We start from the raw sequence: 89,233 nt of genomic DNA, 5'->3' as shown, positions 1-89,233 counted from the left end.
CAACTGCCGCGCGAGCGTCGCGCCGACGCCGAACAGCATCGGGTCGCCGCTCGCCAGCACGCACACCGCGTGCGGACGCTCGGCGAGCAGCGGCGCGAGATCGAACGGACGCGGCCATGCCGCGCGGCGCGCGGCAAGCCGCGCCGGCAGCATCGCGAGATGCCGCTCGCCGCCATACACCACCGAGGCGCCAAGCAAAGCACGCCGCGCGGGCCGTCCCAATCCGGCGAAGCCGTCGTCGCCAATGCCCACCACGGTCAGCCATGCCGGCATGCATCCATCCTCATCGTTTGTCGTTGGAAAAGCGGTTGAAAAGGCGCTTGGAACAGGCTCAAAAACAGGCTCAAAGCATGCCCGAAACGCCTACGAAAGACGTCCGGCAGCGCGGCCGGCGAAGCCTTCGAAAGCGCGCCGAGGCGCGCCAGTCAAAGCGCCCAGCCTCGTTGCGCGGTTCGAAAAAAGGCATAATACAGCCGCCGGCGCCCTTCGGGGCCCAAGAGGGAACACAGTAACGATGTGGCTGCCCCCGCAACTGTATGCAGCGAGTCCGCCTGCGCCACGCGCCACTGGTTCGACCGGGAAGGCCGCGGCGGACCATGACCTGCGAGCCAGGAGACCTGCCGGCGCAACTGTTCGTGCCAGCCAACATCGGGCGGGGTGTACCGATGCCGCAGCAAGGTCCGCGACGCGGCCTGCTCGGGCCGTTGCGCGACGCTATTCCCGGTGTCCGTCTTGAATCGAGCTTCGCCCTCAACCGTTTTGCCCCACGCGCTTCCGATGTCGCGGCCCTCGGCGTGTCCGGGGCTGCTGCGCATCGTCGCCGCGCGCGACGGCGGCCTCTGCCGGATCAAGCTGCCGGGCGGCGAACTCGGCGCCGCGCAGGCGCGCGCGATCGCCGAGGCGAGCACGCGGCACGCGAACGGCGTGATCGAGTTGACCAATCGCGCGAATCTGCAGCTGCGCAGCGTGCGCGAGCGGCATGAGGCGGCGTTGAGCGGAGAGTTGATCGAAGCGGGGTTGGGGCCGGGGGCGGGTTCTCTGTGCGCTTTTGATCCTGCTTTTGCTCCTGCTTCCGGTTCGGCCACTGGCTCTTGCTCTTCCCCGCTCGACGCGAACGACGCAAACGCTCCTCCGGACACCACCGCTCTCGGTTTCGCCGACGACATCCGCAACGTGATGACCAGCCCCGCCGCCGGCCGCGATCCGTCTGCGTTGATCGATACGAGGCCGTTGTGCGCCAAATTGCTCGCGCTGCTGCAAGACGAGGCGCGCTTCGCGGCGTTGTCGCCGAAATTCGCCCTGCTGCTCGACGGCGGCGAACGGCTCGCGCGGGTCGATCATCCGCACGATGTGTGGCTCGCGGCGTCGGCGGATGAAGGCGGCGTGCGCTTCGTGTTCGGGCTCGCGGGATGCCCGGTAGACGGCACGGACCCTGGTCCTGGTGCGGGAGCGGACCCTTACCGCGGCCTCACCGGCACCGGCCCCCTCGCCGCCGTTGCGCCATCGCATGTGCTGGCGCTGGTACGCGCGCTGCTGCACACGTTCCTCGATCTCGCCGACACCAACGCCACCCGCATGCGCGACCTGCTCGCCACGCACTCCGCCGACGCGATCCTCGAACACGCGCAGCGCTACGTCGATTTCCCGCTCGCCCGCGACGCCTCGCTCGCGCGCTGGCAACGCGCTCCCGGCGCCGACGCCTCGCTGCGCCTCGGCGCACACGCCCAACGCGACGCCAACACCTGGCACGTCGGCGGCCAGCCGCCGCTCGGGCGTCTGAGCGCCGCGGCGCTGCAGGGCCTCGGCGCGCTCGCACAGCAATACGGCAACGGCACGCTGCGCATCACCCCGTGGCAAAGCGTGCTGCTGCCCGACATCCCGACGCAGGCCGTGCCTGCCGTCCTCGCGCAGCTAGGCGCGCTCGGCCTCGCCTGCGATCCCGCCCAAGCCATCACGCACGTGATCGCCTGCACCGGCTCGCCAGGCTGCGCGAAGAGTCTCGCCGACACCAAGGCCGACGCGCTGCAACTGGCCGCGCGACTGCCCGCCGGCGTCGACGTGCATCTGAGCGGCTGCCCGCGCTCGTGCGCGGCCGCGCATTGCACGCCGTACACGCTGCTCGCCGCCGCGCCCGGCGTCTACGACCTTTATCGACGCGACGGCCGCTCCGGTTTCGGCCACTGCGTCGCCCCCCCACTGACGATCGACGAGGCCGCCGACCTGCTCGCGCGTCTCGTCAGGAATAAACCCGATGCTTGATTACATCCGCGACGGTCAGGAGATCTATCGCCAATCCTTCGCGACGATTCGCGCCGAGGCCGACCTGTCGCGTATCCCCGCCGACCTCGAAAAACTCGCGGTGCGCGTGATCCACGCGTGCGGCATGGTCGACGTGATCGACGACCTCGCGTTCTCCGCCGGCGCGGGCACGGCGGGCCGCGTGGCGCTCGCGCAAGGCGCGCCGATCCTGTGCGACGCGGGCATGGTTGCGCAGGGCATCACGCGCGCGCGGCTGCCCGCCGACAATGCGGTGATCTGCACGCTCACGCACATGAACGTGCCCGCGCTCGCGCGCGAGATCGGCAATACGCGCTCGGCCGCCGCGCTCGAGCTGTGGCGCCCGCACCTCGCCGGCAGCGTCGTCGTGATCGGCAATGCGCCGACCGCGCTGTTCCATCTGCTCGACATGCTCGATGCGGGCGCGCCGCAGCCCGCGCTGATTCTCGGCTTTCCGGTCGGCTTCGTCGGCGCGGTGGAATCGAAGGCGGCGCTCGCGGAAAACAGCCGCGGCGTGCCCTACGTGGTCGTGCACGGACGGCGCGGCGGCAGCGCGATGGCGGCCGCGGCGGTCAACGCGCTCGCAACGGAGATCGAGTAAATGACGGCACAGGTGACGACTCAAACGACAACTCAAGCGACCTCCCTGGCGACACGGCATACGGCAACCCGGGGCCGGCTGTTCGGCATCGGCGTCGGCCCCGGCGACCCCGAACTCATCACGCTGAAGGCGCTGCGTTTGCTGAAGGCCGCGCCGGTGGTTGCGTACTTCGTCGCGAAGGGCAAGAAAGGCAACGCGTTCGGTATTGTCGAGGCGCATCTGGACGAGGCGCAGCAGCATCTGCCGCTCGTCTATCCGGTCACGACCGAGGCGCTCGAACCGCCGCTGTCGTATGAAGCGATCATCGCGGACTTCTACGACACGGCCGCCGAAATCGTCGCCGGCCATCTCGACGCGGGCCGCGACGTCGCCGTGATCTGCGAGGGCGATCCGTTTTTCTACGGCTCGTACATGTACCTGCACGACCGGCTGGCCGCGCGCTACGACAGCGAAGTCGTGCCGGGCGTGTGCTCGATGCTCGGCGGCGCGGCCGTGCTCGGCGCGCCGCTCGTGTATCGCAACCAGAGCCTCTCGGTGCTCTCGGGCGTGCTGCCCGAGGACGAATTGCGCCGCCGTCTCGCCGATGCCGACGCCGCCGTCGTCATGAAACTCGGCCGCAATTTCGACAAGGTGCGGCGCGTGCTCGACGACCTCGGACTCGCCGGGCGCGCGCTCTACGTCGAACGCGCGACGATGGGCAATCAGCGCATCGTGCCGCTTGCCGAGGTCGATCCGATGGCCTCGCCGTATTTTTCGCTGCTTGTCGTGCCGGGGCAAAAATGGCAAGGATGAACGTGCCGGCCATCGTGATTCTCGGCGCGGGGGCGCTGGAAACCGCGCGGCGGATTCGGGCGGTTTATGAGAGGCGCGGCGCACAGGCTATGTGCGACGCTGAGGCGACACACGGCGCCGACGCCGCCCGTGACGGCGATGCCGACGCTGCTCGCGGTACGGCTGCCGTCGATCGCAGCGTTCAACCTGTTCTCTCCGCTCCCGCTCGCTGCGAAATCCACGCGCTGCAAGGCCGCGTAGGGGTCGGGGGCGGGGCCGACGTCGCCTACACTGAACTCGGCGCGCACCTGCGCGAACTCTATACGCGCGGCACGCCGATCGTCGTGCTGTGCGCGGCCGGTATCGTGATCCGCTGTCTCGCGCCGTTGCTGTCGAACAAGGGCGCGGAGCCGCCGGTACTCGCGGTCGCCGAGGACGGCAGCGCGGTCGTACCGCTGCTCGGCGGCCTCGCGGGCGTCAACGTGATGGCGCGCGAAATCGCCACGGCCCTGACCGTGCAGCCCGCGATCACGACGAGCGGCGAGTTGCGCTTCGGCACCTGCGTGCTCAATCCGCCCGAGGGCTATGCGCTCGCCGATCTGGGTCAAGGCAAGCGCTTCGTGTCGGATCTGCTCGCGGGGGCAAGCACGCGCATCGAAGGCGAGGCGCCGTGGCTCGACGACGCGCAACTGCCGCGCGATGCCCACGCACGGCTCGCGATTCGCGTGACGCCGCATGCGTGGGATGGCCGCGTGGATGAACTGGTGATTCATCCACGGAGCGTGGTGGCGGCGGTGGTGCTGGCGGATGCGTGGGGCAGTACCGATGCTGCTGAGCAAGCGCAGGCTCGTACTGCCGGCGCGGCTGAGGAAACCGGTGGCGATGCCGGTCACGCCAAGGCCAAAGCCAGCGATAACGCGAGCGGCACGGCAACTGACAGTGCTGCTGCGACCTCTATTGCGACCGCTACCGCCGAAGCCAACGCCCATACAGGCCGCACTACCGCTCAGCCTGCCGCGATGGCTGACAGCGCCCCGGCCGAGTCCGTTACCCAATCCGCCGAAGCGATCGCCGCACACGTACGTGCAGCCCTCGACGCACACGGCCTCGCCGCGCTGTCGCTAGCGGCCTTGCTCGCGCCGACCGCGAGCATGACCCACCCCGCGCTGGCGCAAGCCGCGGCGCTCCTGAACGTGCCGCTGCGCTTCGCCGACGCAAGCTCCGCGGCGGATCGCTCAACCCCCGAGGCATTGCTGCATGCTTCGCTGCGCGTCCCGCATAAGACGCTGAATGAAGCCATACCCAACACACCAGACGCAGCGGCTCACAACACGCCGCACGAAACATCTCACGAGGCGCCGCACGCCCATCCCCCCATCGCCCTCGCTCTCGCCCTCACCCCGCTCGCCATCGATCCCGCGACCATCGGCCAAGCGCGCGGCCGCCTGACCGTGATCGGCCTCGGCCCCGGCCGCGCCGACCTGCTGGCCCCGGCCGCGCGCACGGCATTGAACGAGGCCACCGACATCCTCGGCTACGACACCTACGTGAAAATGGCCGGCCCGCTGCGCGCGGATCAGCGCGTGCACGGCACCGACAATCGCGAGGAAATGCAGCGCGCGCGCCACGCGTTCGAACTCGCGAGCGAGGGCCGTGCGGTCGTGATGGTGTCCTCGGGCGACCCCGGCGTGTTCGCGATGGCGGCGGCCGTGCTCGAAGCGCTCGACGCCTCGCGCGACGACGCCTGGGCCACCGTCGAACTGTCGATCGTGCCGGGCGTCTCGGCCGCGCTCGCGACCGCCGCGCAAGCCGGCGCGCCGCTTGGCCACGACTTCTGCATGCTGTCGCTGTCGGACAACCTGAAGCCGTGGACGATCATCGAAAAACGCCTGCGTCACGCGGCCGAAGCCGATCTCGTGATGGCGTTCTACAACCCGATTTCGCGCGCGCGCCCGTGGCAACTGGACAAGGCGCTCGACATCGTGCGGGAGTATCGCGCGGCATCGACCGAGGTCGTGCTCGGCCGCGACATCGGCCGGCCCGGCGGCACGCTGCGCACGCTCACGCTTGGCGAGTTGCGTTCGTCGGACGTGGACATGCGCACGATGGTGATCGTCGGCTCATCGCTGACGCGAAGGTTTGCTTGCGGGGCCGACGGCGCGCAGTGGGTTTACACGCCGCGCTGGTACGAGTAGGCGGGCGCGCCTGTACAAAACCCGCACGAGACCTGCGGGAAGCACGTCCCCTCGCTTTTCGCGTCGCTTCTCGCCTCACTGCTCGCTCCTCGCTTCGTCCCGCCTCGTCCCGATTGGCCCTGCCTCACCCCGCTCACGCCACCTTCAGATCCTCGACCGCTCGCTGCCTGACCCCGAGGTCGTCCCACAACTCCGGATGACATGTGAACACCAGAATCTGGTGCCGCGTGGCCGCGTCGATCAGCGCGCGCTTGAGCGCATCGCGCCGCGATGCGTCGGTATGCACAGCCGCATCGTCGAACATTAACAGGGTTGGCCGGCCCGACGACTGAAGCAGGTCCGCGTAGGCGAGCCGCGTCAGGATGCCGAGCTGTTCGCGCGTGCCGAAGCTGAGCGCGTCGAGCAGTTCCTCGCGGCCCGCGCGATCGAGCGCCGCGGGACTCAGGTCGTCGCCGAGCGCGAGGCTCGCTTGCGGAAAAATCCGCTTCAGGTAGTGGCCCAGCCGCTCGGTCAACGGCGCGCGCAGTTGCGCCACCGCCGCATCGCGTTCGTCGACAAGCACCTCGTCGAGCAAACTCAGCGCGCCCGCGCGCAGGCTCAGCTCGTCCTTGCGGCGCGTGGCCTGCTCGATCTGCGCGTCGAGCGCCGCCAGCCGTTCGCCGAGACCGGACGCGCCCATCGTCTCCAACTGGCTGCGCAGTTGCGCGATCCGCACCTGACGCTCGTGCTGCTCGCTGCGCGCAAGCTCCGCCGACGCGCGATAGCGCTTCGCCTCGGCGGCCGGATCGTCGAGACGCGCCGCATCGAGTTCGCGCTCGCGGCCCTCGCGCTGCTGACGCAATGCATCGACCTTCACGCGCTGCGCGACAAGATTCGCCTGCCATTGCGCGCGGTTGCGGCGAAACGCATCGTCGGCGAGTTGCGCTTCCTTGCGCTGTAGCTGCGCGGCCAGCGAATCGGCCCGCGCGACGCCGGTCGAGCGCGCTTCGGCAGCCTGCGCGAGCACCTTGCGCGACGCATCCAGCGCGTCGCGCGCGAGGTCGGCGTGGCGGCGCGCGTCGTCGAGCGGCGGTGCGGCGGACACGTCGGGCAAGCCCGCAAGCCGCTCGCTCGATGCCTGCAAACGCGCGGCCGTCGAGGCCAGCGCCGCGCGCAACGCATCGATGCCCTGCGGCGCGTGAACCCGCAGAATTTCCGCGTGGCGCTTCTGCTGCGCGAGCGACGCTTTCCAGCGCTCGTGCCGCGCCTGCGCATCGCCCGCCGACGCGACGCCGAGCGTCTGCAACAACTGCGCATGCTGTGCTTCGAGCGACGCCAGTTCCGACAATTGCGCCGGCAGATCGGACACGCCCGGAATCACGCGCAATTCGCCGAGTTCGCCCAGGCCGATGCGCTTTTCCTCGTCGACACGCAACACGCCCGTGCCGCTGATGCGCGCCTCGCCGACGCTCAACTCGCCGTCGAGCCGATACTCGATGCGCGTCATCGCCGCTTCGGTGCGCGCGCGCAGCACGGTCAATTCGCCGTCGAGCGCGACGAGCCGCTTCAGCCGCGCCTCGTCGATTTCGAGCGCCGCCGCCTCGCGCGCGGCTTGCAGCACCGCTTCGTTCGCCTTGTCCGCTTCCACAATCGACGCGTCGAGACGCGTGCTTTCCGCGCGATAAAGCTCGATCTGGCTGCGCAGATCGGCGGCGGTCACGGCCGCGTTGGCGAGTTCGAGCGCGCGACTCGCCTCGGCCGAAGCCTGCTCGAATTGCGCGACGCCGCCCGCGGCCTGCGCATGCGCGTTCTGCGCGGCGGCCACTTCGGCGCGCGCCGCATCGAGCTGTTCGCGTTCGCGCGCGACCGCCGCTTCGAGTTCGAGCGCGCCCTGCTCCTGCTGCACCGACAACGCCAGCTCGGCCTCGCCGACCTGCAACGACTGCGCGAGCCCCTCTACGCTGCGTTCGAGTTCCGCGAGCGCGGCCGCGCGTTGCTGCGCCAGCGCGGCCTTCTGCTCGTGAAGCTCCCACGGCCGCCGGCGCCCGGCGTCGTCGAACGCTTCCTGCTGCGCGGCGAGGCGCGCGATGTTGTCGTCGAACTGCTGGCGCTGCTGCTGCAACTCGTCGCGGCTCGCGACGAGCGCCGCGAGCTTCTGTTCGGCTTCGGCGAGCGGCCCGGTCGATTTCTGCGTGCGCGCGGTCAGCAACTGGCGCAATTCGCGCTGCACGGCGGCGATCAGCGCATCCTCGCCGGCCGAGTCGCTGCCGCCCGACAACTGCGCGAGCGCATCGCGCAGATACTGCGCGGCATGCCCGGTCGAATCGCGCAGTTCCTGCGTGCCGCCCTGCTGCACCCACAGCAGACCGGGCACGCCCGCGTTCTCGGCCTTCATCGCCCCGCGCGCGGCGCGCGAAAAACCGAGCAGCGCGGCGAGCTTGTCCTCGGCTTCGTCCTCGGTGAACACGGCCTGGCCGATCCGCAGTTCGCAGCGCTGCCGCGAGACGAACTGCTTCGACAGACGGCACGCCTCGCCATCGAGATCGAAGCTCACTTCCACCGACGGTTGTCCGCTCGCGAGCCCCCACGGCAGCAGGTCCTTCAGATGCGAGGCTTTATAGCGTTCGAGAAACACCGTGCGCACGGCTTCCGCGATCGTGCTCTTGCCGGCCTCGTTCGGGCCCGTGAACAGATTGAGGCCGGGCGCCAGGTCGTCGATCACGAGCCGCCCGCTGAACTGCCTGAATTCCTGAATCGCAATGCGCTGCAGCTTCATGCGGACCTCGCTTCGCGCTGCGGCGCAGTATGTGCCATATGTGTCTCACGTTGCCGCGCGGGCTGCTGTTCGCGTTGAAAACGCGCGAGCAGCAACAGCGCCTCGGCAGCGTGCCGCGCCTGCTGCGGATCGCCCTGCGGGTCTTCCTGCAAGCCGCGCAGCCGCGCGACGACCTTGGCCAGATAACCGCTTTGCGCGCCGAGTTCGGCGAGATCGTCGGCGGTGGGCAGTACGTGCAGGTCGCCAAGATCGGCCCGCAGCGCGCGCACGCGGGCGCGGGTTTCCTCGACCGCGACACGCAGCGCCTCGGCATCGGCGAGCGCCGCCGTGCCGCCGACCTCGATCCGCAGCACGTCGTCGGCGCCGAGCGCGGCGAGCCGCGTCCTGAGGGCCTCGACGTCGCTCGGCACCGAGATCGTTTCGTCCCAGCGATGCCACCGGTATTGCCCGACCCGCACCGCTTCGACGCGCGGCGGCGCGTCCTCGCCTAGCGTCACGTCGAGCACGAAACCCGGCTCGTTGGCGCGAAAGCGGTCCTGCTCGTGCGTGCCCGCGTACCACGTACGGTCGTCGACACGCAGATGGCCGTGCCAGTCGCCGAGCGCGAGATAGTCGAGCCGCGCGCTCGCGGCACGCGTCGGCGCGAGCGGATTCGACGAATCGATGCTCTCCTGCAGAATTCCGCCGACGCTGCCATGCGCGAGCCCGACGCGCGCATAGCCAGGCGGCGTCTCGGCCGTATCGAAGAAGGCGGTGGTGTCGTCGTAGGTGATGCGTTGCGTGAGCGGCGCGCACAGCAGCGCGCAACGGCAGGCGTCGAGCAGCACGACGCCGGGTTCGAGCACGACGCGCACGTTCGGCGCGATGCAGTTCAGGCGCTGCGCGCGGGTCCACACGCTTTCGACGAGGGCGGCGTCGTGATTGCCGGGCAGCATGATCCAAGGCCCGGAGAACGGTTGCAGCGCCGCGAACAGACGCCGGATCACCGTGTCCGAAACCGTTTGCAGATCGAACACGTCGCCCGCGACGAGCACTGCATCGACGTTGCGCGCGGCCGCTTCCTCAGCGATGCGGCGCACGGTATCGAAGCGCGCCTGTGCGAGATGCGCGGTCTCGTCCGCTTCGAACTGGCCGAACTGCGTGCCGATCTGCCAATCCGCGGTGTGTAGAAATCTGCTCACTGGGTCCTCGTTGCGGTTGTCTTGCCTCGTGCCATGCTGCATCGTGGTTCGTTGCGCCGAACCGCGTTTTGTTACGCTGCTTCGCCGTGTGTCGCGCCGCCGCATGGTTGTCCTGCCGGGTTTGCCGGCGTGCCTTGCCACGACCCGCATCACGCCCCGGCGCGCGCCATCGCATTCGACGCAGCCGCATGCGAGTCCAAGCGCGAATGTTACCTTGCCGAAGCTGCCGCGCGTACGCCGGCTGGACGCATGCGCCGGCCGTGCCGCATCATGGCACCCGCACCGTACCGCACCGCACCGCCCTCGCCCGACAGGACCACCCCGACGATGGACAAGACCACCGAACTGAAGCGCGCCAGGCGCACGCCCTTATTGCTGCTGCTCGTGGCCGCCGGCGTTTTCGTCGTGACCGCGTTCATGCCGCGCGGCGTGTGGATCGACGGCATCAAGGCGATTGCCGAGGCCGCGATGGTCGGCGCGCTCGCGGACTGGTTCGCCGTCGCCGCGCTGTTCCGGCGCGTACCGCTTCCGCTCGTCGCGCGCCATACCGCGATCATCCCGCGCAACAAGCACAAGATCGCCGATAACCTCGCGGTCTTCGTGCAGGACAAGTTTCTCGACGTGCCCTCGCTCGTCGGCCTGATCCGCCGCCACGACCCGGCGCGCAGCATCACGTTGTGGCTCACCGAGCCGGCCAATACCGCGCGCCTCGGCGATTACGTCGTGCGCCTGACGGGCGGCATGCTCGACGTGGCCGACGACGCGCGCATCCAGAGCTTCATCCGCGACGCGCTGCGCGACGTGCTCGCGAAGGTCGATCTGTCGCAAGCGACGGGCGCGATGCTCGACACGCTCACGCGCGACGGCCGCCATCAGGAACTGCTCGACACTGCGCTCGATCAGCTGATCGCACTGCTGCGCGAGCCGCCCGCGCGCGAGTTCATTGCGGCACGCATCGTCGATTGGGTCAGGAGCGAGTATCCGAAGATGGAGAAGATTCTGCCCTCGGCATGGCTCGGCGAGAAAGGCGCGGACGCGATCGCGAGCGCCGCGAACCGCATGCTCGAACAGATCGCGGAGAATCCCGCGCACGAGCTGCGCGAGCGGTTCGACGAGGCTGCGCGAAAGCTGATCGCGAAGCTGAAGACCGATCCCGCGTTTTTGCAGCACGGCGAAGCGCTCAAGCGCTATCTTGTCGAAGGCGACGCGTTCAGCGCCTACGTGAAGGACATGTGGAGCGAGTTGCGCGCGTGGCTCAAGCGCGACCTGCACAGCGCCGACTCGGCGCTGCATGCGCGCGTGGCGGCAATGGGCCAGTGGATCGGCCGCGAACTCGCAAGCGACCCGGCGCTGCGGCAATCGCTGAACGATCATCTCGAAGACGCGGCGCGCGCGATGGCCCCCGACTTCGCGCAGTTCCTCACGCGTCATATCAGCGATACGGTGAAGAACTGGGACTCGCGCGAGATGTCGCGGCAGATCGAACTGAACATCGGCAAGGACCTGCAATACATCCGCATCAACGGGACGCTCGTCGGCGGCTTTATCGGGCTCTTGCTGTATGCGAGTTCGCAACTGCTGGAGCTGCTGCGCATGCAGGTCGGCTAGCTGGCGAGCCGGCGAATCGGCCAACGCGAGCGAGCCCATCGCGCCGCTCCGTTACGATGCGTGCCTCTGGTTCGCGGCATGCCAAACCGCCTACAATTCAGGCATATGTCTTGCTGCCCCGTTATCTCCCGGAACGCCCCGGCAGCGCGCTCCAACCGGAATGTCTGTTCACATGAAAATATCGTTACCGCCGCCGCAGCGGCCGCCGAACCGCGTTTACCCGCCGGGCACGCCAGGCCTGCATGGCCTCGTGTCGCTGATTACCGGCGTCGTGGTCGTATGCGCACTCTACTTCGGCCGGGCGGTGCTGATTCCGATCACGCTGTCGGTGCTGTTGAGCTTTCTGCTCGCGCCGCTCGTGCAGATGCTGCGGCGCCTGCACATGGGCCAGTGGCCGTCGATCTTCATCGCCGTGCTGTTCGCGCTCGCCTCGATGCTCGCGGTCGGCGCGCTGATCGGCGCGCAGATCGTGCAACTGGCCGGCGCCCTGCCGCAGTATCAGGAAGCGATCGAGCAGAAGATCGAAACGGTGCAGGAAAAAACCGTCGGCCGCGCCGACTCGCTGATGAGCAGCACCGCTTCCGTGCTGCAGCGCATGGCGCCGTCGCGCCCCGCTCCGCCGCACCCTACCGGCCGCGCCGCGCGCAACGCGCCCGCGGTGCCGCAACCGGTCGAGGTGCACGAGCCCGCGCCGACGCCGATCCAGCTTGCGCAGCGCGCGCTGTCGCCGGCCATCGCGCCGATCGAGACGAGCTTCATCGTGCTGGTCGTGACGATCTTCATTCTTTTGCAGCGCGAGGACCTGCGCGACCGGCTCATCAGCCTGTTCGGCTCACGCGACCTGCACCGCACGACCACGGCGATCAACGACGCCGCCGGGCGCCTGTCCCGCTACTTCGTCGCGCAGCTCGGCGTGAACCTCAGCACCGGCGGCGTGATCGCGATCGGGCTGGCGATCATCGGCGTGCCGGGCGCGCTGCTGTTCGGCGTGATCGCCGCGCTGCTGCGCTTCGTGCCGTATATCGGCATCTGGATCGCGGCGATCCTCGCCGTGTTTCTCGCGGCCGCGATCCAGCCGCAATGGACGATGGCCGTCTATACGCTGATCCTGTTCATCGTCGTCGACGTGGTGGCCGGGCAGATTGCCGAGCCGCTGCTGTACGGCCATCGCTCGGGGCTCTCGCCGCTCGCGGTGGTGGTCGCGGCGATCTTCTGGAGCTGGCTGTGGGGACCGATCGGGCTCGTGCTGTCGACGCCGCTCACGCTGTGCGTCGTCACGCTCGGGCGCTATGCCGACCGCCTCAACTTCCTCACCGTGCTGCTCGGCGACCAGCCCGCGCTGACGCCCGCGCAGAATTTCTACCAGCGCCTGCTCGCCGACGATCCGCACGAGGCGATCGTGCAGGCCGAGCGGTTGCTGCGCGAGATGTCGCTGATCGACTACTACGACAAGGTCGCGCTCGAAGGCTTGCGGCTCGCGCGCAACGATGCGCTGCGCGGCGTGCTGATGCCGGACCAGTTGCAGCGGATCAACGACGCGCTCGTCGATATCGTCGAGAACCTCGAAGTCGCCGATGGCTTGCCGGATACGCTCGCGCGCGCCGATGCGGCCCACGCCACCCACGCCACCGAGATGGGCGGCACGCTGCTCGCCAGCGCGCCGCAGGAAGCGGCCGGACACCGCGGCGATCATGTGCCGGCGCAAACGCCCGAGTCGCGGGACGCGACGAAAACGGCGGTGCTGTGCGTGCCCGGACGCGGCGCGTTCGACGAAGTGACGACCGCGATCGCGGTGCAACTGCTCGGCCGCCAGGGCTTCGCGCCGATGATGGCGACGCACTCCGGCTATCGCAGCGCTCACGCCGACGAGCCGAGCTACAAGGACGCGTCGATCATCTGCATCGTGTCGCTCGATGCGCCCGAGTCGCCGCCGTATCTGCGCAACATGCTGCGGCGCACGCGCGAATGGCGGCCGCGCGCGACGCTCGTGGTGGGCGTCGGCATCAGCGAGCCGGCGGAACGTAACGGCGCGGAACTGGAAACGGCCGGCGCCCTGCCGGCGTCGCCCACGTTTCGGGCGATGATCGAGGAATGCCACGCCGCGACGGGCGAGCTGCCGATGCGGCCGTCGGTGCATGCGGCTGGGGCCGAGTAACGCGCGCGCGGACTCATTGCGGCGAGTCCGCATGAAAAACCGCGCGGTTTTCAGGCAAGACCGCGCTCGAGGGTTCGAGTCTGCGCGCCTCGAACCCTGACTACCTCACTGCCTCACTGCTTCGGATACAAACCCAACGTGCTCGCCTGCAAACGCGCGAGCCCGAGCAATACGTCGGTATACGGCGTCGGCACCTGCGTCAGTTGCCCGAGTTCGCGTACCGCCCCGACCAGCGCGTCGAGCTCGACCGCCTTGCCCGCCTGCACGTCCTGCAACATCGAGGTTTTCATCGCGCCGAGCTTCAGCGTGATCGCGTGACGATCGTCGGGCGCCTGCTCGATCGGAATGCCGAAGCGCGCGCCGATCTCCTTCGCTTCGAGCATGATCTGCGTGACGAAGCCGCGTACGAGTTCGTCGCCGAGAATCCGGTCCGTCGTCGCGCCCGTGAGCGCGCTGACCGGGTTCATCGTCATGTTGCCCCACAGCTTGTACCAGACGTCGCGCTGGATCTGCGCCGACATCGACGCATCGAAGCCGGCCGCCCTCAGCAGCGCCGCGAGCTGTTCGACGCGCTCGCTCGGCTGCCCCGACGCCTCGCCGACGATCAGCCCGTTGCCCTGGTGATGGCGGATCACGCCGGGCGCATCGACGAGGCAGCTCGCATGCACGACGCAGCCGACCGTCCGCGCGCCGGGAATCGCCGCCGCGATCGCGCCGTCCGGGTCGATCGACGTCAGGCGCTGCCGCCCGAAGCCGCTGCCGAGCCCGTCGCAGAACCACCACGGCACGCCGTTCATCGCCGTCAGCACGATCGTGCCGGGGCCGAGCAGCGGCGCGATTCGCGCGGCCACCGCCGCCATCGCCGGTCCCTTCACCGCGATCACGACGAGTTCCTGCACGCCGAGGCTGGCGGGATTCTCGCTCGCCTCGACCTGTTCGGCGAACACGACGCCGCCTTCGACCAGACGCAGCCCGTGCTGGCGCAATGCGTCGAGCGTCGCGCCGCGCGCCACCACGCTCACCGCGTGGCCGGCCTGTGCGAGCTTCACGCCCATCCAGCCGCCGATCGCGCCGGCGCCATAGATCGCTACTTTCATCGCTTCAATCCTTGCGTGGATTCCTGACTGGGTTTCTTGACCTGCTTGCCGCGTTGAGGCTTCGAACGGGTCATGTGCTCCTCATGCGCCCATCACGCGCTCACTGCCGGTAGCTCGCGTCGATGCGATCGACGCGCCGCACCAGCGCATCGAACACGTCCTGCCCCGCGCCGTGGCGCGGGTCGAACTGCAGCGCATCGCGCGAGCAGCGGGCCGCCACGTCCTCGGGCACCGGCCGCGCGCGGCCCATCGCAAACGTCGCCATCTGGATTTCGCACGCGCGGTTGAGCGTCCACAGTATCGCGAAGGTCTGCGGCAACGTGTGGCCCCATGCAAGCAGGCCGTGATTGCGCAGGATCACCGCCTGGCGGTTGCCGATATGTTCGAGCAGACGCGGCCCCTCTTCCGCATGAATCGTAATGCCCTCGAAGTCGTGGTACGCAATGCGCTCGTGCAGTTGTGCGCTATAGAAGTTGGTCTGCTGCAAGCCGTCTTCGAGACAGGCCACGGCGACACCCGCTGTCGTATGCGTGTGCATCACGCAGTGCGCCTCGGGAATGCCTTCGTGAATCGCCGCATGCACGACAAAGCCGGCCGGGTTGACCGGATGCGGCGAGCCGTCGAGCACGCGGCCGTGCGCATCGATTTTCACGAGATTGCGCGCGGTCACTTCGCTGTAGTGCAGCCCGAACGGGTTGATGAGGAAGTGGCGCTCGTTGCCGGCGACGCTCGCCGGCACGCGCAACGTAATGTGGTTGTAGATCATCTCGGTCCAGCCGAGCATGTCGAAGATGCGATAGCACGCGGCGAGCTGCACGCGCGCCTGCCATTCGTCGGGATGCAGGGCGGCGGATGGCGCTACGCTCGCCGGCCGGGTTTCGAGGGTCGTCATTCGTGTCTCCATGATTGTCGTGGCGGCGCTGCGTCATGCCATGCCATGTTATGCCGCGGCGCCGCCCGTCGATACCTGCCGCCATTCGCCGCCGTCATGCGCGGTATACTGCCGCGCTCGATGCCTGGCTCGATGCCGGACTCAGGCGCCCGACACCACCGCTGCGATCGACGAGGCCACGTACTCGGCGTTGCGCGCGTTGAGGCCCGCGACGCACATGCGTCCCGAGCGCAGCACGTACACTGCGTATTCGTTACGCAGGCGCTCGACCTGGCTTTCGGACAGCCCTGTGTACGTGAACATGCCGCGTTGCGCGACGTAGCGCGTGCGCATTACGTCGTCCACACGGCCTTCGAGGCCCGCGTAGATCGTGTTGCGCATCGCCAGAATCCGCTCGCGCATCGCGCCGAGTTCGGCTTCCCACGAGGCGCGCAGTTGCGCATCGGCAAGCACGTTGGCGACGAGGCGCGCGCCGTGCGTCGGCGGATTGCTGTAGTTCGCGCGCACCGCCGCCATCAGTTGGCCGAGCACGCGCGCGGCTTCGTCGGCGCTCCGGCACACGACGCTCAAGGCGCCGCAGCGTTCGCCGTACAACGAGAAGTTCTTCGAGAACGAATTGGCGACGATCAGCGGCACGTCCGCGTCGGCGAGCAGACGCACGCAGGCGGCGTCTTCCTCAAGGCCCGCGCCGAAACCCTGGTAGGCCATGTCGACGAACGCGATCAGCTTGCGGCGCTGCAATACCGGCACCAGTTCGGCCCATTGCGCCGGGCTCAGATCGACACCGGTCGGGTTATGGCAGCACGCATGCAGCAGCACGACGCTCTTTTCGGGCAGCGTATCGATCGCGGCGAGCATCTCGGCGAAACGCAGGCCGCCCGTTTGCGGGTCGTAGTACGGATAGGTGTTGACCGTGAGCCCCGCCGCCTCGAACACGACGCGATGGTTTTCCCAGCTCGGGTCGCTGATCCACATCTGCGAGCCCGGGAAATAGCGCTTAAGGAAATCGGCACCGACCTTGAGCGCGCCCGAGCCGCCGAGCGTCTGCAGGGTGGCGATGCGGCCCGCCTCGCGCGCCGCGTGGTTCGCGCCGAACACGAGCGCCTGCGCGGTGTCGCGATAGAGCGGCAGACCCGCCATCGGCAGATACGAGCGCGGGCCGATCGCGTCGAGCAGCGCGGTTTCGGCGCGGCGCACCGCGTCGATGACGGGCAGCTTGCCGGCGTCGTCGAAATAGATGCCGATGCTCAGGTTGACCTTGTTCGGCCTGGGGTCCAGCTGAAAGTCTTCGTTCAGGCTCAGAATCGGGTCGCCGGGATAGGCGGGAATGTGGTCAAACATGGCAAGTCCTTGAAGGCGGCCTCGAAAGGCCAAGGGTAGCGGCCGCGACACCGGGGCCGCGCACCTCGGCCGAGCGGTTTCGGCGACGTCGGGCGCGGCCGCGGACGACCAGGCAAACCTCAAGTCTAAGCGGGTTTGCCCGACGACGTCGATTTGCACGAGTATCGGCCCTCGGCGCGCGCGGCACAATCAAGCGATTTTTCACGATTCGTAAGTTTTTCTTTAGAATCGGCCCTATGCCTCTTACCCGTGTCACGATCCGCCAGTTCGAAGCGTTTCTCGCCATCGTCGATCTTCACAGCATCGGCGCGGCGGCGGCCCGGCTCGGGCTGACTGCCTCGGCGGTCAGCCAGTTGCTGGCCGAACTCGAAACCGAACTCGGCTTCCGGCTGTTCGATCGCACGACGCGGCGCGTCGCGCTGTCGAGCGCGGGACAGGATTTCCTCGCCTCGGCCGAATCGGTGCTGCGCCACGTACAGGCGGCCGCGCAATCCGCCGACGACATCCGCAACCGCGCGGCCGGCATCGTGCGCGTGGGCGCGCCGCTCGTGATCGCGGCCACGGCGCTGCCCGCGGCGATCGCCGACTATGCGCGCAACAAGCCGAAGGTCGTCGTGCGCATCTGCGACACCGGGGTCGAGCAACTGGTGGAGCGCGTCGAGAGCGGCGACGTCGATCTCGCGATCGGCCCCGACCGGCCAAGCGGCGCACGCGTGCGCTGCGATCCGGCGTTCGCGAGCCCGTGGGTCATGTGGTGCGCGGCTACGCACGCGCTCGCGGCGCGCCGGCGCGTGCAGTGGCGGCATCTGCGCGACGTGCCGATCGTCGCGACCGGGCGCGATCACGAACGCGCGGTCGACCAGATGCGCGCGAATCTGCCGGCCGAGGCGCGCATTATCCCGGTCGACGTCGTCGACAACGTCACGACCGCGTTCGGCCTCGCCTCGCAAGGGCTCGCGGTCACGCTGGCGCCGGCCTACGTCGCGCCGCTCGCGCGCACGTTCGGGCTCGTGATGAGGCGCATCGTCGATCCCGAAACGATTCGCGAGGTCTGCGTGTATCGCCCGACCGAGCGCGCGCTGTCGCCGTCCGCCGATGGTTTCGCGGATTTCGTCATGCCGTGGTTAAGGCGCTGGGATCGGGAGATGCAGAGCGAGGCGCGGGGAAAGCGGGAGTGAGGCTGGATGGCAGGTTGCGCTGAAGGCGCTGACTGCCTCGACGCGCTCGCTCCGTCGATACGCTGCTGCGAATGCAATTCAACCAGGTTTTCTATTTTGGGCCTTCGCCCATGTACGGACAGCCTGCCGCACGACGATTATCTGATCTCTGCCGATCCGGGCAGCGACTTCAAATCAATCGTCGGCCTGTCTATGTCCTTGACCGTCTATCGCGGTCAGGGCGCCCCTCACGCCCACAACTGGACAATCGATCCGCCTGGTGGGCAGCTCGGGCACGGCCCCGGTCTGCCGTTTTCACTGCTCCCCTGATAGACGGAAACGAAATGGAAAAATCAAATTACACAAATGTGCGGGAAATCCAGAGTTTCCCGAACTTCCACGATGCCGAACTCTTGCGGATCGAGCACCGTCGCGATGAACGCGAGTTGGAGCTCGGCTTCAAGCGTGTCAATGGTGAAATAGAGGTCCTGCTTTTCAGGCAGGTGCTTGCCATGCGAATGCTGGATTTCGCGGAGCAAAATGTTGCCTCGCGCGTATTGCTGTCGCCGATACATTCGTTTTCCGTCAACGAGGTGAGAACCATCGTCGGATGGATTCGCAGCTGGGCCGACTCCAAACCCGTGCTCGTGTCTCAGGAGCAAGCGGAGCAGATCACTCAATCCATACAGGCAGGAAAAACAGCGCTATTCGCACTGGATCCCTCATGCGGCGCTGAAGTCGCCGTCCTGTGTGAATCGGCATGGCTACGGCAACGCGATTGATCGCGTCGCCGTATTCGCCGGCCCCAGTCGCCTCAGAACCGATAGTTGATCGACACATCGGCAACCCCGGTCGCCCGGCTGTGCGTGATCGGACTGTTGCCCGCGCTGCCGACCAGTTGCTCGAATGCGCCATCCGCGGTGGCGAACCAGTGCCTGTTGAACAGCCAGACCGCGCTGATGCCGAAGCCCACCGACTTGAAGCCCGCGCTCGCGTGGTACGGCGAATACTGCGAGTGCGCGGCCTGCTCCTGATTGACGCCGAACCAGCTGTTCATGTATTTCGAGTCGGCAAGCGTCACGTTCGGACCGGCGAACCAGAAGAACTGCTTCGTGCTGCCGGGCATCGGCAGATAGGCGCCGAGATCGCCGGTCCACCCATTCGAGCCGCCGAAGTAGCGGCGAATGTCGGCGCGCACGACGAGCGGAAACGTCTTCGACACGACGTATTCGCCGGCCAGCTTCAGACCCGGCGCCGCGTTGATGTTGCCGAGTCCGTCGAGTTCCTGCGGATCGTCGCGCGCGCGCCGCCCGAGGTCGTAGACGGCGGCGAGACTCATGCGCCAGTTCTCGCCCTGCGCGAAGTTCGCGCCGAAGCCCTCGCCGCTCGACAGAAAGAACAGGTCCTTGTAGCGCACGTCGAGGCTCGGCCCGGCCACGACGTGATAGCGGTCCGAACCCTCGAAGCGCGGCTGGAACGACGTCGCCGCGCCGAGGCGCACCTGCCAGTCGGGGATGTCCGGCTGATACATCTTCTGCAGTGCAATGCCGGCCGAGTACTGCCACTCCCCGAGCGGCGACGGCGTCTGCGCGAAGGCGACGCCGGGCAGAAAGACCATTGCGCCAAGGGTCGCCTCGACGAGCGAACTCGCCGCGCTGCCGGTTTGTTTGTGGCGAAGCCTGCCGCCCCGCTTCTTTCTACGGCTGTTCAACACCAGGGGCCTCCGATCTCGCCTTGTCGCGAGGAGCTTGGGTCCTTGCCCGAGGTCCATGAGCGGACCTGAAACTCGGGCGCCTGCCGCGCGGCTACTGACGGCAATGTAATTTTTCCAGTAGGAGATGCGGGCTGTACGGCATGCGCTTGCGCCGCGCTACTGCATCGGCGACGCGCGACGATCACGCCGTGCGCGGCTTTCGCATCAACGGCCGGGTTGCGGAAAATGGCCGCTGGAAAGCACTTACGCAAAATATGCGCCACGTTCGTGGTGATTCGATGATCGGGTGATACGGGCGCTGCTGCGGGAACGGCGCGCGAGGGGTCGGGGCGAAGATCGGAGTGAAGCGGTCGCGCCATGCGCCGCAAAAGAGCACGAACAACGACCGCCTTCGTCGCCCGGAAGACGACGAAGGCAAGGAAGAAGGCGTCACGGCGCCACTACTGCTGCGCTTCGACCAGCACCGGCTTGTCGCGATACAGATTGGGGAATAGCCGTTTCAGATTGACGATTTTCGGCATGTCGTTGATCGCGATATAGGCCGAATCGGGATGCAACGTCAGGTAGTTCTGATGGTACGACTCGGCCGGATAGAAGCCCTTGTACGGCTCCGCCTTCGTGACGATCGGCGCAGGAAACACATGCGATCTGTCGAGCTGCGCGATATAGCTCTGCGCCACCCGCCGCTGCGCGTCGTTGAGCGGGAACACCGCCGAGCGGTATTGCGTACCGCTATCGGGCCCCTGACGGTTCAGTTGGGTCGGGTCCTGAATCACCGAGAAATAGACCTGTAAAAGTTGGCCGTACGTGACCTTGCCCGGATCGAACGTGACCTGCACCGATTCGGCGTGGCCCGTTTCGCCACCGCTGACGGTCTCGTACTGCGCGGTATCGCGCGCGCCACCCGAATAGCCTGACACCGCCTTCGTCACGCCGCGTACGTGCTGGAACACGCCCTGCACGCCCCAGAAGCAGCCGCCCGCGAACACCGCGGTTTCCTCGCGCGGCATGCCGGCGGCAAGCGGTTCATCGAGCGTGGGTGGCGCGATCACGACCGCGGTCTCCGCCGAGAACGCGATGCGCTGCGTGAACACCAGCGCAAACAGGCCGGCGCCGAGCAGCGCGAAGACTGCTGCGGTACGTGAGCGAGCCGGAATACACGACGAGATCGACGAAAAAGTACGCAATAAGCCGCGAAACGAGGTACGAAAACTACGCTTGCCGAGATTCATTTTGCATCTCCTCATTCAACCCGCACACTCGGTCGATACACCCCAGTCGATACGCTCGCGAATCGCGATGCGAGACCGCCGTCGATCTGAACAATGTCCGTTTGTTGCCGCAAAATCGTGATGTCATTCATGGTGATCGCTCCGGAAAAAACATATCGTTCACGCGGTGCGATGCTGCATCCCGGTGCATGGATGCTTCCCCTCGCGCGTGACCCGAAGCTTAGTCGGCGGTCACACCGTTTTATGACAGCATGCGCGTCTTTTCTCGCGGCAGCACGACTTGCAGCGGGAATTTCGCAGAGAAAAACCGCCCTTCAACGGCTGCTTTTCGGCTTGTGCAGCTTCGCCGCGACGGCCCGCGCAAATAAAAACGGCAGCCCTCAGGCCGCCGTTCCGTTCACCACTACTACAGCATCGAGCGATACGATCAAACCGTTGCTTCGACCTGCGCTTCGCTCTCTTCGTCCGCGCTGCTGCGGATCAGGTGATCGAACGCGGACAACGACGCCTTCGCCCCCTCGCCGACCGCGATCACGATCTGCTTGAACGGCACCGTGGTCACGTCGCCGGCGGCGAACACGCCCGGCACCGAAGTCGCACCGCGCGCATCGACGACGATCTCGCCATGCTTCGACAGCTCCACCGTGCCCTTGAGCCATTCGGTGTTCGGCACGAGGCCGATCTGCACGAACACGCCTTCGAGTTCGATTGTCTTCACGTCGCCCGAAGCCAGGTCCTTGTAGGCCAGACCGTTGACCTTCTTGCCGTCGCCGGTGATCTCCGTGGTCTGCGCCTGCGTGACGACCGTCACGTTCGGCAGGCTGCGCAGCTTGCGTTGCAGCACTTCGTCGGCTCGCAGCGTCGCGCCGAATTCGAGCAGCGTCACTTCGCGCACGAGACCGGCGAGGTCGATCGCCGCCTCGACGCCCGAGTTGCCGCCGCCGATCACCGCGACGCGCTTGCCCTTGAACAGCGGGCCATCGCAGTGCGGGCAGTACGCCACGCCGTGATTGCGATACTCGCGCTCGCCCGGCACGTTGATTTCGCGCCAGCGCGCGCCGGTCGCGAGGACGATCGTCTTCGCCTTCAGCACCGCGCCATTCGCGAGACGCACCTCGTTGATGCGCCCCGGAATCAGCGCTTCGGCGCGCTGCACGTCCATGATGTCGACGTCATAGGCCTTTACGTGCTGTTCGAGCGCGGTCGCGAACTTCGGTCCTTCGGTTTCCGTCACCGAGACGAAGTTTTCGATCGCGAGCGTGTCGAGCACCTGGCCGCCGAAACGCTCGGCCACGACGCCGGTCGCAATGCCCTTGCGCGCCGAGTAGATGGCCGCCGCCGCGCCCGCCGGGCCGCCACCGACGATCAGCGTGTCGAATACCGGCTTCTTTTCCAGCTCCTTGGCAGCACGTGCACCGGCGTTGGTGTCGAGCTTCGCGAGGATTTCCTTGACGCCGCTGCGGCCCTGGCCGAACACTTCGCCGTTCATGAACATCGTCGGCACGGCCATGACCTGGCGCGCTTCGACTTCGTTCTGGAACAGCGCGCCGTCGATCGCGACGTGACGGATGCGCGGGTTGATCAACGCCATCACGTTCAGCGCCTGCACGACTTCCGGGCAGTTCTGGCACGACAGCGAGAAATACGTTTCGAATTGATAGTCGCCGTCGAGACTGCGGATCTGTTCGATCACCGCGTCGTCGAGTTTGACCGGATGGCCGCCGACCTGCAGCAAGGCAAGGACGAGCGACGTGAATTCATGCCCCATCGGAATGCCGGCGAAACGGATGCCGGTGTCCTTGCCCGCTTCGCCGATCGAAAACGACGGCTTGCGTTCGCTGTCGCCGCGACGCTCGATCACCGTGACGCGCTCCGACAACGTCGCGATATCGTTCAGCAAGGCCAGCAGCTCCTGCGACTTCGCGCTGTCGTCGAGCGAAGCGACGAGCTCGATAGGCCTGCTAACTTTTTCGAGGTACGTTTTGAGTTGAGTCTTGAGATTGGCGTCAAGCATGGCTTTGCGTTTTCCGTGACGTGGGGTGTGGGGTTCCCGGCACCGCACGCGTCGGATAGAACACGTGCGGCCCGAGGACGCACGAAGCGCCGTATCGGGCGTTTCGCGCGGTGATGCACCGGAAAATACCGGGAAATGTCGACTACAGCCGCAGCAGGCGCTGCGCAGACCTTAGATCTTGCCGATCAGATCGAGCGACGGGGTCAGCGTTTCTGCGCCCGGCGTCCACTTGGCGGGGCAAACTTCACCCGGGTGAGCCGCGATGTACTGGGCAGCCTGAACCTTGCGCAGCAGCTCGCCGGCGTCACGGCCGATGCCGTTGTCGTGGACTTCGCACAGCTTGATCTCGCCTTCCGGGTTGACCACGAACGTGCCGCGCAGTGCGAGGCCTTCTTCTTCGATCAGCACGTCGAAGTTGCGCGAGATGGCGAGCGTCGGGTCGGCCAGCATCGGGTACTTGATCTTCTGGATCGTGTCCGACGTGTCGTGCCATGCCTTGTGCGTGAAATGCGTATCGGTCGACACGCTGTAGATTTCCACGCCGAGCTTCTTGAAATCTTCGTAACGATCGGCCAGGTCACCGAGTTCGGTCGGGCAGACGAACGTGAAGTCGGCCGGGTAGAACACGAAAACCGACCACTTGCCCTTCAGGCTTTCTTCAGTGACGGTCGTGAAATCGCCATTGTGGTAAGCCTGTGCCTTGAACGGTTTGACTTGACTGTTGATGATCGGCATTTGCTGAGTCCTCTTTCTGAGTGGGTGGAAAGTGGAGTCAGTATGCCAAACCGAGCCCGATAGGTAAAGCGGATTGTTTAAATGATATTGATAGTCTGACACTATTTATTTTGCCGGTGCCGACTATCGGTTCGCTTTGGGGGCCTGCGGCCAGGCCGCTTCAATCCTTCAGAAGCCGCCACAGCGTGGTCCGGCCGATCCCCAGTGCGCGGCTCGCGGCCGCGCGATTGCCGCCGGAGCGTTCGAGCGCGAGCAGCACTTCCTCGCGGGTCGGCATCGCGCGCGGGGCCGTGGCGTCCGCGGCGACGCCAGCGCTTGTCTGCTGCGCTTCGGACGCCGTTGCCGGCCCAAGCCGCCCGAATTCGGGAAACACCGCCTGCCAGTCCGCCGAGGCGTCGTCCGGCGCGCTGTTGCCAGCCATCGAACCGATATAGATCGCGGCGCGCACGAGCAGGTTTTCGAGCTCGCGGACGTTGCCCGGCCACGCGTAATTCGCAAAAAGCGGCGCGAGAAACGCCAGCACCCGTTCGAGCGACGCCGCCGGCAAGCCGTACTGCAGCGCGTTGCGGCCCAGCAGATGCCGCGCCAGCAAGGCAATGTCGGCGCGCCGTTCACGCAATGGTGGCAATTTTATCTGAAGCAGGTTTAATCGAAAATACAGATCCGCGCGAAACGCACCCTGCTCGACGAGCGCATGCAGGTCGCGGTGCGTCGCCGCGATCACGCGCACGTCGACCGGCGTGGCGCGGCTCGCACCGAGCTTCATCACCTCGCGCTCCTGCAGCACGCGCAGCAGCCGGCTTTGCAGCGCGGCCGGCATTTCGCCGATTTCATCGAGAAAAATCGTGCCGGTATGCGCGATTTCGAAGAGCCCCGGCTTGCCGCCGCGCCGCGCGCCCGTGAACGCGCCTTCCTCGTGGCCGAACAGTTCGCTTTCGATCAGCCCCTCGGGCAGCGCCGCGCAGTTGAACGCGACGAACGGATTGCCGCGCCGCGGGCTCGCGTTGTGGATGCCCTGCGCGACCAACTCCTTGCCGGTGCCGCTTTCGCCGCTCAGCAGCACGGTCGCGTCGTGCGCGGCGCCGGCCAGCGCGAGCCGGCGCACGCGTTCGAGCGCCGCCGACGCGCCGATCAGATCGTCGAGCCGATGCCGCGCGACCAGTTGCTTCGGCCGCTGGTTCGTGCGCAGCGAGCGGTCGATCCGCTGCGCGACGAGCGCGTCCTGCGCGGTCACGACGAAACCGGCGCGCGTGCCCTGCTCGACGATCGGCACGCAATTGACGATCAGCGCGCGCCCGCCTATCTGCTCGATGCGCTCGTCGACCGGCCGGTCGTGGCCGAGGGTTTCGCGCAGCAGCGGCGCGAGCGTGCGTGTGACCTGCGATGACAGGTCGCCGGCGTCCTGCGGAATCGGTTTCCCGGCGCCTGCGAGAGGCGCTTCTTTCGCCGTGTCGAGCCTGAGCCCGAGCAGTTCGAGCATGGCCGGGTTGACGGCTTCGAGCTGACCGGCCTCATCGAACGCGGCGACGCCGTCGCGCAGATGCGCGACGATCGTATTCAGCCGCACGCGCTTCGCCTCCTTCTGCCGGCTCACGCGCGCCAGTTCGACCGACTGCTCGAAGGCTTCCTCGACCGCCGCGAGCGAGTACAGGAAAACGCTCTCCATGCCGGCCTGCTGCGCCAGATCGCAGGCCATGCCGGCCCCGATGACGACGCCGCAGCCCTCGGCGGCCAGCTGTTCGACCACGAGCCGGACCTCGTCGAGCGACCGATAGGCGCGCTGCCGCAAATCGGCATTGAGCAGCGGGCTCAGATCGGCGAGTTCGTGCGCGATCGCCGCGTGCAGCACGAGCCCGATGCGCGCGCCGGGCCACGTGGCCGTGGCGCGCGTGATCGCGCTCAGCACGTCGAAGCCGTTCACCTTGACCATCACGACCGGCACGCTGAGGTTCTCGCGCAGATACGCGCCGTTCGAGCCGGCGGACAGCACGACGTCGACCGCGCCCGCATCCACGTAGGCTTGCAGCGCCGCGACGGCCGCACCGTAGCCCTCGCGCACCGTGAAGAATTTCGCGCGTCCGGCGTAGCGCGGCTCGACCGCCTCGCACAGCGATTGCAGCCGGCTGATGCTGACGAGCGCGACGCCGGGACGGCTGGAATCGGCGTTCGAATTGAGGGGTGGGATCGGGTTGGCGAGAAACGGGCTGAAGGTGGACACCGTGGGGCTCCTGGTTGAAGCAGTGTCGATGAAACGTTTCTGGAACGTTTTACTTATTCTGCCATGAACACCCCATGAACACCTTTTACCGGCTTATGTCACGCCAACCCTTGATCCGCCGGTTTGCCCCCGAAACACCAGTCAATGGCATGCTTCCTGCACAATGCTGCGTACGTTCCACCCACGCTTTTCTTCCGGAGACATAGCACCATGACGACAGCCGCCACCCGCCGCGCCGCGTTCCGCGCCAAGGTCAATCAACGCCAGGGCCAGCTCGTGCCTGGCGCGTTCAACGCGATGAGCGCACGCGTGATCGAGGACGCCGGTTTCGAAGCGATCTACGTCACCGGCGCGGGCGTCACCAATATGTCGCTGGGCCTGCCCGACCTCGGCTTTATCGGCCTTGCCGAAGTCGCCGAGCACACGGCACGCATTCGCGACGCGGTTGCGCTGCCGCTGCTCGTCGACGCCGACACCGGCTTCGGCAACGCGTTGAACGTGCGGCAGACCGTGCGCGTGCTCGAGCGCAGCGGCGCCGACGTGATCCAGTTCGAGGACCAGGTGATGCCGAAGAAATGCGGCCACTTCTCGGGCAAGGAAGTGGTCGCCACGAGCGAGATGGTCGGCAAGCTCCGCGCGGCCGTCGATGCGCGCGAGGACGCCAACCTGCAGATCATGGCGCGTACCGACGCGGCCGCGGTGCATGGCATCGAGGACGCGATCGAGCGTGGCCATCGCTTCATCGAGGCGGGCGCCGACATTCTCTTTATCGAGGCAACCGAGTCGCTCGCCGACATCGAACGTCTGCCGTCGCTGTTCGAGACGCCGCAACTCATCAACATCGTGATCGGCGGCAAGACGCCGGTGCAGTCGCGCGAAACGCTCGCGAAGCTCGGCTACGGCATCGTGCTGTACGCGAACGCGGCGCTGCAAGGCGCGCTGGTCGGCATGCAGCGCGCGCTCGGCACGCTCCGGAGCAACGGCCGCCTCGACGAAGACGCGACGATCGTTGCGCCGTTCAGCGAGCGTCAGCGGCTGGTTAATAAGCCGTTGTATGACCGGCTCGATAAGGAGTATGCGGCGAAGGAGTAAGGAGACGGCGGCCACTCATGGAAGCGCAGGCCGGCTACGTATTCTCGTGACCAGGCCTGCCGTTATCCGATCACGCCAGGATGGCGCAGGTACAGGCCTATTTGATGGTCGAATGCATCCATCGTCCCGAGATATTCCTTCTTGCAATACGATGCGATCTCTGCCCTGCTCTTTCCGCTGAAGTATGCGCTCGCGGGTTGAGCCTTCTTATAGTCGAATGCCGATCCGTAAATCGATGTAGACGCATATGCCGTCTGTGCTACCAGGCAAAGCAGCCCAAATAATCTAATGACGTGCATCATAGGCTCTCCTTTGTACGGATAGGTTCTCGAAGTGCTTGCCCATCGTCGGTTACGGAACGTGCGATGCGTCCCGCGAGATCGACCCCGTCCCGCGTGATCCAGGCGTATCAACGTTAGCCAGATTTCTCCCCTAATACAGTCAGACAGCTCTTAAACCCGCGTGCGGATCGCGCAAAACACATAAACCGCTTCAAAAACCAGGCCCCCGACAAAAACCGCTAACACAAAACCATCCACTACGCCCCCGCACCCCAACCCCCTGCACACCGCAACAATATGGCGCCATTTATTGCGTTACGATTCAGGGCTGGCGACCGGGCAAGCCCAAAGGCGGACCGACGTCTTCGCCAGGCCACCGCCACTCAGCCACCGTTCCGCGGCCGGTTTCGAATTTCTCGCCGATCCGCTCCCACGAACGCCGGCAAAACGCAATCGAAAGGCAATCGCAAGCACCATGAAGTCAAACTCCTCGCGCACCACGTCCCTGCTCGCCAACCGTCCTCACGCGCATGCGCTCATGCGCCCGGCAGCGGAGATCGCGCGATGAGCGGCGCCGGCACCCGCAATGCGCACGTCGGCTGGCTGCCGTATATCGTCGCGGCCACCTTCTTCATGGAGTATCTCGACACCACCGTGATCGCCACCGCGCTGCCGCAGATGGCGCGCTCGTTCGGCGTCGGCCCGAACAGCCTGAGCCTCGGCATGACCGCGTACATGCTCGCGCTCGCGATCTTCATCCCGGCGAGCGGCTGGGTCGCTGACCGCTGCGGCGCGCGCACCGTGTTCGTCAGCGCAATCGGCGTGTTTACGGTCGCCTCGGTGCTGTGCGGGCTGTCGCAGAACGTCCCCGAGTTCACGGCCGCGCGGCTGCTGCAAGGCATCGGCGGCGCGATGATGGTGCCGGTCGGCCGGCTCATCGTCGTGCGCAGTACCGAAAAGGCCCGCATGATGCAGGCGATCGCGACCATCACCTGGCCGGCCATCGCGGCGCCCGTGGTCGGGCCGCCGATCGGCGGCTTCATCACGACTTACGCGTCGTGGCGCTGGATCTTCCTGCTCAACGTGCCGTTCGGCATCGCCGCGATCACGGTCGCGCTGATGCTCGTGCCGAACCTGCGCGAAACCGCCCGCAAGCCGCTCGACGTGGTCGGCCTCGTGCTGAGCGGCATCTCGCTGACCGCGCTCCTGTACGGCGCCGAGCTCGCGAGCCAGCCCGCCACCAACGTGTGGCTCGCCTGCGCGGTCATGGCGGGCGGCCTGCTGGTCGGCGTGATCGCGTTCCAGCACGCGAAGCGCCACCCGCATCCGCTCGTCGACGTATCGACGCTGAAGGTGCCGACGTTCTCGGTGACGGTCATCACCGGGTCGTTCACGCGCATCGGCATCGGCGCGGTACCTTATCTGATGCCGCTGCTGTTCCAGCTCGGCTTCGGGCTCTCGGCGTTCCACTCGGGTCTGCTGCTGCTCGCCAGCGCGACCGGCAACCTCGGCATGAAGGCGCTGACCACGCGCATCCTGAAACGCTACGGCTTTCGCATGGTGTCGATCGTCGACGTGACGATCGCGGGCGTGTTCATCATCGCGTGCGGGCTGCTGACGCCGAACGTGCCGCTCGCGCTCGTGCTGATCGTCGTGTTCGTGTACGGCGTCGCGCGCTCGATGCAGTTCTCGACACTCGCCACCCTGGCCTACGCCGATATCGCGCAGCCGCAGATGAGCGCCGCGAGCACGCTATGGAGCGCCGCCGCGCAGATGACGCTCGGCCTCGGCATCGCGTTCGGCGCGGTGTCGCTGCGCGTCGCGGCTCACCTGAACGGCGAGACGACCGGCCACGTTTTCACGCTCGACGACTTCCGTCTCGCGTTCCTGTTCGCCGGCATGCTGACGCTGCTGTCGGTGCTCGGTTATAGAGGGCTCGCGCGCAATGCCGGCCAGAGCATCGGCGGCGGTTCGGGCAGCGGGGAGAATACGGAGAAAAACCCGGCGGAGAAGAGCCGGGCCGCGAAGGGCTGAGCGCGGTTTTATCCGCGTGATATGGCGCGGATGGATCGGCCCACGTCAGACATAAGCGCGCTCGCGCATCCACTTCGTCATGATCCATTTGTCGCCGGCCAGCACTGGCGCGCCGCCGTGCAAGGTCAGCGGATCGAGCTGGCGCCGGCCGTTCATATAGCGGAAATACACGGCGCCGCCCGCGCGCGCCGCGACCGAAATGCCCGCGCCGGGAAAGATCGTTTCGCCGCCCTCGGCGACGTCGTTCAGATAGATCACGAGCGTCGCGACGCGCTGGCCGCCGCGCGCGGTATGCACGGCGCTGCCCGGATGATCGGGCGAAAAGTAGTCGAAATGCGGACGGTATTCGCCGCTCGTGCCGTAATGCAGGACCTGCAAGCCCTCGCCGTTTTCGAGCGGCCAGTTCATCAGGCTCGCGATGCGCCGGTCGAGCGTCTCGATCAACGCGTCCTCGCCGCGCTGATACCAGACGCCTTCGCTGGTGCGATTGCGGATCACGTCCTCGCTACCGGTGACGGGATTGACCGTGGTCGAGCGTTTCAGCCGATGCCGCGAGCGCTCGATCAACGCGTCGCACTCCTCGGGCGATAGCACGTCGGCGAACACGATCAGTTGCGGCCGCTCGCAGCGCATCAGCACGCGCACGTCGCGATCGCCGGCGCGGATCAGGTTGCCGTGCGCGACCGGCGCTGCGTCGTAGAGGTAGCCGTGCGGCGCGGCGTTGGCGGCGGTGGTTTCGATGACACTCGCTTCGCTCGCGACCGACCTGCCCGCGGTTGCATTAACGGCTGCATTAAGGGCCGCATTAACGGTTACGTTAGCGGCGACCTTGGCGACGGCTGCGTCGATGATGGCGGCCTCGCTCGCAATCGCGCCGCCGATCGCTGAATCGGTGGCCGCCGCCTCGGTGGCCGCCGCCTCGGTGGCGGCACGCACGGCGGCCCTGCGCTCGCTAACCGCCTTGTGCACGGCGACGCGCGCGGCCTCGGCCGCAAAGCCGGCCTGCACCATGACGTCGATCAGCGCATCCGGCAGGCAACCGCGCGCGACATTGGTGTCCAGCCATTCTTCCCATGCGGCATCCACGACTGGCATAGCGTTCCCTGTTCGTCCCACCCGCCAAAGCGCGGGCTCGAGTGGACGATCATAGCAAGCGTGCCATGCCAAAAAAGTTCGCCGGATGGCCAGGTCTCAAGAGCGGTTTTCAGCGGTTTTCAGCGGTTTTCAGCGGTTTTCAGCGGTTTTCAGCGGTTTTCCGGCGCCTTCTGGGCGAGTCCCGGTTGGCACTGCAACGGCATTGAAGCGACATCGCTACGCCGTTTCAACGATGCAGATGCCCACGATACAGCGTGAGCCCGCGGCGCGCCTGCGCCCTGAGCATGCGCTGCACGAGCGGCGACCAGCCGAACAGCGCGCCGCGCACGCCCATCGCCTGACGCATCCACAGCCACAGGTCGAAGCGGTCGCGATGCTCGACGATGAGCCCGTCGCGGAACGCGAAGCGCGCCTCGATCCGGTTGACCACGGGCCGCCCCGTCTGGGTGAACTGATAGCTCGCGACCCATTGCGCGCGGCCGCTCGCGTCGTCGGCCTCGATCTCGCCGAAGGTCAGCGAGAAATCCTGCGCGTGTTTGACGAGCATGCGCCACATGTCGCGCACTTCCTCGCCGCGCAGCTCGCCGAAGGCGGGATCGCTGAAGACGGCGTCGTCGGCATAGCAGGCGGCCATGGTTTCGGCGTCGCGTTGCTGGAAGGCGGTGTAGAAGCGTTCGATCAGTTCGGTGTTGGGATGGCTCATTGTTTCGATGTCGTGTGTTGCGTATTGCGGGAGCGCGCGGTATCGCACTCCGGAAAAACCGCCCGCTCGGGGTGGGTGGCGGGCATGGCGCACACGATATCGGAAAATGGCGTGAACGGGGGTTTTGGCGAATGTTTTGCGGCGGCGAAGCGCCTGCTGCTGAGGGAGTCCGGGCGCGCACGAACCCGGTACAAGCCCGCCATCAACCACGTACCAACCCGGCAAAACCCAGACAAAACCTGGCAAAAACCAGCTACAAGCGCCGCTACCCCCGCGACACGGCCCCTCGTCCCCTCGCGACTTCGGCCCTGCCCGCCAGCACCCATATCCCCGCAGCCACCGACGCCGCGACGAACGCCGCCACGCCCAGCGCCGCCGCAAAACCGCCCGCGAAGCTCGCGCGCGCGGCCGCCGTCAGCATGGCCTGCAAGGCCGGCGACAACCGCGCGGTGGCCTGCGCCGCATCGCCCGCCATCACGCGCGACATGAAACCGGCGTCGAGCGCGGCCCGTACCGGAGCCGTCAGCGGCGTGGTCGCGAGGAAGCTCGCCTCGGTGCGGGCCGCGAGCACCGCGCCGAGCACGCCGACCGACATGACGATCGCCGTGAAGCGCGTCGTCGTGCTGATGCCCGACGCCATGCCGGTACGCTCCGGCGGCACGCATGCCATGATCGCCTTCTGCGTATCGCCGTTCAGCACACCCGCGCCGAGCCCCGTCACGACCATCCCGCACGCGACCCAGGCGTAGCGCTCGCCGCCGGCCGCGAGCGCGGTCAGCAGATTGCCGAGCGCGATCAGCAGCAGGCCCACGCTCAGCAGGGTCATTTGCGGAACGCGTCGGCCAAGGCGCGCGCCGAGGTAAGGCCCCGCCACCATCGCGAGCGCGAACGGCAGCATGCCGACACCGGCGGCGATCGCCGGCAGACCGAACGCGTTTTGCAGATACAGCGGCAGGAACGTCATCATCACCTGCGCGCAGGCGGCATAGCCGAACATCGCGAGCACCGCCGCGACGAAGCGCGGTTGCCGGAACAGGGCAAGATCGACCATCGCGTGAACGCGGACGCGCTGCAATTGCACGAACGCGCCGCCAAGCAGCACGCACGCCGCGAGCCGCGCACCGGTGGCCCAGCTCGCGAGGCCATGCGACGGCACTTCGATCAGCGCCCAGATGCCGGATGCGAGCGCGAGCCCGAACAGCAGGCTGCCGGCCGCGTCGAGCGAACCTGGCGACGGGTTGCGCGATTCGCGCAGCTCGCGCGCCGCGCACCAGCCGAGCACGGCGCACACCGGCAGATTGAGCAGAAAGATCCAGCGCCAGCCGAGCCATTGCGTAATCACGCCGCCGACCAGCGGCGCGACCGTCGTCGCGACGCCCATGCAGGTGCCCCACACGGCCCACGCGCGCACCCGGGCGACGGGGTCGTGAAAGGTGTTGGCGATCACCGCGAGCGCCGCGGTCAGCAGCATCGCGGCGCCCACGCCCTTGAGCGCGCGCGCGAGGTTCAGCACCAGCGCCGAGGGCGCGAGGCCGCAGCCGAGCGAGGCCAGCAGGAACACCGCGAGACCGGTCAGCAGCATGCGCTTGCGGCCGACCCGGTCGGCGAGCGCGCCCGCCGGCAGCAGACACGACGCGAACGCGACCATGTACGCGCTGACGACCCATTCGACGTCGGCGAAACTCGCGTGGAACGAGCGCGCAATCGACGGCAGCGAGACGGCGACGACATTGGTGTCGAGCACGATCAACGCGCAGGTGGCCGAAGCGATGGCGAGCACGAAGCCGGGACGGGCGGGAGGTTCCTGCGCGGACGATGCGCGACGGCCGGGGATCAGTGACATACAGGCGGATTCGGAACGGATTAAGGGCGGATCAGGAGCGGATAGCGATTGGACGAAAGGTTTTCAAAGCGCGCTAGCGGCCGGATACAAGGCAGATGCGCAAAGCAGGCCAAAAGCGGATACGAAGCGGGCACGAAGCGAAAGTCACGCTATCGTAGCGAAGTCATTATTGTCTGTCATTGACATAGAATCGAAGAATAATTGTCCCTAAAAGCAATACTGAAAAACCATGCGGCAACTTGAATTGCGCCATATCCGCGCTTTCGTTTGCGTCGCGCGGCAACTGCACTTCGCGCGCGCCGCCGACGAACTCGGCATCGCCGCGCCGTCGCTGACGCGGCTGATCCAGGAAGCCGAGCGGCTCGTCGGCGTGCGGCTCTTTTACCGCACCAAGCGCTCGGTCGCGCTGAGCGCGGCGGGCAGCGCCTATCTCGCCGAAGCGCTCGCGGCGCTCGACCATCTCGAACGCGCCGGGCAGCGCGCGATGCTTGCCGAGCGCGGCGAACTGGGGCGCATCGAGGTCGGCTATGTGGCGTCGGCGGTGTATGTCGGCGTCCTGCAGAAGGCGGTCGGCGGATTTCGCGGCACGCATCCCGGCGTCGAGGTGGCGATCCAGGAAGTCCCGATGGACGCCGTCGCCGGCATGCTCGGCGACGGTCTGCTCGACGCCGCCTACATCCGCCCGCCGATGCCGCTCGCGAACGGCATTCAGGCCGTGACCGTGCATCGCGATCGCTTCGTGCTGGCGCTGCCGGCCAGTTCTCCGCTTGCGACGTCGGCGAGCCTGCGGCCCGCGCAGTTACGCGACCAGTGCTTCGCGCTGCCCGAACAGGAATCGGGCACCTTCGAAGTCGCGCGGCGCGGCCGCTTTTCGCCGCGTCTCGGCCCCCGCCCCGGCACGCTCGCGGCCGTACTCGCCTGCGTGTCGCTCGGCGGCAACGTGGCGGTCGTGCCGCATACACTCGCCGATTGCATCGCGCTGCCCGGCGTCGCGTATCGCGACATCGCCGGTCAGCCGATTGCCTCGGAAATCGCGCTCGCGTTCCGCCAGTACGAGCGGGCACCGGCCGTGAAGGCGTTTCTGCGCTTCGCGCGCGGCGTCAAAAACCTGGGCTGACGCGCACCGCTGCTCCGCATGGAGACTCGCGTCGATCGTGTCTGCGAGCAAAAGCGCACGACCGTCAGCGTCCGCCGCAACACATACGGCCGCTTTCGTTATATCCTGACGGATATTACGCTAGGCTTTGCCGCAACCACGGCGAGGCGCAACGAATCAGCAGGAGCCCTCAGCGGTGCGCAGTCGATCCACTTTGCCGGCCCCCGGGTCGCGCGTTCAATCCGGGCACGGCCAGCGTGTGGCGCACGAGATATCGTCGGCCATCGTCGCGGTGAAGTCCGCGTCCGGGCGCGGACGGGCCGAAACGATCCGCGACGTCGTCGACGCCTACCGGCGCCTGTACGGCAGCGTGCAGCGCTTCGTCGCGATGCTCGGCGGCGACCCGTCGAGCATCGCGACAATCGGCGCATCGGGCTCGCATGCGCTGAACCCGTTGCTGTCGCTCCTCGCCGGGCGGGCGCGCGCGAACGCCTTCGCGCGTCTGCGCGAACTGAAAGCGACGATCGAGGAAGCGCGTCTCGCCGAGCATCTGCGCGATGCGATTTTCTCCGACGCGCTCAGCAACGATCTGCCCGCGTTGCGCCAGGCGGTGGCCGAACTCGAACGGCTCGACGCCGCGATGGTCGGCCTCTGCGTCGGGCACGTGCTCGAACAGCATGCGCGACCGGCCGGCGAAGCGATTCGTCCCGTGCTGCGCTCCGCGGCCCAGCGCGAACGCGCCGCGGTGCGCCGCTCGCAAAGCGCGAGAACCGCGACCGTGGCAGCGGCAGTGGCCGCCGAAGCGCCGCATGAACACGCCGGAGCAACGCTGGTTCACCCCGCCGACTGACCCGCCGACTCATACCCCGATGCACGAACGCCGCCCATGAACGCTTTTTTTCGCCCCTCGTTATATCGACGCGAATACATCGCAGGCGACGCCCTGCGCGCCATTCGCACGATAAACGCGGGCGCAAGCACGCGGCCCGACTGACACGAACCGGATTCGAGACCTTCATGCACACGCCCCCGTTTCCCCTTGCCCAGCCTTCGCGTCTGAAACTGTCCGGCGACGAACTCGCGAGCACCGGCATTCGCACAATCGACGCATGCTGCGCGCCGTCGCAGGCCATGCCGCCCGCCGTCAAGCGCCGTGCGCGCCTGTCCGAACTCGACAGCCATCTGCACTGCTCGATCATCGGCACCTGCCTCGGCACGCACGAATTGCGCAAGCTGGTGCCGAAATTCACGAACCTCGACCGTCACGACGCGAGCGACCTCGACATCCATCACACGGCGGTCGAACTCGCGATCGAAGGCGGCGCGGGCGCGAAAGCGCTGCACAAGCTGCTCGACGAACGCTACGCGGGTGCGGTGCGCCGCTTCGAAAAGGCCGCCGACGACTTCGAACTCCTGAAGCTCTGGGACGAAGCGCTGAAAAACGGCGATATCCCGCCCGCCTACTGGGCGCTGATGACGCATCCGCTCACGACGATGCCCGTGCGCCAGAAAGCATTCGGCGACCTGCACATGCTCTCGCATCTGGTCGGCGCGGCCAATCGCGCCGATATCCGGCGGCTCGTCGCCCTGGAAGCGGAAAACGTCGCGTTGAAGGAGAAGATCGAGCGGCAACAGAACCGTCTGCAGGAACTCAGTGTCGAGCGGGATAAATCGGTCGCCGCGCTCGACGGGCAGATCGCGCAACTTCAGGCGGCACGCCAGTTGCCCGCCGATGCCGCCGGCCTCGAAGCCGAGCTGGCCTATCTGCGCGAACGGCTCGCCGATGCCGAGCAACGCATTGCGCTACAGACGAGCCGCCGCGAAGCGGCCGAGCAGCGCATGCAGCAGGAACAGGAAGCCGCGCTCGCGCTCCGCCGCAGCCGCGACCAGGCACTCGCGCAGTTGAAGCTCGTGCAAAGCGAATGCGACGCGCTCGAACGCGCCACCGTCGATGCCGCCGAAGCCACGCACGCCACGGCCACGCCCGCTGCCGGCGGCGCGGGCGCGCGCCGTGCGAGCCTCGACGGCGTGCAGGGCAAGCGGATCGTCTACGTGGGTGGCCGGCCCGGCTCGAACGCCGCGCTCAAACGGCTCGTCGATGCGGCCGGCGGCGAACTGGTGCTGCACGACGGCGGGGTCGAGGATCGCAAGGGCTTGCTGGCCGCCGCGTTGCCGGGCGCCGATATCGTCGTGTTTCCGGTGGACTGTGTCGACCACGATTCGATGAACACGCTCAAGCGGGTCTGCGAACGTCACGGAATCGACTATCACCCGTTGCGCACGGCGAGCGTCGCGAGCTTCGTCGAATTGATGGCGCGGCTGCATCCCGAACATCTCGCGCAACTTCGCCAGGTGCCGCCTTCGTCGTTCTGTCTGCGGCATGGTTGAGCGCCGCACCTGAGGCGGCATGGCGCGATATATCGAGGCTAACCCAGCGGCATAACCCGGCGCGGCATGCGAGCGCGCCGCTCAGGAGCGGATCAGCTTCACCAGTTCGCCGATCTGCTTCGAGCAACTACGGCGCGCCTCCTCTTCGACCTCGCGATACAGCCGGATGATGGTTTCGCCGACCGGCGTCAGCGTGCAGCCCCCGCCGCTTTGCCCGCCCTGCTCCGAATGCGTGGCCGGTGACTTCAGCGAGCGGTTCAGCTCGTCGATCAGCAGCCACGCGCGCCGGTACGACATGTCGAGACTGCGCGCCGCCGCCGAGATCGAGCCATATTCGCGCACCGCTTCGAGCAGATCGACCTTGCCCGGTCCGAGCGCGACCGACTCGCCATGACGGATGCGCATTCTGAAGCGCACTTCGGGACGCACCTTCGCGGATTTCGTCGCCGGAGCGGATTGGGGTTTCGCGGATTTCGCGGTCTTAGCGGTGTCGGCCATGCGCGCAAGCATACACGAAGCGCCCCGCGCCGCCACTTGACCGTGGGCCTCAGCGGGGTGTCAGCGGCGTGTCAATGAGGTATCAGCGGCGCGGTGGGAAACAATACCCGTAGTCCTCGCAGCCGGGGCAACCCGGCGCCGGTCCCGGTTGCAACCCCAGCGAAAGCGCGCATTGCGCGGCGAGGAATTTCTTCCAGCGCAGGTTCTCGACGTTCAACGCGACGAGTGACGGGAAATAGCGTGTGAGCATCCACGTGACTTCGTCGCGGCCGGCAAGGCCAAGGTCGCGCCACAAATGATCGGGACGCAGGCACGCGTGCGCGATGATCGTGGCGAGGCAGCGCGCGTCGTCTGCATGGACCGTGCCGCTGGCATGGGCAAGCAGCAGCGCGTGGAGCGCGCGAATGAAGCGCGCGCGTTCTTCGAGGCTGAGCGGCAGCGATTGCGGTAACGCGGATTTCGTCGCGCGGCCAAAATGCCGCGCGAGCAATGCGCGCCATTCGGGCAGCGGCAAACCGAGCAACGCGAGTTCGTTGCGTGCGTCGCGCTCTGCGATCAGTTTGGCGAAGAGCCGCGTGTCGGGATGGTCCGCGCGCGTGGCCTCGTTCAACCAGCCACGCATACACTCTGCGACTCGCGCATCGGCCGGCCATTGCAGCACGTCGCCGCCGTTCGCCGCGGCGCCCGTCATTCGTGCAAACGGATCATCTGGCCGCATCATGGCCCCGCCATGATCGATGACGAACCCACATCACCGAAGAAGTCCACGCGCATCTCACACCTCATCCTCATGCGCTCGGCTTCTGATCTCGGCCAGCGACACGTCGCTCAACAGGCGCCCCGAATCGAACACCGTCACGAGCGCCTCGTCCCATTCGTCGGCAACGGTGCGTTCATCCCACGCGAGCGGTAGCGTCACCGTGCGGTACTCGCCGGTGACGCGATGGCGCAGCAGCGTAAGCCGCCCTTTCATCGAGCGCTTGCCGTGATCGGTGACCGGGTCCTTCGACACGTCGTGCCATGTGTCGCCGAGGCGGATCGCCGAGCACTTCATCGCGAAGCACTGCGTGTCGCGATTGATCTGCTGCAACAGCGCGCCGCCCATGCCGAACACGATGTTGTCGGTGGCGAAACCGGCCTCGTCCATCGCGACGAGAATCGCCTCGATCGAATCGGGGTTCACGCCGTCGCCCTGAATCACGCGCACGTTGTTGAGCACGCGCCGTCCCTTGCTGTTCGTCACGGCGCCGAACGACGCTTCGAGCAGGCGCAGCGTCTCCAATACGATCGTGCGCGGATCGCCCGAGTCGGGCCGGATCACGAGCGTGCCGCCGGAATCGAGCACGGCCTGTTTGAGCTCCGTGCCCCATGCGTCGAGCGCGGCGAACAGATCGTACGAATCGGACACCACCGACACGATCGCGCCCTGCTTGCCGAAGCGCGCGATCATGTTGCGGTACGCGTCGATCTCGCGCTCGCGGCCCCATGACGTGATCGTGCTGTGCTCGGCCGCCGGCACCGAGAACGCGGCCATGCTTTCGTTGTAGTAATGATTCGCGGCAAGCACGCCGAGCACGGTATCCGAGCCCATGAAGCTGACGAGATGCGCCGCTCCGCCAATCGCCGCCGACTCCGCGCTCGACACGCCGCGTGCGCCGAAATCGTGCAGCTTGAACGGCAGTTGCGCGAGGTCGTCGCTGCTCCTGCACAGATACGCCCGAATCGTTTTGCGCAGATGCCAGCTTTGCGTCGCGACCGTGACCGGATACCAGACGCGCAGCAGCATCGTCTCCAGATACGAGGCGAGCCAGAACACCTGCGGGTCGTCGCATTCGACCGTCATCAGCACGTTGTGCGTCGGCACGACCGAGCCTTCGGGCACCGCGCGAATCCGCACCGGCAGATAGCCGCCGTATTGTTCGACCACGTAACGCCAGCCCGCTTCGTTGAACGGCTCGCCATGCGCGCTGAAGAACCCGCGCGCCTGCTCGATCATCGCCGTGGTGATGGGTCGGCACAGGTATTCCTTGAGCAGCATCTGCAGGCCGAAGAACAGCGTGCGCTCATAGCGCCCGCCGCGCGATTCGACGTACGAGAACATTGCCGAGGCATCGGGCGGATATTGCAGGTAGTGCGATGCCTTATACGAATCCGTGTTCAGAATCGGATTGGCCAGGATCGACGCGAAGTCGGAACGACCCTGCGCGTCGGGTGTGGACTGTGCTGCGCTCACGTGAATGTCTCGCTGGAGTGGCTGGACGGCGGGGCCGTCTCATCGTCGGCGCCCCCCTATACCGTCGCAATATACCGGGAATCGCCGGTCTGTTTGACCTTACTCCGATATGCACGCGAGCGCCCGGGCGTGCGCGGCCTCAAACGCCGGGCTTCAGTTGCGGCAGCACCTCGGGCCAGGCCGCGAGCAGACGGCCGGGCACGCTGCGGTGGCGCTCGGCGCCGGCCGGCCACAGCATGTTCGCGAGCAGGCCGAGGCCCTGCGCGAGCGTGCTGTCGCGCGCGGCAATGACGACCGGCACACCGCGGCTCAACGCGTCGTTGACGTGCCGGTCGTCGCGCGGCAACTGATGCGCGACCTTCGCGCCGAGCGTGCGCTCGAGCATCGGCAGATTGATCCGTGCGCTCTTCTCGTATTGATTGACGACGACACGCACCTTGCTCGCCGGGTGTCCGAGTTCGCGAAAAATATCGAGCATGCGGCGCGCACCGTGCAGGTGCAGCGGATGTTGCCGCACGACCATGCAGATCGCGTCGCTATGCGCGAGCGCGCGGATCGTCAGCGGATTGAGGCTCTGGCCGATGTCGATCAGCACCGCGTCGTAGCGCTCGCGCACCCATGCGAGCACGCGCTCGAGCTGCGCCGGCAGGAGTTCGGCGGCCTTCAGCGGATCGCCCGCGCCGGCCAGCAGATCGAGATTCGGGCGCACGTGCATCGCGCAGGCATCGAACAGCCCCGCGTCGAGCGGCTCGTCGCGCGCGCACAGATCGGCCAGCGTCATCGGCGGCGGCCGGTCGGCCAGCAGCAGGCTGGCGTCGGCGAATTGCTGGCTCAGGTCGATCAGCAGCACGCGGCGGTTGCGCTGCGCCGCGAGCGCGCAGGCGAGATTGACGGCGACCAGCGTCGTGCCGCTGCCGCCCTTGCTCGAGGCGAGCGACACGATACGCGCGCCGCGCTGCTCGCAGCCGCCCTTCGCCGCGTCGATCCGCGCGAGCGCGTCGCCGACGGCCTCGGGTTCGAGCGGCCACGACAGCACGTGACTCACGCCGACGCGCATCGCCGCGCCGAGCAACGCGATCGACGGCGCAGGCGTCACGAGCATGCAATGCAGCGTGGGCGCGCAGGCCAGCGTTTCCTCGATGCCGTCCAGCCCGTGCGCGTCCAGATTGGCGTCGTCGACGATCAGCAGGTCGGCGTTACGGATCAGATGCGCATGCATGCGCAGTTGCCGGACCGAACCGTAGGCGGTACGCAGGCGGTAACGCACACCGCTGTCGTCGAGCCGCTCGACGACGCGCTGCGCGTTTTCGGTGCTGGCGGCAATCAGGAAAATCTCGATCATGGCGTGTCTGCGGCGCCGCGAGGGCGTTATCCGGCAGCTCTTTCTTGTACTCTTGTACGGAAGGGGTGACCTGCTTTGTCGATCGGCGTCGCGCTACGAGCCGCCTTCGTCGTCATCCTCCGATGGCCGCCGCACGTCCCGTTCGGCTTGCCGCCCGCATGCCGGCGGCATTTCATACAGGGCGTCGCGCAGCAGGTCGCGCCGGATCTCGGCCTGCGCCTTGCGCCTGAGTGCATCGGCGACCACCAGCGTCAGCAGATCGACCGACGACACGCGCGCCTCGGCAAAGAAGCGCGCCCGCGACGCCACCACATGGCGCCGCCAGACCAGTCCGCGAGCCCTCGAAACACCGGCCGCGCGGACGGCGGCCGGCTTGCGAATCAGTTGTTCCATGACATCCCCCGATATCGGACAGGACTGCGCCATGCGGCACAGTCCGGCGCTCGTCCGGGCCGCCGTGCCCGTGTCGAACCACGGACACGGCACCCAGTTCACCTCGTACCTCCGTCTCTCTACGGAGACTGTGGCCTCTCTCCCCGCTTCATCGCGCCGGCCAGGTCCTGATCCGGCGCTGCCCCTTCCGTTCGATCGGCGCGTCGCTCGCAAACGTTGCAATCGCATCACCTGTCGTTATCGTCGTCCTTTTCGTGTCGGCCTGACCAAAAGCCGAAAAGGAAAACGGTGAGTCCGATACCTGTCGTCGCCCGATTCTGAATGACCGATTTCAAAAATCTTTCACTCATCTTTTTTATCCGACGCTTGCTTTTTTATTCGGCCCCGCCGCGCTACCGCAAACAGATATTGGCTTCCCCGGCCATGTCCGCGAGTAACCTGTTTTTGCCGCCATTTTTTTAAATCCGGCTTTCCCCGTGCCATTGAAGCGGCGGCAAAAACTTTTTTTGTGCGGGCGTCCTGTTGCAATGGCCATGCCAACACCCGTTCCAAGCACCGCCGCCGCCGTCAAAGCCTTGTACGATCGTCGGCATTCGCGATCCGACGCGGCGCTTTTGCCGCCCCGCCTTCGGTCCGCGCACTCCGCATAGCGCGCATTGATTCGTTCATGACACGCCATAAAGCAGCCTCGTGATCCGATCGCGCTCCGCGTGGCGCGATTTACCGGCTCGCGCCCCCGGCCATGGGCAACGCGGGTCCGGCCGCGCGGGGCTTGCGCGGCGCGGCCGGTCAAAGATACCGCTCGCGGCGCAACGGCAAACCGGCCCGCCGGAGCCTGCCCAATCTGTCGCAAGCTTGAAACACGCGCGCATGCCTGTCGCGAACCGGTGACTTCGCTAAATGCTTAGAAGTTTGTCATCTAATGTTAGATGCCACTCATAAGTGGGCTTGACCGTTTATTCTTTAGCCGCTCAAGTCAGTCCGATAACGTGCAAATCCTTTCTTTATCCATGCATGTTCGTATGGCGCTCCTGGTCGCTTTCGCTTATCGTTAAGGGGCTATGTGCCAATCAGAGCGCCGATATCAGGTCAACGAGGCAAACAAATCAGGCAGTGAGCGAGACAATCGGTTCTAGTGGTTTTCACGATTCGGGGATAAAGTCGCCGGGCAGTTTCAGCAATGAACGCTATTTGCGGCGCCATTGCCTGATTCATCCCGCATCGAGTGCGTGGCGGTTCGCACCACGCCGCTCCCGTTTCCGCGATCCGCCGCTGCCGTCTGTGCGTCGCTACCGGCTTGTCTCTGACCGTTACGCGTTGAGGGCGGCTCCGGAACCGTGCAACCGGAGCGGCCTGCAGAAGGCACAGGCGGCTGGCGCGCGCACGGCCTATCTGGCCAGTACGTCGCACAGCAGTCCTGACAGCTGTATCGAACCGGGGGAATCATGACTACCACCTGCACGCCTGCCGACACGGAGCGCACCGTTCTGTGCGTGGCGAACTCGCCCGACCCTAAGCTCGTCGAATTTCTGGCCGCGTCCGGCTGGCAAGCCGTGCATGCGAAAAGCACAGCCGCCGCCGAACGGATGATCGAACGCAGCAACATCAAGGTCGGTCTCGTGCAACTGCCCGAAGACTGCACCTCGCAGCAACTCTCCGCACTGGCCTCGTGCATGTGCGGCATCCAGACCAACTGGGTCGCGCAGATCGTGCCGGGCCAGAGCGAGAACGAACTGGTCAGCCGCTTTATCCTCGATTACTGCTTCGACTTCGTCACGCAGCCGTGGCTCAACGACCGGCTTGTGTTCGCGCTCGGGCACGCGCACGGCCTCTCCAGCCTGCGCCAGCCGCGCATCGCGCCGGAACCCTCGCTCGGCCGGCACGGCATGGTCGGGCAAAGCGAGCCGATGCAGCAGCTTTACCGCCGCATCGACAAATGCGGCGTGACCGACGCGCCGGTGTTCATCGCGGGCGAATCGGGCACGGGCAAGGAACTGACCGCCCGTGCGATTCACGAGCGCTCGCCGCGCGCGAGCCGCCCCTTCGTCGCGATCAATTGCGCGGCGATCCCGCCGAGCCTGTTGCAGGCCGAACTGTTCGGCCATGAGCGCGGCGCGTTTACCGGCGCGCTGCAACGCAAGATCGGCCGCATCGAAAGCGCGCACGAAGGCACGCTCTTTCTCGACGAAATCGGCGACATGCCGCACGAGTGCCAGGCGGTGCTGCTGCGCTTTCTGCAGGAAGGCACGATCGAGCGGCTCGGCGGCAATGGCCCGATCAGCATCGACGTGCGCGTGATTTCGGCGACCCACGTCGATCTCGACCGCGCGGTCGAGGACGGCCGCTTCCGCTCCGACCTCTATCACCGGCTCTGCGTGCTGCGCCTCGTCGAGCCGCCGCTGCGCGAGCGCGGCGGCGACATCAAGCTGCTCGCCAACTATGCGCTCAGCATGTATCGCCAGGACGGCGCGCGCAAACTGCGCGGGCTGTCGAGCGACGCGATCGTCGCGATGTCGAACTATCCGTGGCCGGGCAACGTGCGCGAGTTGATCAACTGCGTGCGCCGCGCGGTCGTGATGAGCGAGGGCCGCTTCATCACCGCGAGCGATCTCGGCTTGCCGGAAACGCATGGCGGCCCGGCCATCACGCTCGCGGAAATCCGCAGCAAGGCCGAGAAAGACGGCATCGAACAGGCGTTGCTGCGGCACGGCTACAAGCTCTCCGATGCCGCGGCCGAACTCGGCATCTCGCGCGCGACGCTGTACCGGCTCATGCATGCGAACCGGCTGCATCAGGAGCCGGGCGGCACACGCGGCGCGCAGGGCGGCGCCGATGCCGACGACGAGGCGGAGCGGCAGGCATCGTCCGTGGCATGAGCGGGGTTTAAGCGCTTTTTTGCGCGGCGGGCCGGTCGAGGGTCATGCGGTTGAAAGCGCCTGGTGTTGTTGTCGGTGACGGCGCATGCCTGGTTGACTGCATACGCTTATCGGGTCCTGTGATCGAGTTCCGTGGCGATCGCCGCACTGAGATCGTCGCACCGTACTTGCCGCGCCGTCGCATCGCTGGAATTTTCTCCTCGGCCTGCCCCACTCCTGGGTAGCGATTCGTGCCGCGAGCCGGCATCCGCTAGTGGTCGTCCACACGCTGCTGAGCCGCCGTCACGCCCGTTTACCCGAGCGCGCCACGCCCTTTCCACCCCTCTGTTTTCCACCTGGACCGGCTCCGGGCAGGCTTCGTGCTACTTCGCCCGTAAGCCCGGGCAAGCACGCCGTCTCTGCCCGCTCCAGGCGCTCCGGGCCGTCCGGCGGACCGCCGCGCGAGGAACTTGTGCGCCCCGGCGGGTGTCGGTCCTTGGTCAGTGTCGCTGAAACACGTCCCGCATTCCGGCACAATCGTCCGCATTCGTTGCATCCCCTTGGCTTTACGGCCGCTTCAGATCTGCTTCAGACCCCATGCAAAAACTATTGCGTCTCTGGTTCTTCGTTGTCCTGCTTGCCGGCGCCGCGCCGGCCCTCTGCGCTACGCCTGCCGCCTCGCCTGCTTCCGCTGCCGCGATCAGCCTGACGCCGGAGCAGGCGCGCGAGGCACTCGCGGTACTCGACGATCCGCAGCGGCGCGCGCAAATCGCCGCTACGCTGCAGGCGATCGCCGCCGCCGACGCGCTGAGCGCGCCGCCCGCTTCCGCGCCAGCCGCTGCATCGCCCCCTGCCTCGGCTGCGGCCAGCGGCACGGCCTCGCTCGTACCCGACGCGTTCAAAACCAACGGTCTCGCCTCGCAGATCGCGCGCCGTGGCGCGTATTGGGCCGCGTATCTGGCGAAGTCGCTGCGCGGCTCGGTCGCGGCCTTACTCGACGTCGCCTCGGTGCGCGCCTGGTGGAACTGGCAGTTCACCAATCCGCAGGCCCGCTCGGTGCTGTTCGAAGTCCTGTGGTCGCTGCTCGCCGCGCTGATCCCGGCGCTGCTGCTCGAATGGCTGACGCGCCGGCTATTGCGGCGCGCGTACCTCGCGCTCGCGGCGCGTCGCGAGCGCACGCAACAGGATGAAGGCGGCGACAGCGCCGCGTACCCGCAGGAGATCGACGTACCGACCCGCATGCCGCCGGTGCCACCCGTGCTCGAAGCCGGGACGCAGGCCGTCGCCATCGGACCGGCCGCCGCCGAAGCAACGCCGTCCGCCGAGGAGGCCGAAGGCAAGCGCAACGCGACGCATCACTGGACGCTGCTGCAACGCCTGCCGCGCGCGCTGCTCATCACCGTGCTGCGGCTGCTGCCGCTCGCGGTCTTCGTCGGCGCGGCGGGCGCGCTGATGTCGTTCTTCACCGACACCGGCACGCCGCAGGACCGCGCGCTCGATTCGCTCGTCGACGTCTACACGCTGTGCCGCGGCATCGTGATCGTCGGCGCGTGCTTCCTGCAGCCGGGCGCGCCGCGTCTGCGGCTGCTGCGCATGGGCGACGCGTGGGCCGCGTTCGTGCTCCAGTGGATCACGCGCATCGTCGGCGTGGTCGGCGCCGGTGTCGCGCTCGCCGAAGTCGCGCAGGCGCTCGGCATGAACGACGCCGCGCATCTCGCGCTGCTGAAGGTGGTCGCGCTCGTCGGCCACGTGATGATCTCGATCCTCGTACTGCGCTGCGCGAAGCCGGTCGGCAAGCGCATCCGCCAGCGCTTCTCCACGAACGAATCGTTGCAGATGTTCGGCAACGCGCTCGCCGACGCATGGGCCTGGGTCACGGTCGTGATCGTCATGGCGCTCTGGTTCGTCTGGGCCTTCGACGTGCAGAACGGCTATCACACGCTCATGCACGTCGGCGGCATGACGCTCGCGATCCTGGTCGGCGCGCGGCTCGCGTCGATCGTGATCTTCGGCGCGCTCGCGCGTATTTTTCATGTGCAGGACGAAGCATCGCGCTCGCTCGTGCATCAGCACGCGTACCGCTATTACCCGCTGCTGCGGCGGCTCGTGAGCTGGATCATCGGCATCGTCACCGCGCTCGCGCTGTTGCAGGCATGGGGCGTGGACGTCGTCGATCTGTTCCGCACAGGCACGATCGGCCACCGGCTCGCCTCGGCGCTCGCGACGATCGGCGTGGCCGCAGTGATTGCGCTGGCCGTGTGGGAAGCCGTCAACGTGGCGGCCGAACGGCGCCTCGACAGCTGGACCGAGCGCGGCGATCTGATGCGCGCCGCGCGGCTGCGCACGCTGATGCCGATGCTGCGCAGCGCGTTGTTCTGCGTGATCGCGCTCGTCGTCGTGCTGACCGGCCTGAGCGAGCTCGGCGTGAACATCGGGCCGCTGCTCGCGGGCGCGAGCATCTTCGGCGTCGCGCTCGGCTTCGGCTCGCAAAAGCTCGTGCAGGACTTCATCACCGGCATCTTCCTGTTGATGGAAAACGCGATGCAGGTCGGCGACTGGGTCACGCTCGCGGGCGTGTCGGGCACCGTCGAATATCTGTCGATCCGCACCGTGCGGCTGCGCGGCAGCGATGGTTCGCTGTTCACGGTGCCGTTCAGTTCGGTGTCGACCGTGAACAATACCAATCGCGGACTCGGCAATGCGGCCGTGCGCGTGAGCATCGTGTTCGGCCAGGACGTGGAGCGCGCGATCGACACGCTCAAGGAAATCGGCGCGTCGCTGCGCACCGACGAGAAGTTCCAGAACGGCATCCTGTCGGACTTTGCGTTCTGGGGCGTCGATGCAGTGGACGGCTCGGCCGTCACGCTGGCCGGTCAGATGCAATGCCGCGATACGGCGCGCTGGGGCGTGCAGCGCGAATTCAACCGGCGCATCGTCGAGCGCTTCAGCGAACGCAGCATCGAGATCGCGAATCCGCAGCGTCATCTGCTGACGTGGGACCCGGAGAGCCATGCGGTGAAGACCGATCCCCGCACGCCGCACGAGCCCGGACATGGGCAGATGGAAAGCAAGGCGTCCCGCAAGGGCGACGCGCCGGTGGAAGATCAGATACCGGTCGAGCCGGGTCCGGCCGGCAATCCGGGGCCGGCGTCGCCGCATGCGTGAGACGTGCCGCGCCCCATGACGGGCGCGAGCACCCGATACCTCACGCCGTGATCCATACGACCGTCAGCGAGCGCACGCCCTGGGCGCCGCGAATCAGCACGCCTTCGATATCGGCGGTCGCGGAAGGTCCGGTGACGAGCGCCGCATAACGTGCCTCGCGAAAATCGTCGCGGCGGTAAACGTCCTGCAAGCCATCGAGCAATTGCGCCGGATCGAGCAGAACCACGAGATGCTGAACGATGTAGCCGAGCGCATTGACCACATACTCGCGCTCGCTGAACCAGACCGACCCCGTTTCGGCGACACCGAAGCGCGCTCGCACCACGCCGACCTCGACGTCCTGCAGCGAGGCCGAGGCCGTGCCCGCGGCAAGCTCGCGCGTGCCCGGTATCTCGGGCGTTGCCGAGGCAACCGAAACCGTCGCGCCGAAGCGCTCGCAAATCAATGCACTCACCTCGCGCGCGCTCGACGCTTCGACGCAGGCGCCGCCCATCGCCTCCAATGCAGCGGTGAAACGCGCGCGCGGATCGCCGCCGGCCGACTCGAAAAGCGGCACCTCGGGACGCGGCCGCGCCTCGGGTTGCGCGGCACGCACTTTCGCGAGAAAAGCCTCACGCGTTGTCATCGCCGCCTCCGCGATTCTTTTTGTACCATGCGTGAAAAGTCATCTTCGGTGCTTCCGGCAAGTCGCGTTGCTTGCCCCAGATATTGAGCGGGTTGTAGAGCACGAAATTCGGCAAGTGCCGCAATGCGCCGCCCATCGACGACACCGTCGCGCGATACAAGGTCGGACTCGCGAGCAGACGCCCTGCCATTTTCAGGACTTCCTGCTTCACGAACGGGACTTCGTGGCGCTCGGCGATCACCGTGCGCCATTTGTAGATCTGCTCGTGAATATTGATCTTCACCGGACACACGTTGCTGCAACTGCCATTCAGCGTCGAGGCGAACGGCAAGGCGCTATAGCGTTTCAGATCGAAAGTCGGATTGATGATCGCGCCGATCGGCCCCGAATAGGTGCCGCCATACGACAACCCGCTGCTGCGCCGATACACGGGGCACGTATTCATGCACGCGCCGCAGCGAATGCATTTGAGCGAGTACCAGAAGTCCTCCATCGCGAGCCGCTCCGAACGGCCATGATCGACGAGGATGAAATGCATCTCGGTGCCGGGACGTGGCGCACGAAAATGCGACGTGTACTGCGTGATCGGCGAACCCAATGCGCTGCGCGACAGCATGCGGACGAACACGCCGAGGTCCGATACTTTCGGAATCAGCTTCTCGATGCCGATCGACGCGATATGCAGCGGCGGCACGTTCGCCGAAAGGTCCGCATTGCCCTCGTTCGTGCAGACGACCACCGTGCCCGTTTCCGCCACCGCGAAATTGCAGCCGGTCATGCCGGCCGTCTTTTCGCGCACGAAATACGGCCGCGTATTCATGCGCTGGCTTTCGGCGAGATAGTGAATGTCGCTATTGTCCGGATCGGTGCCGATCGTACGGCCGAACAGTTCGGCCACGTCCGCGCGCAGCTTGTGCACGGCGGGCACGACCATATGGCTCGGGTCCTGATGATCGAGTTGCTGGATGCGTTCGCCGAGGTCCGTTTCCATCACCGTGATACCGCGCGGTTCGAGGTATTCGCGCATCCGGCATTCGTCGGTCAGCATCGACTTGCTCTTCACGAGCGTCGTCATGCCGCGCTCGGACATCAGCTGATGGACGATCGCGTTGTGCTCCTCGGCGGTGGCGGCCCAATGCACGACCACACCGTTCGCTTCGGCCGCCGCCGCGAACTGTTCGAGATAGTCGGCCAGATGCGACAGCGTATGTTCCTTGATGCCCGACGCGAGCACGCGCAGCGTTTCCCATTCGGCGATGCCGTGCGCCTGCGCGTCGCGCTTCTCGCGCAAGTCCCATAGACGCCGATCGTGAAACGCGACGTGCTCGGTCTTTTTGATGAACGCGCCCGCGGCCTTGGCGTGATCGATGCGGCTCATGCGCGCGCTCCATTGAGAACCTGCGCGATATGGATGAAGCGCGCCTCGGCCTGCATGCGTTCCGCGCAGCCCTGCTGATGCATCAGGCACGACATGTCGCCCGAAACGATGTACTCGGCGCCCGCATTCAGATGATCGCGCACCTTGTCCTGCCCCATGCGCACCGACACCGCCTCTTCCGTAACCGAGAACGTGCCGCCGAAACCGCAGCATTCGTCGGGCCGCGCCGGCTTGACGAACTCGATGCCCTTCACGCCTTCGAGCAAAGTACGCGGCTTCGAAAACGGCGTGCCCCTGATTTCCGACACCGACGCCTCCTTCAGATGCCGCAGCGCGCTGCAGCTATTGTGCAGACCGACGCGATGCGGAAACTCGGCCCAGGGAAATTCCCGCGCGCCGACCACGTCATGCAGAAACTCGACCAGTTCATAGGCACTCGCCCGCACCTTCTTCACTGCGTCGGTCTGTTCGAGCGCGGTCAGATGTTCGCGCACGTGATGAATGCAGCTCGCGGACGGCCCGACGATATAGTCGTAGCCCGCGAAATTGCGCGCAAAAAGCCGCTCGGTGGCGGCCGCGTCGGCATGCGCGCCGCTATTGGCCATCGGCTGGCCGCAGCAGGTTTGCTCGCGCGGATAGTCGACCTCGATGCCGAAGCGTTCGAGCAGTTCCAGCGTGGCGATGCCCACTTCCGGATAGAACGCATCGATAAAGCACGGGATAAACAGCGCGACTTTCATAGGCTTTTTAAAAAGGCGGGGATGACGCCAATCGGACCGTGGCCGGCATGGCCGCCACCGGCAGCCGTGGCGACTTCGGCTCACTTGGTCATGTTGGTCTGACCAAGACTATAAGAAAGTCCACGAGTGGTGTCAATCGGTGTCAATCCGTTCCGTGGCGCTCTGGCCCGCGTGCTTCGCCGCTACGCGCGAGCTGCGGGGAATCGGGCATTCATGCCGGCGACGGCTTTGCCGCGTCTTCCTTATAGATTTCACGCACGAACGCCAGATGCCGCTCGGCGGCCTTGCGCGCCTTTTGCGCATCGCGTGCGATCACGGCGTCGTAAATCGCCTGATGCTGAGCCATCAACTGCTTTTCCATCGTGTCATCGTAATCGATCAAGCGATGATATTGCCGCATACCCTCGCGAATCAGCGTATGAATCCCGTGCATCACATGAGCGAGCGCGACGTTGTGCGTGGAGTCGGCAATCGCGAGGTGAAACGCGGCGTCGAGTTCGGCGAGGCTCGTGCGATCGCGCGACAGCGAAGCGGCCTTCAGCGCCTCGAACGCCGTGCCGATCCGTTCGAGGTCCGCGGCGGTCGCGCGCTGCGCCGCGTAGACGGTCGAAATCGCTTCGAGCCCCTGGCGCAACTCCAGAATGTCGGCACTGGTACGCGGATTCTGCAGCAGCAGTTCAGCAAGCGGCTTCGAAATGATCGGCGCGGTGACGTCGACCACCGTGAAGCCGCCCCGCCCCGACGTTTCGATATAGCCGTCCGCTTCGAGCCGGATCAGCGCCTCGCGCAGCGACGGCCGCGATACGCCGAGCTGCGCCGCGAGATCGCGCTCGGCGGGCAGACGGTCGCCGGGCATCAGCGTGCCTTCCGAGATCAGTTGCTTGACCTGGTCGGACACCACGTCGGAAATGCGTTTGCGCGTAAAAGACGGGATCGGAGTGAATGGCATGGGCGGCGATCGGTGAAACCGGTGGGTGGAGCAAGCAGCGGCGGCCTGCCCCACGGTGCGTGGAATTATACCTTTCGACTCCACGCCGATTTCATGCGCGCGACACGCTTTCGTGCGGACACTCAATGCGGCTGCGCGGCGTAGAAGCTCGCCAGATCGTGCTTGAGCGCATGCAACGCGGCATCGTCGAGATAGATCATGTGGCCGGTCGGATAGTACGTGATGCGCACGTTCTCGCGCAGCGGCGAATCGATGCCGAGATGCGCCAGCGCATACTCGGTCGCGTAGAACGGCGTAGCGAGATCGAAGTAGCCGTTCAGCGACATCACGCGCAACTGCGGGTTCTGCCGCATCGCCTCGGCCAGATCGCCGGCCGGGTACGGCAACTGCAAGCGCTCGCCCCACCACTCGCGATGCTTCCAGTCCCATTGCCGCAGCGCGTCGTCGTTGAAAACCTCGTAGCGGTCCGCCGGCGTGAAGTGCAGGTCTTCCGCGAAATGCCGATGCAGCGCCGCGTCGAATGCGCTCGAGATACCGCTCACCGACGCATCGAAGTCGGGATGCTCGTTGGCGTCGTCGAAGTCGATGCCTTCGAAACGCGCGTCGTAACGGCCGACGGTGCGCGAGCGGTCGCGCAGCAACTCGCTGCGAAAACGCGACGGATAAAGCCGCAGACGATTGCGCTTCACATAGCCCACGTCGAGCCCGGTGAAGTACGCAACGCGCGCGGCAATCGCATCGCGCTCGGCATCGGGCAATGCATCGCCGCGCGCAAGGGCCTGTGCGTAAGGTCCCCGCGCGAACGCGCGCGCTTCGTCGAGAAACGCCGGCAAGCTCGCGGGCTTCGGCGTGATCTTGTCGTGATACCACGCAATGGCCGCGAAACTCGGCAGATAGCTCTCGCTCTTTAAATCGAAGCCCGGCGAGAACGCCGACGCATCGAGCACCGACGACATCAGGATCACGCCGTTCAGCGCGATATTGTTCTGCCCGAGCTTGTACGCGAGCATCGCGGCGCGCGCGGTGCCATACGATTCGCCGAGCAGATACTTCGGCGAATCCCAGCGCTGGTTCACGGTCAGATAGCGATCGATGAACTGCGCGAACGCGTTGAGGTCTTCGTCGACGCCCCAGAAATCCTTGCCCGTGCCATGTCCGACGATCCTCGACAGGCCCGCGCCGACCGCGTCGATAAAGACGAGGTCGGTCGTGTCGAGCAGACTGTCGGGGTTGTCTTCGAACGTGTACGGCGCGGGCGGCGTGCTCGCGGGACTCGCGGTGCGTACGCGCTTCGGTCCGAACGAGCCCATCATCAGGAACACGCTGCCGGCGCCGGGGCCGCCGTTGAACAGGAAGGTGACGGGTCGCGTCGCCGGCGTTTTGCCCGGCACCGTGTAGGCGACATAGAAGACACTGGCGTTGGCCGCGCCGGTCTTGTCATGCAGCAGCAGATTGCCGGCCGTCGCGGTGTAGTCGAGCTTGCGGCCATCGAGCCGCAGCGAATGCGTGGTGACGCTCGTGGTTTCCGGCGGGACGGGAATGGCGGGCGTCGATGGTTTGCCGTCGTGTTGTGTGGCATCCGTGGTATCCGTGGCATGCGATGTTGCCGTGGCGTCCGAGGCATTCGTTGCTGCTTGCGTATTCCATTGTGAAGCCGAATGTTTGCGCGGCTCCGTACCGGTGCGCGAGGTCGTGGCGTTCGGCTCGCCCGCATTGCCGGGCGTGGGCTGATTCGCGGCGGGTCCGGACGCCGCGCGCTCCACCGCCTGCGCGCTTTGCGTTGCATTCGGCAAATCGCCGGGGGTGGCCGCCATGCTTCGTTCACTGAACGACGCCAGGGTGACGATGGAAAACGTCGCCGCCAGCGCCGCGACCGGCCATCCCGCCGCATGGAAGCGGTGCAACGAAACACGGAAACGAAGGATCATGAAGTTCCCCAACCACGAGTCGAGACGCGCCGGAATTGCCGGATGAGGCGCGGGCAGAAGTGCGGAAAGCAGCGCTGCAAGAAGCGCCGGATGAGGCCTCGTCAATCCGCTTCAGGAACGCACCCGGCGCTCGATTCTTGACGCAAGTCCGCGCGACGTCAACCGTCCTGTCGTTACGGGTTCGACATTACAAATGGCTTCTGCCGCGCCGCGACCTCGCACGTATGTCGTGCATCGTGCAGAATCGAAGATGCCGTCTTGCCGAGCGTTGCCCATGGAGCAACCGGTACAGGATGCATGCCACGCTGCCGCCCCGGCTTTCGCGTACCGCACCTGCCGCAGGAACAGCCCAACGCGCTCACGCTCAACGCATGGGAAGAAGGCCGCCGCAAAGAGGTGCTATCGCGCATGTGCGGGCATACGGCATCACGCTTGCCAGCGAGCCGCCCTATGTCTATTGAAAGACGCCGAGTGAGCCTATCTCGTGACCGGCTACGGCGAATGCGTGGACAGATTCTTTACATTCGGATTTTTCGAACTCGCACGCCGCTCCGGTTCCTTTCCGCCCGAACTCATCGATGCGTTCGAACCGGTCATGCAGGAAGAGTGCCGTTATATTCTGCTGTTCGCGAACTGGGTCGCATGGCATCGTGCCGGGCTTTTTGGGTGGCAGCTCATCTGCTTCGAGATCGAGTTTGTGGCTGTGTGGGGCTGCCCCGGCTGGGAGCGCATCGGCCTCGCGCGCACGATGGATGACGAGGAGTCTGAGTGGCGCGGCTCACGCGCGAGCCGACGATGATAGTAAGGAACGCGCGATCAGGCGCGTTGCGCCTGAACCTGCCATCAAAACTGCCGGCGCAATTCCGCCGGCGGCACCTTCATCAAATGCCGATACTTCGCCACCGTGCGCCGCGCGACGAGCACGCCCTGATCGGCCAGCATCTTCGCGAGCGTCACGTCGGAGAGCGGATCGCGCGTGTTCTCGGCGGCGATCATCTCCTTGAGCAGCGCGCGCACCGCGGCGGCCGAACAGGTGCCGCCGCTTTCGGTGCCGAGTTCGCGCGGGAAGAAATGCTTGAATTCGAAAATGCCGCGCGGCGTGGCCATGTATTTGTTGCCCGTTGCACGCGAGATCGTCGATTCATGCAGACCGAGTTCGTCCGCGACGTCGCGCAACACCATCGGCTTCAGCGCGATTTCGCCGTACTGGAAGAACGCTTTCTGATGCGCGACGATGCACTCGGCGACGCGTTGAATCGTATCGAAGCGCTGCTGCGCATTGCGGATCAGCCAGCGCGCTTCCTGTAACTGCTGCGCGAGCGGCGAACGGCTCGCGCCCGCCGACTGCGCGAAAAGCCGCGCATACATGCGATGGATCCGCGCGCGCGGCTGCACGGCCGGATTGACCGACACGACCCACTTGTTGCGCGCCTGACGCACGATCACGTCGGGCACCACGTAGTTGTCCTCGGCGCAGCCATAGCAATTGCCGGGCTTCGGATCGAGCTTGCGCACGAGCATGCAGGCCACGCGCAACTCTTCCGCGCCGCAGCCGATCTGCTTTTGCAATTCGGCCTGCTCGCGGCGCGCGAGACGTTCGAGATGATGCTCGACGATCTGCCGCGCCACCTCGCGTCCGGGCGTATCGTCGGGCAATGCGTTGATCTGCAGTGCGAGGCATTCCGACAGCGAACGCGCGCCGAGCCCCGGGCGATCGAGCGACTGCACGAGACGCAGTGCGACGAGCAGGTCTTCCTCGGTCAAGGCCGGTTCGAGTTCGACGCTATCGGCCACGCTGTCGGCAAGATCGGCAAGCGATTGCCGCAGATAGCCGTCGTCGTCGAGCGCCTCGATGATGAAGCGCGCCACCGCGCGGTCGCGGTCGTCGAGCCGGTAAAGACGCAGCGCATCGTGCAACTGCTCGCGCAAGGTCGGCTGCGAGCGGGCCCAATCGGCCGGATCGCTGCCATCGGCATCGCCGTTCTGACGTGTCGACGTGCGAGCGCCGTAGTCGCCCGAAAAATCGCCGGGCATGTCGTCCTGACCTGTACTTTCCAGCGTGTCGCCATCGGCGTTTTCGGCGGGCAACGCACCGGGTTCGGCGGCGAGCGTATCGGCCGCGGGCAGCGCGCCCGCTTCTTCGGCCGGCGACGTCGTGGCTAGCGCGACGTCTTCCGTTTCCGACGAATCGTATTCGAGGAACGGATTCGTATCGAGTGCCGTGCGCAATTCCTGCTGAAACTCCAGCGCCGACAGTTGCAGAAGGCGCACCGATTGCTGAAGCCGAGGCGTCAGTGCAAGCGATTGCCTCGTACGTAATTCGATGGAAGGCATTGGCGTGAGATTCCGTTCGTTGATAGCCGTAACAGCCAAGGGCCAGGAAAGCTGCTTTCGCTCATTGGAGCAACTGTCGTACCAGGTTTCTCAAGCTGCTGTTTTATTTACGCTTTGGCTATTCGGGCTCGCGTATTTGCATAGGCGGGAGACGCCCTTTTTTACAAGCGCCCTGAAATTTCCGGTCCACGTTATCGGACGACCACGCGAAACGCGACGCGTATCGTTCATGCACTCATCCTCGGCCACGAACCCGATGCCGCGACGCTGTTTCGACAGCGATACGTGTGCATGAGTCGTCTGCACGAACGTGGTTGGCACACTGCTTGCGGCCCGACTCGGCATGACGGATGTGAGCTTCGGCCAATAGAAAAGTCCCTGCAAGCGTCGCATTCGGTGTCGAGCGATGGCGAAAAACGGGCCCCGATGGAGTCGTCGTGGCAACGGCTCTACGTGGATCATCAGCGATTTCGGCCACGATCGGTCACCAGCAACAAAACCGTCCATTCTCATCAACACCCGAAGGAGAAACCATGAAGACGATCCAGCTTCTGAAGACCGCGAGCAGCATCGCTGTCGTCGCATTCGCCCTGAATGCCACCGCACAGACCGCGACGACGGCGCCGTCCGCGTCATCGGAAACCATCGGCGAGCACATCGACGACGGCGCCATCACGACCAAGGTCAAGGCGGATCTGCTCGCGGCGAAGAACGTCAAGTCGACGCATATCCACGTGAAGACGCGCAAGGGCGTCGTGTGGCTCACGGGCTCGGTGCCCTCGGCAGACGATAAGTCGGCGGCCGCGGAAGTCGTGCAGAACGTGAAGGGTGTCTCGGGCGTGAAGAACCATCTGAAGGTCGCAGCCGAATAGGATCGGGCGGCCGAGAGTTATTTTATTTATCGTGGCCTTTCGCCCGCAGCACGCCTGCACGATGCGGTAGTCATCCGTCGACGACAAAGCGCGGGCGGATCACTCTGCGCCACGCGTAGACACTGGCGAATATGGCGACTATGGCAGCGACCGCATAGCCAGCCACAAACAGGAGGTGCCCCAGTAACTCAGGCCTCTCCCTACCGCTTAAACCACGGACCGAACTTCGTTGGAGAATCGCTCAACAGTTTCATTTATTGTTCGCATGGACTGGTTGTCTCCAAGATACAAGAAAATTCGACAAATCCCCGAAAGAATGAATGCCCCAAACCCGACAACGAATGCAGCGAACAAGCAAACTGGAGCGGCCCCACGTATCTGAGGACACAAGGACTCTCTTAAAATAAGGGATAGTTTTGTGCCTATCAATAAGCCTGGTCATTACGTGGAAAGCATCGAAATTCTGACCGAGCCGGAGCGCCGTCGTCGGCGCACGGCGCAGGAAAAAATCGCCATCGTGCAGGAAACACTGGAGCCGGGAGCATCGGTGTCGGCCGTGGCACGTCGGCACGGCGTCAACGCCAACCAGGTGTTCGGCTGGCGCAAGCAATACCAGGAAGGCAGCCTGGCGGCGGTGAAGGCGGGCGAAACCGTTGTGCCGGCATCTGAGCTGGTCGCCACCATCAAGGAAATCAAGGAACTGCAACGGCTACTCGGGAAGAAGACGCTGGAGGTCGAAATCCTGAAAGAAGCCGTGGATTGGGGCCGGTCAAAAAACCTGATTGCGCGCTCGCCCTTGCTGCCAGGGGACGACCGATGAAGACGGTCTGCGAAGTTCTCGGCGTGGCGCGCTCTGCCGTGGCGGTGAAGCGGAGTCGTCCGTCCGGTTGGCGGGATGGTCGCCGTGCCCGCGTGACCGATGATGCCGGTCTGGTCGAGGAAATTCGAGGACATGTGGCGCATCTGCCAACCTACGGCTACCGGCGTATCTGGGCGCTGCTGCGCCGTAGTCGGGAGATGACCGGTGTGCCGTGCGTCAACCACAACCACGGCGGCGGCGATGCCATTGATGTCGTCTGCGCGACCTGATTATTCTCCACTTCGATCTGCCCCACACCAGTCGAGGTCGCTGCATCCGTCCCCGACGCAGTGGCAATCCCCGCCACCAGGCTCGTCACCAGATTCTCCCGTGCCTGACGGTCCTCAGCCGACATCCCATCCGTCGACCCGAGCAACGTACCGAGCAGCGAACTCGCCGATGCCCCCATCGCCCCCGCGCCGCAACTCTGGCTGCTCGCCGCCGCCCCCGCACAACCGACAATTGCATGCAGGGCCGCACGTGCCGTTTCGCCAGCCGCCGTGCTGTCCTTGTCCAGAGAGTCCGCGATGGCCTTGACTCCGCTCGCGCCCAGCTCCTGCAAATAAGCCACCGTCGCACTCTGCGCAAACTGCCCCATGCTCCCGGTCACGTTCCCGCCCGCCGCCACGCTCAACGCAGTCAGCACCTGGCGATACGACCCACCCGGCCCCCACTCTGCATTCAGCTGATCGGCCTGCTGCTGCGCCGCCGCACGCTGTTCCGGCGTCAGGTTCGGATTGTTCGCCGCCGCCTTCGCTGCGTCCGCTTCCTTCGCCCGGTTGTTCACGAACGTGCCCACCTGATTGATGAACTGGCTCGTGATATCAAACCCAGCCTCGATCTTGTCCTTGTCGAAGATCGGTGCAACCGACCCCAGCGTATCGGACGTATCGCGGCTGATACTCGCGACGGCCTCATCGGCTGTCTGCCCGGTCAGTTGCTGTTGCTTCGCCTCATCCGTGATCGTGATCGACCCGCCGCTGATTGCGCTCTTCGTCGTGCCGCTGGCATCGCCTGATGCGCCCATGACGATCGGCGGCGCCATCGCAAGCCCGCCGCTCTTCGGCAGCGTCGTGCCGGGCACCGGATTGGTATTGTTCGCCGTCCCGCCCTGGCTCTTGCCGATGCCGCCACCGTAGCCGCCGCTGATGCCGACCGACTGCCCGCTGTAGTCAGCCCTGTTTTCGATGTCGCTGTGCGTGAGCGTCACGCTCGCATAGTTGCTGTTCAGCTTCTGCTGGCTGATATTGCCCGCCACGCTGGATGGGCCATAGCAGATTGGCGGCACGCACACGCTTACCGACACGCCCCCGCTCTGCTGCTTCGAGTTGTAGGTGCTCGTGTCCTGCAGACTATCGATATTCAGATTGCCACCGACATTGGCAATGACCTGCTGGCCATTCGCCACCGCTCCCTTCAGGTTCGTATCGCTGCCCGATTGCAGCGTCAGCGTGTTGCCCGCGTTGACCTGGGTATTGGTCCAGGTCGTATCGCCGCCGTTGCCGTTGCCTTTCGTGCCCGACACGCCGGCCTGAAACGAGATGCCATTCGATTTTCCGACTCCGAACGTCACACCGGCACTCGCGCTCGATCCGCTGTTCGTGCTCTGCTGACTGTCGGTGTTCTGCGAAGCCTGAAGGTTGATGTTGCCTTCGGCATTGAGCGTGGCGTTATTGCCTGCGGTGAGGTTTCTGCCGGCGACATCGATGTTGCTTGCAGCTCCCGCACCGGCCGCCTTGATGTCACGCAATGCGGGACCTACCAAGTCCTGCATTGAGTTAGCCCTTCCTGCTTGCCAGAGGGCGCGCACCTCATTCAAACTGTTCGGGTTAGTACCACCCGCAATGTCGGAGAATCTGACTGCACCCGGTCATCTTCCCAGCCGCGCACGTCAAAAATCTCATAGTTCCCAAGACTACTAAGGTTCAAGCTATTACAGCGGGAGCATGGGAGAAGTTTGTCTTGCGCCGTTGTCATCAGCTTTTAAAATCGTACTCGGGAGGAATTTTCCAATTGCCGTCAGGGAACACAGGCCAATTGAAGTGGGGTTCTCCATATGCCTTCTTCACGTCGTGCGTCATACCATCAAAAAAACTCGCCAAGCTTTGAAGTTGGATTCCTGCACGAACTAACCCCGCTCTTGCGGTAAGCAAGTCACCCTTAGCCATTGCGTCGTCGTATAGATTGATTGCGGCCTTAAGACGTTTCGTCTTGCTTTCAAATGTTTCCGTCAAATTCTTTTTCCAGTCGATATGCCACTCGAAGTCGTCCGTTGTATGGTTATACGCATGCAAATCAGCGTCCGTCAGCCCATGCGAGAGCGCCAATCCGTGAAGAAGTAACTTGATCCGATTGAGTTCCATAGTTTTCACTTTACGTTGATTTTGCGACCCGAACCCGCAGTTGTTTTGCCGTCGTTTGCAGTCCCGTCGTTTGTGGCAACAAATTTCGACCGTGCGCGAACACCTCCACCGGCAGCTTACGAACCCTCTATCTCTTCTCGACCTGATCAAGCGCGGCTTGAATCTCCGCCAACAGACGCTCTACCTTAGCTCGTGGGGCACCGATCCGTGTTTCGAACTCGAACATGTCAATGCCGTTGCAAACCTCGTTAAGAGCCGCGTTGAGAACAAGTAACTCATCGAGACTAAGCTCGATCTCAGTATCCTCGGCAATTCGTTTGAGCTTCATAGTTACCTCACCTCAAGTTATTGAAATACGCTTTCCCATTCGTCGGCTTGAACGCAGTTCCGCCGTCCGCCGCATTCGGGTTCCGGATAACAACCATACCGGAAGAATCGTCCCAATATGCGGAACGCCCGTTGCTCAGTTGCTTCGTCGCCGAAGGGTTGTTGAGTATATTTTCTATCTGATCGGCAAACTGCTGTTGCGTCGTGATCGAACCACCAAACTCATTCTGATCGATCACGTGCTTGTCGAACGCATGACCATTCGCGATCTGTTCTGCGGCAAGTTGATTGTTCAGCAGCCCGCTGTTAGCAGCATTCGCGGCGCTATCCGCTCCGCTCACGGTGTTTGTGGCCTTGCTCGAATCGCCACCACCCGCCGCCGTAGTGATGTAATCAACCAGCCCCTTGACCTGATCCGGAATGATCGCCGTGATCCAGTCGCCAAGCTGCTTCGCGTCCGGCATCGGATAGACCAACGACCCATCTGGCTTGATGGTTGGATCAAGCTCCGTGGCCGGGTCCGCAATGACCCCGTCACCCTTGCTCGCCGTCTCGCCCTTGAAACCGGGCAGCTTGAATCCGGACAACCAGGGCGGCGGCAGCGCCATCTGTGGCGGCGGCGCAACCTGATTATTCTCCACTTCGATCTGTGCTGCACCAGTCGCCGTCGCCGCATTCGTCCCGGACGCCGTGGCGATCCCCGCCACCAGGCTCGTCACCAGATTCTCCCGTGCCTGACGGTCCTCTGCCGACATCCCATCGGTTGGCGCGAGCAGGCTGCCCAGCACCGAACTCGCCGCAGCCCCCATCGCACCCGCGCCGCAACTCTGGCCACTTGCCGCCGCGCCCGCACAACCGACGATTGCATGCAGGGCCGCGCGTGCCTCTTCGCTACCCAGACTGTCCGCGATCTGCTTGACCCCATTCGCGCCAAGTTCCTGCAAATACGCCACCGTCGCACTCTGCGCGAACTGGCCCATGCCGCCAGTCACATTCCCGCCCGCCGCCACGCTCAACGCAGTCAGCACCTGCCGATACGACCCACCCGGCCCCCACTCTGCATTCAGCTGATCGGCCTGCTGCTGCGCCGCCGCGCGCTGTTCCGGCGTCAGGTTCGGATCATTCGCCGCCGCCTTCGCCGCGTCCGCTTCCTTCGCGCGGTTGTTCACGAACGTCCCGACCTGATTGATGAACTGGCTCGTGATATCGAACCCGGCTTCGATCTTGTCCTTGTCGAAGATCGGTGCAATCGAGCCCAGCGTGTCCGACGTGTCGCGACTGATGTTCGCCACCGCTTCATCCGCCGTCTGTCCGGTAAGCTGCTGCTGTTTCGCACCATCGGTGATCGTGATGGCTCCGCCGCTGATTGCACTCTTCGTCGTGCCGCTGGCATCGCCCGATGCGCCCATGACGATCGGCGGCGCCATCGCGAGCCCGCCGCTCTTCGGCAGCGTCGTACCCGGCACCGGATTCGTATTGTTCGCCGTCCCGCCCTGGCTCTTGCCGATGTCGCCGCCATAGCCGCCGCTGATCCCGACCGACTGCCCGCTGTAGTCAGCCCTGTTCTCGATGTCGCTATGCGTAAGCGTCGCGGTCGTCAGGCTGTTCGCTCCGTTCTGCACCGCTGCATCGCTGCTGGAAATCACGGCCCCCTTGAGGTCCGTATTGCCCTTCACATTAATCTGGAAGCCGCCGTCGCCCGCACTGATGCCCGACTGCTCCGTCACGCTCGCATAGTTGCTGTTCAGCTTCTGCTGGCTGAGGTTGCCCGCCACGCTCGAAGCGCCGTAGCAGATCGGCGGCACGCACACGCTCACCGATACGCCACCGCTCTGCTGCTTCGAGTCGTAAGTGCTCGTGTCCTGCAGGCTTTCGATATTCAGGTTGCCGCCAACGTTGGCAATCACCTGCTGGCCATCGGCTACCGCGCCCTTGAGATTCGTATCGCCGCCCGATTGCAGCGTCAGCGTGTTGCCCGCGTCGACATGTGTATTGGTCCACGTCGTATCGCTGCCGTTGTCATTGCCCTTCGTGCCGGACACGCCGGCCTGGAACGAGATGCCGTTCTCCTTTCCGACGCCGAACGTCACGCCGATACTCGCGCTCGATCCGCTATTCGTGCTCTGCTGACTGTCGGTGTTCTGCGCGGCCTGAAGATTGATGTTGCCTTCGGCATTGAGCGTGGCGTCATTGCCTGCCTTCAGGTTGCTGCCAATGATATCGATGTGGCTGTCCGCTCCCGCGCCGGCTGCCGCGATCGTCAGGTTATGGCCCGCCGACGCAGTGCTGCCCACAGCCGTACTCGACGATGCCGTCGAGTTGCTGTTGCTGTGGCTCGTGCCAAGCGATACGTTGATTCCCACGCCGCCGACCGCCGTCGGGTCGCTCATGACCGCGTCGTAAGCATTCTTTGCCGCCAGTCCCGTCGTTGCGGCGGCGAGCGCGTCGAGCCGCGCGTCGCCGTTCGTCTGCTTGACGTCCTTGCGCATCTGGTTCGCGGTCTGCACGGCCGCGATGACCGGGTTGCTGACGCCCGCGGAAATCGCAGTCTGTCTGAACGACTGCTGTTCGTTCTGCGTGGCGGTGTCCTGCGCCGCATCGATCGTCACGGTCTTGCCCGCGAGATTCAGGTCGTTGGCTGCGTGCAGCGTGCTGCCGGTCACATGCAGGTCGTTGCCTGCGGTAATGCTCAGGTTGCTGTTCAGCGAGCCGACCAGGCTACCTGTGTTCGCCACCTGCGTGGCCTGCTGCGCGTCGGTGGTGGTACGTGTGCCGATGGTGTAGCCCTGCAGGCCGCCATCGAGCTGGTTCAGCGGATTGAGGCCCGACAGGAAGCCATACTCGCGCTTCTCGTAAGTGCTCTGCGAATTCAGCGTGTCCTGCGACGTTGTAATCGACACGTTGCCCGCTGCCGCGAGTTTCACGTCGTTCGTGCCGACCACGTTGCTGCCCTGAATCGTCAGGTCGCGGCCCGACTGTACGGTCACCGTGTTGCCCGACACCGTGCTCGCGACACCGATGCTGGCCTGCGAGTTCTGCGTCATATCTGTCGTCGAACCGCTGACAAAGCTGCCGCGCTTCGATTCGACTCCCTGATAACTATCGTGCTCCTCGCGGGCTTCGTTGATCGTCACGTTGCCGGTTGCCGCGATGGTCGCCGTACCACTGCCGTTGTCCACGCCATCCATCATGCCTGCCGTCAACGACGAACCGGTCAATGTGACGTTGCCCTTGCTCGCGTCACTGCTCACAGCCCCCAACGTCGCATTGCCGCCCGCCGTGAAGGTCGTGCCGACTGCGTGTTCGTCGTACGTATGGTCGACTTCCTGGCGGGTCCTGTCATCGGCGGCGACGTTGTCGAATTTCGCGGTATCGGTCACCGTGGTCGCCGTCAGGTTGCCGCCCGCGACGACCTCCATGTCGCCACCCGCCGTCACCGTTGCGCCCCTGAACGTCGTGTCGTTGCCGCTCTGCATCGCGAGGTCGCCACCTGCCGAAATCGCGCTGGTCTGGTGGGTAACGCTGTCTGCTTCCCAGTGATGCTCGTCATTCTGCGCGAGCGATTGCGATGTGGCGGACTGCACCGCATCGACCGTGATGTCGTGGCCGGCCGTGATCTGCGCGTTGCCGCCCGCCGCGATATTCGCGCCATGCACCGTCAGATCGTGACCCGCCGCAATCACCATGTCGCCGGTCGAGGCAATCGTGCCTTGCGCGCCGAGCAGCGTCTGACTGACGTTGCTGTTACCGGCCGCGTTGCTCACGCCCACCGTATCGGCCAGCGTCGTATTCGTGATGTCGTTGCCCGCCAGCACCGCCACGCGGTTGCCCGTGATCTGCCCCGACGCATTCACGACATCGTTCGTCGCGGAGACGACCGTCGTCCCGTTCGTGCCGCTGCTCGCGATCGTGCCGCCCCGGTTCAGGATGTCGGTCGCGCTCAACACCGTCTGCGTGCCGCCCCTGATGACGCCGCTATTCGTCGCGCTGCCCGTGGCGTGAATGGCCACGTCATCCGCCGCAATCAGCGCGCCGCCCGGCTGAAGATCATCCGCATGCGTCTGCGCGAGATACACGACAGGCGCCAGCACCTGCTGCGTCGTGCCGTCAGGCAACGTGACGGTCTGGTTCACGAGCCACACGATGTCGCTTGTCAGCGCATCCATCTGCGCGGCCGTCAGCGCGATGCCCGGTTCGAGCCCGAACTGCTGCGCGACGTTCACGCCGTTCGTCATCAGCGCCTGATATTCGTCGAGGTTGTTCGTATAACCCTGCAGATAGACACGCCCGGTGAGTTGGGTGATCTGCTCGCGCACCAGTTGTTCTTCGTACAGGCCGTCGCCGAGACGCTTCTCCACGCTCTGCGGATTCAGGCCAAGCTGACCGAGCATGTAGTCCGACGAGATGAAGCCCGTATAGCTCGTCAAACGCGGATCGGTTACGACCAGATACGACGCATCGGGTGCGCTCGCGAACGTATAGAGTCCGCTCTTCGGCAGGCTCAGGTTCAACGAGCCGCTACTGCCCGCAACCGTCTGTGGTGCCTTGACCTGGGTCCCCTTCATCAGCTGGTTGGCGCCGAGCGTGCCGCCCGTCGCACCGGTTGCTGAGTTCGTGGCCGCGACGTTGGTGTTATTCACGTCCGTCGCGCTGATCTGCACCGTGTTGTTCGCGATGATGGTCCCGCCCGTGCCGCCGATCGCCACGGGCGCGAGTACGATCGACGGTTCGACAACCTGGCCTACATCCTGCGTGATGTTCTCGTTCCACGCATAGGTCGACACGATGTCCTGACGCTGGTACTGGTACAGCGTCTGCCCGGTGTTATTGACCTGCGTGCCGCCGTAATTGCCGGTTCCGTTGCCGATTTCGCCGTCCTGCTGGCTTGTACCGATCCGGATCGAACCGCCCGCCGCGATCGCGCTGTAGCTGTTGCTCAGCGTGCCGACATTCGCGAGCGTCAGGTTGCCGCCCGCGAGCAGTTGCGCCTGTTGTGCCTGCGTGCCCGTTATCTGGTCCTGCTGTGTCGTGGTGGTCGTGTCGCGCGCGATCTCGACGCGCTGGTAACCCTTGTGTCCGTCGCTGCGGCTTGCGTACTCCGTGGACGGCAGATAGTTGACGTTCGGATCGTAGCCGTCCCAGTAGCTGACCGTGACCGTCCCATTGCCGTTGTCCGTGATCGCGTTGTACCAGATCGTCTGCGGCTGGCCGTCGACGTTCACGACCAGCACGTTGTCGGTCGCGTTCGGGCCCGAAGTCTGCGAGACGATCTGCGAGCTGGCGTATGTTGCATCGACGGGCGCGCTGTAGCCGTTGTCCCACATCTGCTGCGTGCAGTAGCCCTTGTCGCTATTGCCCGTTGCGCAGGCCATGTATTTGCTGCGCTTGGTCTGATGGACCGTATCGACACCGGTCGTTACCGTCTCGACCGTTGGTGCGGGGCGCGAGTTCGTCAGCGTATCGGTGGCAATCTCGATGCTGCCCTGTGCCTCGATCGTCGCTTGATCGTTGGTGAGCGAATGGCTGCGGTTCGCGAGCAGGCCATTCGCGTCGCGTGTCGCGTCGGCGGCGATGTTGATGTCGCCGAGGCTGAACAGGTTCGCGCCACCGGTGTTGGACATGTCGCCCGGCGAGTACAGGTTCAGCTCGGAAGCGGCGGCGATGATCGCGGCGGCACCGGTGTTCACAATCGACTGGCTGCCGTTCAGCGTGACCGTATTGCCGATGATCGCTGCGGTGTTGGTCAGCGTCGTGCTGTTCGTCGTGACCGTATCGCCTTCGATGCGGCCTTCGTTGCTGATTGCGTTCGCAGCGTTGACGGTCGTGCTGGATGAATTGAGTTCCGCACCTGCCTGGTTGTCGATGTTCGCGGCATTGAGCGTCAACGCGTTGACCGCGCCGAGCGTGCCCTGATTCGTGAAGTCGCCGGTCACGCTGAACGTCAGGTCGTGATTCGCCTGGATCAGGTTTGCCGCGCTCTGCGTGTAGTCGCCGTTGATCGTGATGGCACCGTCGTTGCCCGCGACGAGGTGGCCGTCGCCGGTTAGCCGGGTCGTCGTGACGTCGAGGTTCTGGTCGCTGCCAATCGAGCCGTTCTGGTTCGCGAGCGTGCCGGTATGGATCGCAACGCTGCCGCTGCTGCCTGTGTCGTTGCCGATGCGGCCCGCGGTGTTATCGAGCGACGCAATGTTCAGGGCCAGCGTGCCGTCCGCATGAAGTGATCCGCCCTGGTTCAGAACCGTTGCGCCCGCCTGGTCGAGCGTGAGGTGATGGGTAGCAGAAAGCGAGCCGCCGCGGTTATCGACTGATTGTGCAACGCTCAGCGTCAGGTCATGGCCCGACAGCGTTTGTGCGCCGTCAGTGTTCGACAACGCCTGCGCGTTAAGCGTCACGTCGCCATTGCCGCCGATTACGCCAGCGCCATTCACGCCTCCCGTGTTCGCGTTCGTGATCGTTGCCGCGTCGATGGTCGTTGCGCCGGTGCCGACGTTGGCGATACGTCCGTTCGTGTTATCGACCGACGCGCCGGCAGCCGTGAGTGTCGCCGCTACGCCGTCCGCTTCGATCTGGCCGCCGGTGTTATCGAGTGCGCCTTGTGCGGAGACCGTGACTGCGCCGTTCCCCTGGATCAGGCCTGCCGCATTCTTCAACGTGCCGCCAGATTGAACGCTCGTTGCACCACCGGCCGCAATCGTGCCGCCTGCGTTGTCGATGCTGCCGCCCGCCACGGACACGTCGCCGTTACCGCCAATCTGTCCGTTGCCGGTATTGGTGAGTGCGCCATTGGCGCTTACGGTCGTCTTGCCCGTCCCACCATTCGCAATCGATCCACCATCGTTCGACACCGTCTGCGCCGACACGTCAAGCTGCCCGTCTCCCTGAATCATGCCGCCCGCGTTGTCCAGCACGCCTGCGCCGGTGATCGACACATCGCGCGCGCCAACATAACCGCCCGCGCTGTTATCGAGCGAAGTGACGGCGAGCGCAGCAGAAGACTGCCCCGCCAGCGTTCCACCGCGATTCGCCAGCGTACCGACATCGACCCGGAGCGCGCCATTCGTCGCGAGCGTACCGCCGTTGTTCGACAGCGAAGCACCCTGCACCGACAGCGTGCCGCTACCCGAACTGGTGAGCGTGCCTTTATCGTTGATGAGCGTCACGGGCCCAAGTGCGAGATCCGCGCTATGGGTCTGAAGCGTGCCGCCGGTGTTATCGAGCGTGCCGGACACGTTGACGACTGTCGCACCGGTGCCGGTCTGCGTGATCGTGCCACCGTGATTGACGAGGTTCGTACCACTGAGCGAAAGCTGCGCCGCATCGAGCGTCGCCGTGCTGGTATCGATCGTTTGCGCGGCCGACACATCGAGCGCGCCATGGGCGATGGTCCGGCTGCCGGCGAGCATTACATCGCTGCCCCGCAGCGTCGCGTTGCCGCCCGCCATGTTCTGGCCCGTCGCCGACAGCGTGCCGTTTGCAGAGAGATCCAGATCACCCGACTGTGCAACCGGGCCGTCGTCGTTGATGCCCGCGCCGAGCGAACCGGTGGAGGCGATGCTGCCCGCGTTCACCGTGAGCCCCTGCTGCGCGGCCAGCGTGCCGCTATTGACGAGCGTGCCGGACGTATTGATCGACACCGACTGACGCGCCAAGGTCGTGCCGCTGTTGTCGACTCCATCTGCCGCCGACACCGAGAGATTGCCGCTTGCGCCCGTCGTGCCGCTGAGCACCAGCTTGCCCTGCGTGGTCAGCGTGAGGTCGCCCGCCTGCGCCTCGATGACGCCCGCGTTCGACACGCCGACTCCCTTCTCATTGCCGACGAGCACGATCCGGTTCGCGTACATGCCGCCAAGCTGGCTCACGTCGATCGAGACGCCTTGCGATGCGCCGTTAGCCGCGATCGGCGTGGCCGCCAGCGTGTCGTGATCGACCTGGTTCGCGCCGGTCACGACATTGAGCGTATTGGCGTAAATCGCGGCATTCGCCTGCACCGCGCGCGCAATCAGATCGACCTGATCGATGTTGCGCGTATTGAGCCCCGCACCCTGCACGGTGATGTTGCCGCCCGCCACGTCGAAGCCGGTCAGATTGCCGCTGGCGTCGAGCCGTGGCGTGCCGGTCGTCAGAATGCCGCGCGTCGTATTGATGAAGCCGCCGCCATCGACGACGATGCCCGAGCCGTTCGCCACCACCACTTCCGCTTTATTGCCGGCGACTTCGAGATAACCACGCAATTGACTCGGTGAATTGCTATTGACCTGATTCAGAATGATCCGCGCCGATTGTCCCGGCGACAGATCCGGATTGCCGTTGATCTGCCCCGCCTGCTGCGTCTGAACGATGGTCGGCGAGTTATTCAGAATCACGCCCGGCTTTTGCACGTCGAATTGCGAATACGTGTTGACCGAAACCCCCGCGCCACCCGGCTTGTTGATATTGACTTGCGGCAAACCGTTCTGCGTCTGGATGACCGTTGGCGCATGCGCACCCGAGGGCACGATCTGCGCATTCGAAAACTCGGGCGTAAATCCGGACAGCACGAGCACGGCAAAAACTGCGTGACGCATCGCGAAAAGAGTCATGCGTCGATTTGAGATGGACGGAAGAGTTTCCCCTTGACAGACATTGCCGTGGCCAATGGCCGTTTCTGCAACTGCAACGGGCATATCCCGAAGCCGGCTATAGACGAGCCGAAAAGTATTCCTGTTCATCTTTAGGAAGCGTGTTTTTTTAACCGCCTCAAAGTACCGCATACATCAATTTTATTCTTTTAATAAAAGTTAATTGTATATGAATCAGAAAATAAAAATACAAATAGGAATTATCTGATTGACATTTAAAAATACAATTAAATAAAAATTCGACAATAAATATCAGACACTCCAACAATTAAAATCAAGAAAACATCATCAAATCTCATGCACCCACCAAGATCATCATTTTTATTTATTAACGAGATGGCAATAAGTTAATTCGTGCGATAGCTACCACTCAGCTGCACAAAAAAACGGCCCGAATCCATCGAGCCGTTCTATTCATACCGCCGCCCCAACCTACGCCCGCTTCTCCACAAACTCATTGAACGGCTCCGGCGTTTTCGAAGGATCGAAATCGGCCCAGCGTCCCTGCTGCCAGCGCCCGGTCGCCTTTTCGATCGCCATGCCCCCAGCCTCTCGCAACACGCGCGCGGCTTCGAGCTGATTGTCCTGCGACACGTGCACGGCGACCAGCACGCCGGAATCGCGCAACTCTTCGTGATACGGCACCCTGTACCCCGTTTTTGCGTGCTCGCGCGTGCGCGACATCGCGCCCGCCAGCGACCCGGCATAAGCGCCGACCCCGGCCGCGATCAGCGAAACGAGCAGCGGGGCCGAAAACGCCGCGAAGATCGCGACGCCGACGACTGCGCCCATCACCGAGCCGATCGTCACGCCCATTCCCGCGCCTTTGGGCGCGTCGCGCGCGCCGGGGTCGGTGCCCATATTGCCGCCGATCGGATGATGCGCGTGCTGGCCGCGCGGATTGACGAAAAACAGCGTCACGTCTTCTTCGACGAACCCGGTATTGAAGAGCTTTTGCGCGGCGTTTTCCGCGGTGGGAAAAGTCGTAAAGCGTGCTGCAACGATGAGTGACATATCGCCTCCTTATCGATGAAAGGCGTTCGCGGCCCCTGTCCGCGCCTTTGCATGGCGCATCGAGAAAGCACGGCGCTGCGGCACGCGAGCGCGCTATGCCGCAGCGCCACGATCCGGCTCCAGGCCTTCGACTCGGAACAGTCCGCTATGCAACACTACGCCTTCTCCGTCGTTCTGGTCGAGCGCTTCCGCGCAGACCGAACGGATGCGCTGGCGCCCCCTGTCGAACGCCTCCATCAAGGCCGGTTCGAGCGCCGAATCGGCACCGAAATGATCTTCGAGCGCCTCGGCGGTAATCGCGCACACGACCGGCTCGCCATGCACGCGCGCGATGAAGCAAACCGTCAGATTCGCCCCGTCGAAAACGGGTTGCTCATCGGGGAAAATGATCTGCATAAAGGAATCCTCATAAGCAGGCCGCGGCAGGGTCGCGTTCATGACGAGCCCTTCATCTTGCCGGCGAGCTGACGCGCCATGTCGAGGTGATGCCGGATGGTCGGCAGCGCATGCGCGGCCGCGGCCTTCAGTTGCGCATCGGTGCCGCTCGCGCGTTGCTGCTGGAACAGATCGACCGCGCGCTGATGCGCCTCCACGCCGATCTGCTCGACGTAAGCCTGATCGAACGCAGTGCCCTTTAGCGTTTGCAGCTTGCCGACCAGCGCCGAATCCGCCGACGGCGCCAACTTGAAGCCCTTCTTCGCGACGAGCGCCGCCATGCCCTGCGAGAGCTTCGTGTGGTCGACGATCATTTGCCCTGCGAACTTCCTGACCTGCGGATCGTGCGAATTTTTCAGCGCGACTTCGCTTGCGGCGATTTCGGTCGCATCGGACGTCGAAGCTTCGAGCACGAACTGCTGATCGGCGGGAGAAAGTGTCGTGCCGCCAACCGGCGCGGCGCCGGCCGGGGCCTCGCTTGCCTGCGCATGGACGGTGCCGGTCGATGCGACGCCGATGCCCGCCACGGCCAGCGCCATCGTCAACACTTGTAGGGAATACCGGAATGTCATGCATTTTCTCCCTGTTGACACACCATGCTGATACATCGAAGCGGCGGCGCTTGCAGACCATCGCTCTCGCTCATGCAACCCCTTGTGCTTCGTCGTTCGCGCGATCGGCGTTTGCTCGTTATGCATTTGCATGGCGGCCCCCTTTGCTAAAGCGTTGGGAGCAAAACACGTGCCCATATCCGGCGAGGCGTTCTGCCGCGCGAGGTCACGCGATGCGGGCTATTCGCACATTGCGGAGCGAAATCGAAGCCGCGTTGATATCGGGCATCTTGTGTATTTCGCGCATCGGTAATGTCGAACGTCGAAGGAGCGATCGTTGCCCGATCGTCGGCACATCGACCCACCTCGCTCAGGGATTTGATAAGGATCACTGCTCGTTGATGGCGGACCGCACGCCAGCCACCTCGGTACACCAAACCAGGCACTCCGGCTGCGAGCCGCACCGGTCCAACGCTCCATATGCGGCTCATCGGAACCTCGACCTCGCCACGACCCTGCCCGCCGCCTTCGCACGAGCCCGCGCACAAACTCAAGCTTGAGCGCCCCGAAGCGGAGTCGCTAGAATACGGCACCTCCATGCTGCGGCAAGGCGCCTTCATTCGATGACTCCCTCCGACGATTCACGGCAATCCGCGCGTACGTCCACCGCCGACGCCCTGTTCGCTTTCCTCAAGACGCTGCCGCTCGGCGACCGGCTCATCGAAGGCGGCTTCATGGCCGTGCAGGCGGTGGCGGGCGCGAGTCTCGCGTTCGCGATCGGCCGCGCGCTGCATACGGAACAGGCGTTCTGGGCCGCGATCACCGCGATCGCGGTCAGCCAGCACAGTTATATCGACACGCGCAAGCTCTCGCGCGACCAGTTCATCGGCGCAATGGTCGGCGGCGTGTGCGGTCTCCTCGGCACGCTCGCGGGCGGCGGTCATTTCGCGGTCTATGCGGCAACGGTGGCCGTCGCGATCATGATCTGCTGGGTCGTCAACGTGGGCAGCGCGGCGCGGCTGGGCGGCGTCACCGCGACGATCATGCTGCTCGTGCCCGGCATCGGACCCGTGTGGGACAAAGCGTTTCTGCGGCTCGCCGAAGTGACGCTCGGCACCGTCTGCGCATTGCTGGTCGCATGGCTCATGTCCTCGCTCGAACGGCGTGCGTTCGGCAAATCCGGACAATCCGGCTAGCGTTGCACGCCAGCGCCGCCGCGAGGTTCGCGGCGAACCCGGCCATCGGCACCGCGGCACGCCCTGACGCCCAGCGGCATCTCATCAGGTTTCCGAAGCATCGTCCGCTTGCGCGCGGCGCCGGTAGCGTCCGGGCGTCATGCCGACGCTTTGTGCGAACGCCTTGCCGAATGCCGCTTCCGATTGATAGCCGACCGCCTCGCCGATCTCCGCCGCGCTGCGGCGCGTGCGCAACAGCAGATCGCTCGCGATCGTCATGCGAATCCGCGTGAGAAAGTCCATCACGGTCACGCCCGCGCGCTCGTTGAAACGACGCGCGTAAGTCGCGCGCGACATCGCCGCGCGCTCGCCGAGTTCGGCGATCGTCCAGGCACGCTCGGGCGCATCGAGCATCGCCTGCACCGACGCGCCAAGCCGCGCGTCGGTCAGCAGTGCGAGCACGCCGGTGCTCTGCGCCGCATGCTCGCCGTATACGCGCAACGCCATCGCGAAGAGCGCGTGGCTCAGCGCGGTGACGATCGCGAACGCACCGGGTTGACGGCGCTCCGCCTCGCCGCGCATCAGCGCGATCACCGTTTGCAATGTGCCGAGCGTCCGCGCGCCACCGAGCGACACGTGCAACGGATCGGGCAGCGCGTCGAGCAGCAGCGCCGACGAGCCCGGCGCGTAGACGAAGCGGCCGCACAGCAGAGCGACGTCGGGCTCATCGGGCAAGGCGGCGTCGCCGGATTCGCGAGCCGCCGCGGCGCGGTCGTTGCGCCGCACCGGCAGCATGCCGTCATGCCCGAGCGCCAACGGCGCGGCGCCGGCCGAACGCCCCAGGTCGCGCACGCGATGCGCCGCGCCGCGCGGAAACAGCACGAAGTCGCCGGCCTGCAATTCGACGGCGCCGCCCGCGGTGTCGATCGCGCACGCGCCGCCGAGCACGAGGTGAAACGGCGCGATGCCCGCTTCCATCGGCGCGTGATCGATATCGAACGCGCCCGAGAGCATGCAGCGCAAGTCGAGGCTCGCTTGCGGACGGGCGAGGTCGATCAGCCGGCTGAGTGTGTCCATGAGACGCCCGCGCTAAAAGTTGAGCGAACCGAGTATTCGGGATATCGCGGCGGCGCGCAATACTTTCTCCCACGACGCCGGCATCCGCCGGTGCGCCACAGACCAAGGAGCACTGCCATGTTGAACTGGATCGATTACCGCAAGGAACTGTTCGGCCGTATCGGCGAGATGTCGAAGCTCGCGCCGGACACCGTGAAGGCCTATCAGGCGATGTCGGGCGCCGGCCAGAAGACCGACACGCTCGGCGCGAAGACGCGCGAACTGATTGCGCTCGCGGTCGCGGTCAGCCTGCGTTGCGACGGCTGTATCACCGTGCACACGGCCGAGGCGCTGAAACACGGCGCGACGCGCGAGGAAATAGCTGAAGCGCTCGGCGTCGCGATGGCGGTCAACGCGGGCGCGACGCTCGTGTACTCGGCCCGCACGATGGACGCCGTGGCGGCTTATAGCGAGGACGCCGCGAAGTAATCGGCGGATGCCTGGGCGCAAGGTCAGGCCACGCAAATCCCGGCGTGCCGCGCAAAAGTCGCAAAAAACTGCGAGACTGACTCCGACGCCGAACGATTCGATATGACGCGCCGCGACAAAATCCGGGCCGCCCGCCTCGCATCGCATCGCATCGCCACTGGATATGCCGCGCGCCGCCCTCATCTAGACGAGCATGACTTCTTCGACCAGGACTTCTGCCGCGCTCGACGCGACTCCGCACGCGAGGCAATCCCGCTCGCGCGCGAGCCCTGCGCGGCCCGCGGTGAAACCCGCGCCGGCGCAGCGCGCGCTGGACGTCGCGCTGGACGGTTTTCATCCGGCCGTCGCCGGCTGGTTCCTGAAGACGTTTGCCGCGCCCACCGACGCCCAGGCCGCCGCCTGGCCGTCGATCCGCAGCGGTCGCTCGACGCTGGTCGCCGCGCCGACCGGCTCCGGCAAGACGCTCACCGCGTTCCTCTCGGCACTCGACGAACTGGTCCAGCAAGGACTCGCGAACGGCGGCACGCTGCCCGACGAAACGCTCGTGGTTTACGTCTCGCCGCTCAAGGCGCTCTCGAACGACATCCGCCTGAATCTGCAGATGCCGCTCGCGGGCATCGCCGCCGAACTCGACGCGCTCGGCCTGCCGCCGCTCGAGATCCGCACGGCCGTGCGCACCGGCGACACCACGCAACAGGAACGCAACGCACTGAAAAAACGCGCGCCGCACATTCTCGTCACCACGCCCGAATCGCTCTACGTGCTGCTCGGCTCCGATTCGGGGCGGCGCATGCTGGCGACGGCGCGCACGGTGATCGTCGATGAAATTCATGCGCTCGCGGGCAGCAAGCGCGGCAGCCATCTCGCGCTCAGTCTCGAACGGCTCGACGCGCTGTGCGAGCGGCGCTTGCCGCGCATCGGTCTTTCCGCGACGCAAAAGCCGGTCGATGCGGTGGCGCGTTTTCTGGTCGGCGGAACCGGTATCGAACACGGCTCGCCCGTGGATTGCGCGATCGTCGACGTCGGCCATGTTCGCGCGCGCGACCTCGCGCTCGACATCCCGCCCGTGCCGCTCGAAGCGGTGATGCCGAACGAAGTGTGGGAGCGCGTCTACGATCGCCTCGCCGAACTCGTCGCGCTGCATCGCACGACCCTGGTGTTCGTCAACACGCGCCGCATGGCCGAACGTGCCGCGCGGCATCTCACGGAACGGCTCGGCAAGGAGGCGGTTGCCGCGCACCACGGCAGCCTCGCGAAAGAACATCGTTTCGATGCCGAACAGCGCCTTAAGCGCGGCGAATTGCGCGTGCTGATCGCGACTGCGTCGCTCGAACTCGGCATCGATATCGGCGACGTCGATCTGGTCTGCCAGATGGGTTCGCCGCGCGCGATCGCGCCGTTTCTGCAGCGCGTCGGACGCTCGGGCCATCACGTCGGCGGCATGCCGAAGGGGCGGCTCTTTCCGGCGTCGCGCGACGATCTGCTCGAATGCGCGGCGCTGCTCGATTGCGTGCGGCGCGGCGAACTCGACGCGCTAAGGATTCCGCGCGCGCCGCTCGACGTGCTCGCGCAGCAGATCGTCGCGGAAGTCTCGAGCACCGAGTGGAGCGAGGACGCACTGTTCGAGATGATCCGCCGCGCCGCGCCGTATGCCGAACTGGAGCGCGAGCAATACGACGCGGTGCTGCGCATGCTCGTCGACGGCTACACGAGCCGCCAGGGGCCGCGCGCCGCCTATGTGCATCGCGACGCGGTCAGCGGCACGCTGCGCGGCCGGCGCGGCGGCAAGCTCGTCGCCGTCACCTCGGGCGGCACGATTCCCGAGAACGCCGACTACGCGGTCGTGCTCGAACCGCAGGCAATCAACATCGGCACCGTCAACGAGGACTTTGCGGTCGAGAGCCTGGCCGGCGACGTGTTCCAGCTCGGCAATGCGTCGTACCGGATTCTGCGCATCGAGAGCGGCCGCGTGCGTGTCGAGGACGCGCAGGGGCAGCCGCCGAACATTCCGTTCTGGCTCGGCGAGGCGCCGGGGCGCAGCGATGAACTGTCGTTCGCGGTCGCGCGCTTGCGCGAGCAGATCGAGCGGCTGCTTACGGAGCGCGAGCCGGGGGCGCTGGGGGTGGCGAAGTCGGTGGGAATCGACGTTAAGGCAGAAGTCAGCGCAAAAGCCGAGGCGGAGATCGAAGCGGAAGCCGCGACCGGCGCGACAATAGCTGCACCGGCAAAAGCGGCTGCGAAAACCCGGCGCAAAGCCAAGGCAACAGCCGCGATTGAACAGCAGGCGCAACCCGTTGCGACCCACGCCGCCGCATCGCCAGCACCTGGTGACGATAAATGCGCAAACGCGGTTGCAAACCCGGTTGCAACCGCAACCGCGACGAACCCGCCCGCGAGCGCAACCCTCACGACCTCCACGCCAGCCGGCTCGCCGCGCATCGACCACGCCGTCGCCTGGCTCATCGACCACCTCGCGCTCGACGAACCCGCCGCGCGCCAGATCGTCGATTACCTCGCGCGCGCCCGCGCCGCGCTCGGCGTGCTGCCGACGCAGAACACGCTCGTGATGGAGCGCTTCTTCGACGAATCGGGCGGCACGCAGCTCGTGATCCACTCGCCGTTCGGCAGCCGCGTGAACCGCGCGTGGGGGCTCGCGCTGCGCAAGCGCTTCTGCCGCAGCTTCAATTTCGAGTTGCAGGCGGCCGCGACCGAGGACGCGATCGTGTTGTCGCTGACCGGTAGCCATTCGTTCGTGCTCGACGACGTATGGCGCTATCTGCATTCGAACAGCGCCGAGCATCTGCTGATCCAGGCGCTGCTCGACGCGCCGCTTTTCGGCGTGCGCTGGCGCTGGAACGCGACGACCTCGCTCGGTCTGCCACGCTACACGGGCGGCCGCAAGACCGCGCCGCAACTGCAACGGATGCGCAGCGAGGATCTGCTCGCGAGCGTGTTTCCCGAGCAGGCCGCGTGTCTCGAAAACATCGTCGGCGAGCGCGAAGTGCCGCATCACCCGCTGGTCGACCAAACTATCGACGACTGCCTGCACGACGCGATGGACAGCGAACGCTGGCTCGCGCTGCTGCGCCGCATCGAGCACGGCGAGATGCGGCTCGTCGCGCGCGATCTGCCGGCGCCCTCGCCGCTTGCCGCCGAAATCCTGACCGCGAAGCCGTACGCCTATCTCGACGACGCGCCGATCGAGGAACGCCGCACTCTGGCGGTGCAAAACCGCCGCTGGAGCGATCCGTCGAGCGCCGACGACCTCGGCGCGCTCGACGCCGCCGCGATCGACAGCGTGCGCGACGAAGCCTGGCCGCAGGCGCGCAACGCCGACGAAATGCACGAAGCGTTGACGGGTCTCGCCTGCATCACCGAAGCCGAGGCGCAAGCGTATGAAGAATGGCCGGCGTTGCTCGCATCGCTCGCGCAAGCCGGACGCGCCACGCGCATGCCACTCGCCGCTCGCCCAAACGCAAACGCAGACGCCGGCACGGCCACCCGCGACGCGCTGTGGCTGCCCGCCGAACGCCTCACCTGCTTCGCCGCGCTTTACCCCGGCATTCCGCGCGAGCACTACGCGCCGCAACTGAGCGCGCCGAAGGGCTACACCGATAGCTGGAACGCCGACGACGCGCTCGTCGACGTGCTGCGCGCGCGTCTGACCGGCTTCGGCCCGCTCACGGTCGAGGCAATCGCACAGCCGCTCGGCCTGCCCGCGCACCAGGTCGAGCAGGCGCTCGTGCGGCTCGAAGCCGAAGGCTATCTGCTGCGCGGCCGCTTCACGCCGCAAGGCTGCATCGAGGAATGGTGCGAGCGGCATCTGCTCGCGCGCATTCATCGCTACACGGTGCGGCGTCTGCGGCGCGAAATCGAGCCGGTCGAGCGGCACGACTTCATGCGCTTCCTGTTCGAGTGGCAGCATCTGATGCCGGACACGCGCGCCGAAGGCCGCGACGCGCTCGCGGCCGCGCTCGATCAGCTCGAAGGTTTCCAGGCCGCGGCCGCCGCCTGGGAAGAAGACATTCTGCCGGCACGCGTGCGCGCCTATGCCAATAGTTCGCTCGACGAACTATGCCGCTCCGGCAAGCTCGTCTGGACACGCCTGACCGAACGCGTGCGCGGCACCGCCGGTCCGATCCGCAGCACGCCGATCGTGCTGCTGTCGCGCGCCGAGGTCCGCACGTGGCGCGCGCTGCTCGATCCCGCGCGGCAGATGGAATTGTCGGCGCTCGCGCAAAGCGTGTACGACGCGCTCGCGCAGCACGGCGCGATGTTTTTCGACGAACTGCTCGCGGAAATTCGCGTGCTACGGATGGAGCTCGAAGGCGCGCTCGGCGAACTGGTCGCCGCGGGACTCGTCAACTCCGACAGCTTCGCGGGCCTGCGCGCGTTGCTCAAGCCGGTCACGAAGCGCAACGCGTTTTCGAGCGGCCGGCGCGCGCGATCGGGCGCGCTGATCGGCGGCATGGACGACGCGGGGCGCTGGGCGCTCGTGAGCCGCCGCCCAGCCGCCGATACCGCCGCGGCCAACGAGGCGGCCCACGCAACCGGCAGCGGCGTCAAAGCGGCGGAAAACCTGCCCCAACGTCGTCGCCCGTTGCCGCCCGAGGTGTTCGAACATGTCGCGATGACACTGTTGCGTCGCTATGGCGTCGTATTCTGGCGCGTGCTCGAACGCGAAGCGGAATGGCTGCCGCCGTGGCGCGATCTGCTGCGCGTGTTCCAGCGGCTCGAAGCGCGCGGCGTGATCCGCGGCGGACGTTTTGTCAATGGACTCGCCGGCGAGCAGTTCGCCTTGCCCGAGGCGATTCCGCTGCTGCGCGAAGTGCGGCGGCATGCGAACGACGGAGCTTTTGTCTGTGTTGCAGGCACGGACCCGCTGAATCTCGCGGGCACGCTGCTGGTGGGCGAGCGCGTGCCGGCGGTCGCGGGAAACCGCGTGCTGTATCGCGACGGCGTGGTTGCGGCCACGCTCGTGGCCGGCAAGTTCTGCTTCGACGCCGCGCTCGATGCGCATCCCGTCGAACGGGAACGGGCGCGTGCCCTGCTTGCACGGAAGTTGTGAAGGCGTTGCTGAAAACACGGCTTGGCGCGGCGCCATCCTGAAGTTTTTGTCCGCACTGGCCGTTAACGTTTTATACGCGTTTTATGCGCCTGAATTCAAACGCTTCGATACAATGAAGCAGTTTCACTTTAGTATGAGGAAGACTGTCTGCCGACACCCGCGCTGACAGGGACTGCCGGCACACTGCCCGGGGACTTCATGAGCGACGCGCAACACGACCAGGTGCTTCACCAGCAGTTCGGCACGAGCAGCCCGCGCTGGCATCTGTCGGCCGGCCGCGACGTGCTCGAACTGATGCCGGTGCGCGGCGGCACACCCGCCGGCGTCGCGATTCCCCTCACGCCTGAACAAGCCTCGTCCATCCGCGGCCTGACCGGCGCGACCTCGCACGTCGTCGTCGAAGTGCAACTGGCCGGTGCGCCGCTGCGTCTGCACCTGGTCGGCAAGCGGCGCGACCATCACACGTGGAGCGGCACCGCCTCGGCCCACCACGACACCGAAGCCGTCGCCCACGCGCTGCTGCACGGTCTTGCGTTTGCGGAACAGGTGGTCTCCGAAGTCAATTCGGTCGTGGTCATCGTCGACCGGCATGGCCGGATACAACGTTTCAACCGGCTCGCCGAAGACCTGACCGGCATCCGCGAAGAAGACATCATCGGCCGCAGCGTGTGGACGCTGTTCATGCCGTCCGGGAACGATACGGCCTCGAGCCGGAACCTCGCCGCGTTTTTCAATCGCGGCGAATCGTACGAGATCGAGCGGCGCATCAAAACCGTGCATGGCGAACGGCTCTTCCTGTTTCGCAACAAGTTCGTGCGCAGCGGCACCGGCATCGAGGATCAATTCCTGATCTGCTCGGGCACCGACGTCACCGAACAGCGGCTCGCCCAGGAACGGCTCATCGAGCAGGCCACCACCGACCCGCTCACCGGCCTCGCGAATCGCAACGCGATCCAGGAGAAGATCCAGATCGCCATCGAGCAGGCCGCGCCGGGCGAAGCGGTCGGTGTGCTGTTTCTCGATCTCGACAACTTCAAGAAGGTCAACGATCACTACGGCCACGTATTCGGCGACCGGCTGATCTGCGACGTTTCCGATGCGATCCGCAATTGCCTGAATCCGGGCGACTCGCTCGCGCGGCTCGGCGGCGACGAATTCATCGTGCTCGCGGCCAAAGGCACCGCGCACGAACTCGAACACACCGCGCAGCGCATTCTCGACCGCATGCGCATGCCGTTCGCGATCGGGCTCGTGGAGGTCTACACGGGCTGCTCGATCGGCATCGCGCGCTCGCCGGAGCACGGCGACAGTCTCGACTCGCTGATCCGCTCGGCCGACACCGCGATGTACGTCGCGAAAGACGAAGGCAAGCGCACGCACCGCGTGTTCTCGCCGGACATGAACCGGCGCGTCGCCGAATTCATGTGGCTCGACACGAACCTGCGCCGTGGTCTCGAAGAAGGCCAGTTCGCGCTGCACTATCAGCCGAAGCTGGCACTCGCGAGCGGCGCCGTGCAGGGCGCGGAAGCGCTCGTGCGCTGGAATTCGCCCGAGCGCGGGCAGATCATGCCGGTGGAATTCATCCGCTATGCTGAGGAATCCGGACTGATCGGCGTGCTCGGCCGCTGGGTCATGGAAACCGCCGCGAAACAGGCGGCTCGCTGGAACGCGGCCGGCTACGATCTGCGCATCGCGATCAACGTATCGGCGCGCCAGTTGACCGATACCGCCGTGGTCCGGCACTTCGCCGAGGCTCTGCATCACGCGAACCTCGACCCTTGCCTGCTCGACCTCGAACTCACCGAAAGCTGCCTGATCGAAAACGAAGCGGCCGCCATCGAACTGATCAAGCAGTTCCGCCAGCTCGGCGCGCAAGTGCATCTCGACGATTTCGGCACCGGCTATTCGTCGCTGTCGCAACTGGGCCGCATTCCGCTCGACGTCATCAAGCTCGACCGCAGCTTCGTGCGCTCGATCCATGCGGACACGAAGGCGCAGGCACTCGTGCGCTCGATGGTCGCGGTTGCCCAGGAGCTCGACTTCCAGGTGGTGGCCGAAGGCATCGAAACCGAGGCCGAAGAGGCATTCATGAAGGGGCTCAGCGTCGATTACGTGCAGGGCTTCCTGTACGGCAAGCCGATGCCCGCCGCCGAATTCGAGCGCTGGCTGCTCGACCGGCGCAAGCTCAGGCTGATCGCCTGAGCGTCACGCTTCTGCGCTGGTTGCAGGTGCGCCGGTTTGCGGACCGACACTTTCCTGCTCACGCCGATATGGCGCGCAAGCTATGCGAAACAGCGCGAGATGGCGCGGGATCAGACCTACACCCTCCCCAAAGCGGCGGCCGCAGAGCGCGCCGCTTCTTCCGGCGGTGGCGAGACGGCATGGGATCGCACTGGCGCCATGCGCGAAGCGACAAGCGCTAAACCTGCTGCTTCCCGCTGCAACGAGACGCCGCGAGATCACGCCGATGCCATGCGTAAAGCGACGGGCACCAAACCCTCCGCCTCTTCCTCCCGCACTCAGGGCGCCGCGGCAATCACCTCGGCCACCGCGGCCGTAAGCTTCTTGCCGTACGGCACGTGCAGGAACTCGTTCGGCCCATGCGCGTTCGACTTCGGCCCGAGCACACCGCACACCATGAACTGCGATTTCGGGAAGCCCTCCTGCAACACGTTCATGAGCGGAATCGTGCCGCCCAGCCCCATATAGGCCGCATCCGCGTCAAAATGCGTGCGCGAGGCGTCGTTGAGCGCGGTGGCAAGCCACGGCGCGACATCGGGCGCGCTCCAGCCGTTCGCCGAGCCCGCGTCGGGCTTGAACGTGACCTTGGCGTTGTACGGTGGATCGAGTTCGAGCAGCGCCTTCAGTTCGGCGACGGCCTTCTCCGCCTCGACGAGCGGCGGCAGACGCAGCGACAGCTTGAACGCCGTACGCGGACGCAGCACATTGCCGGCATCCGCGAGTGCGGGCAAGCCGGCCGCGCCCGTCACCGACAGCGACGGCAGCCACGTCGAATTGAGCAGCGCCTCCTGCGGATCGCTGGTGGTGGGCAGCACCTGGCGGCCATCCTGCCCGCAGGCCCACGGCATCTTCTTCCAGACGTCGTCGCCGAGAATGCGCGCGGTCGCTTCCGCTTCGCGCAGGCGGTCCGCCGGGATCGGGCAATGGAAGCCCCTGGGCAGCAGCGTGCCGTTCGCCGAGTCTTCCAGCCGGTCGAACAGCTGACGCATGATGCGGAAGCTCGACGGCACGATGCCGCCATAGACGCCCGAATGAATGCCCTCGTCGAGCACCTGCACTTCGAGATCGCCGCCGACGAGGCCGCGCAGCGACGTGGTAAGCCACAACTGGTCGTAATTGCCCGCGCCCGAGTCGAGGCACACGACGAGGCCGACATTGCCGAGCCGCTCGCGCAGCGCGTCGACGTACGGCAGCAGATCGTAGCTGCCCGACTCCTCGCAGGTTTCGATCAGACCCACGCAGCGCGGACGCTCGACGCCCTGCGCGTCGAGCGCGGCGAGTGCCGTGAGGCTCGCGTAGATCGCATAGCCGTCGTCGGCGCCGCCGCGGCCGTAGAGCTTGCCGTCCTCGAACTTCGGCGTCCACGGACCGAGGTCGTTGCGCCAGCCGTCGAATTCGGGCTGCTTGTCGAGGTGGCCGTACAGCACGATGGTTTCGTCGCTGCCCGAGCGCGTCGCGGCCGTTTCGAAGAAGATCACCGGCGTGCGCCCCGGCAAGCGGATCACCTCGAGCGTCAGACCGCGCACCGGCTGCTGCTCGGCCCATTGCGCCGCGTCCGTGATCACGCGTTCGAGATAGCCGTGCCTCGCCCAGTCGGGATCGAAGGCCGGGCTCTTGGCCGGCACCGCGATGTAGTCCGTCAGCGCGGGGACGATCTCGTCGTTCCATTTGCGCTCGACGAATTCGCGTAGCGTGTCCGGGTCGAGGCGTTGCACCTGCTGGGTATCGTCGGGGGTCATGATGGCGTCCGTGGGGGCGGGTCAGTCGAAACGATCATGATAGTCCCGATGCGCGCCGGGCTGAACCCCTCGACATGCCTTGATGCGCACTCGTGCAGCGGCGCTGCGCAAGTACGCCGTTCGCGCGACAATCGCTGCATGCATCACGCATCGGGAGATATTTATGAGCGGTAACGTGGCCGTGCAGGCCATCGCTGCGGTGGCGGCGCTGGCGCTGTACTTTCTGCCGGCAATTCTCGCGGACCGGCGCAAGCGCCGCGACGTGCTGACGCTCGCGCTCTTCAATGCCTGCCTCGGCTGGACCGTGCTCGGCTGGCTGCTCGCGCTCTATTGGGCATTGCAGCCGAACCCGCCGGAGACGCTGGCGGGCGACGTCGTCAAGACGCGCAAGCTTCTGAGCATGCGGGCGTTTTCATCGGCGCTGATGGCGCGCGTGCAACGGCGCACGGCCGCGCGCAACCGGCCGGAGCGGTGACTCGCCGCGAGGTGTGGGTCGAACGATGCGATTCGATGAATGTGCTTCGATGATTGCGTGCTTCGCGCAGCGGGCGCACGTTGCACGCGCAACCGGACTCACGCGGCGCGCCCCATGCGATTCCATTGCACGGAGCCGGCCGGAATCGAACGGGGCTCGGCCCGCACCCTGTCCGGCTCGAACATCTCGTGGCGCAGTTCGCCGTGTTCGTCGAACCATTCGCAGATCAGCCAGTTGCCGGGATTGAGCGCGACCGGCCCCACGTAGGTCACGGTCATGCGCGGGCCCCCTTCCTTCAGCGTGACCACGTCGCCTGCGTTGAACGAGGCGGCGGACGGTGTCTGCAATGCGTCAATGGTCGCGGTCAGCATATTGAATCCCCATGTTGAGCGTTATTAAGTCATTGCGCCAGGCCAATGCGCCGCTTTATCGATCCTGACTGCGACTTTGACTGCTGAAGGAGCGCTCTAAAACTTGAGAGAGATTAACAATTGAATTTAAACGCGGCAAGCGATTTTTTATTGATACCGCTTTCATTACGGCTGAATTCGAAGCCGCCGGGTTTAGTTCCCATCCAACAGGGGAAATTCCCGAATCCCATGCCAGCAACCGCTTTGTGCGCTACCGCACAAGCGCAACACTTACTTGCACGGGGCTTCCCCGTCCGGTAGAAAATGCGGCCCGGATTCGTCATATTAGAAGCGTGACGCAATGCCGCATAGGGTTTATTCCTGTTTGATGCAAATCAAAACGGCTTGTGAATTACAGACTCACTGATAAACCCTTGAAACTTTCATGCAGTCTTTCTTTAAAACGACAAAATTTTTACGATAAGCCGGTCATTGAAAACGATCGTGGTACGGCATTTTTCAAACTGCCTGCGCGAAGCACGCAAAAACGCGCTGCGGATTGCTGCAATGCCGAATGCGGGGAAAGGCCAGTCTGCCACGTCGACGGCGCAACATCCGATGTAAGCCCGGCCTTCCCGCTCACGGCCTTCCGCCGCACGAGGCAGACGATCGACGGCAACGGCGAGCCATGTCCGCCCCCGCGCAACGCGCAAAAAAGCCGGCGACGGTCTCGCACCATCGCCGGCTTCCGTTTATTTCCGTTTATCTTTGCTGCCGCGCGGATGAACCCCCAGCCTCAGGTTTCGAGCTTCGCATCCATCGTGATCGTCGCGTTGAGCACCTTCGACACCGGGCAACCCGCCTTCGCATCGGCCGTCGCCTTGTCGAACGCGGCCTTGTCGCCGCCCGGAATCTTCACCGTCACGTCGAGATGCACGGCGCTGATCGCAAAGCCGCCGCCGTCCTTGTCGAGCGTGACGGTGGCCGTGGTGCCGATCCGCTCGGGCGTGATGCCGGCCTTGCCCAGTTCCGCCGACAACGCCATCGAGAAGCACCCCGCATGCGCCGCCGCAATCAGTTCTTCGGGGTTCGTGCCGATGCCGTCCGCGAAGCGCGTCGAAAACGAGTACTGGGTGTCCTTGAGGACGCCGCTGTCGGTAGAAATCGAGCCTTTGCCGTGCTGCAGATCGCCTTGCCAGATTGCCGATGCCTTGCGCTTCATCACCGCTCTCCTGTGGTGCCCTGCCGCGTGCCGTGCGACCGAAAACGATGCCTGCCGCGCGGCGGTCCCGCCCGGATGTGTCCGCGCGCCGGCATCGGTCGCTGCTGCCGCGCGGCTGTAGGGCGCGGGCGTGGACCGGCTTTCATCATAGGCGCTTCCGTGTGCCGCCGTCGTGACGGCGCGCTGGCGATCGGACCGGACTCCGATGCCCGAGGTCAAGAAAAGCGCTTTTTGGACTATATCAATAGCAGTAACAATCTTTCCTCGGAAATCGTCTTTTTTACGGACTCGGTAAGAAATAGACTCGCTTCAACCGATCGGGCAACACCATTCAAACCGATCCACTCAACAATCGAAACCGGAGATCATCATGAAATCGCTTCTTTCCGCAGTCGTCGTTGCATCGGCTCTTATCGTTCCGGCCGTGTCGTTCGCACAGCAGTCAAACGCTCCGGTCACGCGCGCTCAGGTGCGCGCCGAACTGGTGGCGGCGCAAAAAGCCGGTCTCCTGTATCAGAGCGACGCCGAATATCCGAAGGCCATGCCGCAAGGCTCGACAGGCGTGGTTGCCGCGGCGCAAGGCGCGCAGGACGTCGGCGGCGTGAAGGCCAGTTCGTCGGACTCGGGCACGCCGTCGTCGGTGCAGCAACAGCTCTTCTCGACGTATCGCGGTCATTAAGTGCGTCGTTGTAGCCGCGCACTTGCGCGGCTTCGCTGTGGTAGTCAAAGCGGCTGAAGCCCAGTTGATGCCGCCGTAAGAAACAAAAGCCCTGCTTGTGGCGTTCGCAAGCGGGGCTTTTTTATTGCGCTGTTATCGCGGCGTTTGCATTGCGTCTTTCTATGTGGTCAAACAACATACGTTGTCATAAAAGGCAAAATAGAACCGGATGAATCATAACGGTGCCATTTGATCCGTCCGCGTCGATTTCGCGGGAACGCACGACGAACGTTGCCGGCGCGACAAACCCGCTCAGGACACGTAGGCGCCCTTCGCATGCAACGACTGCTCGGCAAGCGCGAGCTGTTCGACCGCGCCCGCGCCTTCGAGCGCGAGCAGATGCGCGACGAGCGCTTCGGCAAGCGCGGTGGCGGCCACCAGCGACGGAAAGAACGACGGGCTCTCGTGCGAGAAGATCAGCACCTTGTCGGCATTCAGCGCGATCGGCGACACGGCGCTGTCGGTGATCGCGATCAGCTTGCCGCCTTTTTCGAGCACGGCTTCGGCAACACGCGCGGACTCGACCGAATACGGCGCGAAGCTGACGACGACGGTCGCGCTGTCGCGCCTGATCGCGCGCAACTGCATGTCGAGCGTGCCGGCCTCGCCGTTCAGCAACGACACCGACGGACGGAACAGCCGGTAGCCGTACACGAGCCCGAACGCGACCGGGTAACACGAGCGGAAGCCCGCCACCTGCACATGCGGCGCGCGCCGCAACAGCCGCGCGGCCTCGACGATCGTGCGGCCGTTATGCGCGGCGGTCGCTGCGAGATTGTGCTGTTGCGCGGCGAGCAGATCGTTCGCGAGCGCATCTTTGGATTTGACGAGCGAACGCGCGCGGCTCGTCAACGGTTCGGGACGCGTGCGCACGCGCGCGACGAACAGGTTGCGCAATTCGTTCCAGCCGGGAAAGCCGAGTTGCTGCGACAACCGCACGAGCGATGCCGGCTGCACCTGCGCGCGCTCGGCGACTTTGCGCATCGACGACACCGCGACCTCGTCGGGATGATCGAGCAGAAAAGCAGCCCCTAGCTGGAACTGCGGGCTCAGGTCGGAGAAGCGCGCCCGGATCAGGGCAGCAAGCTGATCGAAGCTGTCAGGCATAGCGAGGCCGGGCGGCGCCGGAGGTAAGGATGACAACAAATGTTACCACCGGGTGGGGCAGCTTCAACGGGGATAGATCGACCTGCACGCGCCCGCCCTCGCCTCATCCGCCGCGCCTTGTCCTGCGTGCAAACAGCACGCCGGCCCCCACCGCGACCAGCAGAACCAGCAGGAGGCCAGCGCTCATGCCGGTCGTACGGCGAGCGTCGCTCGCGGCGGAAGCCGCGGACGCAACCGCAACCGCGGGCGCGGTGGCATCCGACGCCTCGACCGGTTGCGGAAGCGCGATGCCCGCGGCGCTGCCCTGATGCACCAGCGACGCCTCCGAGGTCGGCGAGGCTGGCGACGACGTTTCGGATTGCGATGCCGGCACAGGAGGCGCCTCAGGATTCGGCCCGACCGGAGCCGCTGCCGTATCCGAAGCCATCTCTATCGGCGCCGCCGCCTGCGCAACGGCTTCGAGAGACCTTGCCATCGTCTTCCACTGAGCGAATACGCCATCGACACAGTGAACGTCGACACATGCGTTGCGCGCTTGCCGCCATTGCACCAGTTGCGCGACCGCGAGTCTTCCGTCACGCAGCAGCGCCTGTTGCTGCGCGAAGATATCGTCGTATTCGTTGTTCAGGATCGCGTGATCGCATATGACGCGCTCAGCGGCTTGCTGCGTCGTCGCGCACTGGATGTCGCTCGCCCAGGCCGCGCTCGAGCCCAACGCCGCCGCCGACAGCAGCACTATTCCAAGTCGTCGTGCCGGATGCACCCGCCCTCCCGGAATGTGAGTGAATGGGCTATCGGGTAGCATCGCGCATGCCCGCCCCGGCCCACGTCCCGACGCGTCACATCCGGCTGACAGCGGGACGCCCGCCTCGGCGCATGACGCAGCGACACAGCAACGTAACGGCAGAGCGACAACGGAACAACGGCGCGCAACAACGGCGGCACGGCGTTAAAGCAGCGCCACCACCCGCACATCGCCCTGCTCCGCCGACGCCACCACCTTCTCGCCGATCCGGCGGAACGTGATCGACACCGACGCATCGCCCACCCGCAGATCGCCGACTTCGAGCCAGTCGATCCCCTCGGGCAGCATCGGCTGTTCGATCAGCACCTCACGTCGCTCGGCGTCGATCGTGATGCCAAGACAGGCCTCGAGCATCATGAACGGCGAACCGGCCGCCCACGCCTGCGGCAGACACGCGACCGGATACGCGGTCGGCGGCTCGCCACGCCGGCGCGGAAAGCCGCAAAACAGCTCGGGCAGGCGCATGTCGAAATTGACCGCGGCCTCGAACAGCGCCTGCAGCAACCGCACCGCCGACGCCTTGCCGCCGTAGCGCGACAGCCCGCGCGCGCAGAGCGCGTTGTCGTGCGGCCAAACCGAGCCGTTGTGATACGCCATCGGATTGAAGCGCGCCTGGCTCGCGGCGAGCGTGCGTACGCCCCAGCCGGTATGGAACAGCGCCGAGTCGAGCGCGCGCACGACCGCTTCGCCGCGCTCGCGCGAAGGCAGCCCGAACGCCAGCAGGTGTCCCGCATTCGACGCCATCACGCGGCACAGTTCGCCGTGACCGTCGAGCGCGATGCCGTAGAAGCCGGCCTCGTCCATCCAGTACTTTTCTTCCACGCAGCGGCGGATTTTCTGCGCGCGCCCGGCATATTGCCCGGCCTCCTCGTGCAGATCGCGCAGCTTCGCGAAACGGGCCATCGTGTCGAACGCGGCGCTCGCATAGGCCTGCACTTCGACCAGCGCGATCGGGCCATCGGGGAAACGGCCGTCGGCATGGAACACTGAATCGTGGCTGTCTTTCCAGCCCTGATTGGCGAGCCCGCCGTCCGATTCGCGCTGATAGTCGAGCAGCCCATGGCGGTTCTTGTCGCACACGCCCGCGACCCACTGCGCCGCGCGTTCGAGCGCCGGCCACAGTTCGTCGATCAGCGCGAGGTCGCCGGTGCGCTCGGCATAGGCGCCGGCCAGCACGATGAAGAGCGGCGTGGTGTCGACGCCGCCGTAGTACAGCGCGAACGGCACTTCGCCGGCCGCGGCCATTTCGCCCTTGCGCATCTCGTGCATGATCTTGCCGGGCGCGGCATCGCGGAACGGCGAGTTCTCGCGCGCCTGATGATCGGCGAGAAAGCGCAGCACGCCCGCGGCGAGGTGCGGTTGCAGCCACAGCGTCTGCAGCGACGTGATAACGGCGTCGCGGCCGAACGGGGTCGAAAACCACGGAATGCCCGCATACGGATACGGACCGGTCGCGAGATCGGTGGTCAGCAGGCTCAGGTCGGCGAACGAGCGGTCGATCCACGCATTGAACAGCGGGTTGCCCGAGCGCACGCGCGCACTCGCGCGGCGGCGTTCGCGCATCACGAGGTGCGCGTCGACGAGCGCCGCGCGCACCGCCGTGCGGCCGACGCGTGGGCGCTCCGCATCGACCTGCGACAGATGCGCCTCGCTTACCGCATGCACGGACTGCGCGATGTCGGCGCCGGGCTTGTTCGTCATCGGCACGAGGTGCACCGCGACCGACAGATAGATCGACACGCACGCCTGCGCGGGCAGCTTGATCGTGTAGTCGGCACGGTCGGCAAACAGCTTGTCCGGCTGCGGCGAGAACGCGATCTGCACGTTGCGCGCGACGTCGTCGAGGCCGAGGTAGCCGAGCAGCACCTCCTGGTTTTCGATGCGCGCCGGTTCGATACGCCCCTGCTTGTCGCGCTTGAGACCGCGCACTTCGAACATGTCACGGAAGTCGCTCGAAAACGAAATGGACAGCGGCACGACCGCGTCGCTTGTGCCGTAGTTCGTGAGTTCGATCGCTTCGTTGAGCACGGTGCCCGACAGCACGCGCACGCGCTCGACGTGGATCACGCCCTCGGGCGTGCTGTTGCCGCCAAGCGGCGGCAGCGGACGGTTGGTCAGATGCGCGGTGAACGAGGTGTTGTCGCTGCTCACGCTGCCCGACAGCAGCGACGGCGCGCGGCCACCGAAAGTCAGGCGCAGTTGCGACAGCATGCGGGTGTCGTTGACGAACAGGCCGTCTTCGTGGCCCGTGATGTCGCCGAGGGGATCGTTGACGATGAAGGTGTCGCCCGACTTCAGCACGTGCTGCGTGGCGCTCGCGACGTTGAGGTTTTCCGTCGGAATGAAGATGCCGTCCTGCTCGGGTTCGCGGTGATCGACGCCGCCCGAGTGGGTCAGCCCGCCGAGGGCTTCTGGCTGCTGTATCAAGGTCGCTCCTGTGGATTCGCTGCTGCGTTCAGTGTCACTTCCGGATGATGCCCAAGGCGTGCCGCCATCTTGCCCGGTCGCTTCCGATTGTAGAGTGTCCGTGCGCGTGAGACGAACTTATCACAGAGGAGTTTCGATTTTTTTGTGCGGTTTTTTGCGGAATGTGTTTATAGATGTTTCCAGTGGCACAGGACCTGCAGGTTGGCGCGACACTTCCGCGCCCCGCTGGCCTCAAGGGCCGACGGAGCGCTAATGCATTGACACGCGCATCGGCGCCGGTTTAGCGCTGTGCAAGCGGCTTCGCCTCACGCAGCGTCTCGCCGATGAAGAGCTGGCGCGGACGGCCGATCTTCTGCTCCGGATCGGCGATCATTTCGTTCCACTGCGCAATCCAGCCGACCGTGCGC

General features: G+C 65.6%; 64 protein-coding genes, 2 pseudogenes and 1 riboswitch. Of the genes and pseudogenes, 25 read left to right on the top strand and 41 right to left on the bottom strand.

Annotation, left to right across the window (positions count from 1 at the left end; translation table 11 throughout):
- Window positions 1-273, bottom strand: a 273-nt coding sequence (locus G3N58_RS13745) for an SAM-dependent methyltransferase (protein ID WP_241017104.1), incomplete at its 3' end; no start/stop codon positions are given.
- A gap of 187 nt (window positions 274-460) precedes the next feature.
- Window positions 461-640, top strand: a riboswitch (cobalamin riboswitch).
- Window positions 641-777: 137 nt separating this feature from the next.
- Between G3N58_RS13745 and cobG the strand changes: the two genes are divergently transcribed.
- Genes cobG through cobJ form a run of 4 tightly spaced genes read left to right on the top strand, consistent with a single transcriptional unit; the run spans window position 778 to window position 5,844 of the window.
- Window positions 778-2,259 carry a precorrin-3B synthase gene (gene cobG / locus G3N58_RS13740; RefSeq protein WP_205999406.1) on the top strand — a complete coding sequence of 494 codons (1,482 nt, stop codon included), beginning with the start codon at window positions 778-780 and terminating at the stop codon, window positions 2,257-2,259.
- Window positions 2,252-2,878: a precorrin-8X methylmutase gene (locus G3N58_RS13735; protein ID WP_205999405.1), complete on the top strand. Its 627-nt coding sequence runs from the start codon at window positions 2,252-2,254 to the stop codon at window positions 2,876-2,878. The genes cobG and G3N58_RS13735 overlap by 8 nt, the downstream gene beginning before the upstream one ends.
- Window positions 2,879-3,670, top strand: a complete 792-nt coding sequence (locus G3N58_RS13730) for a precorrin-2 C(20)-methyltransferase (protein ID WP_240158915.1) — start codon at window positions 2,879-2,881, stop codon at window positions 3,668-3,670.
- The gene (gene cobJ / locus G3N58_RS13725; RefSeq protein WP_241017103.1) at window positions 3,658-5,844 is read left to right on the top strand and encodes a precorrin-3B C(17)-methyltransferase; all 2,187 of its coding nucleotides are present in this window, start codon (window positions 3,658-3,660) and stop codon (window positions 5,842-5,844) included. Before G3N58_RS13730 ends, cobJ begins: the two co-directional genes overlap by 13 nt.
- Window positions 5,845-5,977: 133 nt before the next feature.
- Here cobJ and G3N58_RS13720 read toward each other — a convergent pair whose 3' ends face one another.
- Together G3N58_RS13720 and G3N58_RS13715 are read right to left on the bottom strand one after the other, a co-directional pair.
- Window positions 5,978-8,599 carry an AAA family ATPase gene (locus tag G3N58_RS13720; RefSeq protein WP_205999404.1) on the bottom strand — a complete coding sequence of 874 codons (2,622 nt, stop codon included), beginning with the start codon at window positions 8,597-8,599 and terminating at the stop codon, window positions 5,978-5,980.
- Window positions 8,596-9,780, bottom strand: coding sequence for a DNA repair exonuclease (locus tag G3N58_RS13715; RefSeq protein ID WP_205999403.1), 1,185 nt, complete (start codon window positions 9,778-9,780; stop codon window positions 8,596-8,598). The genes G3N58_RS13720 and G3N58_RS13715 overlap by 4 nt, the downstream gene beginning before the upstream one ends.
- A gap of 327 nt (window positions 9,781-10,107) precedes the next feature.
- On the opposite strand from G3N58_RS13715, the gene G3N58_RS13710 reads away from it, so the two are divergent.
- The gene (locus G3N58_RS13710; RefSeq protein WP_205999408.1) at window positions 10,108-11,388 is read left to right on the top strand and encodes a DUF445 family protein; all 1,281 of its coding nucleotides are present in this window, start codon (window positions 10,108-10,110) and stop codon (window positions 11,386-11,388) included.
- A gap of 172 nt (window positions 11,389-11,560) precedes the next feature.
- The gene (locus G3N58_RS13705) at window positions 11,561-13,543 is read left to right on the top strand and encodes an AI-2E family transporter (protein ID WP_205999402.1); all 1,983 of its coding nucleotides are present in this window, start codon (window positions 11,561-11,563) and stop codon (window positions 13,541-13,543) included.
- A 113-nt stretch (window positions 13,544-13,656) separates the two neighbouring features.
- On the opposite strand, the gene G3N58_RS13700 is transcribed toward G3N58_RS13705, so the two are convergent.
- The 3 genes from G3N58_RS13700 to G3N58_RS13690 all read right to left on the bottom strand — a co-directional run bounded on the left by G3N58_RS13700 (window position 13,657) and on the right by G3N58_RS13690 (window position 16,873).
- Window positions 13,657-14,640, bottom strand: coding sequence for a 2-dehydropantoate 2-reductase (locus G3N58_RS13700; RefSeq protein ID WP_205999401.1), 984 nt, complete (start codon window positions 14,638-14,640; stop codon window positions 13,657-13,659).
- Between the two features lie 100 nt (window positions 14,641-14,740).
- Window positions 14,741-15,532 carry a class II aldolase/adducin family protein gene (locus G3N58_RS13695; RefSeq protein WP_167281764.1) on the bottom strand — a complete coding sequence of 264 codons (792 nt, stop codon included), beginning with the start codon at window positions 15,530-15,532 and terminating at the stop codon, window positions 14,741-14,743.
- Between the two features lie 141 nt (window positions 15,533-15,673).
- Complete coding sequence (locus tag G3N58_RS13690) at window positions 15,674-16,873, bottom strand: amino acid aminotransferase (protein ID WP_167041750.1); 1,200 nt, start codon at window positions 16,871-16,873, stop codon at window positions 15,674-15,676.
- A gap of 236 nt (window positions 16,874-17,109) precedes the next feature.
- Between G3N58_RS13690 and G3N58_RS13685 the strand changes: the two genes are divergently transcribed.
- Entirely contained in the window at window positions 17,110-18,051 is a 942-nt protein-coding gene (locus G3N58_RS13685) for a LysR family transcriptional regulator (protein ID WP_205999400.1), read from the top strand.
- A 323-nt stretch (window positions 18,052-18,374) separates the two neighbouring features.
- On the top strand, window positions 18,375-18,812 hold the full coding sequence (locus G3N58_RS13680) for a hypothetical protein (RefSeq protein WP_205999399.1): 438 nt from the start codon (window positions 18,375-18,377) through the stop codon (window positions 18,810-18,812).
- A gap of 32 nt (window positions 18,813-18,844) precedes the next feature.
- Here G3N58_RS13680 and G3N58_RS13675 read toward each other — a convergent pair whose 3' ends face one another.
- The 5 genes from G3N58_RS13675 to prpR all read right to left on the bottom strand — a co-directional run bounded on the left by G3N58_RS13675 (window position 18,845) and on the right by prpR (window position 25,943).
- Window positions 18,845-19,744, bottom strand: a complete 900-nt coding sequence (locus G3N58_RS13675; protein ID WP_167281770.1) for a MipA/OmpV family protein — start codon at window positions 19,742-19,744, stop codon at window positions 18,845-18,847.
- Between the two features lie 440 nt (window positions 19,745-20,184).
- Window positions 20,185-20,976 (bottom strand): peptide-methionine (S)-S-oxide reductase MsrA, encoded by a 792-nt coding sequence (gene msrA, locus G3N58_RS13670; protein WP_205999398.1) that lies wholly within the window; start codon window positions 20,974-20,976, stop codon window positions 20,185-20,187.
- A 427-nt stretch (window positions 20,977-21,403) separates the two neighbouring features.
- The gene (gene ahpF, locus G3N58_RS13665; RefSeq protein WP_205990940.1) at window positions 21,404-22,990 is read right to left on the bottom strand and encodes an alkyl hydroperoxide reductase subunit F; all 1,587 of its coding nucleotides are present in this window, start codon (window positions 22,988-22,990) and stop codon (window positions 21,404-21,406) included.
- A gap of 171 nt (window positions 22,991-23,161) precedes the next feature.
- Entirely contained in the window at window positions 23,162-23,725 is a 564-nt protein-coding gene (gene ahpC, locus G3N58_RS13660; protein ID WP_167041731.1) for an alkyl hydroperoxide reductase subunit C, read from the bottom strand.
- Window positions 23,726-23,885: 160 nt separating this feature from the next.
- Window positions 23,886-25,943: a propionate catabolism operon regulatory protein PrpR gene (gene prpR, locus G3N58_RS13655; protein ID WP_205999397.1), complete on the bottom strand. Its 2,058-nt coding sequence runs from the start codon at window positions 25,941-25,943 to the stop codon at window positions 23,886-23,888.
- Between the two features lie 210 nt (window positions 25,944-26,153).
- Here prpR and G3N58_RS13650 point away from each other — a divergent pair, with 210 nt between their 5' ends.
- Complete coding sequence (locus G3N58_RS13650; protein WP_205999396.1) at window positions 26,154-27,035, top strand: oxaloacetate decarboxylase; 882 nt, start codon at window positions 26,154-26,156, stop codon at window positions 27,033-27,035.
- 62 nt (window positions 27,036-27,097) lie between these two features.
- Here the strand turns inward: G3N58_RS13650 and G3N58_RS13645 are convergent, their stop codons facing one another.
- Window positions 27,098-27,337, bottom strand: coding sequence for a hypothetical protein (locus tag G3N58_RS13645; protein ID WP_205299189.1), 240 nt, complete (start codon window positions 27,335-27,337; stop codon window positions 27,098-27,100).
- Between the two features lie 543 nt (window positions 27,338-27,880).
- Between G3N58_RS13645 and G3N58_RS13640 the strand changes: the two genes are divergently transcribed.
- Entirely contained in the window at window positions 27,881-29,350 is a 1,470-nt protein-coding gene (locus G3N58_RS13640; protein WP_205999395.1) for an MFS transporter, read from the top strand.
- Between the two features lie 45 nt (window positions 29,351-29,395).
- On the opposite strand, the gene G3N58_RS13635 is transcribed toward G3N58_RS13640, so the two are convergent.
- The 3 genes from G3N58_RS13635 to G3N58_RS13625 form a co-directional block, all read right to left on the bottom strand.
- The gene (locus G3N58_RS13635; protein ID WP_205999394.1) at window positions 29,396-30,445 is read right to left on the bottom strand and encodes a 2OG-Fe(II) oxygenase; all 1,050 of its coding nucleotides are present in this window, start codon (window positions 30,443-30,445) and stop codon (window positions 29,396-29,398) included.
- A 226-nt stretch (window positions 30,446-30,671) separates the two neighbouring features.
- Window positions 30,672-31,148, bottom strand: a complete 477-nt coding sequence (locus G3N58_RS13630; RefSeq protein ID WP_167041720.1) for a nuclear transport factor 2 family protein — start codon at window positions 31,146-31,148, stop codon at window positions 30,672-30,674.
- A gap of 265 nt (window positions 31,149-31,413) precedes the next feature.
- Entirely contained in the window at window positions 31,414-32,991 is a 1,578-nt protein-coding gene (locus G3N58_RS13625; protein ID WP_205999393.1) for an MFS transporter, read from the bottom strand.
- A 229-nt stretch (window positions 32,992-33,220) separates the two neighbouring features.
- Here G3N58_RS13625 and G3N58_RS13620 point away from each other — a divergent pair, with 229 nt between their 5' ends.
- The 3 genes from G3N58_RS13620 (at window position 33,221) to G3N58_RS13610 (ending at window position 36,475) form a co-directional block, all read left to right on the top strand.
- The gene (locus G3N58_RS13620) at window positions 33,221-34,108 is read left to right on the top strand and encodes a LysR family transcriptional regulator (protein WP_205999392.1); all 888 of its coding nucleotides are present in this window, start codon (window positions 33,221-33,223) and stop codon (window positions 34,106-34,108) included.
- Between the two features lie 238 nt (window positions 34,109-34,346).
- Entirely contained in the window at window positions 34,347-34,937 is a 591-nt protein-coding gene (locus tag G3N58_RS13615; protein WP_345891029.1) for a hypothetical protein, read from the top strand.
- A 167-nt stretch (window positions 34,938-35,104) separates the two neighbouring features.
- Window positions 35,105-36,475, top strand: coding sequence for a DUF2325 domain-containing protein (locus G3N58_RS13610; RefSeq protein ID WP_205999391.1), 1,371 nt, complete (start codon window positions 35,105-35,107; stop codon window positions 36,473-36,475).
- An 81-nt stretch (window positions 36,476-36,556) separates the two neighbouring features.
- Here G3N58_RS13610 and G3N58_RS13605 read toward each other — a convergent pair whose 3' ends face one another.
- The 6 genes from G3N58_RS13605 to G3N58_RS13580 all read right to left on the bottom strand — a co-directional run bounded on the left by G3N58_RS13605 (window position 36,557) and on the right by G3N58_RS13580 (window position 41,493).
- Window positions 36,557-36,973 (bottom strand): LysR family transcriptional regulator, encoded by a 417-nt coding sequence (locus G3N58_RS13605; RefSeq protein ID WP_205192809.1) that lies wholly within the window; start codon window positions 36,971-36,973, stop codon window positions 36,557-36,559.
- 82 nt (window positions 36,974-37,055) lie between these two features.
- A complete protein-coding gene (locus tag G3N58_RS13600) occupies window positions 37,056-37,595 on the bottom strand; it encodes a nitrogen fixation protein NifQ (RefSeq protein WP_205990066.1) in 540 nt (179 codons plus the stop codon).
- A gap of 153 nt (window positions 37,596-37,748) precedes the next feature.
- A complete protein-coding gene (locus G3N58_RS13595) occupies window positions 37,749-39,206 on the bottom strand; it encodes a nicotinate phosphoribosyltransferase (RefSeq protein WP_205999390.1) in 1,458 nt (485 codons plus the stop codon).
- 139 nt (window positions 39,207-39,345) lie between these two features.
- On the bottom strand, window positions 39,346-40,548 hold the full coding sequence (locus G3N58_RS13590) for an AAA family ATPase (RefSeq protein ID WP_205999389.1): 1,203 nt from the start codon (window positions 40,546-40,548) through the stop codon (window positions 39,346-39,348).
- A gap of 93 nt (window positions 40,549-40,641) precedes the next feature.
- Entirely contained in the window at window positions 40,642-40,941 is a 300-nt protein-coding gene (locus tag G3N58_RS13585; RefSeq protein ID WP_240162681.1) for a hypothetical protein, read from the bottom strand.
- A gap of 342 nt (window positions 40,942-41,283) precedes the next feature.
- Window positions 41,284-41,493, bottom strand: a complete 210-nt coding sequence (locus G3N58_RS13580; RefSeq protein WP_167041697.1) for a hypothetical protein — start codon at window positions 41,491-41,493, stop codon at window positions 41,284-41,286.
- A gap of 893 nt (window positions 41,494-42,386) precedes the next feature.
- Here G3N58_RS13580 and G3N58_RS13575 point away from each other — a divergent pair.
- Window positions 42,387-43,817, top strand: coding sequence for a sigma-54 dependent transcriptional regulator (locus tag G3N58_RS13575; RefSeq protein ID WP_205999388.1), 1,431 nt, complete (start codon window positions 42,387-42,389; stop codon window positions 43,815-43,817).
- Between the two features lie 576 nt (window positions 43,818-44,393).
- Entirely contained in the window at window positions 44,394-46,961 is a 2,568-nt protein-coding gene (locus G3N58_RS13570) for a mechanosensitive ion channel domain-containing protein (RefSeq protein WP_205999387.1), read from the top strand.
- Between the two features lie 40 nt (window positions 46,962-47,001).
- Here G3N58_RS13570 and G3N58_RS13565 read toward each other — a convergent pair whose 3' ends face one another.
- From G3N58_RS13565 to G3N58_RS13545, 5 genes are all read right to left on the bottom strand, one after another.
- Window positions 47,002-47,586, bottom strand: a complete 585-nt coding sequence (locus G3N58_RS13565) for an LUD domain-containing protein (protein WP_205999386.1) — start codon at window positions 47,584-47,586, stop codon at window positions 47,002-47,004.
- Entirely contained in the window at window positions 47,573-48,964 is a 1,392-nt protein-coding gene (locus tag G3N58_RS13560) for a lactate utilization protein B (protein ID WP_205999385.1), read from the bottom strand. The genes G3N58_RS13565 and G3N58_RS13560 overlap by 14 nt, the downstream gene beginning before the upstream one ends.
- A complete protein-coding gene (locus G3N58_RS13555) occupies window positions 48,961-49,704 on the bottom strand; it encodes a (Fe-S)-binding protein (protein WP_167041681.1) in 744 nt (247 codons plus the stop codon). Before G3N58_RS13555 ends, G3N58_RS13560 begins: the two co-directional genes overlap by 4 nt.
- 211 nt (window positions 49,705-49,915) lie before the next feature.
- Window positions 49,916-50,653 carry a FadR/GntR family transcriptional regulator gene (locus G3N58_RS13550; protein ID WP_167281794.1) on the bottom strand — a complete coding sequence of 246 codons (738 nt, stop codon included), beginning with the start codon at window positions 50,651-50,653 and terminating at the stop codon, window positions 49,916-49,918.
- A 122-nt stretch (window positions 50,654-50,775) separates the two neighbouring features.
- Window positions 50,776-52,581, bottom strand: a complete 1,806-nt coding sequence (locus tag G3N58_RS13545; protein WP_167281796.1) for a peptidase S10 — start codon at window positions 52,579-52,581, stop codon at window positions 50,776-50,778.
- A gap of 484 nt (window positions 52,582-53,065) precedes the next feature.
- On the opposite strand from G3N58_RS13545, the gene G3N58_RS13540 reads away from it, so the two are divergent.
- Window positions 53,066-53,380, top strand: coding sequence for a hypothetical protein (locus tag G3N58_RS13540; RefSeq protein ID WP_241017102.1), 315 nt, complete (start codon window positions 53,066-53,068; stop codon window positions 53,378-53,380).
- 44 nt (window positions 53,381-53,424) lie between these two features.
- On the opposite strand, the gene G3N58_RS13535 is transcribed toward G3N58_RS13540, so the two are convergent.
- On the bottom strand, window positions 53,425-54,915 hold the full coding sequence (locus tag G3N58_RS13535; protein WP_205999384.1) for an RNA polymerase factor sigma-54: 1,491 nt from the start codon (window positions 54,913-54,915) through the stop codon (window positions 53,425-53,427).
- Window positions 54,916-55,448: 533 nt separating this feature from the next.
- Here G3N58_RS13535 and G3N58_RS13530 point away from each other — a divergent pair.
- Both G3N58_RS13530 and G3N58_RS13525 read left to right on the top strand, forming a co-directional pair.
- Entirely contained in the window at window positions 55,449-55,787 is a 339-nt protein-coding gene (locus tag G3N58_RS13530) for a BON domain-containing protein (RefSeq protein WP_167281798.1), read from the top strand.
- Window positions 55,788-56,241: 454 nt separating this feature from the next.
- Window positions 56,242-56,801, top strand: a pseudogene (locus tag G3N58_RS13525) (transposase); the annotation flags it as partial.
- A 68-nt stretch (window positions 56,802-56,869) separates the two neighbouring features.
- Here G3N58_RS13525 and G3N58_RS13520 read toward each other — a convergent pair.
- The 7 genes and pseudogenes from G3N58_RS13520 to G3N58_RS13490 all read right to left on the bottom strand — a co-directional run.
- A pseudogene (locus G3N58_RS13520) lies at window positions 56,870-58,387 on the bottom strand (hemagglutinin repeat-containing protein); the annotation flags it as partial.
- Between the two features lie 235 nt (window positions 58,388-58,622).
- Entirely contained in the window at window positions 58,623-59,009 is a 387-nt protein-coding gene (locus tag G3N58_RS13515) for a hypothetical protein (RefSeq protein ID WP_205999383.1), read from the bottom strand.
- A gap of 127 nt (window positions 59,010-59,136) precedes the next feature.
- Entirely contained in the window at window positions 59,137-59,337 is a 201-nt protein-coding gene (locus G3N58_RS13510; protein WP_205990055.1) for a hypothetical protein, read from the bottom strand.
- Window positions 59,338-59,344: 7 nt separating this feature from the next.
- The gene (locus tag G3N58_RS13505; protein ID WP_205999382.1) at window positions 59,345-68,044 is read right to left on the bottom strand and encodes a hemagglutinin repeat-containing protein; all 8,700 of its coding nucleotides are present in this window, start codon (window positions 68,042-68,044) and stop codon (window positions 59,345-59,347) included.
- Between the two features lie 342 nt (window positions 68,045-68,386).
- Window positions 68,387-68,968, bottom strand: a complete 582-nt coding sequence (locus tag G3N58_RS13500; RefSeq protein ID WP_205999381.1) for a hypothetical protein — start codon at window positions 68,966-68,968, stop codon at window positions 68,387-68,389.
- 93 nt (window positions 68,969-69,061) lie between these two features.
- On the bottom strand, window positions 69,062-69,406 hold the full coding sequence (locus G3N58_RS13495; protein WP_167041663.1) for a DUF1488 domain-containing protein: 345 nt from the start codon (window positions 69,404-69,406) through the stop codon (window positions 69,062-69,064).
- Window positions 69,403-69,975, bottom strand: a complete 573-nt coding sequence (locus tag G3N58_RS13490) for a DUF4142 domain-containing protein (protein ID WP_205999380.1) — start codon at window positions 69,973-69,975, stop codon at window positions 69,403-69,405. Before G3N58_RS13490 ends, G3N58_RS13495 begins: the two co-directional genes overlap by 4 nt.
- A gap of 602 nt (window positions 69,976-70,577) precedes the next feature.
- Between G3N58_RS13490 and G3N58_RS13485 the strand changes: the two genes are divergently transcribed.
- Window positions 70,578-71,150, top strand: a complete 573-nt coding sequence (locus tag G3N58_RS13485; RefSeq protein WP_167041657.1) for an FUSC family protein — start codon at window positions 70,578-70,580, stop codon at window positions 71,148-71,150.
- 84 nt (window positions 71,151-71,234) lie between these two features.
- On the opposite strand, the gene G3N58_RS13480 is transcribed toward G3N58_RS13485, so the two are convergent.
- Window positions 71,235-72,206 carry an AraC family transcriptional regulator gene (locus G3N58_RS13480; RefSeq protein WP_205999379.1) on the bottom strand — a complete coding sequence of 324 codons (972 nt, stop codon included), beginning with the start codon at window positions 72,204-72,206 and terminating at the stop codon, window positions 71,235-71,237.
- 117 nt (window positions 72,207-72,323) lie between these two features.
- Between G3N58_RS13480 and G3N58_RS13475 the strand changes: the two genes are divergently transcribed.
- The 3 genes from G3N58_RS13475 to pdeR all read left to right on the top strand — a co-directional run bounded on the left by G3N58_RS13475 (window position 72,324) and on the right by pdeR (window position 79,944).
- Complete coding sequence (locus G3N58_RS13475) at window positions 72,324-72,674, top strand: carboxymuconolactone decarboxylase family protein (RefSeq protein WP_167281807.1); 351 nt, start codon at window positions 72,324-72,326, stop codon at window positions 72,672-72,674.
- Window positions 72,675-72,867: 193 nt separating this feature from the next.
- A complete protein-coding gene (locus G3N58_RS13470; protein ID WP_241017101.1) occupies window positions 72,868-77,742 on the top strand; it encodes a DEAD/DEAH box helicase in 4,875 nt (1,624 codons plus the stop codon).
- 198 nt (window positions 77,743-77,940) lie between these two features.
- A complete protein-coding gene (pdeR, locus tag G3N58_RS13465; protein WP_167041648.1) occupies window positions 77,941-79,944 on the top strand; it encodes a cyclic di-GMP phosphodiesterase in 2,004 nt (667 codons plus the stop codon).
- A 317-nt stretch (window positions 79,945-80,261) separates the two neighbouring features.
- Here the strand turns inward: pdeR and G3N58_RS13460 are convergent, their stop codons facing one another.
- Entirely contained in the window at window positions 80,262-81,722 is a 1,461-nt protein-coding gene (locus G3N58_RS13460; protein ID WP_205999378.1) for a M20 family metallopeptidase, read from the bottom strand.
- Window positions 81,723-81,885: 163 nt separating this feature from the next.
- Between G3N58_RS13460 and G3N58_RS13455 the strand changes: the two genes are divergently transcribed.
- Window positions 81,886-82,197 (top strand): superinfection immunity protein, encoded by a 312-nt coding sequence (locus G3N58_RS13455; RefSeq protein WP_167041642.1) that lies wholly within the window; start codon window positions 81,886-81,888, stop codon window positions 82,195-82,197.
- A gap of 98 nt (window positions 82,198-82,295) precedes the next feature.
- On the opposite strand, the gene G3N58_RS13450 is transcribed toward G3N58_RS13455, so the two are convergent.
- Entirely contained in the window at window positions 82,296-82,568 is a 273-nt protein-coding gene (locus tag G3N58_RS13450; RefSeq protein WP_167041637.1) for a YodC family protein, read from the bottom strand.
- Window positions 82,569-83,039: 471 nt separating this feature from the next.
- Between G3N58_RS13450 and G3N58_RS34500 the strand changes: the two genes are divergently transcribed.
- Window positions 83,040-83,171 carry a hypothetical protein gene (locus G3N58_RS34500; RefSeq protein ID WP_275691438.1) on the top strand — a complete coding sequence of 44 codons (132 nt, stop codon included), beginning with the start codon at window positions 83,040-83,042 and terminating at the stop codon, window positions 83,169-83,171.
- A 172-nt stretch (window positions 83,172-83,343) separates the two neighbouring features.
- Here G3N58_RS34500 and G3N58_RS13445 read toward each other — a convergent pair whose 3' ends face one another.
- On the bottom strand, window positions 83,344-83,769 hold the full coding sequence (locus G3N58_RS13445; protein ID WP_167041635.1) for an OsmC family protein: 426 nt from the start codon (window positions 83,767-83,769) through the stop codon (window positions 83,344-83,346).
- 370 nt (window positions 83,770-84,139) lie between these two features.
- Here G3N58_RS13445 and G3N58_RS13440 point away from each other — a divergent pair, with 370 nt between their 5' ends.
- A complete protein-coding gene (locus tag G3N58_RS13440; RefSeq protein WP_205999377.1) occupies window positions 84,140-84,448 on the top strand; it encodes a DUF4148 domain-containing protein in 309 nt (102 codons plus the stop codon).
- Between the two features lie 291 nt (window positions 84,449-84,739).
- Here the strand turns inward: G3N58_RS13440 and G3N58_RS13435 are convergent, their stop codons facing one another.
- The 3 genes from G3N58_RS13435 to G3N58_RS13425 all read right to left on the bottom strand — a co-directional run bounded on the left by G3N58_RS13435 (window position 84,740) and on the right by G3N58_RS13425 (window position 88,823).
- On the bottom strand, window positions 84,740-85,594 hold the full coding sequence (locus tag G3N58_RS13435) for a MurR/RpiR family transcriptional regulator (protein WP_205999376.1): 855 nt from the start codon (window positions 85,592-85,594) through the stop codon (window positions 84,740-84,742).
- Between the two features lie 103 nt (window positions 85,595-85,697).
- Entirely contained in the window at window positions 85,698-86,330 is a 633-nt protein-coding gene (locus G3N58_RS13430) for a hypothetical protein (RefSeq protein ID WP_346778268.1), read from the bottom strand.
- Window positions 86,331-86,543: 213 nt separating this feature from the next.
- Complete coding sequence (locus G3N58_RS13425; protein WP_167281854.1) at window positions 86,544-88,823, bottom strand: amylo-alpha-1,6-glucosidase; 2,280 nt, start codon at window positions 88,821-88,823, stop codon at window positions 86,544-86,546.
- Window positions 88,824-89,233: the final 410 nt, after the last annotated feature.

It is taken from the genome of Paraburkholderia sp. Ac-20342 (assembly GCF_017104985.1).
Lineage (GTDB): Bacteria > Pseudomonadota > Gammaproteobacteria > Burkholderiales > Burkholderiaceae > Paraburkholderia.
Note: the sequence above shows the minus strand (reverse complement) of the source record. Positions and strands in the feature narration are given on the sequence as shown.

Excerpts from the sequence above, each read along its gene's own strand:
- G3N58_RS13565 (WP_205999386.1), bottom strand. The coding sequence starts at position 47,586 with ATGACAACGCGTGAGGCTTTTCTCGCGAAAGTGCGTGCCGCGCAACCC.
- G3N58_RS13495 (WP_167041663.1), bottom strand. The coding sequence starts at position 69,406 with ATGAACGCGACCCTGCCGCGGCCTGCTTATGAGGATTCCTTTATGCAG.
- G3N58_RS13515 (WP_205999383.1), bottom strand. The coding sequence starts at position 59,009 with ATGGAACTCAATCGGATCAAGTTACTTCTTCACGGATTGGCGCTCTCG.
- G3N58_RS13480 (WP_205999379.1), bottom strand. The coding sequence starts at position 72,206 with ATGGACACACTCAGCCGGCTGATCGACCTCGCCCGTCCGCAAGCGAGC.
- G3N58_RS13600 (WP_205990066.1), bottom strand. The coding sequence starts at position 37,595 with ATGCGTGGCTGGTTGAACGAGGCCACGCGCGCGGACCATCCCGACACG.
- G3N58_RS13440 (WP_205999377.1), top strand. The coding sequence starts at position 84,140 with ATGAAATCGCTTCTTTCCGCAGTCGTCGTTGCATCGGCTCTTATCGTT.
- G3N58_RS13470 (WP_241017101.1), top strand. The coding sequence starts at position 72,868 with ATGACTTCTTCGACCAGGACTTCTGCCGCGCTCGACGCGACTCCGCAC.
- G3N58_RS13625 (WP_205999393.1), bottom strand. The coding sequence starts at position 32,991 with ATGTCACTGATCCCCGGCCGTCGCGCATCGTCCGCGCAGGAACCTCCC.
- G3N58_RS13490 (WP_205999380.1), bottom strand. The coding sequence starts at position 69,975 with ATGACATTCCGGTATTCCCTACAAGTGTTGACGATGGCGCTGGCCGTG.
- G3N58_RS13485 (WP_167041657.1), top strand. The coding sequence starts at position 70,578 with ATGACTCCCTCCGACGATTCACGGCAATCCGCGCGTACGTCCACCGCC.
- ahpC (WP_167041731.1), bottom strand. The coding sequence starts at position 23,725 with ATGCCGATCATCAACAGTCAAGTCAAACCGTTCAAGGCACAGGCTTAC.
- G3N58_RS13705 (WP_205999402.1), top strand. The coding sequence starts at position 11,561 with ATGAAAATATCGTTACCGCCGCCGCAGCGGCCGCCGAACCGCGTTTAC.
- G3N58_RS13720 (WP_205999404.1), bottom strand. The coding sequence starts at position 8,599 with ATGAAGCTGCAGCGCATTGCGATTCAGGAATTCAGGCAGTTCAGCGGG.
- G3N58_RS13730 (WP_240158915.1), top strand. The coding sequence starts at position 2,879 with ATGACGGCACAGGTGACGACTCAAACGACAACTCAAGCGACCTCCCTG.
- G3N58_RS13545 (WP_167281796.1), bottom strand. The coding sequence starts at position 52,581 with ATGATCCTTCGTTTCCGTGTTTCGTTGCACCGCTTCCATGCGGCGGGA.
- G3N58_RS13510 (WP_205990055.1), bottom strand. The coding sequence starts at position 59,337 with ATGAAGCTCAAACGAATTGCCGAGGATACTGAGATCGAGCTTAGTCTC.
- G3N58_RS13445 (WP_167041635.1), bottom strand. The coding sequence starts at position 83,769 with ATGAAGCGCAAGGCATCGGCAATCTGGCAAGGCGATCTGCAGCACGGC.
- G3N58_RS13610 (WP_205999391.1), top strand. The coding sequence starts at position 35,105 with ATGCACACGCCCCCGTTTCCCCTTGCCCAGCCTTCGCGTCTGAAACTG.
- G3N58_RS13635 (WP_205999394.1), bottom strand. The coding sequence starts at position 30,445 with ATGCCAGTCGTGGATGCCGCATGGGAAGAATGGCTGGACACCAATGTC.
- G3N58_RS13575 (WP_205999388.1), top strand. The coding sequence starts at position 42,387 with ATGACTACCACCTGCACGCCTGCCGACACGGAGCGCACCGTTCTGTGC.
- msrA (WP_205999398.1), bottom strand. The coding sequence starts at position 20,976 with ATGAATCTCGGCAAGCGTAGTTTTCGTACCTCGTTTCGCGGCTTATTG.
- G3N58_RS13640 (WP_205999395.1), top strand. The coding sequence starts at position 27,881 with ATGAGCGGCGCCGGCACCCGCAATGCGCACGTCGGCTGGCTGCCGTAT.
- G3N58_RS13645 (WP_205299189.1), bottom strand. The coding sequence starts at position 27,337 with ATGATGCACGTCATTAGATTATTTGGGCTGCTTTGCCTGGTAGCACAG.
- G3N58_RS13695 (WP_167281764.1), bottom strand. The coding sequence starts at position 15,532 with ATGACGACCCTCGAAACCCGGCCGGCGAGCGTAGCGCCATCCGCCGCC.
- G3N58_RS13590 (WP_205999389.1), bottom strand. The coding sequence starts at position 40,548 with ATGATCGAGATTTTCCTGATTGCCGCCAGCACCGAAAACGCGCAGCGC.
- pdeR (WP_167041648.1), top strand. The coding sequence starts at position 77,941 with ATGAGCGACGCGCAACACGACCAGGTGCTTCACCAGCAGTTCGGCACG.
- ahpF (WP_205990940.1), bottom strand. The coding sequence starts at position 22,990 with ATGCTTGACGCCAATCTCAAGACTCAACTCAAAACGTACCTCGAAAAA.
- G3N58_RS13650 (WP_205999396.1), top strand. The coding sequence starts at position 26,154 with ATGACGACAGCCGCCACCCGCCGCGCCGCGTTCCGCGCCAAGGTCAAT.
- G3N58_RS13735 (WP_205999405.1), top strand. The coding sequence starts at position 2,252 with ATGCTTGATTACATCCGCGACGGTCAGGAGATCTATCGCCAATCCTTC.
- G3N58_RS13620 (WP_205999392.1), top strand. The coding sequence starts at position 33,221 with ATGCGGCAACTTGAATTGCGCCATATCCGCGCTTTCGTTTGCGTCGCG.
- G3N58_RS13530 (WP_167281798.1), top strand. The coding sequence starts at position 55,449 with ATGAAGACGATCCAGCTTCTGAAGACCGCGAGCAGCATCGCTGTCGTC.
- G3N58_RS13710 (WP_205999408.1), top strand. The coding sequence starts at position 10,108 with ATGGACAAGACCACCGAACTGAAGCGCGCCAGGCGCACGCCCTTATTG.
- G3N58_RS13690 (WP_167041750.1), bottom strand. The coding sequence starts at position 16,873 with ATGTTTGACCACATTCCCGCCTATCCCGGCGACCCGATTCTGAGCCTG.
- cobG (WP_205999406.1), top strand. The coding sequence starts at position 778 with ATGTCGCGGCCCTCGGCGTGTCCGGGGCTGCTGCGCATCGTCGCCGCG.
- G3N58_RS13455 (WP_167041642.1), top strand. The coding sequence starts at position 81,886 with ATGAGCGGTAACGTGGCCGTGCAGGCCATCGCTGCGGTGGCGGCGCTG.
- G3N58_RS13505 (WP_205999382.1), bottom strand. The coding sequence starts at position 68,044 with ATGAACAGGAATACTTTTCGGCTCGTCTATAGCCGGCTTCGGGATATG.
- G3N58_RS13555 (WP_167041681.1), bottom strand. The coding sequence starts at position 49,704 with ATGAAAGTCGCGCTGTTTATCCCGTGCTTTATCGATGCGTTCTATCCG.
- G3N58_RS13685 (WP_205999400.1), top strand. The coding sequence starts at position 17,110 with ATGCCTCTTACCCGTGTCACGATCCGCCAGTTCGAAGCGTTTCTCGCC.
- G3N58_RS13500 (WP_205999381.1), bottom strand. The coding sequence starts at position 68,968 with ATGTCACTCATCGTTGCAGCACGCTTTACGACTTTTCCCACCGCGGAA.
- G3N58_RS13535 (WP_205999384.1), bottom strand. The coding sequence starts at position 54,915 with ATGCCTTCCATCGAATTACGTACGAGGCAATCGCTTGCACTGACGCCT.
- G3N58_RS13475 (WP_167281807.1), top strand. The coding sequence starts at position 72,324 with ATGTTGAACTGGATCGATTACCGCAAGGAACTGTTCGGCCGTATCGGC.
- G3N58_RS13700 (WP_205999401.1), bottom strand. The coding sequence starts at position 14,640 with ATGAAAGTAGCGATCTATGGCGCCGGCGCGATCGGCGGCTGGATGGGC.
- G3N58_RS13630 (WP_167041720.1), bottom strand. The coding sequence starts at position 31,148 with ATGAGCCATCCCAACACCGAACTGATCGAACGCTTCTACACCGCCTTC.
- G3N58_RS13460 (WP_205999378.1), bottom strand. The coding sequence starts at position 81,722 with ATGACCCCCGACGATACCCAGCAGGTGCAACGCCTCGACCCGGACACG.
- G3N58_RS13450 (WP_167041637.1), bottom strand. The coding sequence starts at position 82,568 with ATGCTGACCGCGACCATTGACGCATTGCAGACACCGTCCGCCGCCTCG.
- cobJ (WP_241017103.1), top strand. The coding sequence starts at position 3,658 with ATGGCAAGGATGAACGTGCCGGCCATCGTGATTCTCGGCGCGGGGGCG.
- G3N58_RS13560 (WP_205999385.1), bottom strand. The coding sequence starts at position 48,964 with ATGAGCCGCATCGATCACGCCAAGGCCGCGGGCGCGTTCATCAAAAAG.
- G3N58_RS13570 (WP_205999387.1), top strand. The coding sequence starts at position 44,394 with ATGCAAAAACTATTGCGTCTCTGGTTCTTCGTTGTCCTGCTTGCCGGC.
- G3N58_RS13605 (WP_205192809.1), bottom strand. The coding sequence starts at position 36,973 with ATGGCCGACACCGCTAAGACCGCGAAATCCGCGAAACCCCAATCCGCT.
- G3N58_RS13435 (WP_205999376.1), bottom strand. The coding sequence starts at position 85,594 with ATGCCTGACAGCTTCGATCAGCTTGCTGCCCTGATCCGGGCGCGCTTC.
- G3N58_RS13550 (WP_167281794.1), bottom strand. The coding sequence starts at position 50,653 with ATGCCATTCACTCCGATCCCGTCTTTTACGCGCAAACGCATTTCCGAC.
- G3N58_RS13680 (WP_205999399.1), top strand. The coding sequence starts at position 18,375 with ATGGAAAAATCAAATTACACAAATGTGCGGGAAATCCAGAGTTTCCCG.
- G3N58_RS13585 (WP_240162681.1), bottom strand. The coding sequence starts at position 40,941 with ATGGAACAACTGATTCGCAAGCCGGCCGCCGTCCGCGCGGCCGGTGTT.